Raw genomic sequence first — 103,788 nt, 5'->3', positions numbered from 1 at the left:
GGACGCGGCCGCGCCACCGCTCGCGCTGCCCGGCCCGGCCGCGCCACCGCTCGCGCTGCCCGGCCCGGCCGCGCCACCGCTCGCGTCGGCGGCGTCGCCGGAGGACACGCCGTCGCCGGTGGACGCACCGCTGCCGGCCGCCGCGTCCCGGGCCGGTGCGGTGTCGCCGGTCGGCGCTCCGGACCGGTCCCCGTCGATGGCCGTGACCTCGGGCGACGTGGGTTTCGTCGATGCGTTGCGGTGGCGCGGACGGCGCCGGCGCCGGGACCGCCGGCGGGGCGTCTCACCGGTACCGGATGCGGTGTTGGCGTCGTTTGTCGCATTGCTCGGCCGTGTCGTCGACCCGTCGGCAGGGGCACCCTGTTCGACGGCGGGTGTACGGTCACGGCTCGGCATGACACGACCCTAGCGCCCGCTTCCGAGACCGGTTGACGGGAACGGACGTGCCGGCGGACCGGCGCGCGCACCGACCGGTCGGGCCCACCACCCGGCTCGGTACGCTGGCCGGGCCATGAGCATGCACCCGGGCGGCCGCTGCCGCCGCACCCCGATCCGCACCGCCGACCGGTGCCCCGCCGTCCGTACCTGCCGGCTCGTCGCGAGCGCCGGTGGGCGGGCGAACCACGGGCGTCGGGTGGCCGCGCCGCCGGCCCGGTCGGAGCGCAGCGGGGCGCGGGCATGACCATCTCTCGACGGGAGCCGTCCGACGCGCAGCGCCGGGCCGCGGCCGAGCTGATCACGGTGCCGCCGGTCGCGGACGAGCTGGGGCAGCGGTTCGCCGCCGCCGGGCACCAGCTCCACCTGGTCGGCGGGTCGGTCCGGGACGCGTTGCTGGGTCGGCCCGGCGCGCTGCTGTCGGCCGGCGTCGACCTTGCCGACGCGCGCGAGCAGGACCTCGACTTCGCCACCAGCGCGCACCCGGAGCAGACGCTGGAACTGCTGACCGGCTGGGCCGAGGCGACCTGGACGACCGGCATCGCGTTCGGCACCATCGGCGCGCAGCGCCGCGGCCTGCGGATCGAGATCACCACGTACCGGGCCGAGGCGTACGACCGGGTCAGCCGCAACCCGATCGTCCGGTACGGCACGAGCCTCGACGACGATCTGGCCCGGCGCGACTTCACCGTCAACGCGATGGCGTTCTCGGTGCCCGGGCACGAGTTCGTCGACCCGTACGGCGGGCTCGTCGACCTCGCCGGCCGGACGCTGCGCACGCCGGGCGCGCCGGCCGACTCGTTCGGCGACGACCCGCTGCGGATGCTGCGGGCCGCCCGGTTCGTCGCGCAACTGCGGTTCGACGTCGACCCGGCGGTACGGCAGGCGATCGTCGAGATGGCCGCCGACCTCGGCCGGATCACCGCCGAGCGGATCCGGGACGAGCTGACGAAGCTGCTGATCGGCGCCGACCCGGTGGCCGGGTTGCGGCTGCTGGTCGACACCGGGCTGGCCGAGGTCTTCCTGCCCGAGCTGCCCGCGCTGCGGATGCAGATCGACGAGCACGCCCAGCACAAGGACGTCTACGAGCACACGCTCACCGTGGTGAACAACGCGGTACGGCTGGAGGGGCCGGACGGTCCCGACTTCATCCTGCGGATGGCCGCGCTGATGCACGACATCGGCAAGCCCGCCACCAAGGCGATCGGTGCCGACGGCGGCGTCTCGTTCCACCATCACGAGGTGGTCGGGGCGCGGATGACCCGGCAGCGGATGAAGGCGCTCAAGTTCCCCAAGGACACCATCGCCCAGGTGTCCCGGCTGGTCGCCCTGCACCTCCGGTTCTACGGGTACGGGCGGGGCGAGTGGACCGACTCCGCGGTCCGGCGGTACGTGACGGACGCCGCCGACCTGCTGCCCCGGCTGCACAAGCTGGTGCGGTCCGACTGCACCACCCGGAACCGGCGGAAGGCCGCCGGGCTGGCCCGCGACTACCAGGCGCTGGAGGACCGGATCGACCGCATCCAGGCCGAGGAGGACCTCGCCCGGGTACGGCCCGACCTGGACGGCAACGCGATCATGAAGCTGCTCGACATCCCGCCGGGCCCGGCCGTCGGCGCGGCCTGGAAGCACCTGAAGGAGCTGCGGCTGGAGCGCGGCCCGTTGCCGCCGGACGAGGCGGAGGCCGAGCTGTTCCGGTGGGCCCGCGAGCAGGGCATCATCGAGTAGCTCCATACCTTTCGGTAGCCGAAAGCCCGCTATCTGTGCACATCGGCGTGCTGTGATTGCCCTGTCGGATTCGCGCCGGCATGATCGCAGGAACCCCGTCACCGCCAGCGGCTGCGGAGCCGCACCGTGCCGTACGTCAGCGAAGGGAGTCCGAAGGTGCTGAACTTCATCCTGAGCCTCGCCCTGGCGTACGGGCCGGACATCGTCGCCGCGATCGTGGGCCTCGTGCTGTCGCTGATCATGATCAAGCGCCGCGGCTCGTTGTACGCGCTGTTCGGGTTCCTGGCGATGCTCGTCGCGGCCGGCATCGGCACCGTCGAACTCGTCTACGTCGTCTGGTTCGCCAGCCACAACCCGGACACTGCGCTCATGGTCAACCGGGTACTGGAAGGCGCACGCGACGTCGTGGCGCTCGCGTCCTGGGCGCTGATCCTGGTGGCGCTGTTCGTCAAGCCGAAGCCCGAGCCGGCGAAGTCCACCACCGCACCGGGTGGCGGGGCCACGCAGGCCGGCTGGCCGACCCAGTCCGCCGCCGGCCCGGCGCTCGGCGGGCAATCCGCGTCGGTCCCGGCGCAGCCCGGCACCGCCCAGCCAGGCAGCGCCCAGCCCGGCACCGCCCAGCCCGGCGTCGCTCGGCCGGTGTCGGGCCAGCCGGCGGCACAGCCCGCACCCGGGTTCGGCCAGCCGGTACCGGGTCAGCCGCAGCCCGGGTTCGCGCCGCAACCGCCGCAGCCCGGGTTCGGTCAGCCGCAGCCAGGGGCCGGTGGCAACGCGGGAACGCCGCAGTGGGGCCAGCCCGGCGCCGGCCCGTCGCCGTACTGATCCGGGTTCGGTGGTCCGGTCCTGACGTCCCGCCCCGCGGCGGCCGCCCCGGGATGCGGCGACCGCTTCCCGCCGGCTCGGCGGGTGGTCCGGTACCGCTACCGTCGGGGCCTCGCGCCGGCCGTCCGGTCAGTCGCGTCGTTCTTCCCAGTTGCACGGAGAGGACCCCGCCGATGCCCGGATTCGTCACCCTGCTCATCAACATCGCGCTCAGCCTGCCCGGCGTGGTGGTCGCCGGCATCGGGCTGGTGCTGTCGATGACCAACCGCCGCCGGCTCGGCGCCTCGTCCGGAGCGATGCTGATCGCGTTCGTCGTGCTGCTGGTGGCGGCGCTGGTCGGCGTCGGACAGATGCTCTTCGGCGTGTTCGGCCCCCAGATGACGGTCCGGAACCACTGGAGTTACAGCAGCCTGAGCCTGACGCTCGGGGGCGTCGGTGCGGTGCACATGCTGATCTCGACGGCCGGCTGGGTGGTGCTGCTGATCGCGATCTTCCGCCGCCGCGACACCGCGACGAAGCCGGCCACCCAGACCTGGAACCAGCCTCCGGCCGCCGGACAGTACGGCGCCGCCGCATCGCTGCCGGGCCAGCAGCCCGGTACGGCCACGCCGCAGTTCGGCACGGGCCAGCAGGCGGGTACGGCCCAACCGCAGTTCGGCGCCGGCCAGCAGGCGGGTGCGGCCACGCCGCAGTTCGGCACCGGCCAGCAGCCCGGTACGGCCCACCCGCGGTACGGCGCGGCCGAGGCTCCCGGGTCCCCGGCGGGTGAGCAGCAGCCCGGCGGCTGGACGACCCCCGGCGGCCCCTCGCCGTACTGACCGGGGAGGGAAATGTCGCGCTCATCCGGTTCGCCCTGCGGGGCGTTCCTGCCCGTCCACGCCCAGTAGCCTCTTCTCCCGGCCCGCGTCGCGCCGCGCCGCGCCGCCGTACCCGGGAGATGAGGCGCGATGCTCGACCTGATCGCGATCGCGATCGCGGTGCTGCCGTCCGGAGCGATGGTCGTCATGACCGTCGTGGGCCTGGTGCTGACGGTGGCGTTGCGTACCCGACTCGCGGCGGCCCGGACGCTGGTTCGGTGCGCGCTGGTCGTGTTGGCGATCGACGCGCTGCTGATCTTCGCGCCCGTCGCCGTGCTGAGCGACGCACCGCAACTGGTTCTTGGCAGCGACTGGGACACCCCCGACCTCGCCGTCTACGTCGGCACGCTGGGGTTGCTGCACACCGCGCTGACGGTGCTCGGCTGGGTGCTGCTCCTGCTCTCCCTGTTTCCCCGCCAGCGACCGGACCACCTCCCGGTGAACCACCCGACGCGCCCGTCGGCGTCCGCGGAGCGGCCGGTTCCGCCGGCGCCCGCCGACCCGGGCGGCGGCCCGATCGTCGCCGCGCCGGGCCCCGGGGTGCGCCCGGCCGTGCCACCGGCGGACGACTGAGCCCCGCAGTACGGCGGGGTCAGAGGCGGGCGAGGGCGCGGACCGGGAAGGTGGCCATGCCCTGCACCGGCGGGGGTACGGCGGTGAGCCGGGCACCGTGGTCCGGCAGCGCGGCGAGGTTGGTGAGGTGCTCGACGATCGGGATGCCGGCGCCCAGCAGTCCATTGTGGACGGGCCGGGTCCGGTCGGTGACGTCGTCCACGTTGAGCGCGTCGACACCGACCAGCGCGACGTTGGCGTCGATCAGCACCCGGGCCGCGTCGGCGGTCAGGTAGGGGCTTCCGGTCAGGTAGGCGGGCGTCCCCCAGTGCCGGGACCAGCCGGTCTCGATCAGCACCGCCTGCCCCCACAGCCGGCCCGGATCACCGAGCAGGGCCGCGCCGACGCTCGGTACGCCGACCGCGCGGATCACCGTGATCGGCACGTCGACGAGCCGTTCCGGTGCCAGCGCGGCGAGGTCGGCGCCGTCCGCGTGGTAGTGGTACGGCGAATCCAGGTACGTGCCGGTGTTCGCGACCAGGTCGATGCCGTGGATGGCGAACGAGACGCTCTCGGCGAGGTTCGCGGTGCTCTCGGCGCGGCTGGTGTGCTCCCGGATCACCGGGCCCGGCAGCCCCGGGTAGGTGACCATGCCGTCGGTGATCGGGTGGGACAGTTCGACGAAGCTCATGACACTCCACTGTGGACGGGATAGAGCCGCGGTACCAGGCGGTGGCCGAAGCCGACGACCGCGTAGCCGATGCCCACGACGAGTACCGCGGTGAGCGAGTGGCCGTCCGCCGGCAGCAGCACCGCGCCGAGGAACAGGCCCAGCACGTAGCAGATGTTGTACGTGGTGTCGTTGACGCTGAACACCCGGCCACGGAACTCGTCGGCGCTCTCCCGCTGCAGCGTGGTGTCCACCACGATCTTGGTGCCCTGCGAGGCGATGTTGATCGCGAACACCGCGATCACCAGCAGCACCTGCTGGAACGGCGACCCGAGTACCACGACGACCAGGCCGGCGCTCGCCAGCAGCAGCGTGACCCAGTTGCGGTCGCCGAGCCGGCGGGCCGCCGGGGGCGTGATCGCCGCGCCGAGGAACGAGCCGACGCCGCCGGCGATCACCACCGCCGCGAGCCCGACGATCGACTGCGTGTAGTCGTCCGGCGCGGGCAGGTGTCCGCCGGCGGTCGGGAAGTAGTTGCGGTACAACAGGAGCGCGGCGACCGTGAGCACCCCGTACAGGATGCGGTAGGCGGACTGTGCGGTCAGCACGGCGGTGGAGTCGGCGTGGCCGACCAGGTGCCGGGCGCCGGCGACCATGCCGCGCAGCACCGCGTAGAGCTCGGCCGGGACGGAGCCGCCGGCCGGCGCCGAGGCGTCCGGGCCGAGTTCCCGGCCGTGGAAGAAGAGGCCGGCGAGCACGCCGGCGACCAGGTAGCCGAGGGCGGCCGCAGTGGCGAGCAGCCCGTACCCGGCGGTACCGCCGCCGACGAGCACCTGTACGAGCGCCGAGACGCCGAGCGCGGCTGAGTTGCAGACCGTACCGAGGGTCGGCGACACGGCGTTCGCGGTGATCAGCCGTGGCCCATCGACGACGTGCGGCATCGCCGCCGAGTGCCCGGCCAGGATGAACCGGTTGATCCCGATCACCAGCAGCGCCAACAGGATGAACACCGCATTCGGGTGGCCGGTGTACAGCAGCGCCGCGGCCGGCAGCGCGAGCGCGCAGCGCAGCACGTTCGCGTAGCTGATCACGTTGCGGCGCAGCCACCGGTCCAGGAAGACCCCGACGAACGGCCCGAGGATCGAGTACGGCAGCAGCAGTACGGCGAAGCCGGACGCGATCGCGACCGGATCGGTGTGCTCGTTCGGGTTGAACAGGATGCTGCCGGCCAACGCACCGGAGAACAGGCCGTCGGAGAACTGGCTGGTCAGCCGGGCGATCAGGAGCCGCCGAAACCGCTGACCGGCCAACAGGACGCGCAGGTTCCGCTCGCTCGGCACGCCTGCGACCCTAACGGGTCGGCGAGTGACCGCCTGCCGGGCCGCGCCGCCGGCCGGTACACCGGGTGGGGTATCGGGGTGGTCACCCGTACCTCCCCCGAGGTATGCCGGGTTTCTCCGCTGGCACGAAGACACCGGAACACCGCGCCGGCAGGATGGCGAGCGTGAATCCCTCAGACCCACCACCGCGCCGGGTGTCGCCGGTGTTCGTGGTGTTCCTGCGGATCGTGACGACGCTGTTCGCCGCGACCCTGCTGTGGCAACCGATCTCGGCCGGTACCTACATCTCCGGCCAGCCGGGCATGATGACCTGGCACGCCGTCGGCGCCGCGCTCGCGATGTTCCTGACCCTGCCGATGATGCTGGCCGGACTGCTGCTGCTGATCGGCGGCGGCACCTGGTGGCCGCTGGCGGCGTCCGCGCTGCTGCTGGTGCTGGTGATCGCGCAGATGGCGGTCGGCAGCACCCGGGTGCTCGCGGTGCACCTCCCGCTGGGTACCGCGCTGTTCGGCGTGGGCATGGCGTTCGCCTGGTGGTCCTGGACGAAACGGGCCGGCCAGCGGCGCTGGGGCGCCCGCGCGGCGACGGGGGTGGCGCGATGACCGCCGTCGAGTCGACCGCGCCCGCGGTACGCACGCCGTTCGTCCTGCTGCTGCGGGTGCTGGCGGTACTGACCATGGCCGCGATGCTGTGGCAGCCCACCGTCGCCGGGCTGTTCACCACCGGCCGGGTCTCGTACCTCACCTTGCACGACATCGGCGCCGGGGTCGCCGCGCTGCTGGTCGCGCTGGACGTCGTCGCCGCGGTACTGCTGCGCTGGCCCGGCCGCGGTTCCGCGGCGCTGATCCCGCACGCGGTCGCGATGCTGGTCCTGGTCGGTGCGCAGATGGCGCTCGGCTTCACCCACCTGCTCGCCGTCCATCTCCCGCTCGGCGTCCTGTTGTTCGGGATGGCGCTGGGATTCACGGCGCGCGCGTTCGCACGGAGGAAGCCATGAACCGCCGTCGGGTACTGGGACTGTTCGGTGCGGCCGGTGCCGCCGTCGCGGCCGGCGGCACGCTCGCCGGCTGCGGCGACACCACCGAGACCGCCGGCATCGTCCTGCCGTCGTCCGCACCGCTGCCACCGCGGTTCCGGGTGCCGCTGCCGATCCCGGCGGTCAAGAAGCCGGCGCGCACGGTGCACGGCGTCGACGAGTACGAGGTGACGCAGCGGATCGGCAGCGCCGAGATCCTGCCCGGCCGGACGACGAAGGTGTGGGGCTTCGACGGGACGTTCCCCGGGCCGACGTTCGAGGCGCGCGCCGGGCACGAGCTGCGGGTGAAGGTCCGCAACGAGCTGCCGCAGCCGACGTCGACGCACCTGCACGGCGGGGTCACGCCGCCGGACTCCGACGGGTACCCGACCGATCTGGTGGTGCCCGTCGGCGGCAGCTTCGACACGCACATGAAGCACTCCGGCGACATGCCGATGACGGTACGGCCGCAGGACTGGACCCTGCACCAGGGCACCAAGGAGTACCGCTATCCGTTGGGGCAGCGGGCCGCGACGCTGTGGTACCACGACCACCGGATGGACTTCTCCGCGCCGCAGGTGTGGCGGGGGCTCGCCGGCATGTTCGTGGTCCGCGACGACGAGGACGACGCGCTGCCGCTGCCCAAGGGCGAGCGCGACGTGCCGCTGCTGATCTGCGACCGGTCGTTCACCGCGGACGGTTCGTTCGCCTACCCGTCGATCGACCCGTCGCTGACCATGACCCCGGGCGTCACGAAGAAGTACATGCAGGGCGTGCAGGGCGACGTGATCCTGGTCAACGGCGCGCCCTGGCCGGAGTTGGAGGTGGCGCCGGTGCGCTACCGGTTCCGGATCCTCAACGCCTCCAACGCCCGCCGCTACCAGCTGGCCCTGGACGACGGCCGTCACCTGGTGCAGGTGGGCAGCGACCAGGGGCTGCTGGCCAGGCCGCGCACCCAGGCCAGCATCGTCGTGACGCCGGCGGAGCGGTTCGACGTGGTCGTCGACTTCTCCGCGTACCGGCCGGGCAGCACGGTGACGCTGGTCAACAAGCTGGGCAGCGGCGCCACCGGCCAGGTGATGCGGTTCCGGATCGGCGGCAGGGCCAGCGACGACTCGCACGTGCCGGCCCGACTGTCCGATGTGGAGACGCTGAAGCGGTCGCAGGCCAAGGTGACCCGGCAGTTCGACTTCCGGCTCAGCGGCAAGGGCTGGACCGTCAACAAGCAGTTCTTCAGCCCGTCCACGGTGCTCGCCCGGCCGGCCCTCAACTCGGTCGAGCTGTGGCGCTTCACCAGCGACTTCCACCACCCGGTGCACACCCACCTGGCGCACTTCCAGGTACTGACCCGGGACGGGCACTCGCCCGGTTCCACCGACCACGGCTGGAAGGACGTCGTCGACCTCCGCCCGTACGAGGTGGTCGAGGTGCTGGTGCGCTTCACCGGCTTCCGCGGCCGGTACATGCTGCACTGCCACAACCTGGAGCACGAGGACATGGCGATGATGGCCAACTTCCAGGTGGTCTGACGCGAACGGGCCCCGACCGCGCGACGCGGTCGGGGCCCGTTCGGCTGGTACGTGGTCAGTCGGCGTCGACGGTCGGCACCAGGTCGGTGCTGTCCGGCTTGCTGCCGTTGGTGTTGCCGCCGCCGGCGATGCGGGCCAGCAGCGCGGAGAAGTCGACCCCGGTCAGGTCGGTGCCGAGCTGCAGGCCCTGCGCGACCGTGGCGGCGACGTTCTTGGTAACCGCGCTCGCGCCGTCGGTGGAGATCACCGTCATCTTGTCGATCCCGGCCATCGGCTTGGCCGCCGCCTCGACGACCTCCGGCAGCATCTTCACCAGCATCTCCAGCACGGCGGCCTCGCCGTACTTGTTGAACGCCTCGGCCTTGAGCCGCATCGCCTCGGCCTCGGCCTGACCGCGGGCCAGCACCGCGGCCGCCTCGCCCTCACCCTCGCGCTGCACCGCCTGGGCGAGCGCGGCGCGCCGGGCCAGATCACCCTCACCGGTCAGCCTGGCCTGGTCGGCGTCGGCGTGCGCGGCCTCGACGGTCGCCGTGCGCTGCGCCTGGGCGCGCAGGATCGCGGCGTTCTTCTCCGCCTCCGCCTTCAGGATCGCGGCGTTCTTGGCGGCCTCCGCCTCCTGCTCCACCTTGTACCGGGCGGCGTCGGCCGGCTTGCGCACCTCGGTGTCGAGCTGGCGCTCCTTCAGCTCGGCGTTGCGCTGGGCCACCTTCTGCTGCTCGGCGAGGATCGCCTGGTCCCGCTCGGCCTTGGCCAGCGGGCCGGCCGCCTCGGACTTCTGCGTGGCGGCGTCGATCTCGGCCTGGATGCCGGCCCGCTTCAGCGCCAGGTTCCGCTCCGACTCGGCGATGACCTCCTCGGCGCGCAGCCGCTCCTGCTCGGCCGACTGGCGCGCGGTGGCCTCGGCGATCGCCGCTTCCTTGACCGCCCGGGCGGCCTCCGGGCGACCCAGGTTCTTCAGGTAGTCGCCGTCGGTGCGGATGTCCTGCAGCTGGAACGTGTCCAGCACGAGGCCCTGGTTGGTCAGCGAGTTCTCCGCCTCCTCGGCGACCTCGGAGGCGAACGCCGCGCGGTCGCGGATGATCTCCTCGATGGTCAGCCGGCCGACGATGGAGCGCAGCGCACCGGCGAGCACCTCACCGGTGAAGCCCTCGATCTCGTCCTGCTGGTCCAGGAACCGCTGGGCCGCGGCCCGGATCGCGTCCTCGGTGCCACCGACCTTGACGATCGCGACCGCGTCCAGGTTGCAGGTGATGCCCTGCTTGTTGATCGCACCGGTGACCGTGACCGGGATCCGCCGGCTGGACAGGTCGAGGATCTGCAGCCGCTGCACGACCGGCACCACGAACACCGAGGCGCCCATCACGACCTTCTGGCCGGAAAGGTCGGTCAGCCGGCGGCCGTCCGCGCCGAGCGTCGACTTGCCCTTCCGCCCGGTGACGATGAACGCCTCGTTCGATCCGGCGACCTTGATCCTGGACAGCACCAGGATGACGATCAGGATCACCAGCACCACGATGCCGGCGATCCCGATCAGGATGGGAGTGGTCATTTCTGTCCTTTGTGGATAGTGGGGATTCAGGAGCTTCGGGGAACCGCGCCGGGACCGTTCAGGCGGTGACGGCCGGCGGCAGCCGCAGGTCGGTCTCCTCGACCACGACGCTGGTCTCGCTCGGCGTCTCGATGACGAGCACCGGCGTGCCGAGCGGCAGCGCCCGGGCGGATCGCGCGTTGTACTTCAGGACCTGGCCGGAGATGGTGAGCTTGACCTCGCCGTACCCGCCGGGGCGGATCGGCGTGGTGACCGTGCCGAGGGCGCCGATCAGGTCGTCGCGGGTGAGTGTCGCGTCGGTCGGCATCCGCATCAGCGCGCGGGTCAACCGGATCACCAGCCAGCCGGTGGGGAACGCGGTGGCGAGGCCGGCGACGCCGCCCAGCAGCGCGGAGGGTGCGCCGGCGCCGGGGACCAGCGCCGCCACGATCCCGCCGACGAACCCGAAGGCGCCGACGAACCCGGCCACCACCGGCACCGAGAACGGCCCGTCGACGTCCGCATGACCGAGCTGGAACAGCTCACCGAACAGCAGCGAGACGGCCAGCAGCACGAGCCCGATCGCGCCGACGACCAGGAACGTGCCGGTCACCCAGTCCATGCCGCCCCCTCCTGCCGCCTCGCCGTCAGGGTAGCGACCGTCCGCTCGTGCCGGACGACCGTACGGTGACCAATCACCGCAACCGCCCCGGATCGGACGGCCCGGGGTCGCGACCGCGACGAGGATGTCCGATGGCCGCCGGAAAGTGTCGGTGGGCGCTGGGAGGATGGGTGGCATGCGGTGGTTGAGTGTGCCGTCCCCGATCGGCGACCTGATCGCGGTCGCGGACGACGACGCGTTGCGGCAGCTCCGGTTCGGCGGTCCGGCTCCGGCCGGCGAGCCGTCCCCGGCCGACCCGGTGCTGGCCGCCACCAGGTCCCAGCTCGACGAGTACTTCGCGGGTCGGCGCACCGGGTTCGACCTGCCGCTGCACCTGGTCGGCAGCGAGTTCGAGCGGGCCGTGTGGGCCGAGCTGACCCGCATCCCCTACGGGGAGACGTGCAGCTACGGCGACGTGGCGCGGGCGGTCGCCGACGACGTCGGTGCCTCCCGCGCGGTCGGCACCGCGAACAACCACAACCCGATCCCGGTGATCGTGCCCTGCCACCGGGTCGTGGGCGCCAACCGCAAGCTGGTCGGTTACGGCGGTGGCCTGCCGCGCAAGGTGTTCCTGCTGGAGCTGGAGGCGCGGGTGCAACTCACCGCGGGCGGCCTGTTCTCCGGCTGAGCCGGGGCCGGCCGGTGGATGCCCGCGGCGGAGACGACGACGGGCACGCCACCGGGAGGGTGACGTGCCCGTGGATGCGTCGATCAGCGCTCGAGCTCGCCGGCGATGAACTTGTCCACCGCGTCCCGCGCGGTCGAGTCGTCGTACTGCTCCGGCGGCGACTTCATGAAGTAGGACGAGGCCGACAGGATCGGGCCGCCGATGCCGCGGTCCTTGGCGATCTTCGCCGCGCGCAGCGCGTCGATGATGATGCCGGCCGAGTTCGGCGAGTCCCACACCTCCAGCTTGTACTCCAGCTGCAGCGGCACGTCGCCGAACGCCGAGCCCTCCAGCCGGACCAGCGCGTACTTGCGGTCCTCCAGGAACGGCACGTAGTCAGACGGGCCGATGTGCACGTCCGCGGTGCGCATCTCGTGCGGGATCTGCGAGGTCACCGACTGCGTCTTCGAGATCTTCTTGGACTTCAGCCGCTTGCGCTCCAGCATGTTCATGAAGTCCATGTTTCCGCCGAAGTTCAGCTGGTACGTCCGGTCCAGCCGCACCCCGCGGTCCTCGAACAGCTTCGCCAGCACCCGGTGCGTGATGGTCGCGCCGACCTGCGACTTGATGTCGTCGCCGACGATCGGCACCCCGGCGTCGGTGAACTTCTTGGCCCACACCGGATCCGAGGCGATGAACACCGGCAGCGCGTTGACGAACGCGACGCCCGCGTCGATCGCGCACTGCGCGTAGAACTTGTCGGCCTCCTCGGACCCCACCGGCAGGTACGAGACGAGCACGTCGACGTTCGCCTCACGCAGCGCGGCCACCACGTCGACCGGCTCGTCGTCGGACTCCTGGATCGTCTCCCGGTAGTACTCGCCGAGGCCGTCGAAGGTGTGTCCACGCTGGACGGTGACGCCGGCGGGCGGCACGTCGCAGATCTTGATCGTGTTGTTCTCGCTGGCCACGATCGCCTCGGACAGGTCCCGGCCGACCTTCTTGGCGTCCACGTCGAAGGCGGCCACGAACTCGACGTCGCCGACGTGGTAGTCGCCGAACGTGACGTGCATGAGTCCCGGCACGCGATCCGACGGGTCGGCGTCGCGGTAGTAGTGCACCCCCTGGACCAGGGACGCGGCGCAGTTGCCCACTCCGACGATGGCAACGCGGACAGAACCCATCTCTGTCTCCTTCTCTAGACGGCCACCTCGGGCGCGCAGTCGCGGCCTGCGCCACGGCCCGGTGTGGTGCTGTGCGACGGACCTAGTCGGGCCGGCGTTCGCCGGCGGGCCGATCGGGTCCCGTGTTGTTCGGGCCAGCCGCGCCCGGGCTCGGGTGCGGTGTGGTGACTGTCGGCGGCTGCCCGGTCCGTTCGTGCACGATCAGCTCCTCCAGCCAGCGGACCTCGCGGTCGGCCGCTTCCAGGCCGTGCCGCTGGAGTTCCAGGCTGTAGGCGTCGAGTCGTTCCGCGGCGCGGTTGAGCGCGTCCCGCAGACCTTCCCGGCGCTCCTCGACCCGGCGGCGGCGACCTTCCAGGATCCGCAGCCGGGTCGCCGCGTCGGTACGGCCGAAGAAGGCGAAGTGCACGCCGAACGCGGCGTCGTCGTACGCCTCCGGGCCGACCTGCGCGAGCAGATCACCGAACCGTTCCTTACCTTCCGCAGTCAGCTTGTAACTGATCCGGCTGCGCTTGCCGAAGCCGGGCTTGCGTCGCAGTGGACGCTCGGCGCTGCCGGTGGCGGCCGGTTCGGCCGGATCCGAGTCCTCGGTGATCCAGCCGGCCTGCTGCATCCGGCGCAGCGTCGGGTAGAGCGTGCCGTAGCTGATCGCGGCCCGGAACGGTCCGAGCATCGTGGTCAGCCGCTTGCGCAGCTCGTACCCGTGCATGGGCGACTCGTGCAGCAGGCCGAGCACCGCGAGATCCAGCACCGGCTGCCACCTCCCGCCCGCCAGGTCGTCACTGCCAGCGACCCGAGTGGGTCGCGCCGATGTATCGGCTCGATACATCGACACCATAACAGCCGCGCGACCTGCGGGGAACCCGCCGCATCCCGCGGCCGCCCTGCGCAGCGATAACTACGCTGGGTAGTGCCCGTTTTAACCTTGCGCGGGTGTGCGTGAACGTGGTTGGCGCGTACCCTCGTGCCCATGCGCACGCAGCGGCAGGTCGTCGACTACTCGCTCCAGAAGCGAGCGACGCTGCGCGCGCTGTTCGCTGGGCGGATCGGCACGTACGAAGCCTGTGACGCCTCGCCATACCTGCTCAACGCGGCCAAGTTCCACGGCGAGCGCACCGAGACGCACTGTCCGGTCTGTCGCCGCGAACCGCTCTGGCACGTGCACTACATCTACGGCGACGAGCTGAAGCAGTCCGCCGGCCAGGCCCGGCGCAAGGCCGAGCTGACGACCCTGGCGCAGACCTACCGCGAGTTCAACGTGTACGTGGTGGAGGTCTGCCGCGGCTGCGGCTGGAACCACCTGGCCGAGCAGTTCCTGCTCGGGCGCGGGGTCGGTGACCCCGGCACGCGACACGAGGCGGCCGAGTGAACACGCTCACCGCCACCGCCGGGTCCGGCGGAGCGTGGAGCATGTGTGCGGTGGTGCGGTGTAGCTCACACGAACCGGACGGCGGCTGGGCAGCCGCCGTCCCCGACGGCATGGTGTGACGAATGACGAGCCCCCCGAACCGCCCGCGTGGCTCGGCCCGGGTCCCCGGGCCGGATCCCGACGGTCCCGGCGGTGCCCGCGACGCGGGCCAGCCCGGGCGGCACAGCGTCCCGGGCAACCACAGCTCAGCCGGCAACCACGGAGTGTCCGGCGGCGACTACGGCACCGCGCGACACGGTGCGGCCGGCGCCGACCAGCCGTACCGGCGGGGGCTCGCCGGCGGTGGTGGTCGGGCCCCGGCCGAGCGCCCCGGCGCCGGTACCTACGGCGGCCCCGCACGGCCGACCGGCAGCACCGGGTCGGCCCCGCGCGAGCCGGGTACCGCGTACGGGCGGCCGGCCCGGCACGGCGCCGACGACGAGCCGCCGAGCGGCCGGCACTCGGCCGGTGGTGGTCGGCACTCGTCCGACCCGCCGACCGGCTCCGCCTCCGTCGGCGGCGCCACCCGGCGCAGCGCGTTCGGCAGCGGCGCGACCGGCTCCGCGTCGGTGGGCTCGGCCTCCGTCGGCTCCGCCTCGGTGGGTTCCGCCTCGGTCGGCTCGGCTTCGGTCGGTTCGGCTTCGGTGGGTTCGGCCTCGGTCGGTAGCGCCTCGGTCGGCGGCGCCGGGATGGGTCGCGCCACCGTGCGACCCGCCGGTCCGGACGGCCCGGGCGACTTCTTCGGCGACGGCAGCCCGCTCAGCCGGGCCGAGGAACGCCGCCGGTACCGGGAGACGCCGAAGGCGCAGAAGAAGCGCCGCCGGCGGCGCCGCATCATCGCCGGCGTCGCGGTGTTGCTGCTGCTCACCGGCATCGGCACCATCGGCGGTGCGTTCTACTTCACCAACGTGACGCTGCCCGAGCAGCTGCCCACCCCGCAGGCGTCGACCTTCTACTACGACGACGGCAAGACCGCGATGGCGAGGCTCGGCGCGAGCGACTCCAACCGGCACGTCGTCGACATCGACCAGGTGCCCGAGCGGGTGCAGTACGCGGTGGTGGCGGCGGAGGACAACACGTTCTTCACCAACTCCGGCGTCGACGTCAAGGGCACCATCCGGGCGTTGTGGAACAACGTGACCGGCGGCAGCACGCAGGGCGCCTCGACCATCACCCAGCAGTACGCGAAGCTGTCCGAGGACGCGAACACCGCGGCGGACCGTACCTACACGCAGAAGCTGAAGGAAGCCGTCGTCGCGGTCAAGCTCGACCAGAAGTACTCCAAGAAGCAGATCCTCGGGTTCTACCTCAACGCGGTCTACTTCGGCCGCGGCGCGTACGGGATCCAGGCGGCGGCGCAGGTCTACTACCACAAGGACATCAGCAAGCTGACCACCGAGGAGGCGGCCGTGCTGGCCTCGGTGATCAAGGACCCGTCGATGGACGACCCGGCGGTCGACAAGAACCTCGCCCAGGCGCGCTGGGAGTACACGCTCAAGCAGATGACCAAGCTGGGCAAGTACCACAAGCCGATCTCGCTGAAGAACTACCCGATGCCGGACAAGCCGAAGGCCAACACCGGCGCGAGCTTCGGACTCGACAAGCCGACCGGCTTCGTGGTCACCCAGGTGATCAACGAACTCGCCCGCGACCGCACCCTCTCCGACGCCTCGACCTACCACAAGGCGCGGGAGGAGACGAAGCAGAAGCTGGAGACCGGCGGGTACAAGATCGTCACCACGATCAACAAGAAGGCCGAGGACGACGCGATCGCCTCTGCTCACGACGTGATGAACGGGAGCCAGGAAGACCACGACGCCCAGAAACAGAACAAGCACCGGCTCGCCACCGCGCTGGTCTCGGTGCAGCCGGGCACCGGCAAGGTGATCGCCTACTACGGCGGCGACGACGGCACCGGGTTCGACATGGCGGCCAACCCGCACCAGCCGGGTTCCTCGTTCAAGGTGTACTCGCTGGCGCTCGCGATCAAGAACGGCATCTCGGTCAAGTCGCTGTGGAACGGCGACGCGGCCGAGAAGTTCGACGACCGCGGCGGCGACGGCAAGGTGCACAACTCCGACGGCGAGGCGTGCAGCGACGGCGGCATGGACGCCGAGGGCCACAAACTCTGCACGCTGACCAAGGCGACGGTGATGTCGCTGAACACCGTGTTCTACGCCCTGACGCAGAAGCTGGGGAAGGACAAGGTGCTGGAATTCGCGCACCAGGCCGGCATCGACACCATCGTCTCGGACGGTTCCAACGGCAAGCCGGCGCACAAGTTCGACCTGACCACGACCAGCGCGCAGGACGCCGTCGCGCAGGGCGGCCTGGGCAACGAGCTCGGCTTCGGCCAGTACCCGGTGACGCCGCTGGATCACGCGAACGGGTACGCCACGCTGGCCGCCGGTGGCAAGTACAGCACCGAGCACTTCGTCACCAAGGTCACCGACTCGCACGGCGTTCAGGTGCAGCTGCCGAAGGTGAAGCACCGCCAGCTGTTCAGCGAGGACACCTCGGCCGACCTCGACTGGGTGCTGAAGCAGGTCGCCAGCAACGAGAAGCAGAAGATCGACCCGCCGCGCGACCAGGCGAACAAGACCGGTACCTGGGAGTGGGCGAACCCGGAGGGCAAGAACGCGAACTCGCACGCCTGGATGTGCGGGTACGTGCCGCAGCTCGCCACGGTGGTCTGGATCGGCCGCAAGAAGGGCGACGGCCCGATCTACAACATGTGGGGCGCCCCGATGTACGGCTCGGAGTACCCGTCCTTCATTTGGAAGGAGTACATGTCGAAGGCGGTGCAGGACCTGCACATGCCGGCGCAGAACTTCCCGCCGCCGGTGTTCGGGGGCAGCAAGACGGCCGGCCAGGTTGCGTCCTCGTCGCCGTCGCCGAAACCGACCCACAGCGACGACCCGCACCCGACCGGGCGGCCGACCAACAGCGTGACCCCACCGGGCTGGCCGCCGGGCACCGGGACACCGTCGGACGGCCCGTCCTCGCCGACCTGCAACATCTGGGATCCGAACTGCAACACCGGTGGCCCAGGCAACGGCAACGGCCCCGGCGGAAACAACGTCGCTCCCGACGGCGCCGGGTAGCGGGGTGCGCACCCACCGAGGGCGTCGGGCAGGATGGGCGGCATGAGTGGCGAGACCCGAAACGTCCCGTCGCGGCTCGGTGGGTCGCGCCTGCGGCTGCCGGACGAACCGGCCCGGGAGGACTGGTTCGCCGGCGGCCTGTCCGAGGCGATCGGTGGGCCGTTGGGCGACCATGCCGTGCGGCCACCGGTCCGGCGCTACCTCACGCCGGTCCGGATCGTGCTGGCGCTGGCCTGCCTGCTGTTCGCGCTGCACTGGGTGCAGAAGTCACCCTGCCGGGACGGCGCGTGGGGTGAGCTCAAGCAGTACAAGGACCACTGCTACACCGACGTGCTCGCGCTGTACTACGCCGAGGGGCTCGGTGACGGCAGGGTGCCGTACGCCGACCACGCGGTCGAGTACCCGGTGCTCACCGGCCTGTTCATGGGCGCGCTGGGGCTGCCGGTGCACGCGATCGCCCAGCACTTCGACATCAACCAGGGCAAGTGGTTCTACGACGCGAACGCGATCGTGCTGTCGCTGCTCGGCGTCGGCACGGTCGCGATGGTGCTCGCACTGAGACGCCGACGACCGTTCGACGCGTTGCTGCTCGCAATCGCACCGGCGATGCTGGTCACCGCCACCGTCAACTGGGACCTGCTGGCGATCGCGCCCACCGTCGGCGCGCTGCTGGCCTGGTCCAGACGACGACCGGCGCTGGCCGGGCTGCTGTTCGGGCTCGGCGTGGCGGCCAAGTTCTACCCGCTGCTGATCCTCGGGCCGCTGCTGGTGCTCGCGCTGCGCAGCGGGAAGCTGCGGCAGGCCGGCACCACGGTGCTCACCGCCGCCGCCACCTGGGTGGTCATCAACGCGCCGATCGCGATGCTCTACACCGACTCGTGGCTGCAGTTCTTCCGGCTCAACTCCACCCGCGGCGTCGACTGGGGCACCGTCTGGTACGTCGGGGCGCACTTCCCCACCGGCGGGAAGAACGCCGGCCTGCCCGGGTTCGGCTACCTGAGCACCCACATCACCACCCTCAACCTGCTGTACGGGGTGCTCTTCGCGCTCTGCTGCCTCGCCATCGGTGCGCTGGCGATGTTCGCGCCGCGCCGCCCGCGGCTGGCGCAGCTGGCGTTCCTGGTCGTGGCGTGCTTCCTGATCACCGGCAAGGTCTGGTCGCAGCAGTACGTGCTGTGGCTGATCCCGCTGGCGGTGCTGGCCAGACCGCGCTGGGGTGCGTTCCTCGCCTGGCAGCTCGCCGAGGTCGGCTACTTCCTCGCGTTCTACGCCGAGCTGATGGCCGCGTCCGGTACCACCGTCGTACCGGAGTGGGTGTTCGTGTTCTTCTCGCTGTGCCGGCTGGTCACGCTGGTCGTGCTCGTCGGGTACGTGGTGCGCGACATCCTGGTGCCGGCCCGCGACGCGGTCCGCGCGGACGGCAGCGACGACCCGGACGGTGGTGTGTTCGACCACGCCCCGGACGTGTCGTGGCTACCCGGCGCGGCCCGGCCGGCCGCGCCGATCCCGGCGCCTTCTTGACGCTCGGCCGAGCCGGCGCGGCTCCTTCGCCGGCATCAGGACCGCCCGAGCACCGCCCGCCCGCGCCGCGCCGGCCCGATCCGCGCCGCAGCGGGGCGGAGACGAGCGCGGGCACCGCCGTCATCCTTCGGCATCCACGAGACACCGAAGGCTCACGGCGAGAGGGAAAGACGTGTTGGAACACGAGTTGCCGGCCGGGATGGCCGAGTTCATCGGGACCGAGTTCGGGCCGCGCGGGCGGCGCTGGCTCGCCGACCTGCCCGCGCTGGTCGACGCGACCTGCCGGCGCTTCGGGGTACGCATCACCGGGCCGGTGCTGCCCGGCGGCACCCACTCGTACGTGGTGCCGGTACGCCGTGGCGACCGCGAGCTGGTGCTGAAGGTACCCGTGCTGGACGACGAGAACGTCGGCGAGTGCGCGGCGCTGCGGTGCTACGGCGGTGTCGACGCGGTCCGGCTGTACGACGTCGACCTCGACTCCGGTGCGCTGCTGCTGGAGCGCGCCGACCCGGGTACCGCGCTGCTCACCGAGTACGAGCGGGGTGCGCTGACGCTGGACGAGGTCGTCGAGGTGGTCACCGGGCTGTTGCGCCGGCTCCGCCGGGTGCCGGCCGGCGATCTGAGCCACCCGGCGCCGCGGCCGGGCCTCGACCCGCCGGACGGTCCGCCGGTCGCCACGACCGAGCCGTTCCCGCTGGTCCGGGACCTGGCGCTGCGGTGGTCCCGGAGGCTGCCCCGGGCGTACCGGGAGCTGACCGCACCGACCGCCGGCGACCCGGCGGCCACCCCGCGGACGGGCGGCGACCCGCCGGCGGTGGAACTGCCGAGGGCGCTGTTCGACGAGGCGACCGAGCTGTGCGTCGCGCTGGCCGAGCCGGACGGGCCGGACGTGCTCGTCAACCGGGACGCGCACACCGGCAACGTGCTGTCCGGCCGGGGCGGCTCCGCCTGGCTGCTGATCGACCCGAAGCCGGTCGTCGGCGACGCCGCGTTCGACGCCGGCCACCTGCTCTGGGACCTGCTCCGGTACGAGCCGACCCCGGCCCGGGCCGCCCGGCTCGTCGACCGGATCGCGGGCGGCCTCGCCGTCGACCGGGCCCGGGTCCGCGGCTGGGCGCTGATCCGCACGGTGGAGAACCTGACCTGGGCGGTACCGGCCGGCCAGGCCGCGCCGTACCTCGCCGGCGCCGCCGCGCTGGCCGCGAGCTGACCCCGCGCCGTTCCCGGACCGAACGGTCCGGGAACGGCCACTACGCCGGGTCGAGGACGTAGACGACCGCCGGGCCGGTGTCGTGGAGCTTGACGCCGAGCCCGATGGTCGACTTCGAGATCACGTTCTGGTACGGCGTGCCGGCCAGGCCGTCGCGGAACACCACGACGGTGCGCACCCCGAGCTGGCGCAGGTAGTCGACGCTGCGCTGGCTGGGGAAGTCGGTGGCCGCCTGCCGGATCTGGTCCTGCTTCGCCGGCTGCACCCCGCTGCCGCCGTTGACCAGCTGCGGGAACCCGTCCGTCGACCAGTACATGTAGCGCTGGTCGGTGAGCGTGTCGGTCGGCAGGATCAGCACCGGGCCGGCGAGCGCGTGCATCTCCCGCGGCTCGGTCGGTACCTGCGGGTGCGGCGTGCGGGCCCACCCCTCGATCAGCACCAGCACCAGCGGCACCGCGACGAGCAGCCGCAGCGCCGGCCCGACCCGGCGCGGGTTGCGCCCCCGGGACACCGCGAACTCGTCCGCCCGCTGGCTCAGCGCGTTCACCGCGCCGGCCGCGAGCAGGGCCAGCAGCAGCGTCGTCCACAGCACCAGCCGCCCCGGGGTACGGATCGCGTCCCAGGCCGGCAGGTGGTCGTAGAGCACCAGGTAGGTGTACCGGCCGCCGCCCGGGAAGGCGGTGCCCATCGCCAGCACCACGCTGACCGCGACCCCGGCGAGCAGCAGCAGCCGGGTCCGGATCCGCCAGCTGGACAGGAACAGCCCCAGCACCGCGAACGCCACCAGCACCATCCCGACCAGCAGCGTCATCTCCGGCTGGAACGGCAGCGCCTGGCGCGCCTGCGCGTGCGTGTCACCCCACAGCCAGGACTGCTCGGGCGCGATGAAGAACCCCTGCCACGGCGGCGAGAACAGCTTCAGCTCGGCGACCGTCCGGCGCGCCTCCGGATGCTCGTGCACCGCCCGCAGGTACGGCAGCCCCAGGTAGAGGCAGGTCGCGCCGAACACGGCCAGCCCGACCAGGTTGCCGAGCAGCAGCGACAGGTGGAACCGGCCGGCCCGCCCGGTGTCCTTGCGCAGCCGCCGGCGGATCCTGCGTACCAGCCAGACCACGCAGCCGACGGCGACCAGCACCCCGAGCAGGTAGCAGAACGGCAGCCCCAGCCCCCAGCCGAGGGTGACCTGCCAGGCGGCGACCAGCCAGCCGCCGAGCGCCCAGCCCCAGCGGACCCGGCCCGGCTTGCCGTCCCGCCGGAAGCTGAACCCGTGCCCGCGGGCCAGCATCGCCAGCGCGAGCGCGATGCCGCCGGTGGACAGGATGTTCAGGTGACCGCCGTGCGCCAACCGCCACGGCGCGTACGCGAACGCCGCGGCGGCCATCGCCGCACCGGGCTTGCGGGTGCCGAGCTGCCGGCACAGCGCGTACATCCCGACGAAGGCCAGCGCGTACGCCAGCACGTAGAGGATGTTGTAGCGCACCAGCGCGGCGACCGGGCCGGAGCCGATCATGCCCAGCGGCGCGTACCCGAGCAGGCTGTCGGAGAACGCGAGCGTGTCGTGGTCCGGGAAGAACGTGTTGCTGTCCCACAGGTGCAGCGGGTCGGTCAGCAGCGCGTGCCCGTCCCAGGCGATCTGCCAGGTCTGCAACAGCGGGTCGTAGATGTCCTGCGGGATCGTGCTCGCCGGATGCAGCACGGTCGGCCAGGTCATCAGCACCGCGAGCAGCAGCCCGGCGACGCTCGCCACCGTCCACTCGTGGCTGCAGAACCGGCCGACACCACCGCCGATCCGGCGCAACAGCCCCGGCGGGTTCGGCTCGACCGGCGCGAACCGGGACCACCCCGCCTCGTCGCCCTTGCCGCCGCTGTCGCTCTCGCTCTTCGTGCCGGCGGCGTCCCCGGCGCCAGCGCGGTCGGCCGTCTTCTCCGCCGCCCCAGCAGTCTTCTCCGCCGCCCCAGCCGTCTTCTCCGCCGCCCCAGCCGTCTTCTCCGCCGCCCCAGCCGTCTTCTCCGCCGCCCCAGCCGTCTTCTCCGCCGCCCCAGCCGTCTTCTCCGCCGCCCCAGCCGTCTTCTCCGCCGCCCCAGCCGTCTTCTCCGCCGCCCCAGCCGTCTTCTCCGCCGTCGCGGGCGCCGCCGTCGCCACTCCGGGCGCCCCGGTCGCTGCCCCGGCGGTCTCCGACGCCGAGCCGGCCGCCGATCCGGTCGGCTTCGGCGCCGCCGCGGTCGCCTGCTGGCCCGAGCCGGTACCGCCGGCGCCGGGCTCGGTGGACGGTCCGTCGGCGTCGTCGCGCTGTTCGGGTGCCGACTGCCGCAGGGTCAGGTTGGCCACCGACGGCTCGCTGGCCGCACCGCTGCTCGCCAGCGCACCACCCCGCCGTGACTCCGGCGTCTCCTCGCCGCTCACGAGCGGCCCTCCTTCGTCGAGACGCAGGTACGGTGCCGGATCGCGGCACGCCGCGCGGGTCGCCGGGTCACGAGGCCAGTCGCTCTCGGAGGTAGGCGATGTCGGTGGCCTGGCCGCCGTCGGCGTTCGGCGTCTCCACCACCGCGGTGCAGCCCGCGGCGCGGATCACCTCGACGACCTGCTCGGCCGCCAGGTCGGGGCTGTCGGCGAGGTTCGCGTGCCGGTCCCGGCCGGAGTCGAAGCCGTCCCGGGAGCCGTTGGCGTGCACCAGATCGACCCGGCCGGTGATGCCGCGCAGCCGGTCGACCGCGGCGCCGAGCTCCTCCCCGCCGCAGAACGCGTGGCAGGTGTCCAGGCACAGCCCGGGGCCGAAGTCGCCGATCGCGTCCCACAGCCGGGCCAGGTTGTCGAACCGCCGGGCGCAGGCGTGGTCGCCACCGGCGGTGTTCTCGATCAGGATCGGCAGCGGGTACCCGCCGGTCTTCGCGGCGCCCTCGAACGCCTTGCGCCAGTTGTCGAAACCGACCTGGATGTCGTCCGCGGCGGTCACGTGGCCACCGTGCACGATCAGCCCCTTGGCGCCGATCGCCGCGGCCGCCTCGGCGTGCTGCGCGACCAGCTTGCGGCTCGGAATCCGGATGCGGTTGTTCGTGGAGGCGAGATTCAGCACGTACGGCGCGTGCACGTACAGTTCGAACTCGCCGGACGCGGCGGCCTCCCGCAGCTCCGCGGCGTGCGGATGCTCGGTCGGCGCCTTCCATCCCTGCGGATCGGCGAGGAAGAACTGCACCGCGTCCGCGCCGCGCTCGCGTGCGCCGGTGAGTGGGTCGTCGCTGTCCACATGTGCCCCGATACGCATGCCGCCGAGCCTACGGCGTCGCACCGACGTCCCGCGCTCCGTCCCGGCGGGCGGCCGGGCCCGGCATGTCCGTACGGTCGGGGTGTGGTCGCGCAGGGCGACCGGCGTGCGGCACGTGGTGCAAATCCGGAAAACGTTCGGGTTGTGCGGTCTACCGATCGGTAGCAAGATAGGGCTTTCACATCTCGGCCGCTGCCTGCCGCGGGCCCGCCGCCGCCACCGGGCACCGGCCGTACGACGTCGACAGGAAAACGCGGCAACGCGCGTCACTGACCGTGATGCATCTCGTTGACACGGTAGATCCGCCGCTCGCGGGTTGCCGCAATGACCTGGGGAGACCGGGAATGCGTTATCAGCCAAGACATCTTCGCCCCCGCGCTCGCACCGTGGCCGCGACCTCGATGGTGGTCGCCGGCCTGGTGGGCGGTGGTGCCGCACTGATGTTCGCGACGGCGCCGGTCGCGGCGAACCCGTCGCCCGCGGCGACGATCAACTACACCGGCGACTGCGGTCTCGGCATCGGGCTGTTCGGCAAGTCGGCACCGGACACCGATCAGCCGGTCTCGGTGCCGGCGGGCAGTTCGGTGGTGTTCGTCAACAAGATGAAGGTCAAGGCGACCCTGACCATCGGTTCGCAGACCTACAAGGACATCGCCGCCGGCGACAGCAAGACGGTGGCGATGGACCAGGGCACCGTGCATCCGACGATGAAGCCGGAGTGCCTGGCCAGCGGCAGCGACGGCAACTACAAGGCAGCGACGGTCACCGTCACGCCGGCGGAGAGCAGCACCACCGGCGGGAAGAAGACCTCCGGTGGCGGCTCGTCCACGTCCGGCAGCACGCACCAGCCGTCCGGCGGCTCCGCCGACTCCGACGGTGCCGCGAAGCACCCGACCGGCGACGCGAGCTCGGCGCAGCAGGTGCCCGGGCACCAGCCGAACGGCGGCGCGGCACCGAAGGTGCACGACCCGGTCGCCCGCGGTGCGGTGCCGTCCTCGGCGGCCGAGCCGGGTGCCGGCTCGGGCACCAGCGGCGGTGGCGGTGAGGTCTCCGGTACCTCGATCGCCAAGGCGCCAGGTTCGGTGGCCGCGCACCCGGTCGCCAGCATCGGTCCGAACAGCGCCACCAGCGTGCTCGCCCTGATCGCGGCGATCTGCCTGGTCGGCGTCGGTGCCGCCGCGGTACGAACGGTGCTGTCCCAGCGCAGTCGGGGCGGCGCGGCACACAGTTGACAACGTCGTGGCCGACAGGACACGGCGCACATAGTCTCCGCGGGGCGGCCGGCTCCCACCTCATCGGTGTGGTCGTTCCTCCCCAGGTCCCACCCTGTAAGGCTCGGACCGGGCGCCCCGCGGCCCTCCACTCACGGTCGTGATCGTTCTGGTCGCACCTGGTAAGGCTCCGACCGGGCGGGGCCTCGACTCACGGCACTCGTCAGGGGCTGTGAGCGGGGACGCCGGGTTGGGGTCGGCTGACCACCGGCTGATATCGTTCTACGGTTCGGTCCGCGCCGCGGGGTCGTCCCCGCGGCGTTTCGGTGCCGAACGACGCACAGACCTCCTGCCACGGAAAGTCCGTGGCCGCCTAGTCCACAGGGGGTGAGAACGTCTTGCGTCACTACGAAGTCATGGTGATCCTCGATTCCGATCTCGAGGAGCGCACCGTCGCACCGTCGCTCGACCAGTACCTGAACGTGATCCGCAATTCGGGCGGATCGGTCGAGAAGACCGACGTGTGGGGCCGTCGCCGCCTCGCGTACGAGATCAACAAGAAGACCGAGGGCATCTACGCCGTCATCGACCTGTCGGCCGAGCCCGCCGCGGTGGCCGAGCTGGACCGCCAGCTGCGACTCAACGAGTCGGTGCTGCGGACCAAGGTCCTCCGGCCCGAAATTCACTGATATCCGATCGGTCACTCGTTGTGTCGTACGTCGGTGCGACCCTCGGGGTCCGAGTGTGAGGAGTGAGTCATGGCAGGAGAGACCGTCATCACGGTCGTTGGCAACCTGGTCAACGACCCTGAGCTGCGGTTCACCAATTCCGGCGCGGCGGTGGCGAGCTTCCGCATCGCGTCGACGCCCCGCACCTTCGACCGCCAGTCCGGCGAGTGGAAGGACGGCGAGGCGCTGTTCCTGAGCTGTTCGGTGTGGCGGCAGGCGGCGGAGAACGTCGCCGAGTCGCTGCAGCGCGGCAGCCGGGTCATCGTGCAGGGCCGGCTCAAGCAGCGGTCGTACGAGACCCGCGAGGGCGAGAAGCGCACCGTCATCGAGCTGGAGGTCGACGAGATCGGCCCCTCCCTGCGGTACGCGACGGCCAAGGTGCAGAAGATGTCGCGCAGCGGTGGCGGCGGTGGCGGGTTCGGTTCGTCCGGTGGTTCCGGTGGTGGGAACTCCGGCGGCGACGACCCGTGGGCGTCGGCCACTCCGGCCGCGAGCCGCTCCGGCGGCGGTAACAGCGGTTTCGACGACGAGCCCCCGTTCTAGCCGGCGTGCCGCCCCGCGCGGCACCGGCATCCGTACGTGAAAGGCAACACTGAAATGGCTAAGCCTCCGTCTTTGCGGAAGCCCAAGAAAAAGGTGAATCCTCTCGACAAAGAGAAGATCATCTACGTCGACTACAAGGACACCGCGCTGCTTCGGAAGTTCATCTCCGACCGCGGCAAGATCCGGGCCCGCCGGGTCACCGGTGTCAACTCGCAGCAGCAGCGGCAGATCGCGCGCGCCATCAAGAACGCCCGCGAGATGGCCCTGCTGCCGTACACCGCGCAGAACCGCTGAGGGGGACCGACATGAAGATCATCCTCACTCAGGAGGTTTCCAACCTCGGTGAGCCCGGTGACATCGTCGAGGTGAAGAACGGCTACGGCCGCAACTACCTGCTCCCGCAGGGCTTCGCGATCACCTGGAGCCGGGGCGCGGAGAAGCAGGTGTCGCAGATCAAGCGGGCCCGCTCGATCCGCGAGATCCGCAACATCGACCAGGCGCAGGAGGTCAAGGCCCAGCTCGACACGCTGAAGGTCACGCTGACCGAGCGCGCCGGCGACGGTGGCCGGCTGTTCGGTTCGGTCACCCCGGCCGAGGTCGTGTCTGCGGTGCAGGCGGCCGGTGGCCCGGCCCTCGACCGGCGCCGGCTGCAGGTCACCTCGCCGATCAAGACGGTCGGCAGCTACCAGATCCCGGTGCGGTTGCACCCGGAGGTCGTGGCGACCGTCAACCTCGACGTGGTCGCGTCGAAGTAGGTTCACGAGTTCCATCCCGGTGCCCGGGCGGTCCGCGACCGCCCGGGCACCGGTGTCTCCGGCCCCGGCCGTTCGCGACTCCTACCAGTCGGCAGGCCGAGACTGTCGGTACCCGCAGGTGGGGACCTATGCTGACGGGATGGCCAGTTGGTCCGGGTATCGCCCCCGGGCAGGTGACTCGGGCAGGAGGAGACCCCCGATGCGACGGATGATCGCGGCGGTCGCCGTCTGCGCCGCCGGCCTGCTGCTCGCCGGGTGCCGCGACTCCGCTGCCCCGTCGGCGCAGCCGTCCGACGTCGGTGCCACCTCCGCCACGCCGAGCGCCGGCCCGGCCCAGACCCGGCACGCCACCGCCGAACTGACCCGGGCGGTACGCAAGCTGGAGGCGACCAGCTTCGCGTTCGACGGCGGGACCGGCATCGCCCGGGTCAGCGGCTCGTACCAGCCGAAGCGGAAGCTCGGGCGGTTGGACGGCTCGTTCGGGATCGGCGCGATGGACGCCGTGCTGGTCGGGACCGACCTGTACGTCAAGGGTGTGGACAAGGACCCGGACGTGTGGCTGCGGATCCGCACCACCCGGCTGGCGCCCGGCAACGTGCTGGCGCAGGCGATCGACCCGACGCTGAGCACCCGCTACCTGGACACGATCGAGTCGGCCGCGGAGACCTCGCCCGGCCACTACCAGGGCCGGATCGACCTGGCCGAGCTGCGCGCCCGCGCGGCCGGCGACCGTACCGCGCAGCAGCTGACCACGCTGCTCGGGCCGTCGCCGCGGCGGGTCACGTTCGAGGCGTCGGTGGACCGGTCCGGCCGGCTCACCGAGCTGGCGATCAGCGTGCTGCGGTCGGACAGTTCGGCGCAGTCCACGGTGACCACCCGGTACCGCGACTTCGGCACGCCGGTACGGGTCGCCGCACCGCCGGCCGCGCAGGTCCGGGAGGCGCCGCAGCAGCTCTACACGGTGCTCGCGCCGAACCCGACCCCGTCGGCGAGCGCGACCGGCGGCAGCGCCAGCCCGGCCGCCGACGACTGACCGCGCGTCGCGGCCACCCGGCCCGCGAGTCCGGCCGCGCCCCGCCGAAGCCGTCAGCGCACCGCGGGTCCGGCTCGTGCCGCGAAGGCCGTCAGCTCACCGCCAGAGCGTCCGGGTTGGCCAGCGCCGGCGGCGTCTCGCCCCGCAGGTACGCGCCGACCGCGGTCGCCGCGAGCCGCGCCGCACGCTGCGCCGTCTGTACGGTGGCGCCGGCGAGGTGCGGGGTGAGCGCCGTGTGCGGCGCGGTCAGCAGCGGGGACGCCGGGTCCACCGGCTCGGTCTCGTACACGTCGAAGGCGGCCGCGCCGAGCTGCCCGGAGTCGAGCGCGGCCACCACCGCCGGGTAGTCGACGAGACCGCCGCGGGCGGTGTTGACCAGCGTCGCGCCGCGCGGCATCGCGGCCAGTTCGGCGGCGCCGATCATGCCGCGGGTCTCGTCGCTGAGCCGCGCGTGCAGGCTGACCACGGTCGACCGGGACAGCAGCTCGGGCAGCGGGGTGGAGGTGACCTCGGCGTCGGTCGGCAGGTACGGGTCGTGCACCAGGACCTCGGCGTCGAACGCGGTGAGGATGCGGGCGACCCGGCGGCCGATCGCGCCGTACCCGACCAGGCCCACGGTGGCGCCGGCGAGCTCGCTGCCGCACTCGGTCAGCGCGTAGAGGTCGCTGCGCCACTCCCCCGCCTGTACCGACACGTGCCGCTGCGGGATCTGCCGGAGCGCGGACAGCAGCAGCGCGACGGTGTGCTCGGCCGCCGCGACCGCGTTGCGGCCGGGGGTGGTGCACACCGCGATGCCGCGTTCGGTGGCGGCCGGGACGTTGATGTTCACCGGGCCGCCGCGGCAGCACACGATGAGCTTCAGCGCGTCCGACGCCGCCAGTACCCGCTCGGTGAACGGGGCCATCTGGGTCACCGCGACCTGGGCGCCGGCGAGCGCGGCGATCAGCGAGTCCTCGTCCCCGGACGCCTCGTCGACCTCGGCGACCCGCCCGTACGGGGTGTACGGCCAGGGCAGCGTCAGCGTCGTCGCCGACAGCGCGTCGGCGCCCAGCTCCGCGTCCAACGCCGCGCGGATCAGCGCGTCGGTGACGAAGTGGTCGCCGGCGACGAGGACCTGGGTCCGGGGCACGGGTGCTCCTCTCGGCTGCGCGCCGCGCAGCGGTCAGTCGGCCAGCTCGTAGCGGGCGCCGTGCTCGGTGAGATCGGCGAGTTCGCTCTCGGTGGCCTGGGCATCGGTGATGATGCGGTCGAAATCGGTGACGTGCGCGTGCCGGTGCAGCGCGACCCGGCGCAGCTTGGTGTGGTCGACCATCAGGATGCTGCGCTGGGCGGAACGCATCATGGCCCGCTTGACCAGCACGATCTCCTGCTCCTGGTGGTACGCGAACTCCCCGGAGACGGCCGAGGTGGAGGTGAACAGCAGATCGACCCGGATCGCCTCGATGGCCTCGATGCACGGCACCCCGAGAAACGAGTCGTGCGTCGGGTAGTACTCACCGCCGAGCGCCATCAGCCGTATCCCCGGCACCGCGGACAGCAGCTTGATGGTCTCCAGGAAGTTGGTCACCACGGTCAGCGGCGTGATGTCGGTGAGCAGCTTCGCCAACTCCAGCGTGGTGGTGGAGTCGTCCAGCATGATCGCCATGCCGGGTTCGATCAGCTCCCGCGCCCGCCGGGCGATGGCCTGCTTCTCCGCCGTGGACGAGCGCATCCGGTACGCCACGTTCGACTCGAAGACGCTGGACGGCTGGGAGCTGACCCCGCCGCGGTACTTGCGGACCACGCCCTGGCGTTCCAGCTCGTCCAGGTCGCGGTGGATGGTCATCAGGCTGACGTGGAACATCTCGGCCAGGTCGGCGGCGGCGACGGAGCCGTGCTGGAGCACGTGCTCGGCGATCTCCGTCTGCCGCTGCGCGGGCCGGTTCCGCTCGGTCGGTGCGTCGCTCATCGGGCTTCCTCCTGCGTCGGAAGTCCGATGAGGCACGACGCGCAGTACCTCTGATTCGCTCGCTGGCGCCTGCTCATCGGGCTTCCTCCTTCGTCGGAAGTCCGATGAGGCACGACGCGCAGTACCTCTGATTCGCTCGCTGGCGCTCGCTCATGGATGCCTCACTACCGGGTGGTGGGCGGTTCGGGTGTCGGCGGCACGTTGAACGCCGCCAGAGCCATATTTCCCGGCCGTACCAGAAACGTCGTCAGCGAGGTGGGTACGAGATCCGGCAGGAGCGCCCGGTAGCGCGCCAGCGAGCCGCCCATCAGGTCGGTGACCAGCAGCCGGATCAGCGTCGAGTGGGCGACGACGAGGATCCGGCCACCCGGGTCGGCGGCGACGAGGTCGGCCAGCCCGGCGTGCGCCCGGCGTACCGCGTCGGCGGGGTGCTCGCCGTCCGGGAAGTGGTGCTCGACCGGGTCCTGCTGGAACTTCTCGACCGCGTCCGGATGGCTGTCCCGCAGCTCGGCCAGCGTGCGCCCCTCGGCGATGCCGAAGTCGAGCTCGCGCAACCGCGGCTCGATCGTCGGGGCCAGCCCGGTCGCCGCGGTGACCGGCGCCGCGGTCAGCTGGGTGCGGCGCAGATCGGTGCAGTACAGGGAGGTCAGCCCGGCGGTACGGGCCCACTCGCCGAGCCGCGCCGCCTGCCGCACCCCGACCTCGTCGATGCCGATGTCGCTGCTCCCGCAGTACCGGTTCGGCGAGTGCCACGGGGTCCGCCCGTGCCGGGCCAGGATCACCGTCGTCGCGCTCATGCCCGGTCCTCCGTGGACGGCGTGGTGCCGGCGCCGGGCTGCCCCGCCGTGGCAGCGACGGGGGCCCGGTCGCCGGCGGCCGTCGCACCCCCGGCGGCGAGCAGCTCGGCGCCGTTGGCGGCGGCGGGCAGGTCGGCGCTGTCGGCGGCGGCGAGCAGGTCGGCACCGATCGAGCCGCGGCGGTGCAGTTCGGCGACGAACTCCCGGTACGGCTCGGCGAACCGTTCCGGCCCGCCCGCCCGCGGCTCGACCTCGACGTACGGCCGGGCCATCCGGGCGGCGGTCGCGGCGACCGACCCGGTACCGGCGGCGGCCAGCACGGCCATCCCGACGGCCGGTTCGGCGTCCCGCGGTACCCGCAGCGGCCGGCCGAGGATGTCCGCGCGCAGCTGGCACCAGTACCGGCTGCGCGCGCCGCCGCCGGTCAGGGTGACCGGCCCGTCGGTGCGGGCGCCGAGGCTGCGCAGGTAGGCGTAGCAGAGCCGTTCGACGTAGCCGACGCCCTGCAGCAGCGCGGCGTACCCGTCGGCGTCGTCGGCGAGGCTGCCGACCAGGAACGGTTCGGCGGTCGGATCGACGAACGGGAAGCGTTCTCCCAGGGTGGCGACGGGGTAGCGCAGCGCGCCGGCCGGCTCGTACCCGGCGGCCCGCTCCGCCAGCGCGTCCAGCTCGGTGGCGCCGAGCCCCGGGTACGCGGCGGCGATCGCGCCGGCGCCGGAACTCGACGCGCCGCCGGGCAGCCAGCCGCCGTCCGGGTGCCGGTGCGAGTAGACCGCGCCGCCCGGGTCGGTGAGCCGCTGCGCGGTGACGCCCTTGAGGACCAGCGTGGTGCCGAGGATCGCGTTCCAGGAGCCCTCGGTGAGCGCACCGGCGGCGAGCTGCGCGGCACAGCCGTCGGTCATCCCGGCGCGGACCGGCAGACCGGCGGGCAGGCCGGTCTGCTCGGCCGCGGCGCGGTCGACGGCGCCGAGCGTGCTGCCCGGGCGTACCACCGCGGGCAGCAGGTCGGCGGGCACGTCGAGCCGGGCGAGGACGTCGGTGGGCCAGCGCTCGGCGTCCAGGTCGTACCCGGTCTTGAGGGCGTGGCTGTGGTCGGTGGCGACCGGGCCGCCGGTGAGCCGGGCGGCGAGGTGGTCGGCCTGGTGTACCAGCCGGAGCCGGCCGGCGGTGGCGTCGGCGCGCAGCGTGGCGTCGTGCCGCAGCAGCCAGACCAGCTTGGGGAGCGCCCAGCTGCGCTGCATCGCGTAACCGAGCCGGTCCCAGAGGCCGGCGCCGGCGGCGAGCACGTCCGCGACCTCGGCGCCGGCGCGGCCGTCGTCGTACATCAGGCCGGGGGTGCGCGGGGTGCCGTCGCGGTCGGCGAGCAGGAAGGTGCCGGAGGTGGCGTCGATGGCGAGGCCACGGATGCCGGCGGCGGCGCCGGTCGGGAGCGCGCCGACGGCCTCCCGGCTGGCTCGGCGGAACGCCTGCCACCACTGGTCCGGGTCCTGCTCGTGCCGGCCGCCGGTGCGGGTCGAGGTCAGTGGCGCGCTGCCGGTGGCCCGGGTCGCGCCGGTCTCGTCGACGATCGTGACGCGGACGCTCTGCGTACCGACATCGACGCCGGCCCAGAGCTCGTTCGGGCTCGGCTGAGTTTCCGCCATCAGTTGGTGCCTTCTGGCTCGACCTACGGTGCGATTACCGATGTTAACTTAACATAGAAGACTGTAAACAACCCCAGAACATATGGGGCATCCGACACCGCCTTCTGCCGACAGCGAAGCTCGTTGCTGCTCAGGCACGGGACGCCATAGCGTTTCTGATATGAAGCTCGCCGTACTGGCCGACATCCACGGCCACCTTCCCGCGCTCGACGCGGTCCTCGCCGACGTCGAGGCCGCCGGCGTCGACGCCCTCGTCCTCAACGGCGACATCGCCACCGGCCCGATGCCGGCCGAGACACTCGACCGCCTGCTCGCGCTCGGCGACCGGGCGATCTGGGTCGGCGGCAACGCCGACCGCGAACTCGTCGAGGAGTGCGACGGCCGGCTGCCCACCGACCTGCCGGACCTCGTCACGCTGCCCACCCGGTACGCCGCGAGCCGGCTCACCCGAGCGCACCGCGACCTGCTCGCCGGGCTGCCGCTGACCGTCACGCTCGACGTGGACGGGCTCGGCCCGACCCTGTTCTGCCACGCCAGCAGCCGCAGCGACACCGAGATGGTGCTCGTCGACTCGCCGGTCGACCGGTACCGGCAAGCGTTTGCCAACAGCGCCGAACGCACCGTCGTGCTCGGCCACACGCACATGCCGTTCGACCGGCTCGCCGACCGCCGCCGGTTCGTCAACCCGGGCAGCGTCGGCATGCCGTACGGCGAGCCCGGCGCGTACTGGGCGCTGCTCGGGCCGCACGTCACGCTCCGGCACACCCGGTACGACCTGGCCGCGGCGGCCGACGCGCTGCGCGCCGCGGCCCCCGACTACCCCGATATCGACGAGTTCGTCGCCGAGAACGTCCGCACCGTCCCGTCCGACGCCGAGGCGCTCGCCGTCTTCACCCCCCAGGACTGACCGGCAGCCGGCCTGCCGTGGCCGGCCGGCCGTTCGGCGAGCTGAGGGCCGCAGGGGCTGAGCGGTCGGCGGGGTGAAGGCCGCGGGGGCTCAGCGGTCGGCGGGCTGAGGGCCGCGGGGGCTCAGCGGTCGGCGGTCGCCGGCAGGGTGAGCCAGACCTGGTCCGGCCAGCCGGCCGGGTCCGGCTCGACGCGCCACGGCAGGAAGCCGCGCCGTTGGTAGAACGCGGCCGCGCGGACGTTGCCCGCCAGGTGCGACAGCGCCAGCCGGTCGGCGTCCGGCGGCAGCGCCGCCAGTACCGCGGAGAGCAGCGCCGAGCCGACGCCCTGGCCGTGCATCACCGGGTCGACGTAGAGCTTCCACATCACCGGTACCCCGTCGGCGGTGCGGCCGAGGTTCGCGGTACCGACGACGCGGCCCGCGGCCTCCGCCACGAACGTGCTGGTTCGCCGCATCGACTCGGCCAGCTGCTGCGGCTGCCACCACCGGTCCAGCACGTACCGCACGTAGTCCGGCCCGGCGATCGGCTCGTACGTGTCGGCGACGACGCGCTCGCCGAGCGCCCGCAGCGCCGGCACGTCGGCCGGTGCCGCCGGCCGGACCAGGTACGGCGCGGGGTGGACGGTGACGACCTGGCCGTCCGGGTCGGTCACCAGCGCGACCGGACCGGACTCCTCCTGCGCCACCCGCGCGTCCCGGTACCCCGCCGCCCGCAGCCGGGACACCAGCGCGGTCAGCGGCTCCGCCGTCTCGAACACCAGCTCCGCACCGGCCTGGCCCGGCTCGCCGCCGACCCCGACCCCGGCTGGGGACGGCGGCTGTGGGCCGCCCCGAGCGCCAGCCGCCTCGGCCGCCGCTGGCCGGTACCCAGCTGCCTTCTCGTCCGCCGCCGGCGAGTGCTCGCCGGCCTTCCCGGCCGCCGGCGGGTGTTTGCCGGTCTGCTCGGACCGCGCGGGCGGGTGCTCGCTCGTACCCTCGCTCGGCGCCGGCGGGTGCAGCGCGACCCGGCCACCGGGGCCCTCGTACACCTGCCACCAGTCGCTGCCGCCCGGCCGGGCGGTCAGCCCCAGCGCGGCGAGGAACGGCGCGTAGTCGGTGGCGCGCGCGTACCGCAGCGGCAGCACGTGCAGCCGACCGTCCGGGCGCGGTCGGTGCCGCCGGTAGCCGTAGTCGTCGTCGGAGCGCTCGTCCAGCAGCACCAGCTCGCCGAGCGGGTCGCGCACCGCGAGCATCCGGCCGTACGACTCGTCCCAGCTCGCCGGCTCGCCGAACCCGGCGGTGCGCAGCGCGTCGGCCACCACCCGCAGGTCGGCCACCTCGAACGACAGCCGGGTCTCGCCGGGCCGGCCGCCGGTGTCGCTGGTCGCCGCGTCGTGCAGTGCGACCAGGCCGCTGCCCGCCGCCAGGTCGACCCAGCCGCCCCGCTCGGACTCCACCCGCGGCGCCAGGCCGAGCACCGTGAGGAACTCGCGCATCCGGTCTACCCGGCCGGTGAACCGCACCGGCCGCACCTGTACCTCGGTCATCGTCGTCCCTCCTCCGCGGCGTTCTCCGGCGCACCGCCGGTCGCGCCGGCACCTTCCGCGGGCGTGCCGGCCCTCTCTCCAGGCGTGCCGGCACCTCCCGCGGGCGGGCCGGCAGCTGCCTCGTCGGCCGCTCCGCCGGATGCGCCACGGGCCGCTCCGCCGGATGCGCCACGAGGCGCTTCGCCGGATGCGGCACGGGCCGCTCCGCCGGATGCGCTGCCGGCCAGTCCGCCGGGCGCGTCGACGCTCTCGTCGGGTGCGCCGACGTGCGCCCGGAGTACCGACTCGACCAGGGCGGACAGGCTGACGCCCTGGTCGATGGCGGCGTGCTTGACCTGCCGGACCAGCTCGGCCGGCAGGTAGACGTTGAACTGCACCTTCTCGCGGCCGGTCGCAACCATGCCTAGGATGCTAGCATCCTAAGGCCGAACTGGCGGCCGCTCGGAGCGGATCAGCCCCGAGCGGCCGCGCGGTCAGTCCTTCAGCTTCGCCGCGGTCCGGATCAGCGTCGCCAGCTCGCGCAGCTGGGCGTCCTCGGTCGCGTCCGCCGCGGCGTCCGCCGTCGAGGCCAGCGACTCCGGCCGCACGTCCGGCGCGTACCGGTCGCCGCGCAGCCACTCGGCGAACGCCGCCACCGCCCGGTCCGCCCGCAACCGCGGCGCCGCGTCCGCCAGCGCACCGTCCAGATCGGACACCGACACGGTACGGGCCGCCTCCTTCGCCTCGTCCGACTCCGGGTCCTGCCAGCGCACCCGCGCCGTCGCCACCCGGCCGGACGCCTTCGGCCGCAACGTCACCTCGTACAGCGCCGTCACGCTGTGGCCGGGACCCACCCAGCCGCCGTCCACCGCATCGTTCCGGAAGTCGTCCGCGGCCAGCCGCCGGTCGTCGAACCCGATCAGCCGGTAGCTGCGCACCCGCTTCGGATCGAACTCGACCTGCGCCTTCGCCGCGCGCGCCCGCACCGTCAGGTTCGCCGTCAGCTGGGTGGTGAACGTCCGGCGCGCCTCGGCCTGGTCCCCCACGTACACCGCCATGCCGTGCCCGTGGTCGGCGAGCTGCTCCATCAACGCGTCACCGTAGTCGCCGCCCACCCCGACGCACAGCAGCGTGATGCCGCGACCGGCCTGGTCCGACACCTTGTCCAGGATCGTCTTCGAGTCGGTGTCGCCCTGGTTCGCCAGCCCGTCGGACAGCAGGATCACCCGGTTCGTCGCGCCCTTCCGGTACCCGTCCCGCGCCACCCGGTACGCCGTCTCCACCCCGCTGCCCAGGTCGGTGCTGCCGGAGGCGGACAGCTCGTCGATCGCCTCGTCGAGCGCGTTCCGGTCGGAGACCGCGGTCAGCTCGCGCAGCACCCGTGGCTCGTCCGCGTACGCCACGATCGCCACCCGGTCCGACGGTCGCAGCTGCCGGATCAGCGTGTGCAGCGCGTCCTTGACCAGCCCCAGCTTCCCGTCGTAGTCCATCGATCCGGACGTGTCGATCGCGAACGTCAACGCCACGTCCCGGCGCGACGCCGCATCCTCGCCGCGGGTCTGCAACCCCACCCGCATGATCCGGGTACCCGACTCCGGCAGCTTCGCCCCGTCCGTCGTCATCGAGAACCCCGACCCGGCCGGCTGCGCGTAGTCCTGCCGGAACGCGTTCACGAACTCCTCAGGCCGCACCGTCGACGGATCCGGCAGGCTGCCCGCCGTCAACTGCCGCCGCGCGTACGAGTACGACGCCGTGTCCACGTCCAGCGCGAACGTCGACTTCGGCGTGGTACGCGCGTCCACCGGCGGCGCCGCACCCGGCCGCGCGGTACCCGTCGCCCCCGGTGTCGCGCCGGTGACCTTCCGCGGCGCCGAGTCGGCACCCGCCGACGACCGGTTTCCGCCGGGACCGCTGCACCCGGCGACCAGCGCCAGCCCCGCCAGCGCCGCCACGACCGTGACGCTACGTACGATTCGCATCGGAACCTCCCTCACGTCGATTGACCGTCAGACGCGCGGGATCGGGCCCCGGATCCGGGCGTGTCCGAGTCGTGTCCGCACCGTGTCGGGGCCGTGCCGGCACGGACGGTCACCGGTTGGGGCGCCGCGACGCGTGCCAAGATCGGTTTCACGGCGCGCCGGTGTCCGACCCAACCCGTAGAGTTGAGCGCATGGCGCGGGCGAACGAGCGGGTCGCCGGCCTCCTCGCGGAGTACGCCGAACTGCTGGCCATGACCGGTGGCGACCGGTTCAAGATCCGGTCGTACGAGAAGGCTGCCCGCGGCGTCGGTGGGTACGCCACCGACCTGGCCACCCTCGACGAGACCGACATCCGCAAGATCCCCAACGTCGGCGCGTCCATCGCCGGCAAGGTGCACCAGGCCGTCCAGACCGGCACGTTCCCGCAGCTGGAAGAGCTGCGCGGGCAGATACCGGCCGGCGTGCTGACGCTGATGCGCATCCCCAACCTCGGTCCGGCCAAGGCCCTCGCCGTCTACCGCGAGCTGGGCATCGCCGACATCGACGCGCTGCTCGCCGCCGTCGAGAACGGCGACCTCCGCCAGCTCAAGGGGTTCGGGCCGCGCACCGAGCAGGTGATCCGCACCGGCATCGAGCTCGTCCGCGGCGGCGCCGGCCGGGTCCTCATGGCCACCGCGCTCGACCTCGCCGAATCCATCGTCGAGCGGCTCGCCCCGCTCGCCGACCGCTGCACCTACGCCGGGTCGCTGCGGCGCGGCAGGGAGACGGTCGGTGACATCGACATCCTCGCCGCGGCGGCCGACTCCGGGCCGCTGATGGCGGCGTTCGTCGCGCTGCCCGAGGCCGACACGGTGCTGGTGCGCGGCGAGACCAAGACCTCCATCCGGACCGCCCTGCACCCCGCCGCCGCGCTGCCCGCCGCCGGTACCGGCGCCGGCAAGCAGCCGGACGCCGACCACGCCGGCGCCGCCGGCGATTCCGCCGGAAGTACGTCGGCCGGTGGGCTGCAGATCGACCTGCGGGTCGTGCCGCAGGAGGTGTGGGGCGCCGCCCTGCAGTACTTCACCGGCTCCCGCGAACACAACGTCCGGGTCCGCGAGCTGGCCGTGCACGCCGGCCTCAAGCTCTCCGAGTACGGGCTGTTCCACGCCGAGACCGACGAACTCATCGTCGCCGGCACCGAGCAGGAGGTGTACGAGCGACTCGGCCTGCGGTGGGTCCCGCCCACCCTGCGCGAGGACCTCGGCGAGGTCGCCGCCGCCCGCAACGACGAGCTGCCCGAGCTGGTCACCGTCGACGCGCTGCGCGGCGACCTGCACACCCACACCAACCTCACCGACGGCGTCGCCACCCTGGACGAGATGCTCACCGCCGCCGCGGAACGCGGGTACGACTACTACGCCGTCACCGACCACGCGCCCGAGCTGTTCATGCAGCGCATGACCCTGGAGAAGGCGCTCGCCCAGCGCGAACGGCTCGCCGAGCTGCGCGGCCGGTACCCGGGCATGCGGCTGCTGCACGGCACCGAACTCAACATCGCGCCGGACGGCTCGGTCGACTGGCCGGAGGACGTGCTCGCCGAGTTCGACCTCTGCGTGGCGAGTGTGCACAGCCACTTCACGCTGCCCGCCGCCGAGCAGACCCGGCGGCTGATCCGCGCCTGCGAGAACCCGTACGTGCAGATCATCGGGCACCCCACCGGCCGGCTCATCGGCCGCCGGGAGCCGATCGAGCTCGATCTGCCCGCGGTGTTCGAGGCGGCCGCCGCCACCGGTACCGCGCTGGAGATCAACGGCGGGCCGGACCGGCTGGACCTGCGCGACGAGCACATCAGGTGGGCCGCCGAGCGCGGCGTCACGTTCGCCATCTCCTCCGACGCGCACGCCGTGCCGCAGCTCGACTTCGTCCGGTACGCCACCCTCACCGCGCAACGCGGCTGGCTCACTCCCGACCAGGTCCTCAACTGCTGGCCGTACGAGCGGGTGCTGGAGTTCCTCACTCGGCCGAGGTAACCGGAAGTTTTCCTCCTCCACACCTTGTTCACGGAGTTTCCCCAGCTCACGACGGTGTGGTGAGTTATCCCCAGCAGTTATCCCCACCCTGTGCACAGCCTTGTGCACAGCCAACGGCGGGTTGTCCACAGGTTGTCCCCCGCGCTGTCCACCGGCCGATTTGATCCCGCCCGGTACCGCTCTCTAACCTCGCCTGGCGACCAGCGCGTCGCCGGCAAGAATGTCGGTGCCGTGTGGTTCGCTGCGGGGGTACTCGGCGCCGCGTGCGGTGCCGACAGCAGGGGGGCGCAATGTCGATCTCGGAGGACGTCCGACCGGCCGGCGACGAGCCGGACGACGAGCCACGTCCACGGCCACCCCGGCAACAGCACGAGCCGAGCGCCGCCGACTTCGAGCGCACCCCGCCGCAGGACGTCGCCGCCGAACAGTGCGTCCTCGGCGGCATGCTGCTGAGCAAGGACGCCATCGCCGACGTCGTCGAGATCCTCAAGACCAACGACTTCTACCAGCCCAAGCACGGCATCGTCTTCGACGCCATCCTCGACCTGTACGGGCGGGGCGAGCCGGCCGACTTGATCACCGTGGCGTCCGCGCTGGTCGACTCCGGTGACATCGGTCGGGTCGGCGGCGCCGGCTACCTGCACACCCTCGTCTCCGCCGTGCCCACCGCCGCCAACGCCGCGTACTACGCGCGCATCGTCGCCGACCGCGCCATGCTGCGCCGGCTGATCGAGGCCGGAACGAGGGTCACCCAGCTCGGCTACGGCGCCGCGGCCGGCGCCGGCCGGGACATCGACGACGTGATCGACATGGCCCAGCAGGCCGTGTACGACGTGACCGAGCGCCGCGTCTCGGAAGACTTCGCCCCGCTGAACGAGCTGCTCCAGCCCACCCTGGACGAGATCGAGGCGATCGGCGCCAACGGCGGCGTGATGACCGGCGTCCCGACCGGCTTCACCGACCTCGACAACCTCCTCAACGGCCTCCACCCCGGCCAGCTGATCATCGTCGCCGGCCGCCCCGGCCTGGGCAAGGCGCTGGCGCTGGACACCCCGCTGCCCACGCCCGACGGCTGGACCACCATGGGCGAGGTCCGGGTCGGTGACCGGCTGATCGGCTCCGACGGTCGCCCGACCACGGTGGTCGCCGCGACCGAGGTGATGCCCGACCGCCCCTGCTACGAGGTCGAGTTCTCGGACGGCACGGTCATCGTCGCCGACGCCCAGCACCAGTGGCGGACCAGCACCCGGGCCAGCCGTCGGCAGGGTGCCGAGCGGCGCCGGCGGCCGCACTGGTCGATGGATGCCGTGCACAGGTCGCGGCAGGCGCGGCAGGCCGCCGATCGACGGCCCGATCAGCTGGTGCCGCTGGCCCAGGTGGCCGGTGCGGTCGGCGCCGAGTTCCGGCACGTCCTGCACACGGTCGCCGGAGCGGTGGGCAGCGCCGGCACCGTCACCCAGACCTACCAGCGCGACGGCCGCCCCTGGTCGCGCACCGTCCCGGCGTACTCGCGCCAGGCGCTGCTGACCGCGCTGCACGACCGGGCCGGTGTCCCGATCAACGACGGCCAGGCGGCGACGCACCGGGATGTCGTCACCACCGAGGAGATCGCCGCCTCGGTGGCGTGTCGCGACGGCCGACCCAATCATGCGGTCGCGGTCGCGGCTGCGGCCGACCTGCCCGACCGCGAGCTGCCCGTTCCGCCCTACGCGCTCGGGATCTGGCTCGGCGACGGGGACGCCGCCGGGAACCGGTACACGTCCGCCGACCCGGAGATCGCCGAGTACATCCGGGCGGAGGGGTTGGCGGTCGCTCCCCTCGGCGGGCTCCGGTACTCGATCAAGCTGCCGGCGCCTGACCCGGTCCCCGGTCGCGCCTGCGTGGTCTGTGGCCGCGCGTTCCAGCCCAAGGCGAGCAACGTGGGTACCTGCGGTCGACGCTGCGGCGGCCGGGCCCGGTTCGTGTCCGCCCCCGAGCCTGCGCCGACCTGTCCCGACTGTGGCGGACCGGCGACCGGTGCCGGATCCGGTCGGCGGCAGTGCCGCACCTGCCGCGCCCGCAGCGGCTCGTTCACCGCGCGGCTCCGATCGCTCGGGGTGTACGGCGACAAGCACGTTCCGCGCGACTACCTGCGGGCCTCCGAGCGGCAGCGGCGCGCGCTGCTCGCCGGCCTGCTCGACTCCGACGGGTACGTGATGCCGTCCGGCACCGTGCAGTTCGCGGTGACCTGCCGCCGGCTCGCGTACGACGTTCGCGAGCTGGTGCTGAGCCTCGGCTATCAGGTCTCGATGTCGACCAGGCGGGTCGACGGCCACCGCGAGGAGAGCTCGACCTGCTACACGCTGACGTTCACGCCGGCCGAGCCGGTGTTCCGGCTCCGGCGCAAGCTGGCTCGGCAGCGCGGTGCGGCACGGGTGACGACCCGCCGGCGGTACATCGTGGCCGTTCGGCCGGTCGCGAGCGTGCCGGTGCGCTGCGTGCAGGTCGACGCCGCCGACCACATGTACCTGGCCAGCGAGTCGTGGATCCCCACCCACAACTCCACCGTGGCGATGGATTTCGCCCGGGCGTGCTCGATCAAGAACAACATGGCCAGCGTCATCTTCAGCCTGGAGATGAGCAAGGTCGAGATCGTGATGCGGTTGCTGTCGGCGGAGGCGCGGGTGCCGCTGCACACGTTGCGGTCCGGGCAGCTGTCCGACGACGACTGGACCAAGCTGGCCAGGCGGATGGGCGAGATCTCCGAGGCGCCGCTGTTCTGCGACGACACCCCGAACATGAACCTGATGGAGGTCCGGTCCAAGGCCCGGCGGCTGAAACAGCGGCACGACATCAAGCTGATCGTGGTCGACTACCTGCAGCTGATGAGCGGGCCGAAGCGGGCGGAGAGCCGGCAGCAGGAGGTCGCCGAGCTGTCCCGTGGCCTGAAGCTGCTGGCCAAGGAGGTCGACTGCCCGGTGATCGCGGCCTGCCAGCTCAACCGCGGCCCCGAGCAGCGCACCGACAAGCGGCCACAGCTATCCGATCTGCGTGAATCGGGAAGCATCGAACAAGATGCCGACGTGGTGCTGCTGCTGCATCGTGAGGACTACTACGACAAGGAGACTCCCCGGGCCGGGGAGGCGGACTTCATCGTCGCCAAGCATCGAAACGGGCCGACCGACACCATCACGGTCGCGGCGCAGCTGCACCTGTCCCGGTTCGTCGACATGGCGGTCAGCTGACCGCTCGCCGGGAGGCCGTCGCCGGCCCGCGGTCCCCGTCGATGGGGAAACCGGATGGGCGAGGGTGGCCGATCAGGTAGTGGGCAGAACGCGGCCGGCGTGGTCAACTTGATGCGTTAGCCGCGTGTCCCGTCGTGGGACCCGACGCGCCGACGATCCTTCGCCACACGCCGAGCCACCCGAGCCGGGGCAGCGGGTCCTGCACACCGGGAAGGGCTCCGAGCTGTCGTGGCGCCTCGCTGGTTCGATGACGCCCCGACAGCCTCGCAACAGGGCGGCCCGCAACGGGCCGCCGAGGATCGCATCGGTAGGGGAGATGAGGGCGCGATGGCGAGCGCTCCGGGGATCGAACAGCATCCAGACCTCGTCGAGCTGGGGACAAGTACGACCGCGCCGCGGCACGGCCGATGGTGCAGGTGCTGGACGGGCTGACCGTGCTGGCCGGGCTGTACCTGGCGATCTCGCCGTGGGTGCTGGGCTTCAACGGCCTGCACGCGCTGGCGGCGAGCAACCTGATCGTCGGCCTGGCGTACTGCGTGGTGGCGATGGGATTCGTCGCCGCGTTCGGCCGTACGCACGGGATCGCGTGGACGGCGCCGATCATGGGCGTCTGGGTGATCGTGTCGCCGTGGGTGATCCGTGGGGTGGACGCGAGTACCACCACCACGATGATCAACAACATCATCGTCGGCGCGGTGTGCGTGCTGCTCGGGTTGGCCGCGATGTCGGTGGGTACCCGGCGGATGATGCCGCACCGGTGATCCGCGGTACCGGCGCCGACGACGGCGCGCGCCCCCGCAGCTCGGGAGCGCGCGCCACGGTGTCGGGTCAGCGACGGGGTTCGACGACGGTGTTGCCGCCCATCACGGTGCGGGTCATCGGCCGCTGCAGGAACTCGTGCGGGAAACCGAGCGGGACCGCGCTGGCCGCGTCGAGGGCGGCGAGCTGGTCGGCGGTGAACTCGACGTCCAGCGCCCCCAGGTTGTCCTCCAGCTGGGCCAGGGTGCGTACGCCGAGGATCGGTGCGGTGACGGCCGGGTTCTGCAGGTCCCAGGCGATCGCGACCCGGGACGGGGTGGTGTCGAGTTCGGCGGCGACCTTCGTGACGGTGTCGGCGATGTCGAGCGCGCGTTCGGTCAGGGCGCCGTTGCCGGCGGCGATGTCGCGCCGGCTGCCGTTCGGTGAGCCGGTCGAGTCGGTGGCCAGGTCGCTCCGGTCGTACTTGCCGGTGAGGACGCCGGAGGCGAGCGGCGACCACGGTACGACGCCGAGCCCCAGTTCGGCGGCCATCGGGATCAGGTCGCGTTCCACGGTGCGTTCGACCAGGCTGTACTCGATCTGCAGGGCGATCAGCGGGGACCAGCCGCGCAGGTCGGCGATGGCCTGCATCCGGGACACCTGCCAGGCCGGCGTGTCGGAGATGCCGACGTAGACCACCTTGCCGCTGCGGACCAGGTCGTCCATCCCGCGCAGGACCTCCTCGACCGGGGTGGTCGAGTCCCAGGCGTGCAGGTAGAGCAGGTCGATGTAGTCGGTGCCGAGCCGGCGCAGGCTGTCCTCCACCGAGCGGACCAGGTTGCGCCGGTGGTTGCCCCCGGCGTTCGGGTTGTCCGGGTCGGTGCTGCTGGTGTACTTGGTGGCGATCACGAGCTGGTCGCGCCGGCCCGCGGCCATCTCCCCGACGAGCTGCTCGGACGTCCCGTTCGTGTACACGTCGGCGGTGTCGATGAAGTTGCCCCCGCGGTCGACGTACGCGTCGACGATGCGCCGGGTCTCGTCCCGGTCGGCGCCCCAACCCCAGTCGGTACCGAAGGTCATCGCGCCGAGCGCGAGCGGCGAGACGCGCAGGCCGGAGCGGCCGAGCAGCCGGTACCGGTCGAGGGACGGTGTGGTGTGTGCCATGGTGTCGCTCCTGATGCGTTCGCTGGCTTCCTGACACCCAGGTTCGTCGAGCGGGCGGTCGCTGTTCAGGGACGGTGTTTCCTGGGAAAGCGGGTCCCAGGCTGCGCGGTGGGGCCGGTGTCGGGACGGCGCCAGCGCGGTCGGTCGGCGGCGCCGCCGGCTGCTCGTACGCTGGGTGCATGACGGAGACGGTGGACGTCAGTGCGGAGTTGGCGGCGTTCCTGCGGACCAGGCGGGAGCGGTTGACGCCGGCCGAGGTGGGGCTGCCGGTGACGGGTCGCCGGCGTACCCCCGGGAGATCGTCCGGTGTTCCCGGCGGCGGCGGCCCGGCTGGTGCACGACCTGTCACCGCTGCCGGCGATGCTCATCGACCACCGCTTCGACGTGCTGGCCTGGAACGCCGAGATGAGCCGGGTGATGCTCGGGCTGGACACGCTGCCGGCGCAGTCGCTGAACACGATGCGGTTGTGCCTGATGGATGGCAGGTTCGAGCACTTCTACGTGGAGCGGGAGCGGGTGATCCGGGAGGGCATCGCCGACCTGCGGGCCGCCTGGGCGGCGCACCCGGACGACGCGGAGCTGGCGGCGCTGCTGGACGACCTGGTGTCGGGCAGTCCGGAGTTCGCCCGGTTGTGGGAGCAGCACGCGGTGCGGGTGAACGGGCGGGGCCGCAAGCCGATGCTGCATCCGGAGTTCGGCCCGCTGACGGTCGACTTCGAGGTGCTGCTGCCGATGTCGGAACCGGACCTGCGCGTCGTGCTGTACCGGGCGGCCGACGAGGCGTCCCAGCGGGTGCTGGACACGATCGCCCGCGAGGCGACCCCGGCCGCGGTCGGCTGACCACCGCCGGCACCCGGCCGCGCTCCGCTGCCCACCGCGTCCCGCCTCCCGACGCCGGCCGGGATGCGGTCGCCGATGCGACGGGGTTCCGCGGTCAGTCGGCGGCGGTGGCCTGGGGTTCGGTGAGGGTCTGGTGCAGCCAGTCCTCCACCCCGGCCACGTGTACGGTCGCCCAGGCGCGGGCCACGTCGGGGTTGCGGCTGACCATGGCGGCGTGGATCGCGGCGTGCTGTTCCCGGGTGCGCTGCACGGCGCCCTCCTGGGTGAGGCCGCGCCAGACCCTGGCCCGTACGGTCGGGGCGGAGAGGCTCTCCAGCAGGCTGGCGAGGGACGGATTGCCGGCGCCGACAGCGATCTCGCGGTGGAACCGCAGGTCGTTGGCGACCAGCTCGTCGACGCTGGGGTCGTCCGGCAGCTCGGCCAGGATGGCGCCGAGCGCGTCGAGCTGCTGGTCGGTCATCCGCCGGGCGGCGAGCTCGGTGGCGGCCGGTTCGAGGATGTGCCGGATCTCCAGGAACTGGCGGATGCTGTCGTCCCGGTGGAAGTCGACGACGAAGCTCATCGTCTCCAGCAGCAGCTGCGGTTCCAGGCTGGTGACGTAGGTGCCGTCGCCCTGCCGCACGTCGAGCACGTGGATCAGGGACAGCGCGCGGACCGCCTCCCGCAACGAGTTGCGGGACAGGCCGAGCCGGTCGGCGAGGTCGGCCTCCTTGGGCAGCCGGTCACCGGGACGCAGCTCACCGGACGTGATCATGTTCTTGATCCGGTTGATCGCCTCGTCGGTCAGCGCCATCCAGCCCTCCCACTGCCGGGCGGTGCCCGCGGCAGCCGGGCCCCTGTCTGCACGACCGCGCGCGGTGCGGTTGGTCGGCGCACCCGGTGGGCGCCGCGGCACCTGGTCGCGCCGCGGCGGGTCGAGACGGCGATGGCTCGTCTAGTCGAACAGGTCTTCGAGGAAGCTGCGGCGCTTCCGGCGCTGCCCATGGTCCGGGTGGCGTCGCTCATCGTACCGGCGGGTGTCGTGCCGGCCGCGCTCGTCGTGCGGCCGTTGATGGTCACCCGGGCCGTACCACCCCTGCTCGGCGTTGATCAGGTGCTCCAGCTCGCCGCGGTCGAGGAACAACCCGCGGCACTCGGTGCACTGGTCGACGGTGACTCCGTTGCGTTCGTACTGACGCATCTGTCCTTGGCACTTCGGGCAGATCAGGTCCATCGGGCAACGGTAGCCGAGCGATCCGGCGATCGACCAAGACTCGTTAAGGCGCCGTTGAGGAGGCGCGCCGGCAGCCCCGGCGGTACCGGCGGATCAGCTCAGCAGGCCGTGCACCTCGCCGTCGGAGATCTGCCGAAAGTCCTGGTAGAACCGGCCGACGGCGTCGAAGTTGGCCGGCCGGTACGGGCAGACCAGCTCGTCCGCGACCGCTGCCAGGGCGTCGGCCGCGCCCGGTGCGGCGACCGGCACGCCGAGCACGGTGCGCTCGGCGCCGCGGCGCCGAGCCACCTCGACCGCGGCGCGGGCCGTGGCGCCGGTGGCCAGCCCGTCGTCGATCAGTACGGCGATGCGGCCGGACAGGTCGGTCGCCGGGTGGTCGGCGTGGTACCGGGCGTCCTGCCGGGCCAGTTCGGCGCGTTCGGTGGCCACCGCGGTGTCGATCTCGTCGGCGGACAGCCGGTCGGCGAACGCGGTGAACGCGACGACCTCGTCCGGCCCGATCGCGCCGAACGCCACCTCCGGCGCCCAGGGCACGCCGAGCTTGCGGACCACCAGCACGTCGAGCGGGGTGCCGAGCCGGCCGGCGACCTCGGCGGCGACCGGCATGCCGCCCCGGGCCAGCCCCAGTACGACGACGTCGGTGCTGCCGGCGTGGCAGCCGAGCAGCGCCGCGAGCGCGGCACCCGCCTCGCGCCGGTCCCGGTATGTCCGGTCGACGACCGGGCCGGCAAGCCGATGTCGGGGTCGCGACCGCATGTTTCCTGTCTACGCCCGATCCCCGGCGGTCGCGACTCGAACGCCGGGATGTCGTGCCGGCTCGGCCGGTTCGCGCGGTATGCGCAGCGCCACCGCCCAGACCGCGTACGCGGCGGGGTAGAGCAGGTAGCCGAACCGGGTCGCCGGCGCCAGGCAGATCGCGAGCAGCATCGCCGCGGTGACCCGCCAGGTCACCGCGGCGACGTCGGCCGGCGGCCGGACCAGCAGGTGGAGCACGAACGCCAGGCCGGCCGCCACCAGCAGGCTCGCCGCGACGACCTTCCCACCTGGCAGCAGCACCGCGATCAGGTGCCCGGGCAGGTTGCTCGCGGCGGGGCTCTCGGCCAGCCCGCGCCCGAGCGGGTAGCGGACCAGGTTCTCCAGCACGCCGTCCGGGTCGCGCAGCGCGATCGGGCCGAGCGTGACGACCGGCAGGGCCAGCGCCGGTGTCAGGTACCAGCCGAGCGACCGGCCGCCGGCCCGGAACCCGACGAACACCGCCAACACCACCAGCACCGGCAGGGCGAACAGCTTCATCGCGGCGGCGTCGCCGATGACCAGGCCGGACAGTAGCCACCAGAGAGCGCCGCCGCCCTCGTCCACCCGTGCCCGTACCGCGAAGGCGAGCCCGAGCAGGCACAGCGCGAGGACCGGCAGGTCGTCGCCGCCGGTGGCCAGGGTCAGCGCGCAGACCGGGAACACGGTCGCCACCTGCGCCGCCCGGACCAGCACCGCGGCGGGGGCGAGCCGGCGCAGCAGTACCAGGGCGGCGACGATCGCGGCGGCGGTCACGACGGCGAAGCCGACCCGGGCGTCGGTCCACCACTGGTCCCCCGCGTACCGCCGGGGCAGGCCGAACACCGCGATGCCCGGGTTGTACGGCACGTAGGCGAGGTAGCCGAGCGAGGGCAGCGCGCCGACGATGCCGTCGTGCGACAGGTACGGGCTGCCGGTGTCGACGAGCCGCGCGCCGGCCATCTCGACGACGGTCACCTCGTCCTGGGCTCGGCCGCTGGCGCCGGTGGCCCGCTGGGCGGCCTCGATCAGCAGCGGCAGCAGCGTGGTGGCCGCCCAGCCGGCGAACACCAGCACCATCCGGGTGGCCGGCCGGGCCAGCCCGCGCCCGACGAACCGCTGGACGACGGCGAGCACGGTCAGCGCCAGGTAGCCGAACACCGCGATCCGGCCCCACTGCGCGTGCGCCGGCATCCCGGTGTTGAACGCGATGATTCCGGCATAGACGGCGGATGCCGCGTACAGCACGATGTCGACCACGGTGCCTCGGCCGGCCCGGTGCGTCGCGCGGGCGATTCCGGTCAGCGTCACGCCGGTCAGTCTGGCATCGCCCCCGCCGACCCCGCACTCCCGGTACGGCCCGTCCCGCCGCGCCGCCGATCACCAGCTCGGCGGCGGCCGGGCCGCGGGTTACAGGCGGTGCCGGGTGCTGCGGGTCAGCCGGCCCGGTGGGATGCGGATGACCTGCGCGTCCGCCGACATCGGCGGCGCCAGCGGGGTCTCCGCCGCGAGCAGGTCGGCGATCTTGGTGTCGGTCACCGGCCGGGAGAACAGGTAGCCGGAACCGCACGGGCAGCCCAGCTCGAACAGCATCGCCCGCTGCCGCTGGCTCTCCACCCCCTCCGCCACCACCGACAGGTCGAGGCTGCGGCCCAGGTCGATCGCGGCGCGGACCACCGCCGCCGGCTCCGGCGAGGTGACCAGGCCGGCGACGAAGCTGCGGTCGATCTTCAGCTCGTCCACCGGCACCCGGGCCAGCATGCCGAGCGAGGAGCTGCCGGTACCGAAGTCGTCCAGGGCGATGCGCACCCCCAGCTCGCGCAGCCCGCGCAGGGTCTCGTCGACGACGTCCAGCCGGCTCAGGTTGCGGGTCTCGGTCAGCTCCAGGGTGAGCTGCTCGGGCGGTACCCCGCTGGACGTGACGCGCCGCTGCACCACGCGCAGGAAGTCCGGGTCGAGCAGGCTGCGCGGGGAGAGGTTCACCGCGACGCCGATCGGGTGCCCGGCGTCGGCCCACCGGTACGCCGCCGCCAGCGCGGTGTCCAGCACCAGCTCGGTGAACTCCGGCAGCAGGTCGGACCGCTCGATCGCGGTGAGGAACTGCCGCGGCGCCATCTCCCCCCGGTACGGGTGTTCCCACCGGGCGAGCGCCTCCGCCGCGCTGATCCGGCCCGAGTTCAGCTCGACGATCGGCAGGTACCGCAGGGCGAACTGGTTGCCGTGCAGCGCGGCGCGCAGCTCGCCGCCGAGGGCGAGCCGGCCGACGTCGGCGGTGTCCCGCTGCCGCTGGTACTCGGCGAGCCGGCTGCCCTCCCGTTTCGCCTGGTACATCGCCACATCGGTGCGGCGCAGCAGCTCGCCGACCCCGCCCTGGACCGGGGCGAGCGCGACGCCGGCGCTGCCGCCGACGGTGATCCGGATGCCGTCGACCTCGATCGGCGGGTCCAGGGTGGCGAGCATCTGCCGGGCCCGGTGCACCGCGAGCGCCGGCGCCGGCAGCGCCACGAACAGCACCGCGAACTCGTCGCCCCCCAGCCGTACCACGATGTCGTCGTCGCCGGCCGCGGTGGCCAGCCGCCGGCCGATCGCGGTCAACACCTCGTCACCGGCGGAGTGCCCGAGGGTGTCGTTGACCTCCTTGAAGTGGTCCAGGTCGATCAGCACCATCGCCTGGGTGCCGCGCGCCGGCCGCTCGGACAGCACCTGCTCGCCCACGTCCAGCAGGTACCGGCGGTTGGCCAGGCCGGTGAGCGGATCGTGCGCCGCGTCGTAGGCGTGCCGGGCCGCCCGCCGCTGCGCCTCGGCGTACGCGTACGCGTTGCGCAGCGCGGTGCCCAGTGCGGCGGCGAAGGTACGCAGCGCGTACCGCTCGCTGTCGCTCAGCCGCACGGTGCCCGCGAACCGCAGCCGCAGCTCCCCCGGGCCGGCGTCGGTGTCGGTGCTGCCGAGCGGCGTCTCGATCGTCTCGGCCTCGCCCGCGACCGGTGCGTCGGCGGCGGCGCCGGCCCAGGACACGCCCTGCGCGTCGCCGCGGACCAGGCCGTCCGGTTCGGTGCCCAGCCGGACCAGCACCTCGACCTCGTCGGCGCCGAACAGCTCGGCGGCGCCGGTCACCGCGGTACCCAGCACCTGCGCCAGGTCGACCTCGCTGAACCGGTCGGTCGCCGCGGCCAGCCGCTGCCACGCCTCGCGCTCGGTGTGCGTGCGCAGCCGGTAGGCGTAGGCGAGCCGCAGGAAGACGATCATCGGTGGGATCGCGAACAGCAGCCGCGGATCGAACCGCAGCACGCCGAGGATCAGGAACGCGATGGCGATGTTGCCGCTGATCGCGATCAGCTCGACCCGGTGCAGCGGCATCAGCCGCAGCCGGGTGCCGTTCGCGAGGCTGATCGCGATGCTCACCGACAGCGCGGCGAACAGCGCGTACACCCCCGTCGCGGCGATCAGTGCGACCGCGCCCCGGACGGTGAACGGATCCACCCGGGCGCCGGCCACCAGGTAGCTGAGGGTGGCGGCCCCGGTGACTGCGACGACCTGTTTCGCGACGTTGAGGGTGAGCTTGTCCGCGGGGCGGCGACCGATCAGCTCGGCGGCGAGGCGCCCCAACGCCGCCGCCCAGATCATCGTGCTCGGTGGCAGCACGACCAGCCCGATGATGACGGCTGCCTCGCCCCAGGCGAACTGCACGCCCTGGCTGCGCAACCGCAGCTGCACCGGGGCCAACCCGGCCACCGTGTACAGCGCGAGCATGCCCACCGCGAGCCACAGCGCGCCGGTCGGCCCGGGCAGCTTGGCGGTGGCGACAAGGAGCACGCCCAGCGCCAGCGCGGCGTGTCCGAAGATGTAGCGGCGCAGGGTGGCGTTGCGGGCCGTGGAAGCGTCGGCAGTACTCACGGTGGCAGGTCCCCGGGGCGAATCGGGTGACGGATGCGGCGATCCTACGCGGATGCGCGGATCGACGTAAGTGAGTGTTCGACAACACCACAGATCGTCGTCAGGTCCAGTGGCGTTCACGCACGGCGTCTCCTTTCGTACGACATGGCCGACGGGTGCCGTTCAGCTCCAGTTGTGCTCGCGCATCGCGGTCTCCTTTCCGCTGGTCAGGACGTTGTCGGCGGGGTTCAGCTCCAGTTGTGCTCGCGCACGGCGCGCCTCCCTCCTCGGCTCGATGTGACGGCGTCGTCCGATCAACTCCAGTTGTGCTCGCGCATGGCGTGTCCTTCCTGTTGTCGGATCGTGTCGGCTCGTTCAGCTCCAGTTGTGCTCGCGCATGTCGGCGTCCCCTCTCTTCGTGGTGTCGGTCGCGACGGGGGCTCAGCTCCAGTTGTGCTCGCGCATCGCGGTCTCCTTCCGGCTGGTCGGGACGTTGTCGGCGGTGTTCAGCTCCAGTTGTGCTCGCGCATGGCGGCGCCTCCTTTCTTCGTGGTGTCGGCTGCGACCGCTCCTCAGGACCAGTTGTGTTCGCGCACGGCGTGTGTCCTTCCCGCTTGTCGGGGCGGCGTCCGGTCGTTCAGCTCCAGTTGTGCTCGCGCATCGCGCTGCCTCCTTTCTTCGTGGTGTCGGCTGCGACAGCTCTCAGGACCAGTTGTGCTCGCGCATGGCGGCGCCTCCTCTCTTCGTGGTGTCGGTCGCGACGGGGTTCGCTCAGCTCCAGTTGTGCTCGCGCATCGCGGTCTCCTTTCCGCTGGTCAGGAAGGTGTCGGCGGCGGTCAGCTCCAGTTGTGCTCGCGCATGGCGGCATCCCCTCTCCGTGTGGTGTCGGCTGCGACAAGTCGTCAGGACCAGTTGTGTTCGCGCACGGCGGACCCCCTTCGGTACGTCTCGGGAGTGGGTGCCGGTGGGTCGGCGGCCGCGGTTCGGCGGCAGGAGGGCGGCGCGGTACGAGGAGCGCGCGGTGCATGCCCGTTTCGCGGCGTCGTCACGACCGCCCCCCAACGTCGCGCGCGTCGTGGCCGGTGCGTGCGGCCCGTTGCGTCGCGGGGCGGGCCGGGGCACCGCCATCTCCGGCAGGAGGAACACCGTCAGCATAGATAGCCGTCTATGACAGGGCCATGTGCGAAAAGGATGACAGGTGATCACTCGGCGGTACGAAACGGATCATTGCCGTGCGGGTGGGCCCGCCGGCGGTGCGGACGGCCGTACCGATTCGCCCGCCGTGTCGGTCCGGGCCGGCCGGGCTGCGTAGGCTCGTCGTGTGACCGAGTCCAGCGGCCTGACCCATGTGGACGAGACGGGCGCGGCCCGGATGGTGGACGTCTCCGGCAAGGACGTCACCGTCCGCAGTGCCGTCGCCGCCGGCGTGGTGCGTACCACCACCGAGGTGCTCGACCTGATCCGAACCAACGGACTGGCCAAGGGCGACGCGCTGGGGGTGGCGCGGATCGCCGGCATCATGGCCGCGAAGCGCACCCCCGACCTCGTTCCGCTGTGCCATCCGATCGCCATCCACGGCGTGGTCGTCGACCTCGAACCGCACGAGTCCACAGTGGACATACGAGCCACGGTGCGCACCGCCGACCGCACCGGGGTCGAGATGGAGGCGCTGACCTCGGTGCTCGCCGCCGGCCTCGCGCTGATCGACATGATCAAGGCGGTCGACCCGGCGGCCGGCATCGACGCGGTCCGGGTGCTGCGCAAGGACGGCGGCAAGACCGGTACCTGGATCCGTCCGGCCGACGACGGGAGGCAACCGTGACCGACTTCCAGGCCCGGGTCATCGTGGCCTCCAACCGTGCCTCCTCCGGCGGGTACGCCGACACCACCGGGCCGGTGCTCGTCGACGGTCTGCGCCGGCTGGGCGCCACGGTGACCGAGCCCGTGGTCGTACCGGACGGTGACCCGGTCGAGCGGGCGTTGCGCGAGGCGGTCGCGGCCCGGGTCGACGTCGTCGTCACCACCGGCGGTACCGGTGTCTCGCCCACCGACCGCACCCCGGAGGCGACCGCCCGGGTGCTCGACTACCAGATCCCCGGCATCGCCGAGGCGGTCCGGGCGTACGGCGTGGGCACGGTGCCGACCGCGGCGCTGTCCCGTGGCATCGCCGGTGTCGCCGGCCGCACCCTGGTGGTCAACCTGGCCGGCTCGCGGGGCGCCGTCGCCGACGGACTCGCCGTGCTCGGCCCGATCCTGGCCCACGCGGTCGACCAGCTGCGCGGCGGTGACCATCCGCGCCCGGTGGACGCGACCGCCGGCGTCCCGCCCGCGGTCGCCGCAGCCGACTCGTCCGCGCCCGCCGGCAGCCCGTCCGCGGTCGCCGCACCGCCGGGGGGCGCCGAGCAGACCACCGTGCTCCCCGCGACCGGCTCCAGCGCCGGCCCGCGCGCCGCCGCCGGCCCCGCCGTGGCCGGGCCAGGACCCGCGGGCGCCCACAGCCACGGCGCAGCCGCGCCGGGAGCCGCGGGTACCCACAGCCACGTCGGAGCCGGGCCGGGAGCCGTAGGTGGCCACAGCCACGGCGCAGCCGCGCCGGGAGCCGACGGTGCCCACGGACAGGTGACCGGGCCGGGAGCCGCGGGCGCCCGCGGGCACGATGCGGGTGGCGGCTCGATCGGCTGGGCGGCGGCCCGAATCGCCGCGCACGCCGCCGGGGCGGCCGCACCGCCGGAGCCGGTCCGGCTCGCGCTGCCCGACGCCGCCGGCGCGACGCTCGCCGAGCCGGTCCGGGCCCGTACCCCGCTGCCCGCGTTCACCACCGCCAGCGTGGACGGCTACGCGGTGCGCGGCGCCGGCCCGTGGCGGGTGTCCGGCCGGGTGCTCGCCGGCCAGGTCGCGGTCGCGCTGGCCGACGGTACGGCGGTCGAGATCGCGACCGGCGCGATGGTGCCGCCGGGCGCCGACCAGATCATCCGGGTCGAGGACTCGACCCGGGACGCCGAGGGCCTGGTCTCCGGGCAGCCCCGCCGGCCGACGCCGGAGTGGCGGGTCCCGGGCGAGGAGGCGGTCAAGGGCGAGGAACTGCTCCCGGCCGGTACCCCGGTGACACCCGGTGCGGTCGGCGTCGCCGCCCAGTGCGGGTACGACGAGCTGCTGGTGCGCCGCCCGCCCCGGGCCACGGTGCTGGTGTTCGGTGACGAGCTGCTCACCGAGGGCCTGCCGGGCCGCGGCCTGGTGCGCGACTCGCTCGGCCCGCAACTGCCCGGCTGGCTGGCCCGGATCGGCGCGCTGCCAACGGTTTCCGCCCCGGTGGCGCCGGTCGGCGACACCCTCGACGCGCACGTCGAGGCGATCGCGACCGCCGCCGGCGCGGCGGACCTGGTGTGCACCACCGGCGGCACCATGCACGGCCCGGTCGACCACCTGCATCCGGCGCTCGCGCAGCTCGGCGCCGAGTACGTGGTGGACACCGTCGCGGTCCGGCCGGGCTTCCCGATGGTGCTGGCCAAGCTGCCCGGCGGCCGGTTCGTGGCGGGCCTGCCGGGCAACCCGCAGTCCGCGGTGATCGGCCTGCTGACGCTGGTGTGGCCGCTGGTCGCCGGGCTCACCGGGCGGTCGGTGCCGCGGTTGAGCCGGGTCCGGCTCGGCGCCGAGATCGCCGGTCGCGGCGACGACACCCACCTCGCGCTCGCCCGGCTGGAACCGGACGGCCTGGCCTACCCGTTGCCGCACAACGGATCGGCGATGCTGCGCGGTCTCGCCTGGGCGGACGGCTTCGTACTGGTACCGCCGGGCGCCACCGGCCGGGTCGGCGAGCCGGCCGAGTTCCTGCCGTTCCCGCTCAGTGCCGGGGAACGGCCATGACCGCACCGCAAGCGCCGACGGAGGTGTCGCAGTGACCGAGCTGGTCCGGGTCGAGGTGACCGAGAAACCGTTGGTACCGGCGGAGTTCGAGGCGGCGGTGTCCCGCAGCGCCGCGGGTGCGGTGGTCTCGTTCGCGGGCGTGGTGCGCGATCACGACCACGGCCGCACCGTCCGGGAGCTGACGTACGAGGGGCATCCGAGCGCGCCCGACGTGCTCGGCAAGGTGGTCGCCGACGTGGTGGCGCACTGCCCGGAGCTGCAGGCGGTCGCGGTGGGGCACCGGGTCGGGCCGCTCGCGATCGGCGACGCGGCGCTGGTGGTGGCGGTCGCCTGCGCGCACCGGGGTGCCGCGTTCGACGCCTGCCGGCAGCTGGTGGACGAGGTGAAGGCCCAGCTGCCGGTGTGGAAGCACCAGCTGTTCGCCGACGGTACCGACGAGTGGGTCAACTGTCCCTGACCCGCCTCTGTCCGGAATGGACGGTTGCGCGGTGCCGGGTTATCGTGGCGGCCGACAGCTTTCGGTCGCTTCGGTCGGTAACGATGCTCTAACGCGTTAGCGCACCGATTCGCGCCGTTGGGTCAGAAACCCGACACTTGACCTCCGCTTCCCTCCAACGGGGCCATTGTGTTACCCATCGCGCCGTCCAGCGGCCTATGGTGTCGCTGGTTGGCACGTCGTACTATGCGGCTTGCCGCCCGGCTCGGCTCGGGTGTCGACCAGACAGTGCACATGGTTCGGTGTTGGAACGGCGAGCGCCCGTTGGGCGGCGTTTCGGGTTGAGGTGACTCCGGGGGCGGAGTCCGCAACCGGCGCCATCGCCGGCCGATGGTGGAATGCATGTGGGGGGAGTGCAGATGAGCATGGTTGCGACGCAGGCTGCCGCCGAAACGGCAGTCCAGGATGATCCGCCGCTGGTCGCCCGTGGGCTGATGGATGCCTACCGGCGTTGGTGGCAGTCGGTCCAGCAGGTGCACAGCATGCTGGAGCTGGGCAGCGGGTCGACCGAGGAGGTCGGTCAGATCCTCGACGAGGAGCGCAACGCGCGGCTCGACTACGCGGCGATGCTGCGCAGCTCGAACCGCCCGGTGGCCGACTACCTGGCCGAGGACAAGGCGTTCCCGCCGCTGTGGCCGACCCCGGAGCCACCGATCGCCCAGCGCTGACTCGCCGGGTTCGTCCGGACGGTCACTCGGTCGCCGCGGCCAGTCGGCGGTAGGCGTCCGAGTCGAGGAACGACGGCAACACCTGGCGGGCGATGTCGGTCAGGTCCAACTGTGGCACCTTGTCCGCCGCGACGAACTCCAGCGCCTGCCCCTCACCCAGCCGTACGTCGTCGCGGGTGACGGGCAGCGCGGTGGCGAAGACCTGCCAGGCGACCAGCCGGCCGGGGCTGACCCGGTCGGGCATGGTGCCCTCGGCGACCGGATGCACCGGCCCGGTCGCGGTCAGCGCGGTCTCCTCGGTCAGCTCGCGGCGGGCCGCCTGTTCCGCGGTCTCACCGGGTTCCACGTGGCCGCCGGGCGGTGACCACCGGCTCGGGTCGACCCGGGCGTCGGCGTCGCGCAGCTGCATCAGCAGCGCCCCGCCACGGCCGACGACAACCATCAACGCGATGCGGTGTCCGATGGGCGCCATGCCAGCGAAGCGTAGCCGATCGGTTGCCGGAAACCGAGTCTCGCCGCGCACCGCCCACCGCGCGGCGACGCCGTGCGTCACCCGCCGCGCCACCCGGCTCCTACCGGGCGCTACCTGCCGGGTCGCGGCCGCGCCGCCCGGCTCGTACCGGGCGCTACCCGCCGGGTCGCGACTGCGCCGCCCGGCTCGTGACGGGCGGGGCGAGCGGTCAGGGCGTGACGCGTTCGACCGCGCGGCGGCGCAGCCGGCCGACCCGCTTCGCGGCGACCTCGGTGGCGTGCGAGGCGCGCCAGCCGAGTCCGGGGCGGCCCTGGGTGTCCACCGCGGTCAGCGCCAGGCCGCCGAGGATCGCCACGTTCTTGAGGAAGTGGTTGCGGTGGTTGGACCGCTGCGCCGGGTCCTGGTAGCGCCACCAGGCGTGCCCGACGAGGGTGGTCGGCACCAGCGAGGCGGCCAGCGCGAGCGCCGCCAACCGGGGCAGTCTGCCGCTGGCGAGCAGCGCCGCGCCGCCCACCTGGATCGCCGCGTTCGCGCGTACGACGGCGACCGGCCCGGTGGGCAGCCACGGCGCGGTGTTCTCGGTGGCGGCGGCGAGCCGTTGGCTGACCGGCTCGGCCTGTTTCGCCGCGTGTTCGGGGTGCAGCAGGGTGTGTATCCCGCCCGACACGAACACCGAGGCGAGCATGGCGTGGGCGAGGCTCCGTACCGGCTTCATACCTGTTTTCATACCGCCGATCGGCTCGGATCAATCAGACAATGTACGATTCGCCGGCCCGTGACCCGTGTCGCAACTCCCGGGGAGTGACTCTTGTCGTACCGTGCGGCTACGGTAAGTGGCATCATGTCGCGCCTTTCGTCCGGGGTTGTCCGCGATTACCGTCCGATCGCGATCTGCTCGGCGGTGGGCGCGTTCGCGCTGGGCTCGGTGGCGAGCCAGACGACCGGCTGGCCGTTCTGGCTTCTGTTCGCCGGCGCGGCGGCGTTCACCGCCGTCTCCGTCGGCCTGCCGATGTACGCGGAGCGCGCCGCATCGGTGCGGGCCACCGACGCCCGGCAGATCGCCGAACGCGCCACCCAGCAGATGCGCATCGTGGTCGGCCGGGTCCTGACCCCGCTCGCGTACCTGCTGGGCGAGATCAGCGACGCCCGACCGCGCGGCGGCGACCTGGACCAGTTGCAGGGCCAGGCCCGCCAGATCGTCCTGGCCGCCGCCTGCGAGCTGGTCGCCCCGGAAGGCGCCCGGGCCTGCTACTTCCGCGCGGTCGGCGGCCGCAGCCGGCGGCTGGAGCTGGTCGGCTACTACGGCCGGGCCGAGCCGGGCACCGTCGAGTTCGTCGCCGGTACCCCGCTGGGCGACGCCGCGTTCCACCTGATCGACACCGACACCGACGGCTTCTACCCGGACCTGACCGTGCAGGCGCCGCCGGGCTGGGTCACCGACGACCACAAGCACCGGTCGCTGATCGTCGTACCGGTGGTGACCGCGCGGCGCCAGTTCGGCCTGCTGACGGTGGACACCGAGGAGTGCGGCGCGCTGCACGACCAGGACCGCGAGCTGGTCCGGCTGCTGGGCGAGCTGCTGGCGGCTGGGCTGAACCGGTGACCGTCCGCCCTGGCCTGCCGCGCCGCTGTCGCCCACCTCGACGCCTCCGCGCTGTCGGGCGACGCGACCTTGCCGCCGCTCACACGAACGGGCGGATTTCAAGGCCGTGAGCTGACGGATCTAGGACAGTCCGCTCGACAAGTGCGCATTAGTGTGCGTAGCAACGTTCGGACGAACGTCGTTGCGTTGGCGACCTAGGCAAGGTCATGGCAGGCTGGACCCGATCGGTTCTGGATGGGGGTCTCCGGTGTCGAGCTTGATCGAAGCATGCGGCGCGCCGTTCCTCGGCTCGGCCGCGCACGACGAGGCGCGAGACGCCGACCAGAGTCCGCGTGATCGCGCATCTCGCCTGCTCAAGGACCCCAAGGGATACTTCGCCGACGCCCGCAGCTGGGCCGGCAAGAAGGCCAAGGCCGACGTGCAACGCGAGCTGTCCGAGAAGAAGGCGCAGCGCACCCGGTTGCCGCTGTGGAGCCGCCTCCGTCTCGCCGCCGTGCACTGACCGGTTCGGTCCGGGCAGCGCGTTCTCGGCCGCTGTGATCCGCCGCAACATGCCCACGGGGTACGTGCTCTCCGATGGCACACTGTGCCCCATGAGTACGGGGCAGCGTGCGAGTCGTGGGCGTTCCGACGAGGGGGAAGCTCTCGTGAGCGACGAGGTGACCGAGCGTGCCCAGCTGGTCCCGGACGAGCTGGCCGACGACGTGCTCGGCACCGGCTACACCGCACGGACCATCCCGCTGCCCGACGACGACGAGGGCGAGGTCGTCGCCACCCTGGTGCACCACCGCCCCACCGGCACGCCGTCCGGTGACGCGGTGCTCTACCTGCACGGGTTCTCCGACTACTTCTTCCAGACCGAGCTGGCCGACTTCCACACCGCCCGGGGCAGCGACTTCTTCGCGCTTGACCTCCGCAAGTACGGTCGCTCGCTGCGCGAACACCAGACCCCCGGCTACATCACCGACCTGCGCGACTACTTCGCCGAGCTGGACGAGGCGGTGCGGATCATCCGGGCCGAGTACGGCGCCCGGCGGGTGATGCTGAACGCGCACTCCACCGGGGGCCTGATCGCCGCGATCTGGGCGCACTGGGTGCGCGAGCGCGGCCTGGTCGACGCGGTCGTGCTGAACAGCCCGTGGCTGGACATGCAGGGTTCCTGGCTGGTGCGCACCCCCGGCACCGAGGCGCTGGACGTGATCGGCAAGCTCAAGCCCAGCGCGGTGGTGCGGGCCAACGAGGCCGGGGTGTACGGGTACAGCCTGCACCACGAGCAGCACGGCGAGTGGGACTTCGACACCGTCTGGAAGCCGCTCGGCGGGTTCCCGGTGCGGGCCGGCTGGTTTCGCGCGGTGCGCCGGGCGCACCGGTGGGTGCACTACGGGCTCGACATCCGCTGCCCGGTGCTGGTGATGTGCTCGACCGGCAGCCGGTTCCCGCGCAGCTGGAGCGAGGAGGCGCAGCGGTTCGACACGGTGCTGGACGCCGACCAGATCGCGCGCTGGTCGCCGAAGCTCGGCCGGCACGTCACGCTGCTGCGGATCGAGGGCGGCATGCACGATCTGGTGCTCTCGGCCAAACCGGTGCGCGAACGGGTCTATGCGGAGACCGCGCGCTGGCTCGACGCGTACCTTCCGTCGTAGGTTCGCGATACGGTCGTGGGGTGACCGTCGAGGCTCGTAAGGCGCTGACGCTGGTCGACCGGTTTGGTCGGGTGGCGACCGATCTGCGGGTGTCGCTGACCGATCGGTGCAATCTTCGGTGCAGCTACTGCATGCCGGCAGAGGGTCTGCCGTGGCTGCCGCGGCAGGAGCTGCTGACCGACGCCGAGGTGGTGCGGCTGTGCCGGATCGCGGTCGAGCGGCTGGGTGTCTGGCAGGTCCGGCTGACCGGTGGTGAGCCGTTGCTGCGGCCGGGGCTGGTCGACATCGTGACCGAGCTGGCCCGGCTGTCGCCGCGGCCGGAGCTGGCGTTGACCACCAACGGGATCGGGCTGGCCCGGCTGGCCGGGCCGTTGCGCGCGGCCGGGCTCGACCGGGTGAACGTCTCGCTCGACACGCTGCGGCCGGACCGGTTCGAGCAGTTGGCGCACCGGCGCCGGCTGCCCGACGTGCTGGCCGGGATCACCGCGGCGGCGGAGGCCGGGATGACCCCGGTGAAGATCAACACGGTGCTGCTGCGCGACCTCAACGAGGACGAGGCGCCCGAGCTGCTCGACTTCGCCCTGGAGCACGGGCTGGAGCTGCGGTTCATCGAGCAGATGCCGCTGGACGCGCAGCACGGTTGGCGTCGGGACCGGATGGTCACCGCGGACGAGATCCTGGCCTGGCTGTCGTCCCGGCACGAGCTGGCACCGGACGACCGGGAGCGCGGCAGCGCCCCGGCTCAGACCTGGCTGGTGGACGGCGGGCCGGCCCGGGTCGGCATCGTGGCGTCGGTGACCCGGCCGTTCTGCGGCGACTGCGACCGGACCCGGTTGACCGCCGACGGGCAGGTGCGGTCGTGCCTGTTCAGCCGGGACGAGGCGGATCTGCGTGGCGGGCTGCGCGGCGGCGCCACCGACGAGGAGTTGGCAACCGCGTGGCGCACGGCGATGTGGGGCAAGGCGCCGGGGCACGCGATCAACGACCCGTCGTTCCTGCAGCCGTCCCGGCCGATGTCCGCGATCGGCGGCTGACGTGATCACCGTTCGCTACTTCGCGGGTGCCCGCGCCGCCGCCGGTACGGCGAGCGAGCAGGTGCGGGCCGACAGCCTCGGCGAGTTGCTGACCGGCCTCGCCGACCGGCACGGCGACCCGCTCGGCCGGGTGCTCGGGGTGGCGTCGTTCCTGGTCGACGGGGTTGCCGCGCACGACCACGGGGCCAGGTTGCGGGCCGGCTGCACGGTGGACGTGCTCCCCCCGTTCGCCGGCGGCTGACCGGCTGCCGGAACTCCCGCTCGGCCGCGTCGGGCCCCTTGCGGTCAGCCGAACGGTCTCCGGCTCGCTCGACCGACGGCCGCTCCGCTGCGGTCGGTGGCGGTCCGGTTTCGGGGGGAATTTTCCCCGATGTCACGCAGCAGTTGCCCTTCTCGGGCGTGACAAGAGGGTGAGGCCGGCGGCCAGAGGACCCGGCCCATGTCCCGAGAGGGGAGCGTGTGCGCGATTCGCGCGACTTCGACTCCTTCTACCTGGGCACCGCGCCGCGCGTCACCAGTCACGTACACGCGATGGTCGGTAACCGGGCGGACGCCGAGGACGTCACGCAGGAGGCGTACGCGCGGGCGTGGCAGCACTGGGACAAGGTGGCCAGGTACGACAGCCCGGAGGCGTGGGTTCGTACCATCGCCTTCCGCATCGCGGTGAGCACCTGGCGCAAGGCGCGGAACCGGCTCACCGCGCACCGGCGGCACGGCGTACCGGAGGATCTGCCCGGCGCCGACCCGGACTACGTCGCGATCGTCGCGGCGCTGCGCCGGATCGCGCCGGACCAGCGCCGCGCGGTCGTGCTGTACCACCTGGTCGGGCTGTCGGTGCCGGAGATCGCCGCCGAGACCGGCGTCGCCGTCGGTACCGTGCGGGCCCGGTTGACGCGCGGCCGGCAGGCGCTGGCCCCGCACCTGTCCGAGTTCGCTGCCGAACTGACCGCCGGAGTCTCGGAGGTGGCCAACCATGGCTGACCGCTTCGAACGGGCACTGCGCGCCGGATCCGCACGACTCGCGATGAACACGAACCTGAAGCACCCGGGCGAGATCCGGGCCGGTGCCGAACGGCGGCGCCGGCGCCGCATCGCCGTGCTCGCGTCCGCCGTCACGCTCGCGGTCGCCGGCCTCGGCGGCACCGCGTACGCCGCGGGGTGGGCCGCGGCGCCGAGCCACCACCCGGCGGTGGCGCCGACCCGGTCGGTGGCGTCGTCGCCCGGCCCGTCGCATCGCCCCAGCCCGTCCCGGACCGGTACGCCGTCCCCGACGAGCTCGCCGTCCGCGCGGCGGGACGGTGGGTCGAGCGACGGCGCCGCCCCCGAGTGCGATCTGGATGCGATGGCGGCCGTGACGATCGACGGTGGCGGTGCCGGCGGTGGGCATGCGCTGTCCACGGTGTCGATGACCTACACCGGCGCGACGCCCTGCACGCTGCCGGAGAAGTACCCGGAGCTGACCTACCGCTGCGGCGGGAGCGCGCAGGCGGATCCGCGGTACTGCCGGCTTCCGGTCGGCCACGGCACCTACTTCGACGGTGGCCCGGCGAAGGTGTACGGCGGGACCGTCCGGCCGCACGAGACGGTGCTGTTCGACGTCGGTACGGTCTCCGAACCCAGCGCCGGGCCGGAGCGGACCTACCCGGGGCTGCACCTCGTCACGCAGTCCGGCGGGGCCGTGTCGATCGCCGGTGGACCGGTGTCGAGTACCGGTGGGGTCACGGTCGGCAGGTGGTACCACGGGCAGCGCTGACGGGTGCGCGAAAGCCCGCCCGGCCGCCGTCGCGCCCCGACGCGCGGCGGCGGCGCGGCGGCCGGCGCGCCTACCGTGTCTCGGCTCGTTCGCCGCGCACGGCGCGCGACCGGCCAGCGTCGATCTCGGGACCCCGGACCACGAGCACTCGCGCCATCTCGGTTCCGCGGTCGCCGGTACCGCCGCGATCGCCCGCTGGTTCGCCACCCTGCGCTGACCGCGTGAACCTCCGGTGCCGGCAGCCTGCCTGGGCCGTCCGGTCGTCGATCGGGCGGCCGGTTAGCCTGACCGTCCACTATGGACAGAATGTGGCCCGAGCCGCCCCGACCACGCGCCCGAGCCGCGTCGGCCGAACGGTGGTCAGGGGCGCAGGGCGGCGTGCAGGTCGGCGGCGCGGAGCGAGGCGGGGGCGCCGCCGGTACGGGCGAGGTCGTTGCTGCGGCGGCGCAGCAACTCGTTGACCGGCGTCGGCACCCCGTGGAGCCGGCCCAGCAGCACGATCTCGCCGTTGAGGTAGTCGGTCTCCACGCTGCCGGTCCCCCGGTACAGGCTCTGCCACGACGACGAGCCGGCCGGCGTGGCACCGAACCGGGTGATGCGCAGGATGTCGCCGCGCCGTGCCTGGTCCTCCGCCATCGGGACCACGCCGATGCCGGCGGCGGCGAGTACCGCCTCGCCCTCGGCGCGGGCCGCGTCGATCAGCGCCACCGCCTCGTCGCTGTCGTCGTCGGCGACGAGCGCACCGACCGCGTTGGCCAGGTTCATCACCAGCTTGCGGTACTTCCAGCGCATGATGTCCGGCCGTGGCTGCGCGACGAACGTGGCGGTACCCAGCCGGTCGGCGAGTGCGGTGGCGCCCGCGTCGGTGCCGGTCGGGTACCGGCCGAGGTCGAGGATGCCGGTGGTGGGCACCGAGTACGCCTGCACCACACCGGGTTCCAGGTGGCCGGCGGGCATCATCACGCAGACGCCGTACACGGTGTCGAAGTGGCGCAGCGCGAGCCGTTCGTTCGCCACGCCGTTCTGCACGCAGCAGACCGGGACGTCCGGGCCGGCGGCGGCGACCAGGTCGGTGAGGGCGGCGGCGGTGCCGTTGGTCTTGATGGCCAGCAGGACCACGTCGCCGTCCCGCCAGTCGATCTCGGCGGGCGAGGCGACGGCGGGGATCCGCAGCGTCGCGGTCGTCTCCGGGTCCTCGATCCGGAGCCCGTCGCGCTGGATCCGGTGCAGGTGCTCGCCGCGGGCGATCAGCACCACGTCCTGTCCGGCCTGGTGCAGCCGGCCGCCCAGGACCCCGCCGATCGCGCCGGCGCCGTACACGATGAACCGCATGGTCGCAGGTTGCCACGGGGACACCGGCGCGTACCGGCGGGTGGTCGCGGGAATGGCATGGCCCGCACCGCACCTGACACCATGAACGGGCACTGCCACGCTGGGTGATCTTGGTGAGACCGCCTCGTGATCGTGTGTCACGAATCACACCGTTTACGGTATGCAGTAGATTCTGGCGGAACAACCGATTAATGCTGGCAATAGGCTCGAATCACCTTCACAGATGGTGACAATTCTGACCAGAGCGAGAAGGCGGCAAGGCACCGATCGCGGTACGTATCCCGACAGCTCGACACGGTGATCTAGTGTTCGGCGCCGTGGTCTTCGAGCAGGACAATCTCCGCCGATTCGGGTACAAGCAGGAGCTCAGGCGATCCCTGAGCTTCCCCGATCTGCTCTTCTACGGGCTGATCTTCATGGTGCCGATCGCGCCGTTCGGCATCTTCGGCAGCGTCTACCAGGCCTCCGGCGGCATGGTCACGCTGGCGTACGGGATCGGCATGGTCGCCATGGTCTTCACCGCGGCCTCCTACGCCCAGATGGTCAAGGCGTTCCCGATGGCCGGCTCCGTCTACACGTACGCCGGTCGCGGCATCGCGCCGCCGGTCGGCTTCGTCGCCGGCTGGATGGTGCTGCTCGACTACATCCTGGTACCGAGCCTGCTCTACCTGGTCGCCGGCAGCGCCATGACCACGTTCGTACCGGGGGTGCCGGTGTGGGCGTGGCTGCTGATCTTCCTGGCGTTCAACACCACGGTGAACTTCTTCGGCATCAAGCTGACCGCCGTCACCACCCGGGTGATGCTGGTCGGCGAGCTGGCCGTACTGCTGATCTTCCTCGCGGTCGGCATCTACGGCGTGGCCACCGGCAAGGCGACCGGCGACCCGCTGAAGCCGCTGTTCGACTCGCACCACTTCTCCACCACCGTCGCGTTCGGCGCGGTGTCCGTCGCCGCGCTGTCGTTCCTCGGCTTCGACGGGATCTCGATGCTGGCCGAGGAGAACCGCGGCGAGTCGCGGCAGGTCGGCCGGGCGCTGATCGGTGCGCTGGTCCTCGCCGGCCTGCTGTTCATGGTGCAGACCTGGGTGGCGTCGATGTTCGTGTCCGGGCCGGCGCAGATCAAGGGGGACGTGGACAACGCGTTCTACAACGCGGCCAAGGTCGCCGGCGGGCCCTGGTTGTCCACCCTGACCGCGCTGACCACCGCGATCGCCTGGGGGTTCGCCGACTCGCTGGTCGCGCAGGTGGCGACGTCGCGGCTGCTGTTCGCGATGGGGCGGGACCGGCAGCTGCCGAAGTTCCTCGCCCGGGTGTCGCCGAAGCGGATGGTGCCCACCAACGCGATCTTCCTGACCGCGCTGGTCACCCTCGGCGTCGGGCTGTACATGTCCAGCCGGGACGACGGCATCGCGCTGCTCAGCTCGATGATCAACGTCGGTGCGCTCGCCGCGTTCATGCTGCTGCACCTGAGTGTCGTGGTGTACCACCTGATCAGGCAGCGCAGCCGCCGGGTGTTCGCGCACCTGGTCGTGCCGGTGATCGGCATCGCGATCCTGGTCCTGGTGGAGGTCAACGCCGACCACAACGCCCAGATCCTCGGCGTGGCCTGGCTGGCGCTCGGCCTGATCGTGCTGGCCTCGCTGTACGCTCTCGGCCGCCGGCCCCGGGTGCCCAGCATGGGCATGGCGGAGGACGAGCCGGTCCAGGAGCCGGTGTGACGGTACCGGCGACGCGGGCGCCGGTGGCGCCGGTGTTGGTGACACAGCGGGAGGCAGCATGGCCAGCGACCTGATCGAGTACCGGCCGGGCGCCGGCGACTACGCCTACACGTTCGGCGGGCGGCCGGCGGTGCGGCACGTCCGGCCCGGCGACCTGATCTCGATGTACACCGAGGACTGCTTCGGCGGCGTGGTGCGCTCCACCGACGACCTGCCCTCGCGGGTGTGCAACTTCCCGTTCCTCAACCCGGTCACCGGGCCGTTCCACGTGGACGGCGCCGAGCCGGGCGACACGCTGGCGCTGCACTTCGTCGAGATCGCGCCGGCCCGGGACTGGGCGGTCACCACGACCCTGCCGCACTTCGGCGCGCTGACCTCCACGCACACCACGGCCACGCTGCAGGAGCCGCTGGAGGAGCGGGTCTGGAAGTACGACGTGGACGCCGCGGCGGGCGTCGTGCGCTACCACGCCAGCCGGTCCGGGCACACCGTCGAGCTGCCGCTTTCCCCGATGCACGGCACGGTCGGGGTCGCACCCGCCGCCGGCGAGGCGCGGATGACGATCACCCCGGACGCGCACGGCGGCAACATGGACACCCCGGAACTGCGCGCCGGCGTCACCGTCTACCTGGGAGTCAATGTGGACGGTGCGCTGTTCGCCATCGGCGACGGGCACTGCCGGCAGGGCGAGGGCGAGGTGACCGGTGCCGCGGTCGAGGCGGCGATGAACACCGTCGTCGCGGTCGACCTGATCAAGGGCGTGGGTACGCCGTGGCCGCGGCTGGAGTCCGACGACGCGCTGCTGTCGACCGGTTCGGCCCGGCCGCTGGAGGACGCGTTCCGGATCAGCCAGCACGACCTGGTCACCTGGTCGGCCGGGCTCACCGGGCTGGACACCCTGGACGCGTACCAGCTGATCGCGCAGGCCGGGCAGGCGCCGGTCGGCAACGTCGTCGACACGAACTACACGATGGTCGCCAAGGTGGCCAAGAAGTACCTGACCGCGGTCGGTGCGGCCGCCGCGTACGACGGGGTGCACGAGCGGCTGCGCGCCCTCGGCCGGCAGTACCTGTCGAGCCGATGAGCGAGCGTGCGCGAGCGCACCGGCTTCCGGCGGAGGACGCTCGATGAGCCCGCCGCCGGGCCGGTACGAGCCGCGGGACGCCTCGGCGCGCGGCCACCTGCCGGTGCCCGAGGCGCTGTTCGTCCTCGGCCACGACGAGGCCGGCCGCACCCGCTACCACCCGCGGCTGCTGGACGTGGTGCTCGGCGGGGCGCTGCTGGCCGAGGCGGCGATCGGTGGCGCGGTGACCGTCGTGGACGGCGGTACGGTCAAGGTCGCCGATCTCGGCGGGCCGCCGCCGGACGCCCGTGGCCTGCACCTGGCGGTGCTGGACACGCTCGCCGGGGAGCCGCGGTCGCACACCGCCGCCGAGTGGATCGGCCAGTTCGCCCCGGACGCGACGGCTCGGATCCTGGAGTCGCTGGAGCGCACCGGGCTGTGCCGCAGGGTCACCGCGCGCCGGCTCGGGCTCTTCCGTACCGACCGGGTCCAGTTCGTCGATCCCAGCGTGCTGGGCCGGACCGAGGCGTGGTTCACGCACGCGCTGACCTGGGCGCAGGACCTGGCGCCGACCGATGCGGTGCTCGCCGCGCTGGGTCGCGAGCTCGGCCCGGCCCCACCCGCGTACGAGGATCTGGCGGTGGCGGAGCGTGCCGCCCGCCGCCGTGCCGTGGACGAGGCGATGGACGACTCGGTTCGCCGGGTCGTGGCCGCGACCCGCGCGGCGATCGCCGCCTCCGCCTTCGGCGCCTACCGCTGACCCGGCACCGCTGACCCGGCACCGCTGACCCGGTGCCGCCGGCACCTGCCACCGGCCCGGCCGCGCCACCGCGTCGGCCGAACCCGCCGCGTGGCGGCTCAGGCGACCTCGTCGTCGCTGCGGTCGGGGACGGCGGTGAGGTGGGTGGTGTGGTCCGGCCGGGGGCGGGCGCCGGCGTGCGGGAAGACGAACTTCCGGAACGCCCAGAGCCGGAACACCATCGCGAGCAGGGTGCCCAGGATCATCCCGCTGACGAAGTCGGAGATCTCCTGGGTCAGCAGCGACACGACCGGGACCCGCAGCTCCAGCACGTACCGACTGATCACCAGCGGGATGTCGTTGACCCCCACACCCAACCCGCTGACCAGGAAGAACAGCAGCGCCTCGTGGTGCCGTTCGCGGCCGCCGCGGGTGCGGAACGACCACTCCCGGTTCAGCACGTACGACACGATCGTGGCGATGATGGTCGCCACGGTCAGTGCCGTCACCGGCTTCTCGTGCAGGATCGTCAGCTTCAGCCCGTAGTTGATCGCGGCGGTGATCAGGAAGCAGGTGCCGCCCACGATCAGGAACTTGAGCCCCTCGTGGTGCTTGATGACCAGCGACCGGATCGGCTCCGGTACTCGCCGCAGGGCGCTGTCGACCACGAACACCCGACGGAGCCTACGCACCGCCCGCCAGGGTGGCCGCACCGGCCCGGGGAAGTTGGTGATCCGTTGACTACCTTCTGTCCCTGCGTTGTCCCGGGCCGGTACGAACCGGTCAGCTGTCCTGGTCGATGAGCGTGATCACGTCGGACGCGGCGATCAGCGCGGCCCGATCGCCGGTACGGGCGTGCGTGTCCAGCGCGGTGTCCACGAACTTGAGCACGTGCTCGTCCCGGTGCGCGGCGGCCCGGTCGAGCACCTCGGTACGCGGGTCGGTACCGCTCGGGCCGGTGCCCAGCTGGTCCGCCGGCATCGGCTCGGCCGGGGCGTACACGCTGGTCACCGCCGCGGAAGCGGCCCACGCGGCGCCGACGCTGGGCAGCCACAGCGAGCGGGGCAGCGCCGGCAGGGTGCGCAGTACGGCGTTCGGTGCGGTGGCCGAGTGCACCAGCATCACCGGCTCGCCGTACCCGTACCGGCCGTACCGGCGGACCGCGGCGTCGACGAGCCCGGCGAGCCAGTCGCGGGCGGCGTCCGGGTCGTCCGGCGGGCCGGCGGCGGCCACCGACTCCGGCCAGCCGGCGAGCGCGTCCAGCCGCGCCAGCCGGTCCCGGATGCCGCCGGTCTGGTCCGGCAGCGTCGGCACCTGGTCCAGCGCCGCGGCCGGGGTCAGCCCGCCGCGCGGCGCGCTCACCCCGCCGACGGTCTGCCAGCGCGCCGCCCAGTACGCCAAGGCGTGCGCCAGCTCGGCCACCGCCGCCGGGCTCTCGTCCCCACCGTGCAGGGTGCGGACCGCGTGCCCGACCCGGATCACCCCGTGCGTGGCGCCTGCGGCGATGCCCGGCAGCAGCCGCGGCCACCACTCGGCCAGCACGTCCGACCAGGGGCGTTCGGAGACCTGACCGACCAGCAGGTCGACCCAGTCCGCGATCCGCCGCGGGTCACCCAGTGCCGGCTGCCACCGGGCCGGGTCGATCGGCTCGTACCGCGCGGGCATGTCCTCCAGCTTCGGCCGGTACCAGTCCAGCCAGCCGTGCACGTCGCCCTCGTGGCCGTGCCGGGCCAGTACCTCGACCGCCATCGGGGCGTGGTTGGACAGCCAGCCCTGTCGCTCGGGCCCGGTGCGGTGCAGCCGCTCGTACGCCTCGTCCAGAACTCCGTCGGGCATCGTCCTGCCTCCATCCAGCGTCGTTGCCTGCCCGACCATCGTTGAACTTCATGTTCGATCGAAGTCAAGCGTTGGCAAGCAGACGGATCGGCGCGCCGAATCGGGCGGTATGGATGAACTACGCTGCTCCGGCAGGCCGCTCACCCTCGGTGCGGGGATCGGACGGCGAACGACGGGGCAGGCGGGTCGACCACGGAGGTACCGCAACGATGCAGAACGACGTGGTGGACGATCAGGACATGTCGTCTGAACCCCTGTCGGCCCCCGCGGCCGACCGGGTCCAGCCAGCCACCGCGCCGGCCGACCCGGTGATCGAGCGTGCCGCCGCCGCGGTGGAGCTGCCGAAACCGTGGTGCGACTCGGCCGTCACGGTGGTGCTGCCCACCTACAACGAGGCCGACAACCTGCCGATCATCGCGAAGGCGCTGTTCGCGCTGCCGCTGCCGCAGCTTCGGGTGCTGGTGGTCGACGACAACAGCCCGGACGGCACCGGCGAGCTCGCCGACCGGCTGGCCACCGAGTACGACGGGCGGCTCAGCGTGGTGCACCGCACCGCCAAGGAGGGCCTCGGCCGGGCGTACGTGGACGGCATGACCCGCGCGCTGGACGCCGGCGCCGACTTCGTCGTGCAGATGGACGCCGACCTCTCGCACCCGCCCGAGGCGCTGCCGGAGATGCTCGGCACGCTGCTCGCCACCCGGGCCGGCGTCGTCATCGGCTCCCGGTACGTCACGGGCGGCGTGCTGGCCGAGGAGTGGGGCGTGCACCGGCGACTGCTGTCCGCCTGGGCCAACTTCTACGTCCAGCGGCTGCTGTCGCTGCGGATCCGAGACGTGACCGCCGGGTTCAAGCTGTGGCGCGCCGGAACGCTGCGCGACCTGCGACTGGAGTCGATCGGCAGCAACGGCTACAGCTTCCAGGTGGAGATGAACTACCGCGCGGTGCTGCGCGGCCACAAGGTGGTCGAGGTGCCGATCCGGTTCGACGAGCGGGCCCGCGGCGCCTCGAAGATGAGCTTCGCGGTGCAGTTGGAGTCGGCGCTGGTGCCGTTGCGGCTGCGCCGGCAGCGCCGCACCTTCGACCGCTGACCGCGCACGGCTGACCGCGCACCGATGACTGCCGAACACCGGTCTCCCACCGGGCGTTCCCGCCCGTACCGTCCGTCACCGTACGAGTGGTGCGCGCCACTGGACGCCCCGGCTCGGCGTGACCTGGAAAACAATCGTCTTCGCTGCTCCGAGCGTAAAACCGGGTCCTACCGGCGGGTACTCGTGGATCGTCACTCCACGCGTCGGACACAACACGCTGGCGGGGTTGCCTGCCGGGTGACCCGTTCGTTATGTTCCGCGGGACCTGTTGAGCGAAGGGGGCACCGTGGAGGGTAAACACGTGCGGCGGCGGTTTCCGCGGCCGGTGCTCCCGATCGCTGTCGGAGCCACGGTCGCAGCAATGGCCATCGGCGGGGTTTCCTTCGCACTGACCGGCAACGAGGGCCCGGCGACCAAGCCGGCCGCCGCGGCCGACAACAAGAGCCAGCCCGACCGCGAGTCCCTCGAACAGCGCGCCTCCCGCGACAAGGCCCGTCCCACCGGCTCGACCGCCCCCGGTCAGAGCGACCAGCAGGGCTCGGACTCCACGAAGAAGGACGACGACTCGGTCCACACCGTCGTCACCGGCGACAACGGCAGCTGCAAGGCCGACTACACGTCCACCGGGTCGACCACCGCGAGCGGCCAGAAGTTCGATCAGAACGCGATGACCGCGGGGAACATGACCCTCCCGTTCGGGACCAAGGTGCAGCTCACCAACCCGAGCAACGGCAAGTCGGTGACCGTCAAGATCAACGACCGGGGGCCGTACTCCGGGGACCGGTGCTTCCAGCTCACCTCGGGTGCGTACGCGAAGATCGCCTCGCTGTCCACCGACGCGACGACGGTCGACTACCAGGTGCTGTACTGACCGCTTCGGGCACGACCGACTCACCCCGGTGGTGACACCGCGCCGACGCGGGCTCGCTTGTCACCCCGCCGCAGGGCATCCTCGTAAGGTGCAGCATTCTCAGGTGTAGAGATTCTTCCCAGCGGTGCACTGCATCCTGGGAACACCGCACTCCAGGAGCGCTGCGGCCCGCAGCGGCGCCCATTCTGTCCCGGGGACCGGAAGACGATGCCACGAAGCAAGGCCCGACGCATGATGCGCCCCGACGCGCGCGCCGGTCTTGTCGCCGCCCTGGTGCTGTTGGCGATGGTCTGCGCGGTGGAGGTGGCCGACGGGCGGGCGCCGAGCTACGTCGGGCTGCTCGCGGTGCCGCCGTTCATCGCCGCGGCGTTCGGGTCGTGGCGCACGGTGCTGCCGGTCGGGGTGCTGTCCGTGCTGCTGGCCGCGCTGTTCTGGGTGACCTCGCCGAGCGGCCCGCAGACCGCGGTCGCGGTGAACGTGGGTGCGGTCGTGATCGCCGCCGCCATCGCCGCGGCGGTCGGCGCGATCCGGCAGCGGCAGGTGGCGCGCTTCGCCGCGCTGTCCCGGCTGGCCTCGGTGGCGCAGAAGGCGATCCTCGGCCCGCTCGGTCCGCGGGTCGGTGACCTGCCGCTGGCCGCCCGGTACGTGTCGGCGAGCGCCGAGGCCGACATCGGCGGCGACCTGTACGAGGCGGTCGACACCACCTACGGGGTGCGGCTGCTGATCGGCGACGTGCGGGGCAAGGGCCTCGACGCGGTGCGGCTGGCCAGCGTCGTGCTCGGCTCGTACCGGCACGTCGCGTACGAGCGGGCCGACCTGCGGGCGATCCTCGCCGACCTGGACCGGGCGGTGGCCCGCTCGGTCGGGCTGGAGGACTTCGTCACCGCGGCGCTGGTCGAGGAGCGCGGCGGCACGCTCACGGTGCTCAACTGCGGCCATCCGGCGCCGCTGCTGATGCGGCAGGGCCGGGTCATTCCGCTCGCGCCGCCGGCGCCGGCGCCGCCGCTGGGGTTCATGCCGATGGCCCGCCCGCTGGTGCAGCGGCTGGAGCCGGGCGACCGGATCCTGCTCTACACCGACGGGCTGGCGGAGGCGCGCCGGGACGGCGAGTTCTTCCCGATCGAGGACCGGGCCTGGGGCCTGCTCGGCCACGGCACCGTGCAGGACGGCCTGGCCTCGCTGGAGGCCGCCCTGCTCGAGTGGGTCAACGGCATGCTGGACGACGACATCGCCCTGGTGCTGCTCGAGTACACCGGCGCCGGGCTGGCCGGTGAGGCGCGCACCGCGACCCCGTCCTGGGAGGTCGGCGACGTGGCCAACCCCGGCGTACGGGACGCCTGACGGCGGTGTGGCGAGCGGCTTCCGGCCGGCGGGGCCTCGCGATCAGCTCGAACGCAGGCTGAGGGCGACGGTGCTGGCACGGTGCCGGCCGATGTAGCGGTTTCGACGGAGCCTGTTCAGCAGGATGGTCAACATGGTCCTGGCCTCCTCCCGGCCGGCCGCGGATCGCCGGAGGGGCCGGCGGGCGGCGTGCGTCGGTGGACCTGCGCGGGCTCCGCGGCTCGGCGGACGGTTCGGCGAACCGACCCGGCACTCCACCGGTACCAACGAGTCATCCGGCACGCGGTGACGCAGGTCACGGTGAGGCCGCAGGGCGAGACTGGCTTGCCGGCGGTTACCGATGAGTAATACAGTTGGTTACCGAAGAGTACGGGTCGGCGGTGGATGGGCGGCGTCGACCGGGCCGAGCACAGTCCGGGAGCGTGCACACATGGGGCACTACAAGAGCAACCTGCGGGATCTCGAGTTCAACCTGTTCGAGATGTTCGGGACCGCGGACCGGCTGGGCAAGCAGCCGTTCCCGGAGATCGACGCGGACACCGCGCGCGGCCTGCTGACCGAGATCGACCGGTTCGCCCGGGAGGACCTGGCCGAGTCGTTCGTCGCCGGTGACCGGAACCCGCCGGTGTTCGACCCCGAGACGCACTCGGTGCACGTGCCGGAGGCGTTCGCGAAGCCGTTCAAGCAGATGATGGAGGCCGAGTACTGGCGGATGGACATCCCGGAGGGGATGGGCGGCACCCCGGTGCCGCGCGCGCTCTGGTGGTCCACCTCCGAGCTGATCCTCGGCGCCAACCCGGCCGCGTTCATGTACGCCGCGGGCCCGAGCTTCGCCGGCACGCTGTTCCACCTGGGCACGCCGGAGCAGCAGGAGTGGGCGAAGATGTTCGCCGACAAGCGCTGGGGCGCCACGATGGTGCTCACCGAGCCGGACGCCGGCTCCGACGTCGGCGCCGGCCGCACCAAGGCGTACCGGCAGGACGACGGGTCGTGGCACATCGAGGGCGTGAAGCGGTTCATCACGTCCGCCGAGCACGACATGGCCGACAACATCATCCACTACGTGCTGGCCCGGCCGGTCGGCGTCGAGGGCGCGGGCGGCCCCGGTACCAAGGGGCTGTCGCTGTTCGTGGTGCCGAAGTTCCTGTTCGACCCGAAGACCGGCGAGCTGGGCGAGCGCAACGGCGCCTACGTGACCAACGTCGAGCACAAGATGGGGCTGAAGGTCTCCACCACCTGCGAGCTGACCCTCGGCGACGGCGCGCCGGCCAAGGGCTGGCTGCTCGGTGAGGTGCACGAGGGCATCAAGCAGATGTTCCACATCATCGAGTACGCCCGGATGATGGTCGGCACCAAGGCGATGTCGGCGCTGTCCACCGGGTACCTGAACGCGCTCGACTACGCGAAGTCGCGGGTGCAGGGCGCCGACCTGACCAACCCCGGCAAGGACGCGCCGCGGGTCACCGTCACCCACCACCCGGACGTGCGGCGCTCGCTGCTGCTGCAGAAGTCGTACGCGGAGGGGCTGCGGGCGCTGGTCGCGTACACCGCGAACTGGCAGGACGCGGCCATGGTCGCCGAGGCCGAGGGCGACGAGAAGGCGGCGAAGCTGGCCCGCCGGGTCAACGACCTGCTGCTCCCGATCGTCAAGGGCTGCGGCTCGGAACGCGGGTACGAGCTGCTCGGCTCGGAGTCGCTGCAGACCTTCGGCGGATCCGGCTTCCTGCAGGACTACCCGCTGGAGCAGTACATCCGCGACTCGAAGATCGACACCCTGTACGAGGGCACCACCGCGATCCAGTCCCAGGACCTGTTCTTCCGCAAGATCGTGAAGGACCAGGGCAAGGCGCTGATGCAGGTGGCCGGCGACATCAAGGCGTTCATCGACGCGGAGGCCGGCAACGGCCGGCTCAAGGAGGTTCGCGCCTCGCTGAACACCGCCCTGGAGAACGTGCAGGGCATGCTCGGCAAGATCTTCGAGTACGCCGGTGCCGCCCAGCAGGGCGAACCGCGCTCGATCTACAAGGCGGCGCTGCACCTGCGCCGGCTGCTGCTCGGCATGGGCGACCTGGTCATCGGCTGGCTGCTGGCCCGCCAGGCCGAGGTCGCGCTGACCAAGCTGGACGGCGAGGTCTCCGCCGACGACCGGCTGTTCTACCAGGGCAAGGTCGCGACGGCGAGCTTCTTCGCCGCCGAGGTACTCCCCCGGCTGGCCGGCGACCGGGCCGTCGTCGAGGCCGCCACCCTGGAGCCGATGGACCTCCCCGAAGAAGCGTTCTGACCGGGCCTGTCCTCCCGCCCCGCCGACCCCCGTCGCGCCTCGCGCGACGGGGGTCGGCGCGTTCCGTCCCGCTCCTCCGGTGGCGGGGGATGCACCCGTCCGTTGCCGGGCACCGAGGCCGGGGTGGGTCGGTGGACCCGGCCATGGCAGCCCGGCCGGGTGACCGCGTCGGCGGCGGGAAAGACGATGGCAGCGGCCGGCCGGGGCGCCGTAGGGTCGCGGTGTGGCGGACATGATGTGCGTGGCGCGGTTGCTCTGCCTGGCCGGCGGGGACGCCGCGGTGCTGGCGCCGCACCGGCCGGTGCGGGTCTACGTGGCGCCGGACGGGCCGCGGCTCACCGGCGCGGTCGACATGCCGGTCGAGGAGCAGGCCGGGTTGGCGGATCCCGGGGAGGCGCCGCGCGACCGGTGGCTGCTGGATGGCGACCTCACGGCGCCCGCGGCGGACGGGGAGAGCGGCCAGCAGGTGCTGGACCGGTTCGGCACGACGCTGGCGGAGATCGCCGAACGGCATCGTGGGCAGACCGTCGCGGTGGTCGCCGGCGGGCTGGACCTGCCGCTCGCGGCGCTCTGCGCCGGCCTGTCACCGGCCCGGGTGCACGCCGCGCCGCTGGCCGACGGCGACGTCGCGGTCGCCGAGTACGACGCCGACGGCTGGCGGTACGTCTCGGGCTGGCCGGCGTGACCGCGGCGCTGACGGCGCGGCTGGCGCGCGGCGAGGCCGCGATGGCCGACCTGACCGAGGTCGGCGGCGACTCGGCGACGGTGGCCGGGATCGCCTGTGCCAGCTACGGCATCGACCAGCCGTGGGCGACCTGGGCCCGCCCGGTGACGCCGCCGGACGACCTGGCGCCGGTGGTCGACTGGCTGGCCGGGCACGGTGGGCCCTGGTCGGTGAAGGTGTCGGCGGCCGACACCGCGGCACCGGCGTACCGCGGCCTCGCCGAGTGGCTGGTGCTGCCGGTGTACGTGTCGGCCGACCCGGCCGGTGCCGCGCCGGTGCCGGGCCTGTCGATCGGCGCGCCCCGGGACCCGGCCGAGTTCCTGGCGGTCTACGGGGCGCAGCTCGCGCCGCTGGCGACGGCACGGCACCTGGCCAGCCCCCGGTACCGGTTCCTGGTGGCCCGGATCGACGGCGAGCCGGTGGGGTGCGCGCTGGCCCAGCGGGCCGGCAGCACCGCGTACGTGTCGGCGGTGACGGTACGGCCGGAGTACCGCCGGCGGGGCATCGGCGCCGCGCTCTCGGTGGCGGCGACCGTGGCGGCCACCGAGCTGACCGACGGTCCGGTGTGGCTACACGCCGAGGACGGGCCGGCCCGGATCTACCGCCGCCTCGGGTACGAGCGGGTCGACACGCACGTGGTGCTCACGCCACGCTGACCACCCGGCGGTCACGCCGGACAGGGCATGGCCGGCGGACCGGACAGTCGCGTCGGACCGGCGCGCCACGCGCCCTGCCGGACGTAGGGTGAGCAGCGTGACGTCCGTCGATTCGGTCAGGCCGCGTCGTGGCACCCGCGGCGCGCGGGATTCCGCCAGGCGGCCGGCGCGCGCCGGCATCGACCGCCGGACCGGGGCATGAGGACCCGGCCGGCCGGGCCGCACGCGGTGCTGCTGGAGTGTGCGGACGCGGCCGAGGTCGCCGGCTGGCACGCCGAGTTGCGGCGGCGCCGGGACAGCGGTGCGCTGGCCGCGACCGAACTGGTCCCGGCCGCCCGTACGGTGCTGGTGGACGGGGTCGCCGACCCCGCCGCGCTGGCCGAGATCCTCATCCGGGCGGCGGACAGCTTCCCCGGCGGTACGACCGGAGGCTCGCCGGGCGGCCTCCCCGGCGGGACGGCCGGGAGCTCCCCCGGGGCCGCGACGAGCCGCTCCGCCGGGCCGGCCGGTGGCGCCGGCGGGACGATCGGCGACCGCTGCACCGAGGCGGTCGAGAGCCCCGCCGGACCGCGGGTCCCGCCGGTCGCGGCGGCGCACGTCGAGCTCGACTGCGTGTACGACGGGCCGGACCTGGCGGACGTCGCGGAGCTGTGGGGTACCAGCGTCGACGGGGTGATCGCGCGGCACACCGGTACCGAGTTCCGGGTGGCGTTCTGTGGCTTCTCGCCCGGCTTCGGCTACCTGACCGGGCTGCCGGCCGAGCTGGCGGTGCCGCGGCGGGACAGCCCGCGGCCCCGGGTGCCGGCCGGCGCGGTCGGCCTCGCCGGCGAGTACTCCGGCGTCTACCCGTCGCCGTCGCCGGGCGGTTGGCGGCTGATCGGCCGCACCGACCGGGTGCTGTTCGACCCGGACGCCTCGCCGCCGGCGCTGCTGACCCCCGGTACCCGGGTGACATTCCGGGCGGTGCGCGGGTGAGGGCGTTCACGGTGCTCAAGCCGGGGCTGCTGACCACGGTGCAGGACCGGGGCCGGCCGGGCCTCGCGTACCTCGGCGTGCCCCGGTCCGGCGCCGCCGACCTGCCGGCGCTGGAGCTGGCGAACCGGCTGGTCGGCAACGATCCGGCCGCGGCGGGGCTGGAGTTCACCGTCACCGGCGCGGTACTGCGGGCCGAGGAGTCGCTGCTCGTCGCGGTCACCGGCGCGCCGGCCCCGGTCCGGGTCGCCGGCGTCGAGGTGCCGCACGGCGCGGCGGTACGGGTGCCGGCCGGCGCGGAGTTCGCCGTCGGCACCGCCCGTACCGGGCTGCGCAGCTACCTCGCCGTCGCCGGCGGCGTCGCGGTCCCGCCGGTACTGGGCAGCCGCGCCACCGACACCCTGTCCGGCCTCGGCCCGGCCCCGCTGCGCAAGGGCGACACGATCCCGATCGGCACCCCGGCCCGTACCGACCTCGGCGCCGCGACCGGCCCGGCCCCCGCCGACGTCACCCGCACCGACGTGACCCCCGATGCCGGCCCTGCCGAGGCGGGCCCTGCCGACGCGGGTCCTGCCGTCCCAGGCGGCGGTGTCGCCGGCCGCGCTGACGCGGGCCGCGACACGGACCGTGCTGACGCGGGCCGCGACACGGACCGTGCTGACGCGGACCGCGACACGGACCGCGCCGACCCGCACCGCGCTGGTGCGGGCCGCGATATGGGCCGTGCTGGTGCGGGCCGCGACGATGCGGAATCGGGCGGCGCGGCGGTGGTGTTGCGGGTGCATCCGGGGCCGCGGGTGGACTGGTTCACGCCGGCGGCGGTGCGGACGCTGCTGTCCGCGGAGTACCGGGTGTCGCCGACGAGCAACCGGGTCGGCATGCGGTTGACCGGCCCGGCGCTGGCCCGGGCGGTCGCCACCGAGCTCCCCAGCGAGGGTGTCGTCCTCGGCGCGGTGCAGGTGCCGGCCGGCGGCGAACCGCTGGTGTTCCTGGCCGACCATCCCACCACCGGCGGTTATCCGGTCATCGCCGTCGTGGATCCCGCCGACGTGCCGCGCGCCGCGCAGGCCCGGCCCGGTACGCCGGTCCGGTTCGAGTCCGAAGGAGTGCCCGGATGGACCTGAACAGCGACCTCGGCGAGGGGTTCGGGCGCTGGACGCTCGGCGACGACGATGCCCTGCTCGCGATCGTGACCAGCGCGAACGTGGCCTGCGGGTTCCACGCCGGCGACCCGACGACGATGCGTCGGGTGTGCGCCGGTGCGGCGGCGCAGGGCGTCGCGGTCGGCGCCCAGGTCGGCTACCGCGACCTCGCCGGCTTCGGCCGGCGGCGGATCGACTACGACCCGGCCGAGCTGACCGACGACGTGCTCTACCAGCTCGCCGCGCTGGACGGGTTCTGCCGCGTCGCCGGGACCCGCGTCACCTACGTCAAGCCGCACGGCGCGCTCTACAACACCGCGGTACGCGACGAGGCGCAGGCGGCGGCGGTGGCGCGGGCGGTGGCCGAGTACGACCCGACCCTGCCGGTACTGGGGCTGCCCGGCTCGGCGCTGCTGCGGTGTGCGGGCGAGGTCGGGCTGCGCACCGTCGCAGAGGGTTTCGCCGACCGGGGCTACGCCCCGGACGGCACGCTGGTGTCCCGGCGGGAGCCGGGTGCGCTGGTCACCGACCCGGACGAGGTGGTGGCGCGGGCGCTGCGGATGGCGGTGGGCGGCGAGGTGGTGGCGGTGAACGGCGCCTCGCTGCCGATCGCGATCGACTCGCTGTGCGTACACGGGGACACGCCGGGTGCGGTGGCGCTGGCGTCGCGGCTGCGGACGGCGCTGACCGAGGCCGGCCTGGCGCTCGCCCCGTTCGCGCCGGGCGACCTGATTCGCCCCTGACCCGCACCGGCTGTCTCGGGCGGCACGCAGCTCGGCGGTACGGTCCGGCGGGCTCGGTCGTGGGTCGCTCCGCGACTCGTTGCGGCGAACTGACATGGGTTGTCAGGGCGGCGCGGCACGCTGAGGTCATGACACTGACCCAGTACTTCACCGCGACCAGCATCGACGGCTACATCGCGGACGAGCACAACAGCCTGGACTGGTTGTTCGAGGCGGACGGTTCCAGCGAGGAGGCGCGTTCCGACGGCGCGGCGGAGGAGCCGGCCGGCGACCGGTTCGCCGAGTTCTTCGCCGGCGTCGGCGCGATGGCGCTCGGCGCCACCACCTACGAGTGGATGCTCGAACACGAGCAGATGGCCGCGCACCCGGAGAAGTGGCAGCGGTACTACGGGGACACGCCGACGTGGGTCTTCACCCACCGCGAGCTGACCCCGGTGCCGGGTATCCCGCTGCGGTTCGTGGCCGACGACGTCGTCGGTACGCACGCGGCGATGGTCGAGGCCGCCGCCGGCCGCAACATCTGGCTGGTCGGCGGCGGGGGGCTGGTCGGCGAGTTCGCCGACCACGGGCTGCTGGACGAGATCATCCTCGGCGTCGCCCCGGTACTGCTCGGCGCCGGCGCCCCGGTGCTGCCGCGCCGGCTCACGTCCCGTTCGCTCACCCTCACCGAACTGTCCCGCGACAACGGCTTCGCCTACCTCCGCTACCGCGTGCACCACGACTGACCACGCCGCACCGCGCGTCGACCACGAACTCGTACCGCCAGCCCGCGCCGTGAGCGACGGTGCGGGCCGGCCCGGGGCGGGGCCGGTCAGCCGCGGAGGACGAGGGCGAGGATGTCGTCGGCGCCGGCGGCCACGGTGACCGGGACGCCCCAGTCCTGCCGGGTCAGGTGGCAGGCCGGGTTCTCCGCCTCGGCGTCGCAGGTGGCCGCCTGCGCGGTCACCGACAGCACCCCGCTCGCGCCCGGCGCGAAGACCAGCCGCCGGGACAGGTCGGTGCCGACCCCGGCGCCCTCGGTCAGCAGCGACGGCGGCGTCGCGGTGACCTCCAGCCGGGTCGCCGGCCCGTAGCTCTCGTCCAGCTTCGCGCCGGGCGGCGTCTCGAACACCACGTCCAGCGTCACCGCCCCCTCGGCGACCGGCGTGACCGGCCGCTCGGTCCGGTACCGCGCCGCCGGCGCCGCGGTGGCGGCCAGCTCCGGCCGGACCAGCCGGTGCGCCCCGGACTCCACGACCAGGAAGCCGGGCCCGTCCAGGTCCGGCAGCACGTCGGACGGCTCGGACAGCCCGCCGGCCAGCGTGGTCACCGCGCCGGTGGCCGGCTCGTACCGCCGGATCGCCCCGTTGTACGTGTCGGCGACCAGCACCGCGCCGTCCGCCGCCACCGCGACGCCGAGCGGGTGCTGCAGCAGCGCGTCCGGTGCCGGCCGCGGGGTGCCGTCGTCGGTGGGTCCGCCACCGGGCACGTCGGCGTGGCCGAAGTCGAACAGCCCGGTACCGATGACCGTGTGCAGCTCGCCGTCCTGGACGTAGCGCAGAGCGGACGACTCGGAGTCGGCCACCCAGAGCCGGTCGCCGTCGGCGGCCAGCCCGGACGGCTGGGCCAGGAACGCGTCGCCGACCGGCCCGTCCCGCAGGCTTTCGGTGGTGGTACCGGCCCACCGCGCCACGGTGCCGGTGACCGGGTCGAACCGCCACAGCTGGTGGATGCCGGCCATCGCGATCACCGCCGCGCCCTGGTACCAGGCCAGGTCCCACGGCGACGACAGGTCCACCGCGAGGGCGTCCCCGGCGGCCGCGGCGTCCGGGTCGGTGCGGTGGTCGGCGCGCCACGGCTCGCCGGTACCGGCGACGGTGCGCACCGCGCCGTCGGCCAGCCGTACCCCCCGCAGCAGGTGGTTCACCGTGTCGGCGACCAGCACGTCGTACCCGACCCGCTCGGCCGCCTCGGGCGGCAGCACCAGCACCCCCTGCGGTTCGCGGAACGACGCCTCGTCCGCCGGCCCGTCCGCCGCGCCGCGCTCGCCGCTGCCGATCCGGCGCAGCACGGTACGGCCGTCGGCGGCGAGCTCCGCCAGCTGGTGCCGGGCCGAGTCGCTGACCAGCAGCGTCCCGCCGGACAGCCGCACCGCCTTGCCCGGGTACCGCAGCAGGCTCGGCTCCGGCGGCGGCGGCACGTACGGCCCCTGACCGCGGACCAGGGTGCCGTCCGCGGTGTGCGTGGCGACCAGCTCGGCGAGCAACCGGTCCAGCCCGTCGCCGTGGCCCTCGCCGGCCATGCTCGCCACCACGTACCCCTGCGGGTCGATGACGGCGAGCGTCGGCCAGGCGCGCGCCGCGTACTGCTGCCAGGTCGACAGGTCGGGGTCGTCCAGCACCGGGTGGTGCACGCCGTACCGCTCGACCGCGGCGGTCACCGCGTCGGGCGCCTTCTCGTGCTCGAACTTCGGCGAGTGCACCCCGATCACGACCAGCGAGTCCGCGTACTTCTCCTCGATCGGCCGCAGCTCGTCGATGACGTGCAGGCAGTTGATGCAGCAGAACGTCCAGAAGTCGAGCAGGACGATCCGGCCGCGCAGGTCGGCGAGGGTCAGCTCGCGCCCGCCGGTGTTCAGCCAGCGGCGGCCGCGCAGCTCCGGCGCGCGCACCCGGGCACGACGATCATCCTGGTGGTAGGCCATGTCGACCATTCTGCGCGGCGCCGGGCCGGCCGACAGCGTGGCGAACGCGACAGCGCTACTTCACCGGGGCCAGGCAGCGGAACCGGTCGCCGGCCGCGCCCTGCAGCTCGACCGCCGGCCCGGTCGGATCGGGACACTTCGCCCGGCTCGACGTCACCTTGGTGATCTTGTACGCCCCGGGCCGGTCGCAGGAGGCCGCGACCGCCTTGCCGCCCTGCGCGGTGATGCACGACCCCACCGGGAACGAGTCGCCGTGCCGACCGTTGAGGATCAGCGCCGAGATCACCGCCGCGGCGACGACCACCGCGCCGACGATGATCAGTGTGAGGGTGCGCTTCGGCTGCGGCGGCGGCTTGACCGGCACCGGCATCGCCCACGCCGGCGGCACGCCCCCGCCCTGCCCCGGGTACGGACCGGCGTCAGCGCCCGGTGGCACCGCGCCGGGCTGCCCCGGGTACGGGCCCGGGTCGGTGGCCGGCGGCGTCGCGCCGGGGTGTGCCGGGCCGTGCGGTGTATCGGCGGGCGGTGGTGCCTCGCCGGGGTGGACGTCCCGGTCGGGTGAGGACGCGCCGCGCGCGGTGCCGTCCGGTTGCACCGCGCCACCTCCGTCGCATCGCCGTCGCCCGGCCCGTCCTGGGCTGGCGGCGTCCCACGCTACCCGGCGCCGGCACCCCCGATCGATCCGGTCGCCGGCCGCCTCGGCTGGTCGAAACACGAGCGTCCCGGCGCTCTCGGCAGGAGCGGTGTGGGTGGGCCGACGTTTCCGGGGCCGGAAACACGAGCGCCCCCCTCGATCGGGTCGAGGAGGGCGGTGTCTGGGCGGCGACGATGGCGGGGCGGGCCACCGGTCGCGAAGGAGTAAGGGAGGTCAGTCGCGGTTGGCGATCGTGAGCAGCTCGTCGCGCATCGCGCGGGACGGGCAGCGCGACAGCGCCCGCTCGATGGCGCGAGTCCGACGGACCACCGTGCGACGCTCCCGGTACTTCTGGAGCAGGTTGTTCATCAGTGCCTCACCTCTGCTGGATGTTTCTCCGGTGACTCCATTAGAACGCAGATGACCGGTTGACTGCAAAAGAATCCATGGTGAGGGCGCTTACATGCCTAAGATCCTTCGGTACGACAAGGGAAGTCACCGTGGTGTCGACGGTCACGTCCGGGAACGGTAACGGCCGCGACCCGGATCGGGTCGCGGCCGTCACATGCCGTACGGAAGATCAGCCCCAGGCGAGCAGCGCCGCCTCCGGGTCGGTGAGGAACGCACCGATGTCGGCCAGGAACCGGGAGCCCAGCTCGCCGTCCACGATGCGGTGGTCGAACGAGAGGCCCAGGGTCGTCACGTACCGCGGCTTGACCTTGCCCTTGTGCACCCACGGCTGCTGCCTGATCGCGCCGAAGGCGAGGATCGCGGTCTCCCCCGGCGGCAGGATCGGGGTACCGGTGTCCACCCCGAACACGCCGACGTTGGTGATGGTGAACGTGCCGCCCTGCATCGCGGCCGGCGCCGTCTTCCCCGCCTTCGCGGTCGCGACCAGCTCGTTCATCGCGTCCGCCAGCTCGCGCAGGGACAGCCGGCCGGCGTCGGCGATGTTCGGCACGATCAGGCCGCGCTCGGTGGCCGCCGCGATGCCGAGGTTCACGTACTCCTTGACCACGATGTCGCCGTTGGCCTCGTCCCAGGTCGAGTTGACCAGCGGGTGCCGCCGGACGGCGGTCAGCACCGCCTTGGCCACCAGCAGCAGCGGCGAGACCCGCACGTCCCGCCAGTCGCGCATGCCGCGCAACCGCTCGACCGCCTTGACGGTACGGGTGGCGTCGACGGTGAGGAACTCCGTCACGTGCGGCGCGGTGAACGCGCTGGCCACCATGTTCGCCGCGGTGAGCTTCCGGACCCCCTTGATCGGGATTCGCTGCTCGCGGTCCGGGCCGAACGACGGTGCGGACACCGCCGCCGGTGCCGGCGCGGCCGCCGCGGACTGCGCGGACAGCACGTCGTCCCGGCTGATCGAGCCGTTCGGGCCGGTCGGGGTCAGCGTGGTCAGGTCGACACCGAGGTCCTTGGCCAGCTTGCGCACCGGGGGCTTGGCCAGCACCCGGACGCTCGCCGGCGCCGGCTGCGCCGGTACCACCGGAGCCGGCGTCGGCGTGGGAGCCGGGGCCGGAGCGGCCGCTGCCGGCGCAACGGCGGCCGGGGCCGCCGGGGCGGGTGCGGTGGAGCCGTTGACGGGGCGGCGGGCCCGGCGCTTGCCGCCGGACTCCTTCGGCCCGTACCCGACCAGCACCGCGGTGCGGCCGTCGGCGCTCTGCTCGCCGATCAGCGGCCCGGTCACCTCGCTCGGTCCGCCGCCGGTCTCGGGCTCCGGCAGCGGGCCGGCGTCCGGATCGGTGTCGAACGAGACGATCGGCGCACCGACGTCCACGGTCTCGCCCTCGCCGTGGAAGATCTCCACCACCGCACCGGTGTACGGGCAGGGGATCTCGACCGCCGCCTTGGCGGTCTCCACCTCGACGATCGGCTGGTTCAGCGTGACCCGGTCGCCCGGTGCGACGAACCACTTCAGGATCTCGCCCTCGGTGAGTCCCTCACCGAGATCGGGCAGGGGGAACTGCTTGACGCGCGTCATCCGGGCGACTCCTAGTAGCTGAAGGTACGGTCGACGGCGTCGAGCACCCGGTCCAGATCGGGCAGGAAGTGCTCTTCCAGCTTCGAGGCCGGGTAGGGCGTGTCGAACCCGGTCACTCGCTGCACCGGCGCCTCCAGCGAATAGAAGCACTCGCTCTGCACCCGCGCGGCGATTTCCGCGGCCGGCCCGGCGTTGTTCGGCGCCTCGTGCACCACGATCAGCCGGCCGGTGCGCTTGACCGACTCGTACACCGGGTCGAGGTCGAGCGGGGAGAGCGTGCGCAGGTCGATCAGCTCCAGCGAGCGGCCGTCCTCGGCGGCGGCGTCGGCGGAGTCGCGCAGTACCCGCATGGTCGGGCCGTAGCCGACCACGGTGGCGTCGGTGCCGGCCCGTACCACCCGGGAGCGGTGCAGCGGCTCCGCGCTGGCGAGCGAGGCGTCCAGGTCGACCTCGCCCTTCTCGTAGTAGCGCGCCTTCGGCTCCAGGAAGATCACCGGGTCGTTCGACCGGATCGCCTGCTGGATCATGAAGTACGCGTCGAGCGCGGACGACGGGGTGACGACCTTCAGCCCGGCCGTGTGCATGTAGTAGGTCTCCGGCGACTCGGAGTGGTGCTCCACCGAGCCGATGCCGCCGCCGAACGGGATCCGGATGACGACCGGCAGCGTGATGCGCCCGCGGGAGCGGTAGTGCATCTTCGCCAGCTGGTTCGTGACCTGGTCGAACGCCGGGTAGGAGAACCCGTCGAACTGCATCTCGCAGACCGGCCGGTAGCCGCGCATGGCCAGCCCGATCGCGGTACCGACGATGCCCGCCTCGGCCAGCGGCGAGTCGAGCACGCGATCCTCGCCGAAGTCCTTCTGCAGCCCGTCGGTGATCCGGAAGACGCCGCCGAGCCGGCCGACGTCCTCGCCCATCAGCAGCACCTTCGGGTCGTCCTCCAGCGCCCGGCGCAGGCCGAGGTTGAGCGCCTTGCCGATGGTCAACGTCTGCGTACCGGTCAGCGGTCCCTGCTGCTTGGCCATCAGTGCGCCCCCTCCCCGACGAAACTGCTCTGGTACTGCTCGAACCAGGCGCGCTCGGCGTCCTGCAGCGGCGACTCCTCCGCGTACACGTGCTCGAACAGCCGGCTCGAGTCCGGGTCGGGCATGCCGATCACGAACTCGCGGAGCCGGCCGGTGATCCGGTCCGCGTCCGCGTCGACCGAGGCGAAGAAGTCGTCGTCGCCGATGCCCGCCTTCGTCAGGTACGCGCGCATCCGGGTGATCGGGTCGCGCTGCTTCCACGACTCGACCTCGCTGCCGGTGCGGTACCGGGTCGGGTCGTCGGTCGTGGTGTGCGCACCCATCCGGTACGTGTAGGCCTCGATCAGCGTCGGGCCCTGGCCGTGCCGCGCCTGGTCCAGCGCGTGCCGGGCGACCGCGTAGCAGGCCAGCACGTCGTTGCCGTCCACCCGCACGCCGGGGAAGCCGTACCCGGCGGCGCGCTGGTAGATGGGGGTGCGGGTCTGCCGCTCGACCGGTTCGGAGATCGCGTACTGGTTGTTCTGGCAGAAGAACACGACCGGCGCGTGGTAGACGCCGGCGAACACGCACGCCTCGTGCACGTCGCCCTGGCTGGACGCCCCGTCGCCGAAGTAGACGATCGCCGCCTCGCCGTCGTCGGTGCCGACCTTGCCGTCGTAGTTGATGCCCATCGCGTAGCCCACCGCGTGCAGCGTCTGCGCGCCGATGACCAGCGTGTACAGGTTGGCGTTGTGCTTGGCCGGATCCCAGTCACCGTGGTCGTTGCCGCGGAACAGCCCGTGCGGGGCGGTCGGGTCGACGCCCCGGCACCACAGCACGCCGTGCTCGCGGTACGTCGGGAAGGCCATGTCCTGGTTGCGCAGCGCCCGGCCGGAGCCGATCTGCGCCGCCTCCTGGCCCTCCAGGCTGGCCCAGATCGCCAGGTGCCCCTGCCGCTGCAGCGCGGTCGACTCCAGGTCGAGCCGCCGCACGATCACCAGGTCGCGGTAGAGCCCCTGCAGCTGCTCGTCGGTGAAGTCGACCGAGTAGTCCGGGTGCTCGACCCGCTCCCCGTCCGGGGTGAGCAGCTGCACGAACTCCGGCTCCTGGGCGGACCCATGCTCTCCTGCGGACCCCTGGAGCGCCGCCGCGTCGGCCGGTGTCGATGCCGGGCGTGACCGCCGGGCACCGGACCGGGCCTTGGTGGCGGGCCGCCCCTTCGTCGCGGGCTTGTCACCCATGTCCGATCCCTCTCCCTCTGCTTGCGTCGCCGGTGTGGGGTTACCGCACCGGTCGACGTCTCCGTCGTGCCGCGCGGACCCCGGTTGGGGGTTCGCCCGGCGGGAGCGTCGGCGCAGGGGCCGGATCGCGGGTGTGCGCGATCATCGGCCCCGTTGCCGATTGCCCAACAGCATGTCAGCTCGGATGCGACTCCATCGAGGGTGATGGCCGCCACATCCCGTGCCGCCATCGTACGGGCTCCGGTGGTCGCGAGGGAGCCAGCCGGTCGGCTGTGGCTCGGCCCCGCGACCCCCGCGCTCGTGCCTGTCGCAGCGGCGAACCGCACCCCAGCGCGCGTCCGACGGGTCGATCACGATCCGCTGGTCGCGCCCCGGTGCGGCTCTCCAGGGGTCCACCGGGAACCTACGCGACCGTAACCAGCCTTTACCAGCGTTCAGGGCAGGGGCGGCGCGGGAGGGCGCTGGATGCAGGGAAAACAACTGTGTGTATACACAGAGCTCACGAAGTGCAACAATACTCAGGTAGTGCGGCAGGAACCGGAGTAGCCGCTCGTACCGGTCCTAGCCGACGTACGGCACAGCGAGGCACGTTGCCCCGCATCGCCCGACGGCACTCCGGTACGGCGCGGACACGGTACGGAGTCGAGGAGGCGAGCGGCATGCGAGTGACCGTCACCACTTCCGACGCGTGTGCCCCGACGAATGGCCGAACCGGGGCTGACGGGGCGGGTGCCGATGGGGCTAACCTCTCCGGCGTGGCCGAGCGGACCGAGACGCCGCACCTTGTGCGCGGCAACGGAAACCCGGGCCTGGCCGCCGCGCTGCATGCCCATATTTCCGGATTGATGGGGCGGATCGCCGCGGGGCTGCGAGCGCGCTCCCGGGCCGCCGCCCACACGATCGCCGGCCGCAAGATCACCCTCGTACTGGTGAGCCTCGTCGCCGTCACCGTCGCGGCCTCGACCGTGCTGATGGCGGCCGGCGCGGACCGGCTGCGCAGCGCTCCGCTCGCCGAGACCACCCCGTTCCTCAAGAGCCCCGGCAACGCGCCCGTCGTCGTACCCGACCCTGCCGCCAAACCCGCCGACCCGGCACAGCCCCGCGGCGACTCCGGCGCCGCACCCGGCCACGACGGGGCCGCCGGCCCCACCGCTTCGTCCGGCCACGGCGACGCCCGGGGCGCCCACGACGGCGGGCCAGGTCGGCACGACGGCGGGGCTGCCGTCGGCCGTCCCGAGGCGCGCGGGCCGCAGGCCGGTGCGCCGAGCGACCGCGAGCGGGAAAGCGATCGGGAACGGGAGGGCGACCACGCCGGTCGCACCGGCTCGACCGATCCCGAGCAGCCCGTCGTCGAACCCGGCCCGAACGGCACCACGATCATCCGGTACGACGGCCTCCGGTTCGTGCTGCCGCCGATGGAGCAGGCCACCACCCTGCCGATCGTGTTCGGCCCGGTGGCCCCCGTCGCGGGTACCGCCGGTCCGATCACGCTGATCCCGGGGGCGCAGACCGCGGCGCCGATCGTGTTCGGTCCGCCGGCACCGGCGGCCCGGACCGGCGGGCGGCCCGGCTCCGACCGCGTCGCGCTGGCCGGGTTCGTCGTCACCGGCAACCGCGTCGCCCCGGTGGTCCTGCTGCCCACCGCCGCTAGCGACGGTGCGACCCCCGCCGCCGGCCCCGGCGCGGCGGTGCCGGCCGGCGATCAGGCCGACCCGACGTGGTTCGCGGCGCGACCCGCCGCGCCAGCAGGCCCCGCCGGTACCGGCCGGGACGGTGCGGCCTGGACCGTGCAGGACCCGTCCGGCGCGACCTGGACCATGACCGCCCGGTCCGCCACCCTCGCTCCGGCGGCCACCCCACCTGTTCCGGCGGCCACCGCACCTGCTCCGGCGGCGACTGCACCTGACCCGAGCGGCTCGACCGTCGCTCGTGCGCCGGCAGCTACCGCATCTGTTCCGGCGGCGACTGCACCTGACCCGAGCGGCGCGACCGTCGCTCGCGGGCCGGCAGCGACCGGCCCCGCCGCGGCTGCGCCCGCGGCTCCGGCGGGCCCCGTTTCGCCGCAGCGGACCGCACCGGCTTCTCCCGCAACGCCTCCCACCGGCCCGGCGCCTGCCGACGCGTCGCCGACCGGTGGGGCCGCAACCTCGATCGGCGGCACCGCCGCAGCACGAGGCGCCGTCGACGGTGCCGCGAGCGGACCTACCGCGAATGCGAGCAAGGCCACCACCGACGCACCGACGCGGGCGGCCGGCGCTGCGCCGGAGGCCGGCCCGACCGGCCAGGCCGCACCGACGCGACCCGGTGCCGCCACCAACGGCGACACCGTGGCCAACGGCAACGGGGCGTCGGCGCCCGGCGGCAACGCCAGCGGTACCGCGGCCACCGGCGGGCGGCACACTAGGACACGGGCGGCCGTCGACCCGGTGGGCGCGACGGCGAGCAACGCCGGCGTCGGTACCGCCGGTCGTCCGGCGACCGCGCCGACGACGCGGTCCGAACCGGCCGACCACCAGGCCGGGCCGGGCCGGCCCGACGCCGAGCAGCACCGGCCGGCTGCCACCCTCGCCCGGCCGGCTGTCCCGGGGCACGACGCCCACGGCACCGGTACCGGCCGCCACCGACACTGACCGGCCGCAGCGCCAGCCCGGCTACCGGTCGGTCGCTCCGGCGCCCTCGTGCCAGAGCATCCGGTGGGACCCGCGGAGCGGAGCCGGGCCGCGCTGCCTGTGCCGTGCGGAGCCGGCCGGGTCAGCGCGTCCGCGCGGCCGCCGGCACGATCAACGAGGCGTCAGGGCAGTGCCGAAGGCCCACGCTGGCGGTGCAGTGTGGCCGTACGCGGCGGGCGCCAGTGTCGACCGTCGCGCGAGGGGCAGGCGACCTCAACCGCCCGCGGTGCAGGCTGTACCGACGGCTGCGTCCCGCGCCGGTGGGGACCGGCGCGATCAACTGCCCGCCGGGGCTCGGAGTGGCGCGGTCGGGTCAGCGGGGCAGGTTGCTGGCCAGCCAGGTACGCACGGCGTCCTGATCGGTGGGGTCGACACCGTCGGCGAGCATCGCCCGCGCCACCTGCGCGGCGGTCACCGCGTTGCCGGCCGCGTCCGCCATCGCGGCGGCGAAGTCGTCCAGGTGCTCCCGGATCGCGTCCTGCGTGTCCATCACGGCGTCCTCGGGCAGGCCGCGCCGGTGCCCGGCGTACGTGACGAAGGCCAGCAGCACGGTGGGCAGCCAGTCGACGCACTCGGCGTCCAGCACCGCCGACGTCGGTACCCAGTCGACCAGGAACTGCTCGGCCGCGGTCGGGCTCCACCGGTACGGGTCGGCCGCCGCGTACTCGGCGATCAGCCGGGCGCACGCCTCGACCACGCCGTCCGGCGCGTCGTCGATCTCCGCCTCCGACGCGGCCAGGAACTCCGCCACCGGGTCGGCGCCGTCGGCGGCCTCGGCCGGTGCAGTCGGCAGCGTGGCCAGCCGGGCCAGCAGCAGCGCCCGGTCCTCGGCGAACTCGGTCGAGTCGGGCAGCTCGGGCAACTCGTCGGTGCGGGCCAGCAGCGGCTCGACCGCGGCGCGGGCGGTACTCGGGGCGACCTCGGCGAGCCGCAGGTCGTCGTTGCTCGCGGCGCTGCGCCGGCAGTCCGCCAGCACCCGCTCCGGCTCGGTCGACGTCCAGCAGTCCTTCACCACGCCGAGGTTCGCGTCGGTCAACACGCAGCACGCGTGCGGTGCGCCGCCACGATCCCGGTCCGCGAACTCGAAGACCAGGACGAACTCCGTCTGGTCGCCGTAGACGTCGCTCATCGCCCAGGCATCCGTGCACCGGGCGGTACCGATCTCGGCGGCCCAGACCGGGCGGGTCCCGGCGTCCAACGCGGCCCGGGCATGACCGGCCACGGCGGCCGGCGCCACCCCGGACAGCCCGGCCAGCAGCGCGCCGGCGAGCGCGTCGTCCCGCCCGTCCAGGACCGACACCAGGTCCTCGGCGAACCGGGCGACCGCGGCGGCGCGCTCCTCGTCGGCCGCCGCGTACGCCCCGCCGAGCAGCGCGGACACCGCGAACTCGGCGTCCAACGCGGTGTCCACGGCGGCGATCGGCGCGCACGCGGCCAGGATCGGCGCAAAGAATTCCTGCTGCTTCCCCGAGACGGACATCCGCCCAGCCTACGTGGACCCGCACCGACCCCCACTCGCGTCACCGAGCCGGGCGGTCGGGACGCGCCGTGGCCCGCCCGACTCCTACCGACGGCCGCGGGCGGTGGCGAGGGCGGCGTGCGCGGTGCGGTAGGCGGTCAGCTCCGCCTCGACCGGGTCCTGCACGCAGTCGCGTGCCGCGGCGGCGACCGCGGAGCGCAGCGCGGCGTCCAACGCGCCCCGTTCGGTCCGCGCCGCCCGGCGCACCAGCGGCAGCGCGGCCAGCGACGCCAGTACGCCGACCAGCACCCCGCCGACCAGCAGCCACAGCGCTGCCAGCGCGGGATCCGGTACCGCGGCGGAGACCGTCGCGGCGATCAGCCAGCCGGCGCCGATCACCGCGGCAGCCCCGCACACCCACTGCAGCACACCGAGCACCGTCCACCAGGCCGGCCGGGTACCGCGGGCGGCCTGGGCCGGCAGTGCCGCGAGCCGCCCGGCGAGCGTCGGCACCTGCTCGGTCAGCGCACCGCGCAGCGAGTCGCGCCAGGGCGCCGGGAGCCGGTCGAGCGCCGGCCCGAGGCCGGACCGCAGCACCCCGCCGAGGCCGACGCGCCGCGGCGCCTCCCGCTCCGGTACGGGCTGGCGGCCGTCGCCCGCTCCGTGCCGACCGCCGGCCCCGCTCGGCCGCGCCGCGCCCCCGCGTACGGCCGCGCCGCCGGTGCCGGCCACCGCGTCCCTGATCGTGGCGGCTTCGGACCTGGCGTCTTCGCTGCCTGCCGGCTGGGAAGTGCCGGCTCCGGAGTCGGCGGGTTCGCGATCGGCGTGCGCCGGACCCGCGCCGCCGAGGACACCTGCGGTACCTGCCGGGCCGTCGGTGCCCGCGTCGCCGGCGGGACGAGCGGGACCGCTGGCGCCCGCGTCGCTCGTGCCGCCGGGGGCACGTGCGGGGCCGCTGGTGCCCGCGGTGCTCGAGCCGCCGGCGGCTGCCGGAGTGCTGCCGGAGCCGGCGTTGGTGACGGTGCCTGCGACGCTGTCGGTAGGCGTGGCGGCGGCGGTGGCCGCGGTCGGGTCGGCCGGGGTGGTGTCGTCGAGCCAGTCCAGGTCGTAGCGCTCCTGCGCGAGGATGCGGTCCGGGTTGCGGCCGCCGAGCGCCCGGCGGACGAACAGCCAGCCGGTCGCCCGCCGGCCGCGGCGGCGCATGTCCTGCTCGGCGGCGTCGACCAGGCCGGCCACCCCGACGTGCGCGGCCAGCCGGTCGGCCAGCTCGTCCGTCGCCAACCCGGTCGGTGGCTCGGCGTCGGTCAGGTCGGCCAGGCCGTCGGCGGTTGCGGTCAGGTCGGCGGCGATGCGTACCGTCGCGGCCTGCCGGCTGGCGACCACGTCGGCGAGCGCGGAGCGCAGCGCGGCGACGCCGAGGCCGGTCCGCGCCGAGGCCAGGTGCACCGGCGCGGCGGGCAGGCCGTCCTCGGCGAGCAGCCGGCGCAGGTCGGCGGCCAGCCGGTCGACGTCGGCCGCCGGCAGCCGGTCGACCTGGTTCAGGACGACGGTGAGCGCGGCGTCCCGGTCGGCCAGCGACGACAGGTAGTGCTCGTGCACGGTGCGATCCGCGTACTTCTGCGGGTCGAGCACCCACAACACCATGTCGGCGGAGCCGATCAGCCGCTCCACCATCGGCCGGTGCCCGTGCTCGATCGAGTCGAAGTCGGGCATGTCGATCAGCACCAGCCCGTGCAGTGCCCGCTGCGCGTCACCGTCGAGCACGCTCTCCCGCTCGGTACGGTTCTCCGGCGGCACGCCGAGCCAGTCGAGCAGCGGCCCGGTACCGGCCGGTTCCCAGATGCAGGCGTGCAGGTCCGCGGTGGTCGGCCGGCGGGCACCGACCCGGGACAGGTCCAGCCCGGTCAGCGCGTTGAACAGCCGCGACTTCCCGCTCCCGGTGGTACCGGCCAGCACCACGACGGTGTGCCGGTCGGACAACGCCAGCCGCTCGTCGGCGCGGGCCAGCAGCGCGCGTGCCGGAGCGAGCCGGTCGGCGGGCACCCGCCCCTCGGTCGCCGCGACGAACTCGCCCAGCGCCCGCAGCCGCGCCGGCAGTTCGCCGAGCGGAACGTCTCGGGGCGCGACCGGTACGGCCGGATCCGGGTACGGCGTCGTTTCCCGGCCCGGCTCGCCGACCTGCTGCGTCGTCGGAGCGACGGGGCCGGTACCGGCCCGATGCCGGGCGGGCTCGGCGGTGCCCTGGTGTCCGCCTTGGTGTCCGGCAGGTCCGCTGGCGGCGTCGACCCGACCCGTCTCGGTACCGGCCGGGTGCCGTCCCGGTTCGCTGTCGGCCTGGTGGCGGGTCGGTTCGGCCGTGCCCTGGTGCTCGGCCGGTGCGGTGCGGGCGTGGTGCCGAGCCGGCTCGGTGCCGGTCTGGTGGCGCGCGGAACCGGCGGTGTCCGGGTGCGTGGTCGGATCGCTCGGGACCGGACGCCCGTTCCCGGCGTCGCCGAGGGCGGCGGCCTGCGCCGGATCGGCCGGTACGGGCAGGCTCGGCCCGGGCCCGTCGTCGAACCTGGACGCCGCCGACGTGGTCTCGACCTGCCGCGGCGCCGCGGGGCCGTCCGGGTGCTGCGCCGTCCCGGCGGGCGCCGGCCCGGTCCGGTCGGCCGCGCGCTGCGCCCGCCCGTCCGTCGCACGTCGCGCCGGGGCGTCCGCGGCGTTCGCTGCGGTACCGGCCGCGTGTGCCGGAGCCGTGTCGGCCAGGTGCGGTGAGGTGGGGCCGCCGGTGCGCTGTCCCGCGTCGTCGACCGGACCCGCCGTACCGGTCGGGTGCTGCGTGGCGCCGCTCGGCTGCCGGGTGGCATCTGCCGGATGCTGCGTGCCGTCGGTCGGCTGCTGTTGCCCGGGGTCGGTCGGATGCTGCGCGGCGCTGGGCGGACGCGTGGTGTCGGCGGGGTGTCGTGCGGCGTCGGACCGATGGTGTGCGGTGTCGGCGGGCTGTTGCGGCGCCGGGGCGCCGGGGGTCGGCGCGGCGGAACCGTCCGCTGCGCCGGTGGCGGCGGCTCCTCCGTCGTCGCCAGCGGACCGGTCGGCAGCCCACCGGTCGCCGGCGGACCGGTCGCCAGCGGACCGGTCGGCAGGGTGGTCGGTCGCGGCGCCGGCCGTCGCGGCGGCCGGCGCCGCGGGCCCACCGCCGGCCGCAGCGGCGGTCGGGGCACCGTCGGAGCGCTCGCCGCCACTGGTCGTCGCCCTGGACCGGCCGCCGCGGCGGTGCGAGCCCCGGTGCGCCCGCCCGGCCCGGTCCGGTACCGCGGGCTGCTCGGCCGCGTCCGGCGTCGACGCGGGTACCGGCTCGGCTGCCGGCTGGTGCGGATCCGGCAGCGGCTCGTCCGAGGCGAGTTGCTGGATCCAGGCGGTCATCTCCGGATCGGCGTCGTCGTCCGCGCCGGTACGCGCCGATTCTGGCCGGCTCACGTGTCCTCCTGGCCGGTGCCGTCGGTGGTCTCGCTCGCGACGCCCGCCCGACCGGTACGGCCGTCCTCGGCCGTCCGCCCGCCGCCCGTCGCGGTCCCGTCATCGGTGGCCGGTCGCTCGGCGGTGGCTGCCGCTCCGTCGCTGGCCCCGGCCACGCCGTGCGCCGCACCGGTGCCGCCCGTACCGGCCGCGTCGTCTCCCGCCTCGCCCCCGGCGGCGGGGGCCCCGCCCGTCGCCTCGCCGGTGTCGGGCGCCGTCTCGGCGCCCGTCCGCTCGGTGCCGCCGCTCGTCGTGTCGGCCGGCCCCGCAGCGCCCGGTGGCACCCCGCCGTCGACCGCCCCGATCCCATCGCCGCCCGGCCCGTCGTCGCTCGTCGCGTCGCCGCTCGGCCCGAAGGCGTCGGGTACCGCGATGCCGTCGACCGGGTCCGCGGCCTCGGCGGCGTCACGGTCCGCACGGTCGTCGACGTCGGTACGGCCGTCGGCTGCCGCGCCGCTGGTCGGTTCGGCGGCACCGGCTGCCACGCCGCCGGTCGGTTCGGCGGCACCGGCTGCCACGCCGCCGGTCGGTTCGGCTGGCCCGATGCCGTCGACTCCCGTACCGTCGCCGGTCGGTTCGGCGGTGTCGTGCTCGGCCTGGTGGTCGGCCGTGGCCTGGCGGTCGGTCGCCGTGTCGTCGGTTGGTTGGGGAGCGTCGGGTGGCGCCGTGCCGTCGACTTCGGTACGGCCATCGCCCGTTGCGTCGCCGGTCGGTTCGGCGGTGTCGCGTTCGGCTTGGTGGTCGACCGTGGTCTGGTCGCTGGCGCCCGTGTCGTCGGTTGGCTCGGTGGCGCCGGGTGTTGCCGTGTCGTCGGTGGGTTCGGTGCCGTCGGGTGGCGCGGTGCCGCCAACCGGGCCGGTCGCGCCATCACTCGTCGCGCCGTCACTCGGTTCGGCGGTGCCGGGTGTTGCCATGTCGTCGGTTGGTTCGCGGGTGTCGGGCGCCGGGGTGTCGTGGGTGGGCTCGGTGCTGTCGCGGAGCGCACGGGGGTCGGCCGACTCGCCGCCGGCCTCGGGCGCGTCGTCCGCCGGCTCGGTCTCGTCCCGACCCTGCTCGCGGTCGTCCTCGCTCGACGTGGTGTCGGTGGCCTGGCGGACCGCCCGCCGCCGTACGCCCTCGGACGGGTTCCGTTCGCTGGTGGTGTCGCCCGGCGTGGTGTGGCTCGGTCCGGGCTCGCCCGCATCCGGTACTGCCTCGGGGCGGGTGACCGCGCCGTCCGCCACCCCGCTGCCGGCGACTGCCGTCTCCGCGGCCGCGCGAGCCTCGGAGACAGTCGAGGTGTCCGCGCTGGCCGTCCGGTTCGACCGGCCGCTCGACGCTGGCTGTCCGTTCGCCGCCGGCGCCTCCGGAGTGGGCGACCCGGACGGCACGGGTGGCTCGTGCTCGCCGAAGGCATCCGCGGCACCCGACGGACGTTCCGGCGTCACGTCCTCGGCCGTGGTGGCCCCGCCACCGTCCGATCCGGACGTTCCGGTGCCCCTGACCTTCGTACTCGCCACCGCAGGCTCGCCCGCGTCGTTCGCCTCGGTCGGAGTGGTGGGCGGGTCGGTCGGCTCGGTCGGGCGGGTTGGTGCCGCGTCACCCGGCTCGGAGTGGGCCACCGACACCGCTGTCTCGGCAGCATCGACCTGTTCGATGCGGACGGTCGACGCTGTGTCGGCACTCGACCCGCCCGCCCCGGCGTCCGGCATCGCCACGTCGACTGCGCCGCCCTCGTCGGCCGGTGCTGCCGCGCGCGGAGCATCGCCGGCGTCGGCCGGTGCTGCCGGGCCGCCTTCGTCGGCTGGTGCTGCCGGGCCGTGCTCGTCGGCCGGTGCTGCCGGGAGGCCCTCGTCGACCGAAGTTGCCGCATGCAGCGGGGCGCCCTCGTCGACCGCCGCTGCCACGTCGGCGCCGTCCTCGTGGCTCGGCGCCATCGTGTCCGCGCCGCCGTCCGCGGCGTCCGAGGCCTCGTCGGTGCCGCGGTTCTCGTCGCTCTGGGGCGTCTCGTCGGTGTCGTCGCTCGCGGTCGTCTCGTCGGTGCCGCTGCTCCGCTGCTCCGGTGAGGTGTCGAGGCTCGCCGTTCCGGTGGTGTCCGCGGCGCCGGCTGTCGGGTCGGCGCCGCCGGGCACGTCGGCGGTGGCATCCGACGCGGGCCCGGCCTCGTCGGCGTCGGTCGGTGCTGCCGCCCCGCCGTCGTCGGCCGAAGCTGCCGGATGCGCCGCCCCGCCCTCGTCATCCGAAGCTGCCGGATGCGCCGGGCCGCCCTCCTCGGCCGAAGCTGCCGGATGCGCCGCCCCGCCCTCGTCATCCGAAGCTGCCGGATGCGCCGGGCCGACGTCGTCGGCCGAAGCTGCCGGATGCGCCGGGCCGACTTCATCGGCCGAAGCTGTCGCATGCACCGGGCCGCTCTCGTCGACCGCTGCGGCCACGTCGGCGCCGGTCGCCTCGGTACCGCCGGGTTCGGGTGTCGCGGGGGCGGTCGCGTCGATGCCGGCGGGACGGGTCGGCTCGGTACCGGTGGGTTCGGGTGCCGGGTGGAAGAGCGGGCTGTCCGGGCCGGGCAGCGCGCCGGTCGTCGGAGCCGGCGCCGGCGGTGCGGGTGGCGTCGCCGGTGGCAGCGAGCGGCGCTCGGTGACCAGCGCCGCCGCGGTACGGGCCGGCACCAGCGCCTCGGCCGCGGTACTCAGTGCGACCATCGCGGCGTCGTCCACCGCGACCCGGTTGAGCGCCGCGTCGTACCGGCGGCGCTGCTGGTCGGCGAGCTCGCGGAGCCGGCCGATCAGCTCGTCGCGGGCGGTACCGGAGATGCGCCGCACCACCGGGTCGGCGAGGACGGTGTCGAGCATCGCGCGTTCGGAGCCGGTGGCGTCGGTGCGCGCCGGCGCGATGAGCACCGCGACCAGCACGAGCAGCCGCACCGCCGCGATCGTGTACTCGGTCTGCCGGGCCACCGAGCGCTGCCCGTCGTCGGTCCGGATCCACTCGTCCAGGTCGTCGAACCACCGCGCGACCAGATCGGGCGGGGTGTAACTGTCCACATCGGACAGCAGTGCGGTGCCGGCCGGACCGCGCCGCCATCCGTCGGCGATGCGGCGGGCCGCGTCGGCCAGCGTCTCGTCGACCAGGCTGTGCAGGGCCGCCTTGGCCGCCGGTACGAACTGCCGTCCGGGCAGCGCGCGCCCGGTCAGCGAGACCAGCAGCTGGTCGCGCAGCCGCCCGGAGCGGGACTGTACGGCGCGGACCAGCTCGCCGCCGACGACGAGTTCCTGCCAGCGGGCGGCGAGCTCGCCGCCGAGCAGCCCGCCGTCCCGGATCGCGTCGTCCACTGTGGACAGGACGTGCGCGTGTGCGATACGCACCTCGGCGCGCAGCGTGTCGGACTCGCGGTGCTGCGCGGCGAGTTCGGTGGTGAGCACGGCGAGCTTGGCCGGCAGCGTGCCGATCGCGCCGTCCAGGGTCTGCCGGGCCACCGCGGCGCGGGCGGCGCCGTCGGCGGCGAGCCGTTCGAGCCAGTCGCGCAGCGCGGCGACCTGCTCCTCCGGCAGCAGCCGCTCGTGGCCCATCGCGGACTCGGCCAGCTCGAACACCGGGACGTCGGCCAGCCCGTCCTCGGCCAGCAGCCGGGACAGGTGGCTGCGGATCCGGCGCGCCTCGCCGACCGGCATCCGGTCCAGTACGACGGCGAGCCCGGCGTCGCGGTCCCGGGCGGTGCGCAGCAGCTGCCAGGGCGTCTCGTCCGCGTAGCGGTTGGCGGTGGTGACGAACAGCCAGGCATCGGCGGCGCTCATCAGCTCGTCGGCCAGCTCCCGGTTGTCCGCGGCGACGGAGTCGATGTCCGGCGCGTCCAGCAGCGCCAGCCCGGGCGGCAGCGCCGGGGCGGCCACCACCTGCAGGTGCCGGCCCTGCGGTGGGGTACCCCCGGTGCGGGCGAAGGTGGCGAGCAGCCGCGGCCGGCCGAACCAGGACGCGTCCGCCGGGTTGGCGACCAGGACCGGGGCCCGGGTGGTGGGCCGGAGCACGCCGGCCTGGCTGACCGGCGCCCGGACCAGGCTGTTGACCAGCGTCGACTTGCCGGCGCCGGTGGGGCCGCAGACCACGACGAGCAGCGGCCCGGCCAGCTCGGCGAGCCGCGGGGACAGGTAGTCGTCCAGGGTGCCGGCGAGCCGCCGGGCGAGCTGCCGGGCTTCCGCAGCGCCGGCCGTGGCCAGGCTGAACCGGACGCCGGCGACGGCGGTGCGCAGTTGCTGCAGCGCCTCGCCGAGCACCTGGTTACCGAGATCGTCCGGAGCGGCCGGCGGGGCATGGTGCTCCGTCGGCTCCCGGCGCTCGGCGCGCGTCGGCTCGGGTGGGTACGGTCGATGCGTGGAACCGCTCGGTTCCGTGGTGTCCGTCGGGCGGTTGTCGCCTGGCTCGTCAGGCTGCCGACCTGCCTCGGTGAACTGTCGCCCCCCGGCTGGCGCGACGCCGCTGTCCCGCTGCGTCGTCACGGCTCAAGGGTGCCCGATCGAACAACCGGGCGACAACGCACACGCCAGAGCACGGCCGCGGTTTCCACCCCAGCGTGCAGCCGATATCGGTAACGACGGTATGTTTCCGGCATGCGTGACATGATGCCCCTCCGTGCGGCGGGCGCCGCCTCGGCGTCTCGCTTGGTCCCGCCTCGACCTCGGTAACGGTAAGCTGCCCTGCCCGATGACGCCGACCCCGGGCGCAACGGATCTGTCATACCGGTGACATCGCGGCCCGACCGGGTGTGCGAGAGTCGGGCGGTACCGCTGGATGGATATTCTTCCTATATCGGTCGTTGTCAACTGTAACGGGGCTGGTTCGCATGCACGGTAGGAGAGCCGACCGGGCCCCGCAGGACGGATACGACGCGCCGCGTCACGCCGAGGTGCCCGCCGATCCCCGCCCGGCTGGCGTTCTCGGCCCGGTACCGGCGGCGGAGCCCACCGCGGTCACCCGGGAGCAGGCGCTCGCCGCGCTGACGGTCGGGTACCGGCAGCTCACCGCGGTCGTGCAGGGCCGACCCGACACCGACCTGATCCGCCCCACCCGGTGTACCGGCTGGTCGGTGCTGGACGTGCTCTACCACGTGCTGCTCGACGCGCAGCGCGCGCTGATCGCGCTGGCCACCCCGGACGACCGGGTCGCCGACACCGACTACATCTCGTACTGGCGGTCCTTCCCGGCGTCCCCCCGGATCGGGGCGAACGAGCACGCCCGGGCGGTCCGGATCGCCGCGTCCGCGTTCCGGCCGCGCACCCTGGTGCAGCTCTGGCAGGAGACGTCCGCGGCCGTGGTGCACGCCGCCCGGGCCGCCGACGCCGATCTGCTGCTCAGCACCCAGCAGCACGTGCTGACGCTGCCCGACCTGCTCGCCACGCTGGCCGTGGAGGCCTGCGTACACGGGCTGGACATGACGCTGGAACTGGCCGACGCGCCCACCGCCGATCCGCTGCCGCTGGCGCTGACCCGGCGCACCCTGGACGGGCTCCTCGGCGCGGGGGTGCGGCGGCCCGGCTGGGGGGACCGTGACTATGTGTTGAAGGGCACCGGCAGAACGCCGCTGAGCGCAACGGAGCGTGAGCTCCTGGGTCCGGCAGCGGCGCAGTTTCCCCTCTTCGCGTGATCGACGTCCGGTTTGATCCCGGGTCCTTGGTCCCGGCTCGGCCTGCCGATGGTGTGGTAGTGGCGCGGATTGTCTAGGGTCTGAGCCAGGACCTGTTTCCGGATCCCGCGTGCCGACTGCGGCGGCCCCCGTTGCCCGCTCACGGCGTTGTCGGTCCGTCCGAGTGCGAACCCGGCACACGGACGGCCCTCCGCCTTGTGAGCGAACAACGGGGACTCGCCTCGTTCGGCCGGGGGTCCGGAAACAGGTCCATGGAAAGTCCGCACGGGGCCTCCGGCGGTGCCGCCGTCGGGGCCATTGGCCCTCTGGCCGCGGCGCGCCAGACCCCCATCGCGTACCACCCGTCCGAAAGCTCAGGTATCGCCGTGACGCAGCCCCCCTACGATCCGTACTCCGGCTACGGGAACCAGCCGGGCTACGGTCAGCAGCCCGACTATGGTCAGCAGCAGCCCGGCTACGGTCAGCAGCAACCCGGGTATGGTCAGCAACCCCAGTCGTACGACCAGACCGGGTACGGCCAGCCCGACCCCGGTTGGCAGCAGCCGGACGGCGCTCCGTACTCGGGGGTGCCAAACTCGGGCGCGCCGGTGTCCGGCGGCTACGGCCCGGACCCGTACGCGAGCTACCAGGCCAACCCGGCGAGCGGCCCGGCGTACGGGCAGCCCAGCGCGCCCGGTTACGGCGCGCCCGGCTACCCGCCGCCGCCCACCGGTGGTTCCGGCGGCGGGAACAAGGGCCCGCTGATCGGCGGGATCATCGGTGGTGGCGCGCTGGTGCTGGTGGCGATCGTGGTCGTCACCGTGCTGCTGGTGACGAAGTCCGGCAAGGACGACAACCCGCCGGAGACCAAGGGCAGCACCTCGACCTCGGCCTCCGCCTCGCCGGCGCCGAGCGACAGCGAGAGCACCGACGACGGTGGCTCGACCGGCGAGCCGCCGGACAAGATCGACGACAAGGTCGACTGGTCGCCGTTCGAGGACGCGTACGGGAAGTCGTCCGGTTCGGTGTCGAACAGCAAGTCCAGCGACGACACCATGACCCAGGTGCGCGCCACCCAGACGTTCGGCAGCTACAGCGGCTCCACCTACGCCTCGGTGTCGGTCGCCGGGTTGTACTTCGACACCGCGAGCGACGCGAGCAACCTGTTCAAGTACTACTGCGGCGACGACGCCAGCAACGTCAAGAGCGGGTCGATGAAGGACGCCGACATCGGCGACCAGGCCTGCTCGTACGTCAGCGAGTCGAGTGACGGCTCGGACGGCGGCGCCATCCTGTACGTGCAGGTGCTCAAGGGCAGCTTCATGCTGCAGATGAGCCCGATGGTGTTCCACTCGGACGACAGCAAGTGGTCCGACTCCGACCTGGACAAGGTGCGGTCGCAGGCCATCGAGAGCGCGAAGAGCACGCTCGACAAGCTGACCTGAGCACCCAGCGCGACGCGACCGAGGGCCCCGCACCACGTGCGGGGCCCTCGCCGTGTCCGTCACCGGATCGGGTCGAACCGCGTGACGAGATCCCCCAGCCGCAGTTGTCCCGGATGGGGAAGGATCTTCATGGACACGTTCTCGCTCTCGCTGCTGCCCGCCGCGGCCGATGCCGGCCTGGACACGTTGACCGTCAGCCGGCACGTACCGGTGTTCCGGCGCGACGTCGGGCGGCACGACACGGCGCTCGCGGTCGCGCAGTGCGTCGACCCGAACCGTTTCCTCAACGCCGGTCTGGTCCTGCTGCTGACCCGGAGGCGGTTGGTGGTCACCCGGCAGAGCCGGCTGTTCGACCGGGTCCGGCCGCTGATCACCGCCGAGCTGACCGAACTGTCCGAGATCAGCTGGGTCCCGCGGGACCGGATCGGCCTGCTCGACCTCCGGTTCACCGTCGACGGTGACCGGCATCAACTGTGGGTCCGGGCGCCGCACCGGCGGCAACTCGCGCACCTGGTGAGCGTGTTCGGCCGTACCTTCACCGCCGGTACCGACGAACTCGCCGCCCGCCGGCACGCGACGGGCCGGAGCATCCCCCGGCAGCGCTGACCGTTGCTGGTAGAGTCGCCGTCGTGACGCGTCTGTATCCGTGGTTTACATCGCCGGCCCTGGGTGGGGTCGGGCGGGCCACCGTGCACTGACGCCTCGAACCATCCAAGAGCCGGCAAAGGCAGGGGATTCCTCCCCTGCCTTTCGTGTTTCCCGCAGCAGGCCGGCCGGATGGGACCGCGTGCGGCCTGCGGAAAGGTCAGTCATGGAACCGCTCCGCGATCGCCGCATCGCCTCGGTCCGCCCGCTGGTGCAACCGGCGCTGCTCGCCGAGGAGCTGCCGATCACCGAACCCGTCGCCGCCACCGTACGGGCCGGCCGGCGCGCCGTCACCGACGTGCTGTCCGGTACCGACGACCGGCTGCTGGTGATCGTCGGCCCGTGCTCGGTGCACGATCCGGCGGCCGCCCTGGAGTACGCCCGGCGGCTGGCCGGCGTCGCCGACGAGCTGCGCGACGACCTGGCGATCGTGATGCGGGTGTACTTCGAGAAGCCGCGCACCGTCGTCGGCTGGAAGGGCCTGCTCAACGACCCGCGGCTGGACGGCTCGTTCGAGGCGAACGAGGGGCTGCGGATCGGCCGCCGGCTGCTGCTGGACATCGGCGCGCTCGGCCTGCCGGTGGGCTGCGAGTACCTCGATCCGATCCTGCCGCAGTACCTGGCGGACACGGTGAGCTGGGGCGCGATCGGCGCGCGGACCGCGGAGAGCCAGGTGCACCGGCAGCTCGCGTCCGGCCTGTCCATGCCGATCGGGATCAAGAACGGTACCGACGGGGGCGTCGGGGTGGCGATCGACGCGGTGCGGGCCGCGGCGGTACCCCACGTGTTCCCGGGCGTGACCGAGCACGGCGTGGCGGCGATCATGCAGACCGCCGGCAACCCGGACTGCCACGTCATCCTGCGCGGCGGCCGGTCCGGCCCCAACTACGCCGCCGAGCCGGTCGCCGCCGCGCTGGGCCAGCTGCGCGACGCGCGGCTGCCGGAGCGGGTGATCATCGACTGCTCGCACGGCAACAGCGGCAAGGACCACACCCGCCAGCCGCTGGTCGCCGACGACATCGCCGGCCAGCTGGCGGCCGGCCAGCGCGGCATCGTCGGCGTCATGCTGGAGAGCTTCCTGGCCGACGGGAAGCAGTCGCTCGGCATCGAGGGCGGCTCCGGCGAGCTGGCCTACGGGCAGAGCGTCACCGACGCCTGCCTGGGCTGGGAGTCGACGGTACCGGTGCTGCACCGGCTGGCCGACGGGGTGCGGGCCCGCCGCAACCGGGTCGCCGGCCCCGCTGCCATCGCCGGCACCTGACGGTCGCGGCCGGGTGCCGATGTCGCCGGTTCGGGATCTGACCCGGCCCGTACGAACCCGTGACCGGATCGTCATCCGGCTCGGCGACGATCCTTCGGCGACCGTCGGCGCATGATGGCCGGGTGCGGCCACCAACCGGTACTGCCAGGGAGGACGCGCTGACTCAGACGCAGCGTCGCGGGCTGGTCGTGGTCGTCGAGGACGAGCCGGCGATCAGCGACCTGGTCCGGCTGTACCTGACCCGCGACGGGTTCGGGGTGAGCTGCCACGGCGACGGCGAGACCGGCCTGGCCGCGGTACGCCGGGAGCGGCCGGTCGCCGTGGTGCTCGACATCCGGCTGCCCGGCATCGACGGTACGGAGGTGTGCCGGCAGCTGCGCGCCGCCGACGACTGGACCCCGGTGCTGTTCCTGACCGCCGCGGACGACGAGGTGGACCGGGTGGTCGGGCTGGAGCTGGGTGCCGACGACTACCTGACCAAGCCGTTCAGCCCGCGCGAGCTGGTCGCCCGGCTGCACGCGGTGCTGCGGCGTACCGCCGGCCCGACGACCCACCGGGTGTACCGGCTGGGCCGGGTCGCCGTCGACACCGAGCGGCGCCGGGTCAGCCTGGACGACGCGCCGGTGCCGTTCACCGCCACCGAGTTCGACCTGCTGGCGCACCTGATGGCGCGGCCGGGGCGGGTGTTCACCCGGGACGAGCTGCTCGCCGCGGTGTGGGGCTACGCCGCGCAGGCCGGCACCCGTACCGTCGACGTGCACGTGGCGCAGGTGCGCGGGAAGCTCGGCGCGGCCAGCCCGATCCGTACCGTCCGGGGCGTCGGCTACGCCGCGGAGCCCCCGCCATGACCCAGCCTGTACCACCCGCGCCGCCGGACCCGCCGACACCAGGCCCGCCACCGTCCGGCACGCCCGCGCCGCCGCCTCCGGTGTACCGATCGGCGTCGGCCGGCGGGGCTGGACCGCACGGGCGTCGTGCGGTGGGGCGGCGCGGGATCGTGGCCCGGTCGATGCTGGTGACCTGCGCGGTCGCGGTGATCTCGGTACTGGTGACGGCGGCGGTCGCGGTGCCGCTGGCGCGCGCGGCCGGCACCCGGGCCGAGCGGCGCGGCCTGGGCCAACAGGCCGACGTGGTCGCCGCGCTGGTGGCGAACCGGACCGACCGCCCGGTGCGTACCGCCGTGCTGGTGCGCCGGCTGCGGGCGGCCGGGGTGGAACTCGCCGTGATCACGGACGGTACGGCGGATCGCGCGTGGGTGCCGTCCCGGGTGGCGCGCCGGCTCGGCCGTGGCGAGGCGGTGGACGCCTCGGCGCGG

Annotated in this window: 87 protein-coding genes, 3 pseudogenes and 1 CRISPR repeat array; of the genes and pseudogenes, 55 read left to right on the top strand and 35 right to left on the bottom strand. The window is 73.4% G+C overall.

All coding sequences use genetic code 11. The features are described 5' to 3' along the window. The first annotated feature begins 678 nt into the window (after positions 1 to 678). The 4 genes from NUM_RS30105 (at position 679) to NUM_RS30090 (ending at position 4,415) form a co-directional block, all read left to right on the top strand. Complete coding sequence (locus tag NUM_RS30105) at positions 679 to 2,163, top strand: CCA tRNA nucleotidyltransferase (RefSeq protein ID WP_207128296.1); 1,485 nt, start codon at positions 679 to 681, stop codon at positions 2,161 to 2,163. A 126-nt stretch (positions 2,164 to 2,289) separates the two neighbouring features. Beyond that, on the top strand, positions 2,290 to 2,985 hold the full coding sequence (locus tag NUM_RS30100) for a hypothetical protein (protein WP_207128295.1): 696 nt from the start codon (positions 2,290 to 2,292) through the stop codon (positions 2,983 to 2,985). 173 nt (positions 2,986 to 3,158) lie between these two features. Next, the gene (locus tag NUM_RS30095; protein ID WP_207128294.1) at positions 3,159 to 3,803 is read left to right on the top strand and encodes a hypothetical protein; all 645 of its coding nucleotides are present in this window, start codon (positions 3,159 to 3,161) and stop codon (positions 3,801 to 3,803) included. Positions 3,804 to 3,932: 129 nt separating this feature from the next. After that, complete coding sequence (locus NUM_RS30090) at positions 3,933 to 4,415, top strand: hypothetical protein (RefSeq protein ID WP_207128293.1); 483 nt, start codon at positions 3,933 to 3,935, stop codon at positions 4,413 to 4,415. Positions 4,416 to 4,434: 19 nt separating this feature from the next. On the opposite strand, the gene NUM_RS30085 is transcribed toward NUM_RS30090, so the two are convergent. Beyond that, positions 4,435 to 5,085, bottom strand: coding sequence for a cyclase family protein (locus tag NUM_RS30085; protein ID WP_207128292.1), 651 nt, complete (start codon positions 5,083 to 5,085; stop codon positions 4,435 to 4,437). Then, complete coding sequence (locus NUM_RS30080; protein ID WP_207128291.1) at positions 5,082 to 6,404, bottom strand: MFS transporter; 1,323 nt, start codon at positions 6,402 to 6,404, stop codon at positions 5,082 to 5,084. The genes NUM_RS30085 and NUM_RS30080 overlap by 4 nt, the downstream gene beginning before the upstream one ends. Positions 6,405 to 6,568: 164 nt before the next feature. On the opposite strand from NUM_RS30080, the gene NUM_RS30075 reads away from it, so the two are divergent. Genes NUM_RS30075 through NUM_RS30065 form a run of 3 tightly spaced genes read left to right on the top strand, consistent with a single transcriptional unit; the run spans position 6,569 to position 8,948 of the window. Further along, entirely contained in the window at positions 6,569 to 7,006 is a 438-nt protein-coding gene (locus NUM_RS30075) for a hypothetical protein (RefSeq protein WP_207128290.1), read from the top strand. Next, positions 7,003 to 7,401 (top strand): hypothetical protein, encoded by a 399-nt coding sequence (locus NUM_RS30070; protein WP_207128289.1) that lies wholly within the window; start codon positions 7,003 to 7,005, stop codon positions 7,399 to 7,401. The genes NUM_RS30075 and NUM_RS30070 overlap by 4 nt, the downstream gene beginning before the upstream one ends. Continuing rightward, entirely contained in the window at positions 7,398 to 8,948 is a 1,551-nt protein-coding gene (locus tag NUM_RS30065; RefSeq protein ID WP_207128288.1) for a multicopper oxidase family protein, read from the top strand. Before NUM_RS30070 ends, NUM_RS30065 begins: the two co-directional genes overlap by 4 nt. Before the next feature lie 55 nt (positions 8,949 to 9,003). On the opposite strand, the gene NUM_RS30060 is transcribed toward NUM_RS30065, so the two are convergent. Both NUM_RS30060 and NUM_RS30055 read right to left on the bottom strand, forming a co-directional pair. Next, a complete protein-coding gene (locus NUM_RS30060; protein ID WP_207128287.1) occupies positions 9,004 to 10,497 on the bottom strand; it encodes a flotillin family protein in 1,494 nt (497 codons plus the stop codon). Between the two features lie 58 nt (positions 10,498 to 10,555). After that, positions 10,556 to 11,098 carry an NfeD family protein gene (locus NUM_RS30055; RefSeq protein ID WP_207128286.1) on the bottom strand — a complete coding sequence of 181 codons (543 nt, stop codon included), beginning with the start codon at positions 11,096 to 11,098 and terminating at the stop codon, positions 10,556 to 10,558. 175 nt (positions 11,099 to 11,273) lie between these two features. Between NUM_RS30055 and NUM_RS30050 the strand changes: the two genes are divergently transcribed. Beyond that, positions 11,274 to 11,765 (top strand): methylated-DNA--[protein]-cysteine S-methyltransferase, encoded by a 492-nt coding sequence (locus NUM_RS30050; RefSeq protein ID WP_207128285.1) that lies wholly within the window; start codon positions 11,274 to 11,276, stop codon positions 11,763 to 11,765. A gap of 83 nt (positions 11,766 to 11,848) precedes the next feature. On the opposite strand, the gene NUM_RS30045 is transcribed toward NUM_RS30050, so the two are convergent. Further along, positions 11,849 to 12,928, bottom strand: coding sequence for an inositol-3-phosphate synthase (locus NUM_RS30045; RefSeq protein WP_207128284.1), 1,080 nt, complete (start codon positions 12,926 to 12,928; stop codon positions 11,849 to 11,851). Positions 12,929 to 13,010: 82 nt separating this feature from the next. After that, complete coding sequence (locus tag NUM_RS30040) at positions 13,011 to 13,676, bottom strand: PadR family transcriptional regulator (RefSeq protein WP_207128283.1); 666 nt, start codon at positions 13,674 to 13,676, stop codon at positions 13,011 to 13,013. 219 nt (positions 13,677 to 13,895) lie between these two features. On the opposite strand from NUM_RS30040, the gene NUM_RS30035 reads away from it, so the two are divergent. From NUM_RS30035 to NUM_RS30020, 4 genes are all read left to right on the top strand, one after another. Then, positions 13,896 to 14,294 carry a DUF5318 family protein gene (locus tag NUM_RS30035; protein ID WP_207128282.1) on the top strand — a complete coding sequence of 133 codons (399 nt, stop codon included), beginning with the start codon at positions 13,896 to 13,898 and terminating at the stop codon, positions 14,292 to 14,294. A 122-nt stretch (positions 14,295 to 14,416) separates the two neighbouring features. After that, entirely contained in the window at positions 14,417 to 17,437 is a 3,021-nt protein-coding gene (locus NUM_RS30030; protein ID WP_207128281.1) for a transglycosylase domain-containing protein, read from the top strand. 42 nt (positions 17,438 to 17,479) lie between these two features. After that, complete coding sequence (locus tag NUM_RS30025; protein ID WP_207128280.1) at positions 17,480 to 18,958, top strand: glycosyltransferase family 87 protein; 1,479 nt, start codon at positions 17,480 to 17,482, stop codon at positions 18,956 to 18,958. Between the two features lie 172 nt (positions 18,959 to 19,130). Then, positions 19,131 to 20,168, top strand: coding sequence for an aminoglycoside phosphotransferase family protein (locus NUM_RS30020; protein ID WP_207128279.1), 1,038 nt, complete (start codon positions 19,131 to 19,133; stop codon positions 20,166 to 20,168). Between the two features lie 40 nt (positions 20,169 to 20,208). On the opposite strand, the gene NUM_RS30015 is transcribed toward NUM_RS30020, so the two are convergent. Both NUM_RS30015 and NUM_RS30010 read right to left on the bottom strand, forming a co-directional pair. Next, entirely contained in the window at positions 20,209 to 22,572 is a 2,364-nt protein-coding gene (locus NUM_RS30015; protein WP_207128278.1) for a hypothetical protein, read from the bottom strand. A gap of 67 nt (positions 22,573 to 22,639) precedes the next feature. Further along, on the bottom strand, positions 22,640 to 23,431 hold the full coding sequence (locus NUM_RS30010; RefSeq protein WP_207128277.1) for a deoxyribonuclease IV: 792 nt from the start codon (positions 23,429 to 23,431) through the stop codon (positions 22,640 to 22,642). Positions 23,432 to 23,817: 386 nt separating this feature from the next. On the opposite strand from NUM_RS30010, the gene NUM_RS30005 reads away from it, so the two are divergent. The 6 genes from NUM_RS30005 to NUM_RS29980 all read left to right on the top strand — a co-directional run bounded on the left by NUM_RS30005 (position 23,818) and on the right by NUM_RS29980 (position 27,701). Next, positions 23,818 to 24,663 (top strand): hypothetical protein, encoded by an 846-nt coding sequence (locus NUM_RS30005; protein WP_207128276.1) that lies wholly within the window; start codon positions 23,818 to 23,820, stop codon positions 24,661 to 24,663. Positions 24,664 to 25,040: 377 nt separating this feature from the next. Next, on the top strand, positions 25,041 to 25,331 hold the full coding sequence (gene rpsF / locus NUM_RS30000; RefSeq protein WP_035295885.1) for a 30S ribosomal protein S6: 291 nt from the start codon (positions 25,041 to 25,043) through the stop codon (positions 25,329 to 25,331). A 69-nt stretch (positions 25,332 to 25,400) separates the two neighbouring features. Beyond that, positions 25,401 to 25,913 (top strand): single-stranded DNA-binding protein, encoded by a 513-nt coding sequence (locus NUM_RS29995; RefSeq protein WP_207128275.1) that lies wholly within the window; start codon positions 25,401 to 25,403, stop codon positions 25,911 to 25,913. A gap of 54 nt (positions 25,914 to 25,967) precedes the next feature. Further along, on the top strand, positions 25,968 to 26,207 hold the full coding sequence (rpsR, locus tag NUM_RS29990; RefSeq protein ID WP_030445252.1) for a 30S ribosomal protein S18: 240 nt from the start codon (positions 25,968 to 25,970) through the stop codon (positions 26,205 to 26,207). A gap of 11 nt (positions 26,208 to 26,218) precedes the next feature. After that, a complete protein-coding gene (gene rplI / locus NUM_RS29985; protein ID WP_207128274.1) occupies positions 26,219 to 26,668 on the top strand; it encodes a 50S ribosomal protein L9 in 450 nt (149 codons plus the stop codon). A 199-nt stretch (positions 26,669 to 26,867) separates the two neighbouring features. Further along, entirely contained in the window at positions 26,868 to 27,701 is an 834-nt protein-coding gene (locus NUM_RS29980; protein ID WP_207128273.1) for a hypothetical protein, read from the top strand. A 91-nt stretch (positions 27,702 to 27,792) separates the two neighbouring features. Here the strand turns inward: NUM_RS29980 and NUM_RS29975 are convergent, their stop codons facing one another. The 4 genes from NUM_RS29975 to NUM_RS29960 all read right to left on the bottom strand — a co-directional run bounded on the left by NUM_RS29975 (position 27,793) and on the right by NUM_RS29960 (position 32,089). Beyond that, on the bottom strand, positions 27,793 to 28,830 hold the full coding sequence (locus tag NUM_RS29975) for a 2-hydroxyacid dehydrogenase (RefSeq protein ID WP_207128272.1): 1,038 nt from the start codon (positions 28,828 to 28,830) through the stop codon (positions 27,793 to 27,795). 33 nt (positions 28,831 to 28,863) lie between these two features. Continuing rightward, positions 28,864 to 29,649 (bottom strand): DeoR/GlpR family DNA-binding transcription regulator, encoded by a 786-nt coding sequence (locus NUM_RS29970; protein WP_207128271.1) that lies wholly within the window; start codon positions 29,647 to 29,649, stop codon positions 28,864 to 28,866. 164 nt (positions 29,650 to 29,813) lie between these two features. Further along, a complete protein-coding gene (locus NUM_RS29965; protein WP_207128270.1) occupies positions 29,814 to 30,446 on the bottom strand; it encodes a histidine phosphatase family protein in 633 nt (210 codons plus the stop codon). After that, positions 30,443 to 32,089: an FGGY-family carbohydrate kinase gene (locus tag NUM_RS29960; protein WP_263975156.1), complete on the bottom strand. Its 1,647-nt coding sequence runs from the start codon at positions 32,087 to 32,089 to the stop codon at positions 30,443 to 30,445. Before NUM_RS29960 ends, NUM_RS29965 begins: the two co-directional genes overlap by 4 nt. Positions 32,090 to 32,249: 160 nt before the next feature. Here NUM_RS29960 and NUM_RS29955 point away from each other — a divergent pair, with 160 nt between their 5' ends. Beyond that, positions 32,250 to 32,996: a metallophosphoesterase family protein gene (locus NUM_RS29955; protein WP_207128269.1), complete on the top strand. Its 747-nt coding sequence runs from the start codon at positions 32,250 to 32,252 to the stop codon at positions 32,994 to 32,996. Positions 32,997 to 33,118: 122 nt separating this feature from the next. On the opposite strand, the gene NUM_RS29950 is transcribed toward NUM_RS29955, so the two are convergent. The 3 genes from NUM_RS29950 to NUM_RS29940 form a co-directional block, all read right to left on the bottom strand. After that, complete coding sequence (locus tag NUM_RS29950; RefSeq protein WP_207128268.1) at positions 33,119 to 34,522, bottom strand: GNAT family N-acetyltransferase; 1,404 nt, start codon at positions 34,520 to 34,522, stop codon at positions 33,119 to 33,121. After that, positions 34,519 to 34,923: a ribbon-helix-helix domain-containing protein gene (locus NUM_RS29945; protein WP_207128267.1), complete on the bottom strand. Its 405-nt coding sequence runs from the start codon at positions 34,921 to 34,923 to the stop codon at positions 34,519 to 34,521. Before NUM_RS29945 ends, NUM_RS29950 begins: the two co-directional genes overlap by 4 nt. A gap of 72 nt (positions 34,924 to 34,995) precedes the next feature. Continuing rightward, positions 34,996 to 36,480 (bottom strand): vWA domain-containing protein, encoded by a 1,485-nt coding sequence (locus tag NUM_RS29940; RefSeq protein ID WP_207128266.1) that lies wholly within the window; start codon positions 36,478 to 36,480, stop codon positions 34,996 to 34,998. 191 nt (positions 36,481 to 36,671) lie between these two features. Here NUM_RS29940 and NUM_RS29935 point away from each other — a divergent pair, with 191 nt between their 5' ends. The 3 genes from NUM_RS29935 to NUM_RS29925 all read left to right on the top strand — a co-directional run bounded on the left by NUM_RS29935 (position 36,672) and on the right by NUM_RS29925 (position 42,477). Then, a complete protein-coding gene (locus NUM_RS29935) occupies positions 36,672 to 38,492 on the top strand; it encodes a helix-hairpin-helix domain-containing protein (protein WP_207128265.1) in 1,821 nt (606 codons plus the stop codon). Positions 38,493 to 38,782: 290 nt separating this feature from the next. Then, entirely contained in the window at positions 38,783 to 41,716 is a 2,934-nt protein-coding gene (gene dnaB / locus NUM_RS29930; protein WP_207128264.1) for a replicative DNA helicase, read from the top strand. A gap of 407 nt (positions 41,717 to 42,123) precedes the next feature. Beyond that, on the top strand, positions 42,124 to 42,477 hold the full coding sequence (locus NUM_RS29925; RefSeq protein WP_207128263.1) for an SPW repeat protein: 354 nt from the start codon (positions 42,124 to 42,126) through the stop codon (positions 42,475 to 42,477). Positions 42,478 to 42,544: 67 nt separating this feature from the next. Here the strand turns inward: NUM_RS29925 and NUM_RS29920 are convergent, their stop codons facing one another. Next, positions 42,545 to 43,618, bottom strand: a complete 1,074-nt coding sequence (locus tag NUM_RS29920) for an aldo/keto reductase (RefSeq protein ID WP_207128262.1) — start codon at positions 43,616 to 43,618, stop codon at positions 42,545 to 42,547. A 306-nt stretch (positions 43,619 to 43,924) separates the two neighbouring features. On the opposite strand from NUM_RS29920, the gene NUM_RS29915 reads away from it, so the two are divergent. Further along, complete coding sequence (locus NUM_RS29915) at positions 43,925 to 44,458, top strand: MmyB family transcriptional regulator (RefSeq protein ID WP_207128261.1); 534 nt, start codon at positions 43,925 to 43,927, stop codon at positions 44,456 to 44,458. A 94-nt stretch (positions 44,459 to 44,552) separates the two neighbouring features. Here NUM_RS29915 and NUM_RS29910 read toward each other — a convergent pair whose 3' ends face one another. The 5 genes and pseudogenes from NUM_RS29910 to NUM_RS29890 all read right to left on the bottom strand — a co-directional run bounded on the left by NUM_RS29910 (position 44,553) and on the right by NUM_RS29890 (position 50,336). Next, positions 44,553 to 45,251, bottom strand: coding sequence for a FadR/GntR family transcriptional regulator (locus NUM_RS29910; RefSeq protein ID WP_207128260.1), 699 nt, complete (start codon positions 45,249 to 45,251; stop codon positions 44,553 to 44,555). A 276-nt stretch (positions 45,252 to 45,527) separates the two neighbouring features. Next, a pseudogene (locus tag NUM_RS37475) lies at positions 45,528 to 45,671 on the bottom strand (TFIIB-type zinc ribbon-containing protein); the annotation flags it as partial. Positions 45,672 to 45,764: 93 nt separating this feature from the next. Beyond that, positions 45,765 to 46,427 carry a phosphoribosyltransferase gene (locus NUM_RS29900; protein WP_207128258.1) on the bottom strand — a complete coding sequence of 221 codons (663 nt, stop codon included), beginning with the start codon at positions 46,425 to 46,427 and terminating at the stop codon, positions 45,765 to 45,767. 9 nt (positions 46,428 to 46,436) lie between these two features. Further along, the gene (locus NUM_RS29895; RefSeq protein ID WP_225918941.1) at positions 46,437 to 47,753 is read right to left on the bottom strand and encodes a glycosyltransferase 87 family protein; all 1,317 of its coding nucleotides are present in this window, start codon (positions 47,751 to 47,753) and stop codon (positions 46,437 to 46,439) included. Between the two features lie 99 nt (positions 47,754 to 47,852). Then, positions 47,853 to 50,336, bottom strand: coding sequence for a putative bifunctional diguanylate cyclase/phosphodiesterase (locus NUM_RS29890; RefSeq protein ID WP_207128257.1), 2,484 nt, complete (start codon positions 50,334 to 50,336; stop codon positions 47,853 to 47,855). A 162-nt stretch (positions 50,337 to 50,498) separates the two neighbouring features. After that, a CRISPR array of direct repeats spans positions 50,499 to 51,241; the repeat unit is 24 nt; unit sequence TCAGCTCCAGTTGTGCTCGCGCAT. Positions 51,242 to 51,636: 395 nt separating this feature from the next. Between NUM_RS29890 and moaC the strand changes: the two genes are divergently transcribed. From moaC to NUM_RS29865, 5 genes and pseudogenes are all read left to right on the top strand, one after another. Then, positions 51,637 to 52,137: a cyclic pyranopterin monophosphate synthase MoaC gene (gene moaC, locus NUM_RS29885; protein ID WP_207128256.1), complete on the top strand. Its 501-nt coding sequence runs from the start codon at positions 51,637 to 51,639 to the stop codon at positions 52,135 to 52,137. Then, positions 52,134 to 52,607 (top strand): annotated as a pseudogene (locus tag NUM_RS29880) (MogA/MoaB family molybdenum cofactor biosynthesis protein); the annotation flags it as partial. The gene moaC and the pseudogene NUM_RS29880, both read left to right, overlap by 4 nt. Before the next feature lie 327 nt (positions 52,608 to 52,934). Continuing rightward, positions 52,935 to 54,179 (top strand): molybdopterin molybdotransferase MoeA, encoded by a 1,245-nt coding sequence (locus tag NUM_RS29875; protein ID WP_370467082.1) that lies wholly within the window; start codon positions 52,935 to 52,937, stop codon positions 54,177 to 54,179. 31 nt (positions 54,180 to 54,210) lie between these two features. Next, a complete protein-coding gene (locus NUM_RS29870; protein WP_225918940.1) occupies positions 54,211 to 54,636 on the top strand; it encodes a molybdenum cofactor biosynthesis protein MoaE in 426 nt (141 codons plus the stop codon). Between the two features lie 398 nt (positions 54,637 to 55,034). After that, positions 55,035 to 55,343, top strand: coding sequence for a hypothetical protein (locus tag NUM_RS29865; protein WP_157034703.1), 309 nt, complete (start codon positions 55,035 to 55,037; stop codon positions 55,341 to 55,343). A gap of 22 nt (positions 55,344 to 55,365) precedes the next feature. On the opposite strand, the gene NUM_RS29860 is transcribed toward NUM_RS29865, so the two are convergent. Then, positions 55,366 to 55,815: an NUDIX domain-containing protein gene (locus tag NUM_RS29860; protein ID WP_207128255.1), complete on the bottom strand. Its 450-nt coding sequence runs from the start codon at positions 55,813 to 55,815 to the stop codon at positions 55,366 to 55,368. A gap of 208 nt (positions 55,816 to 56,023) precedes the next feature. Continuing rightward, positions 56,024 to 56,530, bottom strand: a complete 507-nt coding sequence (locus NUM_RS29855) for a DoxX family membrane protein (protein ID WP_207128254.1) — start codon at positions 56,528 to 56,530, stop codon at positions 56,024 to 56,026. Between the two features lie 126 nt (positions 56,531 to 56,656). On the opposite strand from NUM_RS29855, the gene NUM_RS29850 reads away from it, so the two are divergent. The 7 genes from NUM_RS29850 (at position 56,657) to NUM_RS29820 (ending at position 61,848) form a co-directional block, all read left to right on the top strand. Next, complete coding sequence (locus NUM_RS29850) at positions 56,657 to 57,418, top strand: GAF domain-containing protein (protein ID WP_207128253.1); 762 nt, start codon at positions 56,657 to 56,659, stop codon at positions 57,416 to 57,418. A 247-nt stretch (positions 57,419 to 57,665) separates the two neighbouring features. Beyond that, positions 57,666 to 57,920: a hypothetical protein gene (locus NUM_RS29845; protein WP_207128252.1), complete on the top strand. Its 255-nt coding sequence runs from the start codon at positions 57,666 to 57,668 to the stop codon at positions 57,918 to 57,920. 145 nt (positions 57,921 to 58,065) lie between these two features. Continuing rightward, entirely contained in the window at positions 58,066 to 59,061 is a 996-nt protein-coding gene (locus NUM_RS29840) for an alpha/beta hydrolase (protein WP_225918939.1), read from the top strand. A gap of 20 nt (positions 59,062 to 59,081) precedes the next feature. Further along, on the top strand, positions 59,082 to 60,095 hold the full coding sequence (gene moaA / locus NUM_RS29835; RefSeq protein WP_207128250.1) for a GTP 3',8-cyclase MoaA: 1,014 nt from the start codon (positions 59,082 to 59,084) through the stop codon (positions 60,093 to 60,095). 1 nt (position 60,096) lies between these two features. Beyond that, positions 60,097 to 60,336 (top strand): MoaD/ThiS family protein, encoded by a 240-nt coding sequence (locus NUM_RS29830; RefSeq protein ID WP_207128249.1) that lies wholly within the window; start codon positions 60,097 to 60,099, stop codon positions 60,334 to 60,336. Between the two features lie 218 nt (positions 60,337 to 60,554). After that, positions 60,555 to 61,076, top strand: coding sequence for an RNA polymerase sigma factor (locus NUM_RS29825; RefSeq protein ID WP_207128248.1), 522 nt, complete (start codon positions 60,555 to 60,557; stop codon positions 61,074 to 61,076). Next, positions 61,069 to 61,848 (top strand): hypothetical protein, encoded by a 780-nt coding sequence (locus tag NUM_RS29820; RefSeq protein WP_207128247.1) that lies wholly within the window; start codon positions 61,069 to 61,071, stop codon positions 61,846 to 61,848. The genes NUM_RS29825 and NUM_RS29820 overlap by 8 nt, the downstream gene beginning before the upstream one ends. A 360-nt stretch (positions 61,849 to 62,208) precedes the next feature. On the opposite strand, the gene NUM_RS29815 is transcribed toward NUM_RS29820, so the two are convergent. Next, complete coding sequence (locus NUM_RS29815) at positions 62,209 to 63,180, bottom strand: ketopantoate reductase family protein (protein WP_207128246.1); 972 nt, start codon at positions 63,178 to 63,180, stop codon at positions 62,209 to 62,211. Between the two features lie 305 nt (positions 63,181 to 63,485). On the opposite strand from NUM_RS29815, the gene NUM_RS29810 reads away from it, so the two are divergent. The 3 genes from NUM_RS29810 to NUM_RS29800 are packed head-to-tail and all read left to right on the top strand — an operon-like array spanning position 63,486 to position 66,721. Further along, a complete protein-coding gene (locus tag NUM_RS29810; protein WP_225918938.1) occupies positions 63,486 to 64,898 on the top strand; it encodes an APC family permease in 1,413 nt (470 codons plus the stop codon). A 58-nt stretch (positions 64,899 to 64,956) separates the two neighbouring features. Continuing rightward, complete coding sequence (locus tag NUM_RS29805; RefSeq protein WP_207128245.1) at positions 64,957 to 65,982, top strand: acetamidase/formamidase family protein; 1,026 nt, start codon at positions 64,957 to 64,959, stop codon at positions 65,980 to 65,982. A 43-nt stretch (positions 65,983 to 66,025) separates the two neighbouring features. Then, positions 66,026 to 66,721: a GOLPH3/VPS74 family protein gene (locus NUM_RS29800; RefSeq protein ID WP_207128244.1), complete on the top strand. Its 696-nt coding sequence runs from the start codon at positions 66,026 to 66,028 to the stop codon at positions 66,719 to 66,721. Positions 66,722 to 66,819: 98 nt separating this feature from the next. Here the strand turns inward: NUM_RS29800 and NUM_RS29795 are convergent, their stop codons facing one another. Further along, positions 66,820 to 67,374 carry a GtrA family protein gene (locus NUM_RS29795; RefSeq protein WP_225918937.1) on the bottom strand — a complete coding sequence of 185 codons (555 nt, stop codon included), beginning with the start codon at positions 67,372 to 67,374 and terminating at the stop codon, positions 66,820 to 66,822. A gap of 109 nt (positions 67,375 to 67,483) precedes the next feature. Next, on the bottom strand, positions 67,484 to 68,536 hold the full coding sequence (locus tag NUM_RS29790; protein ID WP_207128243.1) for a questin oxidase family protein: 1,053 nt from the start codon (positions 68,534 to 68,536) through the stop codon (positions 67,484 to 67,486). A gap of 239 nt (positions 68,537 to 68,775) precedes the next feature. Here NUM_RS29790 and NUM_RS29785 point away from each other — a divergent pair, with 239 nt between their 5' ends. The 10 genes from NUM_RS29785 to NUM_RS29740 all read left to right on the top strand — a co-directional run bounded on the left by NUM_RS29785 (position 68,776) and on the right by NUM_RS29740 (position 79,079). Next, the gene (locus tag NUM_RS29785) at positions 68,776 to 69,624 is read left to right on the top strand and encodes a polyprenol monophosphomannose synthase (RefSeq protein WP_207128242.1); all 849 of its coding nucleotides are present in this window, start codon (positions 68,776 to 68,778) and stop codon (positions 69,622 to 69,624) included. Between the two features lie 361 nt (positions 69,625 to 69,985). After that, a complete protein-coding gene (locus NUM_RS29780; protein ID WP_207128241.1) occupies positions 69,986 to 70,495 on the top strand; it encodes a septal ring lytic transglycosylase RlpA family protein in 510 nt (169 codons plus the stop codon). 231 nt (positions 70,496 to 70,726) lie between these two features. Next, positions 70,727 to 71,836 (top strand): PP2C family protein-serine/threonine phosphatase, encoded by a 1,110-nt coding sequence (locus NUM_RS29775; protein ID WP_225918936.1) that lies wholly within the window; start codon positions 70,727 to 70,729, stop codon positions 71,834 to 71,836. A 430-nt stretch (positions 71,837 to 72,266) separates the two neighbouring features. Continuing rightward, positions 72,267 to 74,117, top strand: coding sequence for an acyl-CoA dehydrogenase (locus NUM_RS29770; protein ID WP_207128239.1), 1,851 nt, complete (start codon positions 72,267 to 72,269; stop codon positions 74,115 to 74,117). Between the two features lie 232 nt (positions 74,118 to 74,349). Then, positions 74,350 to 74,802 carry a histidine phosphatase family protein gene (locus NUM_RS29765; RefSeq protein WP_225918942.1) on the top strand — a complete coding sequence of 151 codons (453 nt, stop codon included), beginning with the start codon at positions 74,350 to 74,352 and terminating at the stop codon, positions 74,800 to 74,802. Then, positions 74,799 to 75,497, top strand: coding sequence for a GNAT family N-acetyltransferase (locus NUM_RS29760; protein ID WP_207128237.1), 699 nt, complete (start codon positions 74,799 to 74,801; stop codon positions 75,495 to 75,497). Before NUM_RS29765 ends, NUM_RS29760 begins: the two co-directional genes overlap by 4 nt. Positions 75,498 to 75,695: 198 nt before the next feature. Beyond that, a complete protein-coding gene (locus tag NUM_RS29755; protein WP_207128236.1) occupies positions 75,696 to 76,472 on the top strand; it encodes a 5-oxoprolinase subunit B family protein in 777 nt (258 codons plus the stop codon). After that, positions 76,469 to 77,593 carry a 5-oxoprolinase subunit C family protein gene (locus tag NUM_RS38060; RefSeq protein WP_207128235.1) on the top strand — a complete coding sequence of 375 codons (1,125 nt, stop codon included), beginning with the start codon at positions 76,469 to 76,471 and terminating at the stop codon, positions 77,591 to 77,593. Before NUM_RS29755 ends, NUM_RS38060 begins: the two co-directional genes overlap by 4 nt. Next, positions 77,584 to 78,354 carry a LamB/YcsF family protein gene (locus NUM_RS29745; RefSeq protein WP_207128234.1) on the top strand — a complete coding sequence of 257 codons (771 nt, stop codon included), beginning with the start codon at positions 77,584 to 77,586 and terminating at the stop codon, positions 78,352 to 78,354. The genes NUM_RS38060 and NUM_RS29745 overlap by 10 nt, the downstream gene beginning before the upstream one ends. 128 nt (positions 78,355 to 78,482) lie before the next feature. After that, positions 78,483 to 79,079 (top strand): dihydrofolate reductase family protein, encoded by a 597-nt coding sequence (locus tag NUM_RS29740; protein WP_207128233.1) that lies wholly within the window; start codon positions 78,483 to 78,485, stop codon positions 79,077 to 79,079. 86 nt (positions 79,080 to 79,165) lie between these two features. Here the strand turns inward: NUM_RS29740 and NUM_RS29735 are convergent, their stop codons facing one another. The 6 genes from NUM_RS29735 to pdhA form a co-directional block, all read right to left on the bottom strand. After that, positions 79,166 to 81,037, bottom strand: a complete 1,872-nt coding sequence (locus tag NUM_RS29735) for an NHL domain-containing thioredoxin family protein (RefSeq protein ID WP_207128232.1) — start codon at positions 81,035 to 81,037, stop codon at positions 79,166 to 79,168. A 55-nt stretch (positions 81,038 to 81,092) separates the two neighbouring features. Continuing rightward, positions 81,093 to 81,632, bottom strand: coding sequence for a hypothetical protein (locus NUM_RS29730; protein WP_207128231.1), 540 nt, complete (start codon positions 81,630 to 81,632; stop codon positions 81,093 to 81,095). 273 nt (positions 81,633 to 81,905) lie between these two features. Next, entirely contained in the window at positions 81,906 to 82,040 is a 135-nt protein-coding gene (locus NUM_RS37775) for a hypothetical protein (RefSeq protein WP_263975154.1), read from the bottom strand. Between the two features lie 211 nt (positions 82,041 to 82,251). Continuing rightward, positions 82,252 to 83,658, bottom strand: a complete 1,407-nt coding sequence (locus NUM_RS29725) for a dihydrolipoamide acetyltransferase family protein (protein WP_207128230.1) — start codon at positions 83,656 to 83,658, stop codon at positions 82,252 to 82,254. A gap of 11 nt (positions 83,659 to 83,669) precedes the next feature. Further along, positions 83,670 to 84,683, bottom strand: a complete 1,014-nt coding sequence (locus NUM_RS29720; RefSeq protein ID WP_207128229.1) for an alpha-ketoacid dehydrogenase subunit beta — start codon at positions 84,681 to 84,683, stop codon at positions 83,670 to 83,672. Beyond that, positions 84,683 to 85,903 (bottom strand): pyruvate dehydrogenase (acetyl-transferring) E1 component subunit alpha, encoded by a 1,221-nt coding sequence (pdhA, locus tag NUM_RS29715; protein ID WP_207128228.1) that lies wholly within the window; start codon positions 85,901 to 85,903, stop codon positions 84,683 to 84,685. Before pdhA ends, NUM_RS29720 begins: the two co-directional genes overlap by 1 nt. Positions 85,904 to 86,658: 755 nt before the next feature. Between pdhA and NUM_RS29710 the strand changes: the two genes are divergently transcribed. Beyond that, entirely contained in the window at positions 86,659 to 88,533 is a 1,875-nt protein-coding gene (locus NUM_RS29710; RefSeq protein WP_207128227.1) for a hypothetical protein, read from the top strand. Between the two features lie 352 nt (positions 88,534 to 88,885). On the opposite strand, the gene NUM_RS29705 is transcribed toward NUM_RS29710, so the two are convergent. The 3 genes from NUM_RS29705 to NUM_RS29695 form a co-directional block, all read right to left on the bottom strand. After that, on the bottom strand, positions 88,886 to 90,052 hold the full coding sequence (locus NUM_RS29705) for a hypothetical protein (protein ID WP_207128226.1): 1,167 nt from the start codon (positions 90,050 to 90,052) through the stop codon (positions 88,886 to 88,888). A gap of 84 nt (positions 90,053 to 90,136) precedes the next feature. Then, positions 90,137 to 93,490 carry a GTPase gene (locus tag NUM_RS29700; protein WP_207128225.1) on the bottom strand — a complete coding sequence of 1,118 codons (3,354 nt, stop codon included), beginning with the start codon at positions 93,488 to 93,490 and terminating at the stop codon, positions 90,137 to 90,139. Beyond that, positions 93,487 to 97,776 carry a hypothetical protein gene (locus tag NUM_RS29695; RefSeq protein ID WP_207128224.1) on the bottom strand — a complete coding sequence of 1,430 codons (4,290 nt, stop codon included), beginning with the start codon at positions 97,774 to 97,776 and terminating at the stop codon, positions 93,487 to 93,489. The genes NUM_RS29700 and NUM_RS29695 overlap by 4 nt, the downstream gene beginning before the upstream one ends. A gap of 566 nt (positions 97,777 to 98,342) precedes the next feature. Here NUM_RS29695 and NUM_RS29690 point away from each other — a divergent pair. The 6 genes and pseudogenes from NUM_RS29690 to NUM_RS29665 all read left to right on the top strand — a co-directional run. Beyond that, complete coding sequence (locus tag NUM_RS29690; protein ID WP_207128223.1) at positions 98,343 to 99,143, top strand: maleylpyruvate isomerase N-terminal domain-containing protein; 801 nt, start codon at positions 98,343 to 98,345, stop codon at positions 99,141 to 99,143. Between the two features lie 365 nt (positions 99,144 to 99,508). After that, entirely contained in the window at positions 99,509 to 100,567 is a 1,059-nt protein-coding gene (locus NUM_RS29685; RefSeq protein WP_207128222.1) for a hypothetical protein, read from the top strand. 129 nt (positions 100,568 to 100,696) lie between these two features. After that, the gene (locus NUM_RS29680; RefSeq protein ID WP_207128221.1) at positions 100,697 to 101,173 is read left to right on the top strand and encodes a hypothetical protein; all 477 of its coding nucleotides are present in this window, start codon (positions 100,697 to 100,699) and stop codon (positions 101,171 to 101,173) included. A 205-nt stretch (positions 101,174 to 101,378) separates the two neighbouring features. Beyond that, positions 101,379 to 102,473, top strand: a complete 1,095-nt coding sequence (locus NUM_RS29675) for a 3-deoxy-7-phosphoheptulonate synthase (protein WP_207128220.1) — start codon at positions 101,379 to 101,381, stop codon at positions 102,471 to 102,473. A 158-nt stretch (positions 102,474 to 102,631) separates the two neighbouring features. Further along, entirely contained in the window at positions 102,632 to 103,321 is a 690-nt protein-coding gene (locus tag NUM_RS29670; protein ID WP_207128297.1) for a response regulator transcription factor, read from the top strand. A gap of 161 nt (positions 103,322 to 103,482) precedes the next feature. Beyond that, a pseudogene (locus NUM_RS29665) lies at positions 103,483 to 103,788 on the top strand (two-component sensor histidine kinase); the annotation flags it as partial.

Source organism: Actinocatenispora comari (genome assembly GCF_017312725.1).
Classification (GTDB): Bacteria; Actinomycetota; Actinomycetes; order Mycobacteriales; family Micromonosporaceae; genus Actinocatenispora; species Actinocatenispora comari.
This window is presented reverse-complemented; position numbering and strand designations above follow the sequence as displayed.

Bases quoted from the DNA above. Each gene is read 5' to 3' on its own strand.
- NUM_RS29735 (WP_207128232.1), bottom strand. From the start codon at position 81,037: ATGGCCTACCACCAGGATGATCGTCGTGCCCGGGTGCGCGCGCCGGAG.
- NUM_RS30085 (WP_207128292.1), bottom strand. From the start codon at position 5,085: ATGAGCTTCGTCGAACTGTCCCACCCGATCACCGACGGCATGGTCACC.
- NUM_RS30030 (WP_207128281.1), top strand. From the start codon at position 14,417: ATGACGAGCCCCCCGAACCGCCCGCGTGGCTCGGCCCGGGTCCCCGGG.
- NUM_RS29800 (WP_207128244.1), top strand. From the start codon at position 66,026: ATGAGCCCGCCGCCGGGCCGGTACGAGCCGCGGGACGCCTCGGCGCGC.
- NUM_RS29970 (WP_207128271.1), bottom strand. From the start codon at position 29,649: ATGAGCGACGCACCGACCGAGCGGAACCGGCCCGCGCAGCGGCAGACG.
- NUM_RS29820 (WP_207128247.1), top strand. From the start codon at position 61,069: ATGGCTGACCGCTTCGAACGGGCACTGCGCGCCGGATCCGCACGACTC.
- NUM_RS29805 (WP_207128245.1), top strand. From the start codon at position 64,957: ATGGCCAGCGACCTGATCGAGTACCGGCCGGGCGCCGGCGACTACGCC.
- NUM_RS29680 (WP_207128221.1), top strand. From the start codon at position 100,697: ATGGACACGTTCTCGCTCTCGCTGCTGCCCGCCGCGGCCGATGCCGGC.
- NUM_RS29955 (WP_207128269.1), top strand. From the start codon at position 32,250: ATGAAGCTCGCCGTACTGGCCGACATCCACGGCCACCTTCCCGCGCTC.
- NUM_RS30050 (WP_207128285.1), top strand. From the start codon at position 11,274: ATGCGGTGGTTGAGTGTGCCGTCCCCGATCGGCGACCTGATCGCGGTC.
- NUM_RS29935 (WP_207128265.1), top strand. From the start codon at position 36,672: ATGGCGCGGGCGAACGAGCGGGTCGCCGGCCTCCTCGCGGAGTACGCC.
- NUM_RS30045 (WP_207128284.1), bottom strand. From the start codon at position 12,928: ATGGGTTCTGTCCGCGTTGCCATCGTCGGAGTGGGCAACTGCGCCGCG.
- rpsR (WP_030445252.1), top strand. From the start codon at position 25,968: ATGGCTAAGCCTCCGTCTTTGCGGAAGCCCAAGAAAAAGGTGAATCCT.
- NUM_RS29900 (WP_207128258.1), bottom strand. From the start codon at position 46,427: ATGCGGTCGCGACCCCGACATCGGCTTGCCGGCCCGGTCGTCGACCGG.
- NUM_RS29740 (WP_207128233.1), top strand. From the start codon at position 78,483: ATGACACTGACCCAGTACTTCACCGCGACCAGCATCGACGGCTACATC.
- NUM_RS30055 (WP_207128286.1), bottom strand. From the start codon at position 11,098: ATGGACTGGGTGACCGGCACGTTCCTGGTCGTCGGCGCGATCGGGCTC.
- NUM_RS29940 (WP_207128266.1), bottom strand. From the start codon at position 36,480: ATGCGAATCGTACGTAGCGTCACGGTCGTGGCGGCGCTGGCGGGGCTG.
- NUM_RS29910 (WP_207128260.1), bottom strand. From the start codon at position 45,251: ATGGCGCTGACCGACGAGGCGATCAACCGGATCAAGAACATGATCACG.
- NUM_RS29945 (WP_207128267.1), bottom strand. From the start codon at position 34,923: ATGGTTGCGACCGGCCGCGAGAAGGTGCAGTTCAACGTCTACCTGCCG.
- NUM_RS29920 (WP_207128262.1), bottom strand. From the start codon at position 43,618: ATGGCACACACCACACCGTCCCTCGACCGGTACCGGCTGCTCGGCCGC.
- NUM_RS29755 (WP_207128236.1), top strand. From the start codon at position 75,696: ATGAGGACCCGGCCGGCCGGGCCGCACGCGGTGCTGCTGGAGTGTGCG.
- NUM_RS29765 (WP_225918942.1), top strand. From the start codon at position 74,350: ATGATGTGCGTGGCGCGGTTGCTCTGCCTGGCCGGCGGGGACGCCGCG.
- NUM_RS30065 (WP_207128288.1), top strand. From the start codon at position 7,398: ATGAACCGCCGTCGGGTACTGGGACTGTTCGGTGCGGCCGGTGCCGCC.
- NUM_RS29690 (WP_207128223.1), top strand. From the start codon at position 98,343: ATGCACGGTAGGAGAGCCGACCGGGCCCCGCAGGACGGATACGACGCG.
- NUM_RS30105 (WP_207128296.1), top strand. From the start codon at position 679: ATGACCATCTCTCGACGGGAGCCGTCCGACGCGCAGCGCCGGGCCGCG.
- NUM_RS30070 (WP_207128289.1), top strand. From the start codon at position 7,003: ATGACCGCCGTCGAGTCGACCGCGCCCGCGGTACGCACGCCGTTCGTC.
- NUM_RS29815 (WP_207128246.1), bottom strand. From the start codon at position 63,180: ATGCGGTTCATCGTGTACGGCGCCGGCGCGATCGGCGGGGTCCTGGGC.
- dnaB (WP_207128264.1), top strand. From the start codon at position 38,783: ATGTCGATCTCGGAGGACGTCCGACCGGCCGGCGACGAGCCGGACGAC.
- NUM_RS29950 (WP_207128268.1), bottom strand. From the start codon at position 34,522: ATGACCGAGGTACAGGTGCGGCCGGTGCGGTTCACCGGCCGGGTAGAC.
- NUM_RS30035 (WP_207128282.1), top strand. From the start codon at position 13,896: ATGCGCACGCAGCGGCAGGTCGTCGACTACTCGCTCCAGAAGCGAGCG.
- NUM_RS29785 (WP_207128242.1), top strand. From the start codon at position 68,776: ATGTCGTCTGAACCCCTGTCGGCCCCCGCGGCCGACCGGGTCCAGCCA.
- NUM_RS29980 (WP_207128273.1), top strand. From the start codon at position 26,868: ATGCGACGGATGATCGCGGCGGTCGCCGTCTGCGCCGCCGGCCTGCTG.
- NUM_RS29705 (WP_207128226.1), bottom strand. From the start codon at position 90,052: ATGTCCGTCTCGGGGAAGCAGCAGGAATTCTTTGCGCCGATCCTGGCC.
- NUM_RS29860 (WP_207128255.1), bottom strand. From the start codon at position 55,815: ATGGCGCCCATCGGACACCGCATCGCGTTGATGGTTGTCGTCGGCCGT.
- NUM_RS29855 (WP_207128254.1), bottom strand. From the start codon at position 56,530: ATGAAGCCGGTACGGAGCCTCGCCCACGCCATGCTCGCCTCGGTGTTC.
- NUM_RS29675 (WP_207128220.1), top strand. From the start codon at position 101,379: ATGGAACCGCTCCGCGATCGCCGCATCGCCTCGGTCCGCCCGCTGGTG.
- NUM_RS30090 (WP_207128293.1), top strand. From the start codon at position 3,933: ATGCTCGACCTGATCGCGATCGCGATCGCGGTGCTGCCGTCCGGAGCG.
- NUM_RS29965 (WP_207128270.1), bottom strand. From the start codon at position 30,446: ATGAGCGCGACGACGGTGATCCTGGCCCGGCACGGGCGGACCCCGTGG.
- NUM_RS29725 (WP_207128230.1), bottom strand. From the start codon at position 83,658: ATGACGCGCGTCAAGCAGTTCCCCCTGCCCGATCTCGGTGAGGGACTC.
- NUM_RS29865 (WP_157034703.1), top strand. From the start codon at position 55,035: ATGAGCATGGTTGCGACGCAGGCTGCCGCCGAAACGGCAGTCCAGGAT.
- NUM_RS30025 (WP_207128280.1), top strand. From the start codon at position 17,480: ATGAGTGGCGAGACCCGAAACGTCCCGTCGCGGCTCGGTGGGTCGCGC.
- NUM_RS29745 (WP_207128234.1), top strand. From the start codon at position 77,584: ATGGACCTGAACAGCGACCTCGGCGAGGGGTTCGGGCGCTGGACGCTC.
- rplI (WP_207128274.1), top strand. From the start codon at position 26,219: ATGAAGATCATCCTCACTCAGGAGGTTTCCAACCTCGGTGAGCCCGGT.
- NUM_RS29720 (WP_207128229.1), bottom strand. From the start codon at position 84,683: ATGGCCAAGCAGCAGGGACCGCTGACCGGTACGCAGACGTTGACCATC.
- NUM_RS29850 (WP_207128253.1), top strand. From the start codon at position 56,657: ATGTCGCGCCTTTCGTCCGGGGTTGTCCGCGATTACCGTCCGATCGCG.
- NUM_RS37775 (WP_263975154.1), bottom strand. From the start codon at position 82,040: ATGAACAACCTGCTCCAGAAGTACCGGGAGCGTCGCACGGTGGTCCGT.
- NUM_RS29995 (WP_207128275.1), top strand. From the start codon at position 25,401: ATGGCAGGAGAGACCGTCATCACGGTCGTTGGCAACCTGGTCAACGAC.
- NUM_RS30095 (WP_207128294.1), top strand. From the start codon at position 3,159: ATGCCCGGATTCGTCACCCTGCTCATCAACATCGCGCTCAGCCTGCCC.
- NUM_RS30060 (WP_207128287.1), bottom strand. From the start codon at position 10,497: ATGACCACTCCCATCCTGATCGGGATCGCCGGCATCGTGGTGCTGGTG.
- pdhA (WP_207128228.1), bottom strand. From the start codon at position 85,903: ATGGGTGACAAGCCCGCGACGAAGGGGCGGCCCGCCACCAAGGCCCGG.
- NUM_RS30010 (WP_207128277.1), bottom strand. From the start codon at position 23,431: ATGCGTATCGGGGCACATGTGGACAGCGACGACCCACTCACCGGCGCA.
- NUM_RS29775 (WP_225918936.1), top strand. From the start codon at position 70,727: ATGATGCGCCCCGACGCGCGCGCCGGTCTTGTCGCCGCCCTGGTGCTG.
- NUM_RS29770 (WP_207128239.1), top strand. From the start codon at position 72,267: ATGGGGCACTACAAGAGCAACCTGCGGGATCTCGAGTTCAACCTGTTC.
- NUM_RS29780 (WP_207128241.1), top strand. From the start codon at position 69,986: ATGGCCATCGGCGGGGTTTCCTTCGCACTGACCGGCAACGAGGGCCCG.
- NUM_RS29925 (WP_207128263.1), top strand. From the start codon at position 42,124: ATGGTGCAGGTGCTGGACGGGCTGACCGTGCTGGCCGGGCTGTACCTG.
- NUM_RS29790 (WP_207128243.1), bottom strand. From the start codon at position 68,536: ATGCCCGACGGAGTTCTGGACGAGGCGTACGAGCGGCTGCACCGCACC.
- NUM_RS29960 (WP_263975156.1), bottom strand. From the start codon at position 32,089: ATGGCGGAAACTCAGCCGAGCCCGAACGAGCTCTGGGCCGGCGTCGAT.